The organism is Burkholderia sp. BCC1972 (assembly GCF_905339605.1).
Taxonomy (GTDB): Bacteria; Pseudomonadota; Gammaproteobacteria; order Burkholderiales; family Burkholderiaceae; genus Burkholderia.
On the sequence record NZ_CAJPGH010000031.1, the window covers coordinates 1 to 93668 of the forward strand.

Sequence of the window (93668 nt, forward strand, 5' to 3'; positions counted from 1 at the left end):
TTTGCATTTCGGCGGCAGAAATGCGTGCAGGCTGTCGGCCAGGCGCAATGCGGCTCGAGCTGAAGCGTCGATGACCTCGAATCAGGATCTTCGCGGCCTCGAGCGATCGGTCGTCAGGCACCCAAGAAATCCTCGGCACGTTCTTCTACCGACTGCGCCATTCCATCTTCAGTCAGTGTCCGATCGATGTCGACGAATCCAGCGGCGATGCCTTGATGGATGATGATGACCGACGTTCGTCGACGATAGTCGACAAATGCCGATTTATACCAATAAACTCACCGCGCCATCCACCTGATTTTCGACGCACCAGGTCGACCTGATCGTGCGTGCCTCCGGCGAACGCGCCAGAAATCTCCATAAAAATCTATGCGCATAAAGTCCGTTTGCTCGATATGTGCTGCAGAGCGGCGAGCAGGCCCTTCGGGGTAATATCGGCATTCGTCCCGATTCGCGGCATCTGCCTGCATCTGCCGGCGATCGGTGTCTTCTGCATTCCTTCTCCCGCATCGTTCATGACTGACAGCCCTGCCCAAGGTAGTCGGACGACCGACTTCTTGCCGTATCTCGTCGCCGCAACGTTCTTCATGGAGTACCTCGACACGACCGTGATCGCGACTGCGTTGCCGCAAATGGCGCGCTCGTTCGGTGTCGGTCCGAATGCGCTGAGCCTCGGCATGACGGCCTATATGCTGGCGTTGGCGGTGTTCATCCCGATCAGCGGCTGGATCGCGGATCGCTATGGATCGCGCACGGTATTCGCGAGTGCGATCGTCGTGTTCACCGGGGCATCGGTGCTGTGCGGGCTGTCCGAGGGTGTCGTGACGTTCACGGCTGCGCGGCTGCTGCAGGGCGTCGGTGGGGCGATGATGGTGCCGGTCGGACGGATGATCGTCGTGCGGAGCACCGAGAAGGCCAAGCTGATGCGTGCGATCGCGACGATCACGTGGCCGGGCATCGTCGCGCCTGTCGTCGGGCCGCCGATCGGCGGCTTCATCACGACCTACGCGTCATGGCGCTGGATCTTCCTGCTGAACGTCCCGTTCGGTATTGCCGCGCTCGTCTGTACCTGGCTGATCGTCCGGAACACGCGGGCTGACGAGCAACGGCCGCTCGACTGGGTTGGATTCGTGCTGGCCGGTGGTGCGCTGACTTGCCTGCTGATCGGCACCGAAGCGGCCGGGCAACAGGATGTCGATTTCACGCGCGCGGGCGTCCTGGTGGGGGCGAGCGTGCTGTTCGGTGCGGCCGCGTGGCTGCATGCACGACGCTGCGTACATCCGCTGCTCGATTTCACGACGCTGAAGGTGCCGACGTTCTCGGTGACCGTGATCACCGGTTCGGTCACGCGAATGGCGATCAACGCCGTGCCCTACCTGCTGCCGCTGCTGTTCCAGATCGGCTTCGGGCTGTCGCCGTTCCAGTCGGGCCTGCTGCTGCTCGCGAGCGCGCTCGGCAATCTGGGGATGAAAGCTGGAACGTCGTGGATTCTCGACCGATATGGCTTCCGGCGCGTTGCACTCGTCGACGTGACGATCGTCGGCTTCTTCACGATCGCGTGCGGCTGGCTGACCGCGTCGACGCCGCTGGCGATCACGCTGCTCGTCGTATTCGTCTACGGACTGACGCGGTCGATGCAGTTCACGACGCTCGCGACCCTCGCCTATGCGGATATCCCGGCGCATCAGACGAGCGCGGCCAGCACGCTGTGGAGCGCCGCGCAGCAGATGACGATCGGGATGGGGATCGCGTTCGGTGCGTTGTCGCTGCGGCTCGCGTCGTTGGTGCGCGGCGATGCGGCCGGCATGCATTACGTGCTCGACGATTTCCGCTGGGCATTCGTCGCGGCAGGTGTGCTCGCGCTGCTGACGTTGCCGGGCTATGCACGGCTGGCCTCCGATGCAGGCGATCGGCTGCGGGCGACTATGGCGCGAGGGTAGGCCGAACGGCTAATCGAATCTGCACCACGACAGGTGAGCGAGGCTGTTTTCCGCTGCTCACCTGAAACGTCGATCCGGTGCGGGTGTGATGGCCCGACGGTCAGCGCAATCGCTCATTCGTCGCGGCTGCAGTAGCGTGAGCAGACCGCGCGGTGCGCCTGGCGCGACCCTGAAATCATCCGAGCCACGAATGCCGAGACGACACCAAGCTCATCCCGACTGTTGTCACTGCGCGTCATGAAAGATGATGCCGACCGTGTGGCGATGGCCGCTGCGAATTCGGCTCACGCCGTGGCGCAGGTTGACGCGATAGACGCCGCGCGTTCCCTGCACGGGTCTGCCGTGCACGGCGAAGATCACCGCGTCGCCCTGCATCAACGGCACCACTTCGGTACGTGATTGCATGCGTGGCCGCTGTTCCGTCAACACGAATTCCCCGCCCGTGAAATCGCGGCCCGGCGCCGACAGCAGGATCGCGACCTGCAGCGGAAACACGTGTTCGCCGTAGAGATCCTGATGGAGGCAGTTGTAGTCGTCGGGACCGTATTGCAGGATCAGCGGCGTCGGTCGCGTTTGTCCCGCCGCGTGGCAGCGATCGAGGAAGGTCGCGTGGTCGTTCGGATAACGGACGTCGATTCCGAGTGCCTGGTTCCAGCGATTCGCGATGGGTGCGAGATGCGGATAGATCGTCGCGCGCAGCTCGGCGATGGCCGCAGGCAGCGGGTACGCGAAGTATTTGTATTCGCCACGGCCGAATCCGTGCCGCGCCATCACGACGCGCGAACGATAGAGTGCATCCCGCGGATAGAGCGACGCAAGCGTATCGCATTCGTCCGGCGAAATCAGGCCCGATACATGCGCGCATCCATAACGATCGAGCTCGGCACCGACGGTCCGCCAGTCGATGGTGTCGACGCGTTGCGCGATGTCCGGCGATTCGATGGCAGGTTGCAGATCGGCGATGTTCACGGGCGTTCCTCGGTTCGTCAGCGATGTGGCGCCGCGCGGAATGCTCGGAAGCGTTGCGTGCACGGTTGCAGCCACAAAAAATGATGCCCCCAGTCTAGCGACGTTCGTGCGCAGATGCGCTCCAGATCTTGCGCTTCAATTCGGAAGGGGGAGGAGGGCATGCGGCGCGCACGATACATCGAAGGCTGCGACGTATCAGTGCGGAAAGGTGGAAAGGCGGGCAGGCGGAGAAGCGGAGAAGCGAATCTTCCACGACAGGCAGCCAGCGCACACCGGCCACCCGTCGCAACGCGAATCAAGCCATCGACCGGAACAACCAGTAGAGCGCGCCGGCAAGCACGATCGACGCCGGCAGCGTCAGCACCCACGCGAGCACGAGGCTGCGCACCGTACCCCATTGCAGCCCTGACCCGTTCGCCGCCATCGTGCCCGCGACACCCGACGACAGCACGTGGGTCGTCGACACCGGCAGCCCGTACACGTCGGCGGCGCCGATCGTCAGCATCGCGACGAGTTCGGCCGATGCGCCCTGTCCGTAGGTCAGATGCTGCTTGCCGATTTTCTCGCCGACGGTCACGACGATCCGCTTCCAGCCGACCATCGTGCCGAGGCCCAGCGCGATCGCGACGGCAACCTTCACCCACGTCGGAATGAATTTGGTCGCGTGGTCGAGCTGCTTGCGATAGTTGTCGATCGCAAGCTTGTCGTCGGCGGCGAACGCGGGCTGGCCCGACTTCTCGATCAGGCGGATTGCTTCGGACACCAGATACATCGTGTTGCGCACGTTGTCGACGTCGCGCTGCGGCACGGCGGCCATCGACCCCGACGCGCCGACTGCCGTCGCGAGCGATGTCGACAGCTGCTGCACGGCCGGCAGCACGGCAGGCGTCAGTTCACGGCGCTGCACGTAGTGTTCGACGTCGGCGCGCGGGTTCGTGGACGGCGCGACGCCGTTCGTGTACTTGCCGAACGTCGCGGCCGCCTGGTTCGCGACGGCCACGAAGGTCTGCGATTCGGCCGGCGTGACGGCCTTGTTCAACGCATACGCGGTCGGCACCGTGCCGATCAGGATCAGCATGATGAGGCCCATCCCTTTCTGCCCGTCGTTCGAGCCGTGCGCAAACGACACGCCCGTGCAGGTCAGGATCAGCAGGCAGCGAATCCAGAACGGCGGCGGCTGATCCTTCGGCGGTTCCTTGTACAGCTCGGGAATCCGCACAAGCGTCTTCAGCACGAGCAGCAGCAGTGCCGCGCACAGGAAGCCGACGATCGGCGAGAACAGCAGCGACTTGCCGACGCCGAGCGCCTGGCCCCAGTCGACGCCGCTCGTGCCGGACGGCCCGTGCATCAGCTGGTTCATCAGCCCGACGCCGATGATCGACCCGATCAGCGTATGCGAGCTCGACGACGGCAACCCGAAATACCAGGTCGCGAGGTTCCAGACGATCGCGGCGATCAGCAGCGCGAATACCATCGCGAAGCCCGAGCCGCTGCCGACCTGCAGGATCAGCTCGACCGGCAGCAGTTGCAGGATGCCGAACGCGACGGCGCCGCTCGAGACCATCACGCCGAGGAAGTTCCACATGCCGGACCAGATCACCGCGACGTTCGGCGTCAGCGAGTGCGTATAGATCACGGTGGCGACCGCGTTCGCGGTGTCGTGGAAGCCGTTGACGAATTCGAAGCCGAGCGCGATCAGCAGCGCGGCGCCGAGCAGCAGGTAAGGGAACAGCTTCCCTTCGCGGACCGGCGACAGATCGTCGATCAGGTGCGTGGCGATATAGATCGCGCCGAGCGCGAGCACCAGCAGGAAGACGGCATAGCCGACCTGCCTGGTGCGTTCGACGGAGCCCGAATTGTTCGGTGCGGACGAAGCAGGTTGATTCATGACGGCATCTCGTAAGGGAACCGCGTCCGATCCTATCTGCGGCCAGCAGTCAGTTTGATGACAGTCGGGACCACGAACGGTGTACCTTGCCGATGCGTAAGGAAATTGAAGGCATGCATGTGCAACGCGAGGTACCGGCCCGCATCGTCGTCCACATAGTGAGCGCAATACGGGCTACGCGTTGTCGTCCGTGCTCAACGTCCACCCGTGCGGTGATGCGACGAGCGTCGTGCAGGACAGCGGCGCGATGTCGAGGCGGGTCGCTGTCTTCGAATCCATCCGCAACGCATGCGCGACAGCCGCGCGAACGATCGTCGCATGCGTGACCGCGACGATGTCGCGGTCACGCTGCAGCGCGTTCAACCAGATGCCGACGCGGCGCATGGCGGCGTCGAACGATTCGCCGCCGTGCGGCGACGCTGACGGGTCGCCGATCCACGCATCCAGCTCGTCCGGCAAGTCGCGTGCGAGGTCGTGCAAGCGCCGGCCACGCCAGTTGCCGTAGTCGATGTCGCGCAGCGCGTCGTCAACTTCGGCATGTAGCCCGAGTGCTTCGGCGGTCTGCCGCGCGCAACAGGCAGGGCTGCACAGCACGAGCGAGCCATTAACGCCTGCCCACCGGTCGCGCAGTTCAGCGGCGTCGGCGAGCTCGCGAGCATCGAGCGGATCGTCGTCGGGAAACGTGCCGGTGCGCATCGCCCGGGTCGATGCGTGTGCGATCAGGTGCAGCGAGGCATGCAGGGTCATGGCGGTTTTCGGGGAATCCGGAGCGGGACGCAATCGCCACCGTGCGATCACTTCAATACGCGAACGTTCGCGCGTACAATTCGCCCGATACGAAACGCGGAAGCCGGTGCAATTCCGGCGCGGTCGCGCCACTGTAACCGGGGAATCGATGATCCCGGAAGCCAGACCTGCCTTCGTACCCATTCAACATTTGTCGGGGCGCGAATCCCCTGAGGTGCATCCATGAGTGAAGCAGTGCTGAAGCCGGCGGTCGTGCCGGCACCCATCCCCGTCCGCGAACTGTTGCCGTGGGCCGTGTTCGTCGGCCTGATCCTGTTGCTCGCGCTTTATTTCGTCGGCGCGGAACAGGGCGCGACGTCGCTCGTGCCGGGCATGTACGTCCACGAGTTCGTCCACGACGGCCGCCATCTGCTCGGCTTTCCCTGCCACTGACGCGGAGGCCGTGATGGTCGGAAAGCTGCTCATGCGCGGGATGCTCGCAGGCATCGCCGCAGGCCTCCTCACGTTCGGTTTCGCCAGAATCGTCGGCGAACCGCAAGTCGATCAGGCGATCTCCTTCGAAGAAAAAACCACGGCCGCCAATGGCGAGGCACCGGAGCCCGAACTGGTCAGCCGCCACACGCAGGCGGGCCTCGGGCTGCTGACGGGTGTCGTGACCTACGGCGCGGCATTCGGCGGGCTGTTCTCGCTGGTCTTCGCGTTTGCCTACGGGCGAGGCAGCCGCCTTCCCGCACGGCCGCTGGCCGCGTGGCTCGCGCTGGCGGCGTTCATCGCGCTCGTGATCGTGCCGAACCTCAAGTACCCGGCCAATCCGCCGTCGGTCGGCGATCCCGACACGATCGGCTACCGCACGGGCCTGTTCTTCCTGATGATCGCGATCTCGGTCGCGACGATGGTGTTCTCGGTCAGCGTGCGCCGCCATTTGCTGGCGAAGCTCGGCCAGTGGAACGCGTCGATCGTCGCAGGGCTCGTGTTCGTCGCGATCATCGCGGCCGTGCAGGTCGGGCTGCCGTCGGTCAGCGAGTTGCCGGCCGATTTCCCGGCGGCCGTGCTGTGGAAGTTCCGCGTCGCGGCGATCGGCATGCAGGTGATCATGTGGACGACGATCGGCCTGTTGTTCGGCGCCTGGGTCGAGCGCAGCGAGCGCATCGGCCTGCGCGCTGCCTGACGCGCAGCGCAGCAGAGCGGGGCGCGCCTAGCGCAGCATGCGCGGCGCACTCCCCGTCGATTCGCGCGCCAGCGCGACGAACGCGGCCAGATAGTCGATCGATGCGTCTGCTTCGCGGATGCCGAGGAAGATCTGCTTCGTGATCCCCTTCTTGCCGAGCTTGACCGGCACGACCGCCATCCGGTCTGCATACTCGTCGGCCAGCCATCTCGGCAGCGCGGCCACGCCGCGTTCGCTTGCCACCATCTGCAACATGATGTCGGTCGTCTCGATCGACTTGTGCCGCTTCGGCACGATGCCGGCCGGCGTCAGGAACTGGTTGTAGATGTCGAGCCGGTCGGTCTCGACCGGGTACGTGATCAGGATCTCGTCGGTCAGTTGCTCGGGGGTCACGTAGTCGGCGTTCGCGAACCGGTGCGAGTCGGCGACCACGAGGACCTGCTCGTAGTCGAACACGGGATCGAAGCGCAGCCCCGGCTTGTTCAGCGGATCGGGCGTGACGAGCACGTCGATGTCATAGCCGAACAGCGCGCCGATGCCGCCGAACTGGAAGCGCTGCTTCACGTCCACGTCGACGTCGGGCCAGCGCGACAGGTAGGGCGACACGACCTTCAGCAGCCACTGGTAGCACGGGTGGCACTCCATCCCGATGCGCAGCGTGCCGCGCTCGCCCTTCGCGTACTGCTTCATCCGCTCTTCGGCGAGTTCGAACTGCGGTAGCAGCCGGTTCGCCAGCTTCAGCAGATATTGCCCACCCTGCGTGAGCCGCAGGCCGCGGCCTTCGCGGTCCCAGATCGGCGTGCCGAGCTGCTGCTCGATTTTCCGGACGGTATGGCTGAGCGCCGATTGCGTGAGGTGCAGCGCATGGGCGGCCGCGGTCAGTGAGCCTTGGCGCTCGACTTCACGAATGACGACGAGATGGAATCGTTCCAGCATGGATTTCGCTCGCGCAACGAATGCATGAACAGTTTTAATGGATGAATGAAATAATGCCATTTTATTTCATGGTTTGAAATCCCTATGATGGCTGCCGGATCTTCAATTCTTCTCTGGACGGCAGCTCATGGTGACGACACACAACCTCGGTTTTCCGCGCATCGGCGCGAAGCGCGAACTCAAGTTCGGTCTCGAACGCTACTGGAAGGGCGAGTCGTCGCGTGACGATCTGAAGGCGCTCGGTGCCGAGCTGCGCCAGCGCCACTGGCACGACCAGCGCAACCTCGATCTCACGCCGATCGGCGATTTCGCGTTCTACGACCAGGTGCTCGACATGAGCTTCACGCTCGGCAACCTGCCGAAGCGCGTGCAGGACTTCCATGGCGACGCGCTCGACAACTATTTCCGCGTCGCGCGCGGCCGGTCGGCGCAGTCGGCGGAAGAACACGCGGCATGCTGCGGCGGTGTCGCGGCCGGTGAAATGACGAAGTGGTTCGACACGAACTACCACTACATCGTGCCGGAGTTCCACGCGGACACGAACTTCTCGCTCGACCCGTCGCGCCTGCTGCAGCAACTGGCCGAGGCAAACGCGCAGGGCGTGAACGCGAAGCCCGTGATCCTCGGCCCCGTCACGTACCTGTGGCTCGGCAAGGCGAAGGATGATTCCGATCGCCTCGCGCTGCTGCCGAAGCTGCTGCCCGTGTACGGCGCGCTGCTCGATACGCTGACCGCGCAGGGCGTCGAATGGGTGCAGATCGACGAACCGATCCTCGTCACCGAGCTCGACGCTGAATGGCGCCAGGCCTTCCGCACCGCATACGCGGCGCTGGAAACACGCCGCATCAAGCTGCTGCTCGCCACGTATTTCGGCCAGCTTCAGGACAACCTGACGCTCGCGGCGTCGCTGCCGGTCGACGGCCTGCATGTCGACGCGATCAACGCACGCGACGAAATCGACGCGCTGGTGCGCGAGCTGCCGGTCGAGCGCGTGCTGTCGGTGGGCGCGATCAACGGCCGCAACATCTGGAAGACGGACCTGAGCGCGACGCTCGACTGGCTCGAGCCGCTCGCGAAGCAACTGGGTGATCGCCTGTGGCTCGCGCCGTCATGCTCGCTGCTGCACGTGCCGGTCGATCTCGCGAGCGAGGAGAAGCTCGATGCGGAAATCCGCTCGTGGCTCGCGTTCGCGCTGCAGAAGCTCGATGAGCTGAAGGTGCTCGCAACCGCGCTGAACGAAGGCCGCGACAAGGTGGCCGATGCGCTCGCCGCGAACGCCGCCGCGATCGATTCGCGCCGCCGCTCGCCGCGCGTGAACAACCCGGCGGTGAAGGCCGCGATCGCGCGCATCGACGCGCAGCTCGGCAACCGCGTGAGCCCGTATCCGCAGCGTGCGTCGAGGCAGTCGGCGCGATTGAACCTGCCGGCTTTCCCGACGACGACGATCGGCTCGTTCCCGCAGACCGCCGAAATCCGCCAGGCGCGCAGCCAGTTCAAGGCCGGCGCGCTGGACGAAGCCGGCTACCGCAAGGCGATGCAGGCCGAGATCGAGCGCAGCGTCCGCGAACAGGAATCGCTGGAACTCGACGTGCTCGTGCATGGCGAAGCCGAGCGCAACGACATGGTCGAATACTTCGGCGAGCAGCTCGACGGCTACGCGTTCAGCCAGTTCGGCTGGGTGCAGTCGTACGGTTCGCGCTGCGTGAAGCCGCCGATCTTGTTCGGCGACATCAGCCGCCCGAAGGCGATGACGGTCGAATGGATCACGTACGCGCAGTCGCTGACGAACAAGCCGATGAAGGGCATGCTGACGGGCCCCGTGACGATCCTGAACTGGTCGTTCGTGCGCGACGACCAGCCGCGCTCGGTGTCGTGCTACCAGCTCGCGCTCGCGATCCGTGCGGAAGTGCTCGATCTCGAGAAGGCCGGCGTACGCGTGATCCAGATCGACGAGGCCGCGCTGCGCGAAGGGTTGCCGCTGCGCCGTGCGCAGTGGGGCGAGTACCTGAAGTGGGCGGTCGAGTCGTTCCGCATCACCGCGAACGGCGTGCAGGACGATACGCAGATCCACACGCACATGTGCTATTCGGAGTTCAACGACATCATCGCGTCGATCGCCGACATGGATGCGGACGTGATCACGATCGAGACGTCGCGCTCGGACATGGAGCTGCTCGACGCATTCGACGATTTCAAGTATCCGAACGAAATCGGGCCGGGCGTGTACGACATCCATTCGCCGAACATCCCGACTCAGGATCACATCGTCGGCCTGATGAAGAAGGCGGCCGAACGGATTCCGGCGGAACGCCTGTGGGTGAACCCGGATTGCGGCCTGAAGACGCGCCAGTGGGCGGAAGTGATTCCGGCGCTGACGAACATGGTTGCTGCCGCGAAGACATTGCGCAACCAGGTGCAGTAACGCAGCGAGCGCGGTGCGGCGCCGTCGCGACCGGTGACCGGACGGCAAAGAAAACGACCCGCGGAAGCGGGTCGTTTTGCGTCATGCGGGCACTCGCGTTACGCGGTGCGTGCGGCGCGCGGCAGCACGTCGTCCTGCTTGCGCGGCGCACCGGCATCGTCGATGCTGACGCGGCGCGAGATCAGCCACACGCACAGCGACGACAGCACGGCCGCGCTCGTGTACTGGATCGCGAGCGGCCACCATTGCGGCGCGGTGTTCTGCGCGATGATGGTCGCCACCAGCGGCGTGAGGCCGCCGGCAAGCGCGCCGCACACCTGGTACGCGATCGAGATCGCCGTATAGCGGATCCGCGCGACGAAGATGCCGCTCACGAAGCCCGCCACGACCGAGTAGTAACCCGATTCCGCGAGCGTCGCGAGGCCGACGCCGACCGTGATCGACACCGGCGTGCCCATGTGCACGAGCGGCAGCATCAGGAACGGGACGATCGCGGCCCATGCGCCGGTGATCAGCAGCACGCGCGTGGTGCCGAAGCGCTGCGCGAGGAACGCGGCCGCGAGCTGCACGACGAACTGCAGCACCGCGACGATCGTCATGCAATGCAGCACCATCGACCGGTCGAGCGAAAGGAACTGCGTCGCATAGCTGATCATGAAGATGTTGCTGAAATACACGCCGGCGATGCCGTACACGTTCGCGCCGATCGCGAGCAGCAGCAGCGGCCAGACCTTGAGCGCTTCGCGCAGCGGTTTTTGCGCGATGTTGCCGCTCTTTTTGACTTCCTCGAACTCGGGCGATTCGGACACGCTCGCACGGATCACGAAGCCGACGATCAGCAGTACGGAACTGGCGAGGAACGGCACGCGCCAGCCCCAGCTCATCATGTCGTCCTTCGACAGCGTGCTGATCGCGCCGAACGCGAGCATCGACAGGATCAGGCCGCTCGCGCTGCCGAGCTGCGCGAACGACGCGAAGAACGTGCGCTTGCCTTCGGGCGCATGTTCGCCGGCGAGCAGCACCGCGCCGCCCCATTCGCCGCCGACGGCGATGCCTTGCAGCACGCGCATCAGCACGAGCAGGATCGGTGCGATCACGCCGGCTTGCGCATGGGTCGGCAGCAGGCCGATCGCGACGGTCGATACGGCCATCAGCATCAGCGTCGCGAGCAGCGAACGCTTGCGGCCGAAGCGGTCGCCGAGATAGCCGAACATCACACCGCCGAGCGGCCGCGCGAAGAAGCCGACCGCGAACGAGCCGAACGACGCGAGCAGGCTGATGAAGCGGTTTTCGCCGGGAAAGAACAGCGGCCCGAACACGATGGCGGCGGCGGTCGCGTAGCTATAGAAGTCGTACCACTCGATCGTGGTGCCGACGAACGACGCGAGCGCCGCCCGCTTCGGTTGCTTGACGGAAGTCCCCATCTTGATGTGTGCTCCTCTGGAATCCTTTGATTTGGAATAGTGGCGGTGCCGCGATCAGTCGCGGTACGCGACGCCCGGCAGCACGCACAGCAGCTCGTACGCGAGATTCGCGCCGAGCAGCGCCGTGGTGCCGAACGGGTCGTACGGCGGCGCGACTTCGACGAGATCGCAGCCGACGATGTTCAGCCCCTTCGCGCCGCGGATGATCTCGAGCGCCTGCGGCACCGTGAGGCCCGCGATTTCCGGCGTGCCGGTGCCCGGCGCGTAGGCCGGGTCGATGCCGTCGATGTCGAAGGTGATGTAGACGGGCGTGTCGCCGATGCGTGCGCGTACTTCTTCCATCAGCGGCGCCAGCGACTTGTTCCAGCATTCCTCGGCCTGGACGACGCGGAAGCCCTGCTCGCGGCACCAGTCGAAATCCTCGGCCGCATAGCCGGTGCCGCGCAGGCCGATCTGCGTGACCTTGTCGCCGTGCAGCAGGCCTTCCTCGACCGCGCGGCGGAACGGCGTGCCGTGCGCGATCTTTTCGCCCATCATCGTGTCGTTCACGTCGGCGTGTGCATCGACGTGGATCAATGCAACCTTGCCGTGCTTGCGGTGGATCGCGCGCAGGATCGGCAGCGCGATCGTATGGTCGCCGCCGAGTGTGATCGGCTTGCAGTCGTGCTCGAGGATCGCGTCGTACGCGGCTTCGATGCGAGCGATCGAATCGTGCAGGTTGTACGGGTTGATCGCGACGTCGCCGATGTCGGCGATCTGCAGCGAATCGAACGGTGCGGCGCGCGTGGCCATGTTGTACGGGCGCAGCAGCACGGATTCCGTGCGGATCTGGCGCGGGCCGAAGCGTGCGCCGGTGCGGTTGGACGTGCCGAGATCGAACGGCACGCCGACGAAGCAGGCGTCGAGGCCTTCGGCGCTCGCCACGTGCGGCAGGCGCATCATCGTCGCGATGCCGCCGCAGCGCGGCATTTCATTGCCGCCGAGCGGCTGGAAATGGGTGTGGTCGTTCATGGGGATGCCTCTTCCGATGTGGGGTTGCCGTATCATGCGACGCGGCCTGGCGCACAGTTTTACGCGCTCCGCCGGGAAAGAAGAATGCGAAGATATCGACGTAAACATCGATTTTCATCGATGTATGGAAGGGGATGAACGTGCTGGGGAATCTGTCGACCCTCGATCTGCGGTTGATCCGCGTGTTTCTCGCAGTCACGGACGCGGGCGGCGTATCGGCCGCGCAGGCCGTGCTGAACGTCGGGCAGTCGACGATCAGCGCGCAACTGTCGTCGCTCGAGACGCGGCTCGGCTACCGGCTCTGCGAGCGCGGCCGCAGCGGTTTCCGGCTCACGCCGAAGGGCGAGCGGTTCCACGCGATGAGCCGCAAGCTGCTCGCGGCGCTCGACGAATTCGGGATGGCCGCGCGGCACATGGACCGCCAGCTGGTCGGCACGCTGAACATCGGCCTGATCGGCCATACGCCGGTGAGCCAGAATGCGCGGATCGCCGAGGCGATCGCCGCGTTCCGCACGCGCGACGAAGCCGTGCGCTTCTCGATTTCGGTGCGCGCGCCGGGCGACCTCGAGGAGAAGCTGCTGAGCGACGAGATCCAGATCGCGGTCGGCTACTTCTGGCACCGCGTGCCGTCGCTGCACTACACGCCGCTGTTCATCGAGCGCCAGGTCGCGTACTGCGGCCGCGGCCATCCGCTGTTCGACGGCGCGGGCATGCTGACGCCGGCCGATGTCGCGGGCTTCGAATGGGCATGGCGCTCGTATCCGCTGCCGGAGGCGCAGTTGTCGACGACGCCCGACCGCGTGACCGCGACCGCCGACAACATGGAGGCCGTCGCGCTGCTGATCCTGTCCGGCCACCACCTCGGCTACCTGCCGCAGCACTTCGCGGCGCCGTACGTCGCGCAGGGGCTGCTCGCGCCGCTCAATCCGGACGAACTGCGCTACGACGTGACGTTCCACATGGTCGTCGCGCGCAACGGGCGCGGGAATCCGCTCGTGGAAGCGTTTCTCGAGGATCTCGAACGCGCGCACCAGGCGCCCGACATCGCATGACGCCGGTGCCGCCAACACTGTGAACCAGTGTTACGCCGGCGCGCTTCGCCGCGCCACGCCGCGCCATGCCATGCATCACGGCACCGGCAAGCCTGCGTCGTGCTTCACCTCGCGCAGCGACAGCGCCGATTCGATCGACGTCACGCCCGGCAACATCCGCAGCGAGTCGCGCAGGAACGTGCCGTAGTCGTCGAGGTCGCGCGCAACCACCTGCAGCAGGTAGTCGGCCGTGCCCGCGACGTTGTGGCACGCGAGGATCCGCTCGATGCCGAGCACTTCGCGTTCGAACCGGTCGGCGACCTTGCGGTCGTGCGTCGCGAACCGCACGAGCACGAACGCGACGACGCCGAAGCCGAGCGCCTGTCGCGACAGCTGCGCACGGTAGCGCTCGATGTAGCCGTCGCTTTCGAGCCGCTTGAGGCGCCGTGCGCAAGGCGTCTCGGACAGGCCGACGGATTCGGCGAGGCGCGCGATCGGCAGGCGGCCGTCGCGCTGCACCGCAGCGAGGATCGCGCGGTCGGTTTTGTCGAGCTCGGTCATGTTGGCGGAATCCTTGTTTCGATTCGGTGATTGTGGCGGATTCCGCTACGGATCGCCAATCCGGAGCCAAAGATGGCCAATAATCTCTCCTCCTTCAGCGGCAACATATCGTCATTGAAGGACGGGGGCAGACCATGATTTCCACGCATTTGCTGTTGATTTATCTCGCGGCGCTGGCGGCCATTTATGCGGTGCCGGGGCCCGACATGGCGCTCGTGCTGCAGACCAGCATCGGCCGCGGCGTACGGCCGGGCATGGCGGCGGCGGCCGGGTTGTCGCTCGCGCGCACCGCGCACGTGACGCTGTCGGCGTGCGGCGTCGCGGCACTGATCCGCAGCGCGCCGTGGCTGTACGAGGTGATCCGCTACGGCGGCGCGCTGTATCTCGCCTATGTTGCAATCCAGGTGTTCCGCTCGCCGGTGTTCGCGCTCGGCGACAGCGACGCGGCGGCGACGGCCGGCGAGCTGCGGCAGTCGTTCGTGAAGGGGCTGCTGACGAACCTCCTGAACCCGAAGGCGCTGCTGTTCTGCTCGGTGCTGCTGCCGCAGTTCGTGCGGCCCGAGGCCGGACCGGTCGTCCTGCAGATGTTCGAACTCGGCGCGCTGCTGGTCGCGGCCGGCGTGTGCTTCGACCTCGCGTGCGTGTTCGGCGCGTCGCGCATCGCCGCGTGGATGCGTGCGCATCCGCTCGCGCAGACCGTGCAGCGCTGGACGTTTTCGGCGGCGCTGATCGGATTCGCGCTGCGCCTTTCAATGGACTGAACGCTGTTGCCGCGCCGGTCGACAGGCGGCGCGGCAACGATGCGCCGCGCGCCGCGGCCGCGCGCGATGCCGGCCTTCACGCGCGAGCCTTGCAGCAGAAGGGCGTGCGCGCAAATCGTCTGACTGTTCTAAACTTCCCTTAACTTCGCGCAATCGCGAACCGACTGACCGAACGGAACCGATTTCCGCCGGCTATGTCCGATTTCCCGGCTGTTCCGTGCAACGCGGTACCAAGGAGGGTCTGAACATGGCAAGGCATCTTCACGCCGACCGTGAACCCCGAATCGTCGCCGAGTCCAAGTGCCTCGGCCCGTGCGATCCGGCAGAACGCATCCACGTCACGATCATGTTGCGGCGGCAGGAAGAAGGGCAACTCGATACGTTGGTCCACCAGCTCGCCACCGGCGACGCACAGGCAAAACCGCTGTCGCGTGAAGCGTTCGCGCAGCGTTTCTCCGCCAATCCCGACGACATCCGCAAGACCGAGGACTTCGCGCGTCATCACCAGCTCGCGGTCGATCGCGTCGATCCGGTCGAGAGCGTCGTCGTGCTGTCGGGCACGATCGCGCAGTTCGAAGCCGCATTCAGCGTGAAGCTCGAGCGTTTCGAGCATCGGTCGATCGGCCAGTATCGCGGCCGCTCGGGCCCGATCGCGCTGCCCGACGATCTCGGCGACGCCGTCACGGCCGTGCTCGGCCTCGACAGCCGCCCGCAGGCGCGGCCGCACTTCCGGCTGCGTCCGCCGTTCCGGCCCGCGCGCGGCGGCGCGGCGGGCGTCACGTTCACGCCGGTCCAGCTGGCGTCGCTGTACGGTTTTCCGGCCGGCGATGGCGCCGGCCAGTGCATCGCGATCGTCGAACTCGGCGGCGGCTATCGCGCGGCCGACATCCAGCAGTATTTTCGCGGGCTCGGCATCACGACGCCGCCGGCGCTCGTCGACGTGAACGTCGGCACCGGCCGCAACACGCCGACCGGCGACCCGAACGGCCCGGACGGCGAAGTCGCGCTCGACATCGAGATTGCCGGCGCGATCGCGCCGGCCGCGAAGATCGCCGTCTACTTCGCGCCGAACAGCGACGCGGGCTTCATCCAGGCCGTCAACGCGGCCGTCAGCGACACGACCAACAAGCCGTCGGTGATCTCGATCAGTTGGGGCGGCCCGGAAGCGACCTGGCAGGCGCAGTCGGCGCAGGCGTTCAACCGCGTGCTGCAGGCGGCGGCCGCGCAGGGCGTCACCGTCTGCGCGGCGTCGGGCGACAGCGGCTCGGGCGACGGGCTGCAGGATAGCGCCGATCACGTCGACTTCCCCGCGTCGAGCCCGTACGTGCTCGGCTGCGGCGGTACGCAGCTCGACGCGCTGCCGGGGCAGGGCATCCGCAGCGAGGTCGTGTGGAACGACGAGGCAGCCGGCGGCGGCGCGGGCGGCGGCGGCGTCAGCACGCTGTTCGACGTGCCGGCATGGCAGCAGGGGCTCGCGGTCACGCTCGCCGACGGCAGCCGCACGCCGCTCGCGAAACGCGGCGTGCCCGACGTGGCCGGCGATGCATCGCCGCAGACGGGCTACGAGATATCGGTCGCCGGCACGGCCGCGGTGATGGGCGGCACGAGCGCGGTCGCGCCGCTGTGGGCCGCGCTGATCGCGCGGATCAATGCGGCGGCCGGCGCATCGGCCGGCTGGATCAATCCGGTGCTGTACAAGAATCCGGGCGCGCTGCGCGACATCACGAAGGGATCGAACGGCACCTATGCGGCCGCCTCCGGCTGGGACGCGTGCACGGGCCTCGGCAGCCCGAACGGCGCGCAGCTCGCCGCGATCCTCGCGCGCAAGCCGTCGAGCTGACGCGCGGGCACACGCCTTTCCGTTCGACGCGGGTGTCCTGCCCGCGTCTTTTTTCACCTCCAGGAGCAGCACGATGGGCATCGATTCCGCATCTTCCGGCGGCGTGTATCCGCTGCATCACGGCGACCACAATTCGCATGGCGTGCCGCCGACCGTCAACCCGGTCGCGCTGAGCCGCGGCCGCGACCAGCCGTTCTTCGATCCGGTCGCGTACGGCAACGGCCCCGACGATTCGGTGACCGACACGACCGAGGCGGCCGCGATTACGCATCACACGATCCTGATCGACGGCAAGCGCATCGCGTACACGGCGACGGCCGGCCACCTCGTGACGGTCGACCCGAGCAGTTCGCAACCGGCCGCGAAGCTTTTCTATGTCGCGTTCACGGCCGACGGCGCGAAGGAAGAGACGCGCCCGGTGACGTTCTTCTACAACGGCGGCCCCGGTTCGTCGTCGGTGTTCGTGCTGCTCGGCTCGTTCGCGCCGAAGCGCATCAAGACGTCGATGCCGGGTTTCACGCCGCCCGCGCCGTACCAGATGGAAGACAACCCGGACAGCATGATCGACCACAGCGATCTCGTGTTCATCAACCCGGTCGGCACCGGCTATTCGGCGGCCGTCGCGCCGAACAAGAACCGCAACTTCTGGGGCGTCGACCAGGATGCGGATTCGCTCAAGCAGTTCATCAAGCGCTACCTGACGAAGAACAACCGCTGGAATTCGCCGAAGTACCTGTTCGGCGAGTCGTACGGCACCGCGCGCAGCTGCGTGCTCGCGTACAAGCTGCACGAGGACGGTGTCGACCTGAACGGCGTCACGCTGCAGTCGTCGATCCTCGACTACCGGCAGGCCGGCAACCCGGTCGGCGCGCTGCCGACCGCCGCGGCCGACGCGTGGTACCACAAGAAGCTCGGCATCACGCCGGCGCCGACCGACCTCGGCGCGTTCGTCGAGGAAGTCGCGCAGTTCGCGCGCACCGACTACCTGAAGGCGCTGCGCACGCTTCCGCATGCGGATCCGGCAGCCGTGCAGAAACTGTCGCAATACACGGGCATCGACGCGGCGACGCTGCAATCGTGGAGTCTCGACGTCGCAGGCTACGACACGCGCGGCAATTCGCTGTTCCTGACGACGCTGCTGCATGCGCAGGGGCTCGCGCTCGGCTCGTACGACGGCCGCGTGACCGGGATCTCGTCGGGTATCGCCGGCAAGATCGACCCGAACTCGGGCGGCAACGATCCGACGATGACGGCCGTGACGGGCGTCTATACGGCGATGTGGAACAGCTACCTGAACGAGCAACTGAAGTTCACGTCGAATTCCGCGTTCACCGACCTGAACGACCAGGCGTTCCGGAACTGGGATTTCAGCCACATCGACCCGACCGGCGCGCAGCAGGGCATCGATGCACAGGGGAACGTGATTCTCTATACGGCCGGCGATCTCGCCGCGGTGATGGCGTTGAACGTCGACCTGAAGGTGCTGTCGGCGAACGGCTTGTACGATTTCGTCACGCCGTTCTACCAGACCGTGATCGACCTGCAGCAGATGCCGCTGGAGGACCTGAAGGTGCGGCAGAACCTGTCGGCGCGGTTCTATCCGTCGGGGCACATGGTGTATCTCGACGGCGGCTCGCGCACCGCGCTCAAGCGCGACCTCGCGACGATGTACGACGCGACGGTCAGCGATACGGGTGCGCGGATGCGGATTCGCGCGTTGCAGGCGAAGAAGGCGGGCGGGCACGCGTAGCGTCGCCCGTCGCTGGGGTGCCGCGCGCAGCCTTGACGGCTCGCGCGCGGTATTTCAGCCGCAGCGGCCGGCTTACGCGGCCGGCCAGTCGAACGGCGTGTACGGCAGCGCGCGCTTGTGGCGCGAACCGTCGAAGAAGCGCAGCACCGTTTCGTACACGCGATCTTCAACCGGCTTGCCTTCGAGGAAATCGTCGATCTCGTCGTAGGTCACGCCGTACGCGTGCTCGTCGGGCCGCAGCGGGCGCAGTTCCTCGAGGTCGGCCGTCGGCACCTTCATCACGATCAGTTCCTCGCCGCCGAGCGCACGTGCGACCGCACGTACGCGACGCTTGCTCAGGCCCGCGAGCGGCAGGATGTCCGCGCCGCCGTCGCCGAACTTCGTGAAGAAACCCATCAGCGATTCGGCCGCATGGTCGGTACCGATCACGATGCCGCGCCGCGCGCCGGCCACCGCGTACTGCGCGATCATGCGCTCGCGCGCCTTGATGTTGCCGTGCACGAAATCCTGCTGCGCCGGCGTTTCGAATGCGTGGCCGGAGGCGACCAGCGAGCGCAGCATCGCGTCGGCGGCCGGCTTCACGTCGACCGTCAATACCTCGTCCGCGCGCACGAACGCGAGCGCGCGTTGCGCATCCGCTTCGTCGTTCTGCACGCCGTTCGGCAAGCGCATCGCGATGAAGCGCGCATCGTAGCCGCCGGCGCGCAGGTGCTCGACCGACAGTTGCGCGAGCCGGCCGGCCGTCGACGAATCGACGCCGCCGCTGATGCCGAGCACGTAGGTCCGCAGGCCGGTCGAACGCAGGTACTGCGCGAGGAACTCGACGCGGCGGGCGATTTCGGCCTCGGCGTCGAAGTGCGGGGCGACGTTCAGTTCGGCAATGATCGCGCGTTGGCGGCTGGCGTAATCGGCGGATGTCATGAAGGAAGTTCCGGAACGAAATGCAAGGCGCTCATCATAAGCGCAATCGCGGCGCGCCGCCGCGCCGGGCGTGCGTTGCGGCGGTTTCGCGTTGCATCGGCGAGACGCGCTGCCTCGCGGTGGTGCACGGTGCGTCGGCTGGGTGCAGGACGCCGCGCGACGGGCATCCATGCTCGCCCTTTCGACGGGGATGCCGGCCGGATGGCCGAGATCAGCGCCGTGCGAGCACGACACCCACCAGCGCGAGCGCGAAGCCGGCGAGCTGGATCGCCGCGAGCGTTTCGCCGAACAGCCAGTAGCCCTGCAGCGCGGCCAGCGGCGGCGCGAGGAACAGCAGCGATGTCGCGCGCGCTGCATTGCCGCGGCGCAGCATCCACATCAGCATCGTGACCGCGCCGCCGGACAGGAACACGACGCCCCACACCAGCGATACCCACAGCGCCGGCGCGCCGATCCAGCGTGTTTCATGAAGCAGCGCGGCGAAGACGGCCGCGACGAGCGCCGCGCCGAAGTTCTGCACGGCAACCGCCGTGCGCAGGTCGCTCTGCGCGAGCTTGCCTTTCTGGTACAGCGAGCCGGCCGTGATCGACCCGACCGCCAGGACCGACACGGCGACGACGAGCCATGCAGGCGCCGCGTCCGGCGGCGGCGCGACGCCGCCCGTGACCTTCGGCGCCAGCACGAGCGCGACGCCGGCGAGCCCGAGCGCCATCCCGAGCCAGCCGCGCCTGGGCAGGCGCTCGTTGAACAGCGGGACGGCGAGCACGGCGGTGGCGAGCGGCTGCAGCGCGCCGAGCAGCGCCATGACACCGGCGTTCAACCCTTGCGCGACGGCCCAGTAGCTCGCGCCGAGATAGACGCCCTGCAGCAGCGCGCCCGCGATCAGGTGGCGCGGCCATTCGCGGCGGGCCGGCCACGGTGCGCGCGCGACGAGCGCCACGGCGCCGAACAGCACGGCGGTGCCCGCGAAACGCGCGAGCAGGAACAGGTTGGGATCGGCGTAGGGCTTGATTGCCCGCGCAACGATGAAGCCGGTGGACCACAGCGCGACGAACGCGGCGGCGACGATCGAGGTAAGCATGCGTGACGGGCCGCGACGCGGCCGGACAGAACCAGGAAGTCCGCCAGTATCGGGGGAAGCGGTGCCGGCGTCTTGTCGAATCCTGCACTCGTGCCGCGTGATGCGTGGCGGTGCCCGGTGCTCATGGCGCGCCGGGTTGGCGGCGCGGATAGGGATGGGTGCCGCGCCGCACGATGCGGCGCGGGCTGCCGTGAAGGCGCGGCGATCTGCCGAATCGGCGGAATCAGTCGATCGAGAACGTGTCGAGCGGCTGGTTCGCGCGCGCGTCGGTCGCGAAACGCGCAGCGAGCTGTTCGTAGAGCCGGCGCGCCTCGTCGAGCGTCAGGTCGATCCAGTACGGATCGCCGGCCGCGTCGTTGAGGCGTTCGGGCGGAAACTGGATTTCGATCACACTGCCTTTGCGATACATGGCGCGAGCCCCTTTGCTTGATCCGTCGTTCGGCGAAACGCAAAGTGTAGCAACCGGCATCGCGCCGATTCGCGCGCGTCAGGCAATACAGAATTTCGCTTTCGGGAAACGCGGCCGGCCCCGGCCGACCCCGTTTCGCGCCGCCGTCAAATGCCGGTCAAACGGCCGTAATACAATGGCCGGCTTACCCATAACTGTCGCCTCGGGCGCACACGCGATGCTGGCGGAACAACGTCATCAATACATCCTGTCGGAGCTCGGACGGTCGGGCGCGCTGTCGGTCGCGGAACTCGTCCGTTCGCTCGACGTGTCGCGCGAGACGATCAGGCGCGACCTGAACGCGCTGGCCGCGCGCGGCCTGCTCGTGATGACGCACGGCGGCGCGCTGGCCGCGGATCGCCGCGAGCCGAGCCTGTCCGAGCGCGAAGCCGCGAACGCCGAAGCGAAGCGCACGATCGGGCGGCGCGCGGCCGAATTCGTGCCCGACGATGCATCGGTGCTGATCGATTCGGGCAGCACGCCGCATGCGGTCGCGCTGGCGCTTGCCGACCGGCACCGGCTGTCGATCTACACGAACGACTGGCGTACCGCGTTCGTGCTCGCGCGGCGCAACGGCAACCGCGTGACGCTGCTCGGCGGCGAGCTGTCCGACGACGAGGACGCCACCTTCGGGCTCGACACGATCCACCAGCTCGCGCAATACCACGTCGATTTCGCGTTCGTCGGCGCCGGCGGCATTACGCCCGACGGCGAATGCACCGACTACTCGCGGCTCGCGGCCGAAGTGCGCAGCCGGATGATTGCGGCGGCCGGCACGGCGATCATCGTCGCCGACCATTCGAAATTCGGCCGAGTGACGCCGGTGCGGATCAACGGCACGGCTGCCGCCCGCTATCTCGTGACCGAGCGCGCGCCCGACAAGGCCGTGCGCCGCGCGCTGACCGCGCGCGGGATCGAGCTGCTCGTGTGCGACTGACGCGCGTCCGACATACAAGGTTCATCGAACCGTCATCCCGCGGGAAGAACCGCCGTCAACACTGACCCATTCACCTCGACCGGCCGCCTGGCCAGGGAGCAACGAATGACCGTCAGCGTGCGCAGCTATCTTTCCCCCACCTTGGTCCTGCTGGCCTTCGACTGGCCCGATGCGGCGTCGCGGCCCGATTTCCTCGGCTTCGCGATCCGGCGCACGCCGGGCTTCTGGTCGGCCGACGGCAAGACGCGTGCGCCGGACAGCTGGCTGCCGAACCGCCTGACGTTCGACGGCCCGGCCGCCGACACGCAGGGCGACGCACCGACCGACCAGGCGCCGATCCAGAAATTCATGTGGTGGGATGCGCGCATCGATCCTCAGGACCGCGGTGCGTCGTTCCGCTACGACGTCTACCCGGTCGTCGGCACGCCGGCGAACCTGCAGGTGCTCGACGCGCAGGCCGGCGTGTGCGACGTCGTGCTGCCCGCACACATCGAGGACGGCATCGGTACGTGGTTCAACCGCGCGGTGGTCAGCTCGCAGGCGTTCGCGAAGCAGGTCGCGGCGCTGGGTCTCGCGCCGAACCAGGCGCCGGGCGCGGCGCAGGCGCTGAAGCTGCGCACCTGGCTCGCGAACGACATGGAGCAGGTGTTCGCGGAGATGCTCGACCCCGCGTCGCGCGCGGCGTCGGCCGTCTATCACCTGACCGACACGCTGTGGGCGCTGCCCGCGTTCGAGGCGTTCGGGCGCAAGCACGGCGAAGCGTCGCTCGCGATCGTCTACGACGCGCACACCACGGCGCGCAAGGGCAAGCCGCCGCTGCCGTCGCCGAACCAGCCGGCCGTCGACGCGCTGCAGGGCCTCGCGACGCTCGCGCCGCGCGACAAGACGCACATCATGCACGACAAGTTCATCGTGACCGACGCACCGTCGAATCCGGCGCCCGCGCGCGTGCTGACCGGGTCCGCGAACTTCACGACCGAGGGGCTGACCGAGCAGGCCAACGTGCTGCACGCATTCGACTCGTCCGTGCTGGCCGCGCTGTACAACGACCGCGCGCATGCGCTGGCCGGGAATCCGTCGATTGCGGAGACGGCGAAGCTGACGTCGGGCTGGTCGGCGCCGATGACGATCGGCAGTGCGCAGGTGCGCGTCGCGTTTTCGCCGGAGCCGGCGGGGCAGCGCACGGAGATCGACACGATCGTCGCCGCGATCGCGGCCGCGAAGCATTCGGTGTCGTTCTGCCTGTTCATGCCGACCGATGCGGCGCTGCGCGACGCCTGTTTCGCGGCCGGCGACCGCGGGCTGATGATGTTCGGGCTGGTGAACAGGATCAACGTCGGCAGTGCGACGAAGGCCGATACCGCGCAGCAGGCGGGCCAGGCGCTCGATGCGGCGACGCTCGCGAACCTCGAGCTGTACCACCGCAGCCGCGACAACCACGACGTGATCGATGCCGCGTATTTCTCGCCGGCCACCGTGCCGCAGGGCTTCGCGCCGGAGCTGCGGCTCTTTCCGGGCGAGCCGGCGCCGGCCTTTCCGCCCGTCGTGATCCATCACAAGTTCATCGTGATCGATGCGGAGGGCGCGCATCCGGTCGTCTATACGGGCTCGGCGAACATGAGCCGCAATTCGGAGCAATACAACGACGAGAACCTGCTCGAGATCCGCGACCAGCGGATCGCGGCGATCTATCTCGCGGAATTCCTGCGGCTCTACGAGCACTATCGCGCGCGGGCGCTGGCGATCAACGCGAAGCAGCACGGCACGGATGCCGGGACGGGCGCGCATGCGCGGCTCGCGCTCGCGCCCGATTCGAGCTGGGCGAAGAAGTATTACGTGGCGGGAAGCCCGGAAGAGAAGGCGCGGATCGCGCTGGCGTCGACCGCGCCGACGGACTGACGCGCTGAAGCGCGAGGGGCGCGGAGGGTGCGTGCCCAGGCCGGCGGTTATCGCTGCTTATGCGGCGACGTAGCGCAGCACGGCGTCGGCGATCGTGTCGCGATGCCGCGCGCGCAGGCGCGGCGCCGACGGATCGCGGCCGAACGCGGCGCCGAACGTGTAGCGGTTCGACACGCGATGGAAGCAGAACGAGCTGATCAGCAGGTGCAGGTCGAAGGCGTCGATGTCCTTGCGGAACACGCCGCTGGCCGCACCACGCTCGACCAGTTCCTCGAGCGTCTTGATGATGCTGACGTTGCGGTTCTTGAACGACTTCAGCTGTTCGACATACTTCGCGCCGTGGATGTTCTCGATCGACACGAGGCGGACGAAGTCGCGATGCTTGTCGTGATAGTCGAACGTGAATTCGACGAGGCGGCGCATGCCTTCGCGCGGCTCCATGTCGCCGACGTGCAGTTCCTGCTCGAGCGCGCGGATGTCGCCGTACACCTTCTCCAGCACGGCCTCGTACAGGCCTTCCTTGCTTTCGAAGTAGTAGTAGAGCATGCGCTTCGTCGTGTTCGTGCGCTCGGCGATCGCGTCGACGCGTGCACCGGCGAGGCCCATCGCAGAGAATTCCTGCGTGGCGACATCGAGGATGTTGCGCTTGGTTTGCTCGGGATCGTATTTACGCCGCGCTTCGGACGCAAGCGCGCGGGTATCGGACGTGGCGGCCTTGCTTCCTGCTTTCATGTGACTTTGTTGTGGCTTCGCGGCGGCTTGGAAAAGGCATTCTAGCATGCGGGAAATCGCCGCCCGGCCGACCTTCCGCTCTAATCGGCAAGGCCGCCCGGCGGGCCGTTTCCGCTGCCGCGGCCGCTCAGCGGCGGCACGATGCGAGCGCGTCGCGGGCCTGGTATGCGGTGTACGTGAGCTGCGCGGCGGCGAGGCCGGCCAGCCCGAACGTGCGCGTGAGCCCGAACGCGGCGAAGCCGTCCGGCACCGGCCGGCCTTCGGCCAGCGCGGCGGCGAGCGCTTCGCCGGCCACCGTGGTCGGCGCCATTCCGTGGCCGCCGAACGCGATCGCGTGCCACACGCCGTCCGCGTCGCGCCCGATCTGCGGCATCTTGTGCCGCGCGTAGCTCATCAGCCCGCCCCACGCGTAGTCGACCTTCACGCCTTCCAGTTGCGGATACACGCGCAGCAGGTCGCGCCGCAGCAGGCGCGCGATCGCATCGGGGCCGCGGTCGAGCACCGAGATCCGCCCGCCCCACAGGATCCGCGTGTCCTTCAGCGGGCGGTAGTAGTCGAACGCGAAACGCGTGTCGTAGATCGCGTACGGCGCGTCGATCGCGTCGGGCAGCCGCGTGCCGAGCGGCTCGGTCGCGATCACGTAGGTCGCGATCGGCAGCACCGCGCGCTCGATGCGCGGCGACACGCCGCGCGCGTAACCGCCGCCGGCGAACACGACGTCCTTTGCGCGCACCGCACCCTGCGCCGTGCGCACGACGTACCCGGCGCCTTCGCGCGCGATGCCGAGCGCCGCCGAGCGTTCATACACGCGTGCGCCGCCGCGCGACGCGGCCGCCGCGACGCCGAGCACGTACTTGAGCGGATGGAAGTGGAACGCGTTCGGCTCGAACAGGCCGCCGTAATAGCGTTGCGTCTTCAGCCGCTCGCGCAGCGCGCCGGTCGGGACGGGTTCCCAGTCGACGCCGAGTTCGTTCTTCATCAGCGTGCGCACGCCGTCGAGCCGCGACGGGTCGTCGAACCAGTTCGCCAGCATCACGCCCTGGTCGACGATGTCGCAGTCGATTCCGTAACGTGCAATGCGCGTGCGGATCAGGTCGACCGCATCGACGGTGAGCCGGTACAGCCGGCGCCCTTCGTCGCGGCCGAGCGTGCGCAGCAGGTCGGCGTTGTCGAGGCTGTAGCCGCCGAACACGAAGCCGCCGTTGCGGCCCGACGCGCCGAAGCCGACCCGTTCGCTGTCGAGCACGACGACGTCGTGCACGCCGCGCTCGACGAGGCCGAGCGCCGTGCACAGGCCGGCGAGGCCGCCGCCGACGATGCAGACCTGCGTATCGATCGTGCCGGTCAGTTGCGGGTACGGCTGGCGGGTAACGGTGGCTTCGTAGAAGTTCTGCATGCGATTTCGATGATTCGTGACGGCGGAGAAACGGACGGCGCGCGTCGATCTTGCCTGAACGCGCGCGCCGCGTCGAATGGGGGTTGTCAGGGGCCGGCCGCCGCGGTCGGGCGGCAGCCGGCGCGAAGCGTGACGTCAGGCTTCAGGCGCCCGGCGTCGGGTTGGCCGGGCGCGCGACGTAGCCCGCGTAGCCGGTGTCGGCCTGCGGCGCGGTTTCGGGCGTCGCGTTGCGTTCGATCCACGGCGCGATCTCCATGTCTTCGTAGCGCACGAGGCGGCATTTGCGCACGAGCGCATAGCCGAGCCAGATCGCGAGGAAGAACGGCAGGCCGATGTAGGTCGCGGCGACGCCAACCCAGTCGATCTTGTCGGAGAGGAACGCCTGGTAGTCCTGGCCGAGCGCGACGACCGCGCACAGCGCGAACGCGAACAGCGGGCCGAACGGGAACCACTTCGACCGGTACGGCAGCTGGTCGAGCCGGTAGCCCTGCTTCAGGAAGCCCTTGCGGAACCGGTAGTGGCTGACCGCGATGCCGAGCCACGTGATGAAGCCGGCCATGCCCGACGTGTTCAGCAGCCACATGTACACGGTCTTGTCGCCGTACAACGACGTGAGGAAGCACAGCGCGCCGACGGCGGTGGTCGCATACAGCGCGTTGCGCGGCACGCCGCCCGGCGACAGCTTCGCGAACAGCTTCGGCGCGCGGCCTTCGACCGCGAGGTTGAAGAGCATCCGCGTCGACGCGTACATGCCCGAGTTGCCGGCCGACAGCACGGCCGTCAGGATTACCGCGTTCATCACGCCAGCCGCGAAGGCGAGGCCCGCGTGGCGGAACACCAGCGTGAACGGGCTCACGCCGATGTCGGTCACGTCGCTTTTCAGCAGGCTCGGGTCGGTATAGGGAATCAGCACGCCGATCACGAAGATCGCGAACACGTAGAACAGCAGGATGCGCCAGAAGATCTGGCTCACCGCGCGCGGAATCGTCGTGCGCGGGTTCTCCGATTCGCCGGCCGCGACGCCGATCATCTCGGTGCCCTGGAACGAGAAGCCCGCGATCATCGCGACGCCGAGCATCGTCGCCCAGCCGCCGGCGAACGGTGCGTCGCCGATCGTGAAGTTGCCCCAGCCGGCGCTCGGGCCGCCCTGCATGATCCCGAAGATCATCAGCAGGCCGACGCCGACGAACGCGAGCACCGTCAGCACCTTGATCAGCGCGAACCAGTATTCGGCTTCGCCAAAGCCCCGCACCGAGAGCGCGTTGAGCGCGAAGATCAAGGTGAGGAACAGCGCGCTCCACCAGACGCCCGGCACGTGCGGGAACCAGTAGCCCATCACGAGCTGCCCGGCGACGAGTTCCACCGCCAACGTCACGGCCCAGCTGTACCAGTAGTTCCAGCCGAGCGCGAAGCCGAAGCCTTCGTCGACGAACTTCGCGCCGTAGGTCGCGAACGAGCCCGACACCGGCATGAACGCGGCCATCTCGCCGAGGCTCGTCATCAGGAAATAGACCATCAGGCCGATCACCATGTACGCGAGCATCGCGCCGCCGGGGCCGGCCTGCGAGATCGACGCGCCGGACGCGACGAACAGGCCCGTGCCGATCGAGCCTCCGATCGCGATCATGCGCAGATGGCGGGCCTGGAGCGCACGGTGGAGGGACGGCTTCGCGGGCGGCGAGCCGGAAGGAAGGGGCGAATCGGGGCGGGCATCTGAATGCATGGCGGGCGCTGGGCGCTGTCTCCGGGATTGTTTTTCGGTGACGAAGCGCGACGCGTTGCCGGGCGCGGGCCGGGCAGCGGTGATACGGTGCGAAACGGGCCGGATGAACCGGGCCGCGATGCGTGTCGCGTTCGTCTGGCGTCCGGCTGCCGTAGCGGCGGCCGGCGGCGCGCCGGGTGCGCTGCACCTCGACGCCGCCCCGATTGTGTGTGCCCGATGCGCGGCGGGCAAACGATATTTCCGAACAGGGTGATGCGGGTTTGTCATCAACTTGAGTCGTGCCTCGACCTGTCTGACGGCATGGCTGCGGGCTTCGGATACGTCCCATATCGGGATGGAAACGCACGGGGTGGACTGTCGAGTTGTTGCGTTTTGAGAATGAAGTCGTGAGTTAATATCAATAGCGGCCCGACTTGTGGCCATCGACAATGTGTTTCATGGATCGTGCCTTGCGAGGCGGGTGTGCGCCGTCCGGCCGGGCTTCCGGCGGCGGCGCAGCGCGATGCGCCGTACGGCGCACCGGGCCCGCCGCGCGGCGCATCCGCTTGCACAGGGCGCGCGAACGCGCTCCAATCGAATCACGCGGGCGGCGCTGCCGCCGCACCGATCAATCTGTCCCTGAAGAGGAAGTGATGCAATTCAACGACATTCTTGCCGCGCTCGACATCGATCTCGCCCAGTGGAAAGGCAATGCGCTGACCGCGCGTTCGCCGCTCGACGGCGCGACGCTCGCGACGCTGGCTGTCGACACGCCGGCCGACGCGGAACGCAAGATCGACGCCGCGCACGACGCATTCCTCAAGTGGCGCACGGTGCCGGCGCCGGTGCGCGGCGAACTCGTGCGCGTGTTCGGCAACGTCCTGCGCGAGCACAAGGCCGAGCTTGGCCGCCTCGTCACGCTCGAGGCCGGCAAGATCACGTCGGAAGGCCTCGGCGAAGTGCAGGAAATGATCGACATCTGCGACTTCGCGGTCGGTCTGTCGCGCCAGCTTTACGGCCTGACGATCGCGTCCGAGCGCCCGGGCCACCGGATGATGGAAACGTGGCACCCGATCGGCGTGTGCGGCGTGATCTCGGCGTTCAACTTCCCGGTTGCGGTGTGGGCATGGAACGCGGCACTCGCGTTCGTGTGCGGCGATTCGGTCGTGTGGAAGCCGTCCGAGAAGACGCCGCTCACCGCGATCGCGTGCCACGTGCTGCTCCAGAAGGCGATCCGCGAATTCGAGAAGACGCATCCGGGCGTCGCGCCGGCGGAACTGAGCCAGCTGGTGCTCGGCATGCGCGATGTCGGCGAGGTGCTGACGGCGTCGAAGAAGGTGCCGGTCGTCAGCGCGACGGGCAGCGTGCGGATGGGCCAGGAAGTCGCGAAGGTGCTGAGCCAGCGTCTTGCACGCGGCATCCTCGAACTCGGTGGCAACAACGGGATGATCGTCGCGCCGAGCGCCGATCTGGATCTCGTCGTGCGTGCCGTGACGTTCGCGGCGGTCGGCACGGCCGGCCAGCGCTGCACGACGCTGCGCCGCCTGATCGTGCATCGCAGCCTGGTCGAGCAGCTGCTGCCGCGCATCGAGAAGGCCTACACGTCGGTGAAGGTCGGCAACCCGCTTGAAGAAGGCACGCTGGTCGGCCCGCTGGTCGATCGCGCATCGTTCGACGCGATGCAGAAGGCGCTGGGCGATGCGCGCGAGCAGGGCGGCGAAGTGAAAGGCGGCGAGCGCGTCGATGTTGGTCATGCCGATGCGTACTACGTGCGTCCGGCAATCGTGCGGATGCCGAAGCAATCGGCGGTGGTCGAGCGCGAGACGTTCGCGCCGATCCTGTACGTGATGGTCTACGACAACTTCGACGACGCAATCGAGCTGCACAACGCGGTGCCGCAAGGCCTGTCGTCGGCGATCTTCACGAACGACATGCGTGAAGCCGAGCAGTTCATGTCGGCGGCCGGCAGCGACTGCGGGATCGTCAACGTGAACATCGGCACGAGCGGCGCGGAAATCGGCGGCGCGTTCGGCGGCGAGAAGGAAACCGGCGGCGGCCGCGAGTCGGGTTCGGATGCGTGGAAGGCGTATATGCGCCGCGCGACGAACACGATCAACTACAGCCGGCAACTGCCGCTGGCGCAGGGGGTGAAGTTCGACGTATAAGTGCGGGCGCCTGGCCAGGGCGCTTCGACGGTCGAATGACAAGGGCCGGTTGCCGCGGAAGCGGTAACCGGCCCTTGTCGTTTACTGCGATGCGTGCGGCGCGCCGATCGATCGTGAGCGTACCCGCTCAACGGCCCACTTACGATTCGTGCCCCGTGGAGCCGTCGTTCGCCGGCATGTTCTGCACGACCAGCATCTGCGGGCTCGACAGCGTGATCCCGGCCGCGCGCAACTGCTTCAGGATCTCGAACAGCAGATCGCTCTTCGTCGAACTCGCAATCCGTGGGCTCGACACGTAACCCGTCACGCTCAGCGTGATGCCTTCCGGCGTGAGCTGGCTGAACGTCACCGACGGCGCCGGCTTCTCGAGAATCGCCTGGTGTTCGCGGTACGCGTCGAGCAGCAGGTCGCGCACCTGCTCGGGATCGGTGTTCAGCGGGAACGTCAGCACCAGCGTCGCGACGCCCTGCGTGCTGTTGCCCATCGTCACGTTGCGCACGTTCTGCGAGATCAACTGCGAATTCGGCACGATCACGGTCGAGCGGTCGCTCAGCTGGATCTCGGTCGCGCGCACGTTGATGCGGCGAATGTCGCCTTCGACGCCCGCGATGCTGACCATGTCGCCGACCTTCACCGGACGCTCGGTCAGCAGGATCAGCCCCGACACGAAGTTCTTCACGATTTCCTGCAGGCCGAAGCCGATACCCACCGACAACGCACTGACGATCCACGCGAGGTTGCTCCACCGCACGCCGAGGAGCCCGAGCGTCATCAGCACGAGCAGCACGTAGCCGACATTGGTGAACAGCGTGATCAGCGACACGCGCATCCCCGTGTCCATGCCGAGCGCGGGCATGAACTCGCCGTCGAGCCAGCGCCGCAGCGAGCGCAACAGGTAGAAGCCGATCGCGAACCCGATCACGGCGTTCAGGATCCGGTCGGGCATGATGTTCAGGCTCTGCAGCCGCTGGCTGCCGATCATCGCGACCGCGCTGTCGAGCAGGTCGCCCGGCGTCGTGCCGAAGCCGCCCGTCAGCAGCGCGATGGCGGCAATCAGCATCAGCAGGCTCGTGCCGAATCCGGACAGGACCGTGCGCGCCTGGTCGAGGTGGCGGTCTTCGAGCGCGAACAGGTGCTTGATCTGCTGGCCCGTCGACAGGCTCGACGAGAACAGGCTTTCGCTCGCGTCGCGCGTCAACTGGATCAGGATGTAGGTCGCGCACAGCACGATCTCGAACCACACGAGTTCGTACGTGATGAAGCGCGCGACCGTGATGTAACCGATCAGGAGTGCGATCAGCGATGCGATGATCGCGAGCGTGACGCCGGCATGGATCAGCCCCGCGAGCGTCGAGCGCTGTTCGGGCGCCTCGCCGGCCGCCGCAAGCGCGGTGCGTGCGCGGTTTGCGCGCAACAGCGATGCGCCGACTGTCAGCGCGACGACGAGCGATACGATGCCGCGACCGAACAGCGTGACCGACAGGCTGGTGTCGACGATCCGGTTGATCGATTCGAGCGTGCCCGACACCAGCAGCAGCGCAGCCAGGATGGCGGGGAACGGCTTCATCGCGAGCGCGACGGGATCGGCGAGCGCGGGCAGGCGCCACGACGGATGCTTCGTGCAGAGCAGGGCGCGGCCGAGCCCGGCGATCAACGCGCAGGTCGCGGCGAGCTTTGCGAACTGGTCCCACAGATCGGTCAGCGACGGCGTGAGCTCGTAGTGGCGCGCGACGGCGAGGTAGAGGATCTGAATCGCAATGGCCGTCGCCAGGAAGGTCGACAGGGCTGTCGTCAGCGCCAGCGCGCTGCGGCGCAGGCGGGTGTGCGGCAGGCGGTTCAGCGCGATCCAGGCGAGCCAGCGCTCGGTGAGCCTGCGGCCGCCGAGCCACGCCGCGAACGCGGCAATCAGCAGCAGCGTGGTGATCGCCCGTTGTCCGGGCACCCACGACGAACGCAGCATGTCGAACAGTTCGCCGTTGAAATCATCGAGCCGCTCGCGGTCGTCCGGCGACAGGTGGAACAGCGGCAGCCAGAACTGCGCGCTGAAGATGCTGCCCGAACGGAACGCGAGCTGGTTCTTCAGCAGGCCGCGATGGAGCTTCGCGAACTGCTCGGTCAGGTTCGTGAGGCTGGTCTTCTGGTCTGCCGCCTGCTTCAGCGCCGCATCGATCTGCGTCTTGCGCGCGTCGAGCGTGGCCCGTTGCTTCGCGACGGCCGCCGTTTCCGGCGCGGCGCCCTCGGCAGGCGGCGGGCCGAGCACGTCGAGTTGCGCCTGGATCTGCGCGCGTTGCGGCGTGAGATCGCTTTGCAGTTTCGCGACGTCGCTGCTCAGCTCCTGCGCCGAGTCGCCGAGCGCATCGAGTTCCTTGCTGTTGGTCGACGTCGAAGTCTGCTGCTTGATGCGGTCGAGCTCGACCTGCATCTGCTTGAGTTGCGCGACGGCGTCGTTCAGCGAGATGGCCGGCACGGGCGCGCCGACGCCGCTCGCGCCCGGGGCGGAAGCGGCTGCCGGAAACGCCGACGCGGTGGCGATCGCGGCGAACTGCAGCAACGCGATCAGCGCGATCCGGCGGGCGTACTTGGAGAGTCGTTGTATGGACATGGAATGCTTACGATTTGCCGACAATCTCGGATGCCGAAAGGCAGCCGGAAGCCGGTAGTTGGCCCGGTAGCATGTTACCGGGCCGCGGAAGGCGTGGTTGTACCGATTGCGTACCCCGTTTGTCGCGAAGCCTGCGACGCGCGTTTGCGCGCAACCCGACGGCAGGCCCGTACCGCCGGGCCTGCGCCGCCAGCGGCTGGGGGCGGGCAGCACCGGCGGGCCGGTCCGGTGCGTTATCCGTCCCCGACACACGGTTACGCAAGTTACACATTATCCCGCGCGAAAATGGGGTGTCCGAACCGCTTCGACGCCTGCTGCGCGGCTTGCCGGCGCGTACGCCGAACGGGGTGCCGGTACAATGCAGCGATTCGCCCGACGGCGGCTCGACGGTCGCCGGACAACAATACACAACACGACACGACCAGGAGACGCGCCCAAGATGGCCTCAACGGACAGCCTTCCGCAGGCAACAGCCCCATCCCCCTCCATCGACCCCGGCTCCATCTCGGCCCGCCTCGACCGCCTGCCGCCGACCCGCAGCGTCTGGAAACTCGTCGTCCTGCTGAGCCTCGGCTTCTTCTTCGAACTCTACGACCTGCTCTACAGCGGCTACGTCGCCCCCGGCCTCGTGAAAAGCGGCATCCTGTCGGCGACGACGCACGGCCTGTTCGGCACCACGGGCGTCGCGAGCTTCATCGCCGCGCTGTTCTCCGGGCTCTTCATCGGCACGATCGCGTGCGGCTTCCTTGCCGACCGCTTCGGCCGCCGCGCGATCTTCACGTGGTCGCTGTTGTGGTACACGGCCGCCAACGTCGTGATGGCGTTCCAGGACACCGCGGCTGGGCTGAACTTCTGGCGCTTCGTCGTCGGTCTCGGCCTTGGCGTCGAGATGGTGACGATCGGCACGTACATCTCCGAACTCGTGCCGAAGCAGATCCGCGGCCGCGCGTTCGCGTGCGAACAGGCGGTCGGGTTCGTCGCGGTGCCGGTGGTCGCGTTTCTCGCGTACCTGCTCGTGCCGCACGCGCCGTTCGGCCTCGACGGCTGGCGCTGGGTCGTGCTGATCGGCGCGCACGGCGCGCTGTTCGTGTGGTGGATCCGCCGCGAACTGCCGGAAAGCCCGCGCTGGCTCGCGCAGCAGGGGCGCGTCGACGAAGCCGATCGCATCATGCGCGCACTCGAGGCGAAGGTCGAGGCCGAGTACGGCCGGCCGCTGCCGACGCCCGCGCCGGCCGAACCCGTGCCACCGCGCGGCCGCTTCCGCGACATGTGGGTTGCGCCGTATCGCAGCCGCACGATCATGATGACGATCTTCAACGTGTTCCAGACGGTCGGCTTCTACGGTTTCGCGAACTGGGTGCCGACGCTGCTGATCAAGCAGGGCATCACGATCACGTCGAGCCTGATGTATTCGAGCGTGATCGCACTCGCGGCGCCGATCGGCCCGCTGATCGGCCTCGTGATCGCCGATCGCTTCGAGCGCAAGTCGGTGATCGTCGCGATGGCGGCGGCGATCGTCGTCTGCGGGTTGTTGTTCAGCCAGACGACGGTAGGGGCGTTCCTGATCATGCTCGGCATCGGCCTCACGCTCGCGAGCAACATCATGTCGTACAGCTTCCACGCATACCAGGCCGAGCTGTTCCCGACGTCGATCCGCGCGCGAGCCGTCGGCTTCGTCTATTCGTGGAGCCGCTTCTCGGCGATCTTCTCGTCGTTCGTGATCGCGGCCGTGCTGCGCGGCTTCGGCACGCTCGGCGTGTTCGCGTTCATCGCAGGCGCGATGGTGATCGTGATGGCCGCGATCGGGTTCATGGGCCCGCGCACGAAGGGCATCGCGCTCGAAACCATTTCGAAGTAGTCGGCAGGTGCGCATGCGTGTCGCCTCGTTTGTGCGGCATGCGTGCGATGTGGTTTCAATGCGGACATCGCATCGCCATAATGATTTGACATGCGAATTTATTATGCCGGAGCATGCGTTTCGTATCGAACGCACGGGCGCCGGGGGCCGCGCGCCAAACCGTCCAACTTATAAGCGTGACACGCAACGAAGCCGCAAACGGCAACGAGTTGAAACAAAGCGTGACGAAGCGAAAAACTGCCGTAGAACCGCGACTTTTGCCGCTGCTGAATCCTGCACTGACGCGTAGAATGAAGGGCCTGACGACTCATTAGCCGCCATCGGACCGCACGCGTTGCATCAGCGAACGGCTCCGCCGCAAAGAGGCGTCGGCGCCGGGCGCATACGATGCGCCGGACGTGTCGATGGCTCGCGCGGAAGATGCGCCGCTCGCAACAGCACCCTGCGGCGGCCGGATCGGCCGATGGCTTCGAACGTATGATCCTGTCCAGCCTGAAGCGGCCATTTGCGAAGCCGAACCGCCTTGCCCGCGCGGTAGCCATGTACGTGTGGCTCGCGGCCGCGCTGCCGATTTCCATTCTTGCCGGGCGGCCTGCCTTTGCCGCGTCCGACGTATCGTCGCCGGTTGCTACGTCATCCTCATCAGCTGCGTCGCCCGCGTCGGCGGCTTCTCATGCGCATCCCGCCTCGGCTGCGCATGCGTCGTCGGGCGCATCGTCCGCGCCTGCGGCGCCCGCCGCGTCACATGCGCATCCTGCGGAGCCGCCCAGCACGGCATCGGGCGCATCGGCTGCTTCCGCAGCGTCCGCCGCGGAACCGGCGTCGGCCGCATCGGCGACCGCGGCCAGCGAGGCTGAAGCACCCGCACCGACCCCGCCGCGTCGCCATCCGCCACTCTCGGCCGACGAAGCAAAGAACGCAACGGAGCGTGCGGTCGACATGCGCAAGCGCTTCATGCAGGAAGTCACGCGCCGCCTGAACGTACCCGCGAGCGAGCAGCGCGCCTACGGCGAGCGGCTCCAGAGAGCACTCGTCGACGCGGATCTCGGCGACCTCGCCGGCGAATACGTTGCGATGGTTGACCGCACGCCGAACGTACAGGCGCTCTTCATCTACTTCCGCGCAACACCGGCCAACGCATGGATGATGATCGGCGCATCGCCGGTCGGCACCGGGCTGCCGGGCAAGTACGATCACTTCCTGACGCCGCTGGGCGTGTTCCATCACTCGCCCGACAACATGGATTTCCGCGCGGAAGGGACGACGAACGAGAACGGCATTCGCGGCTACGGGCACCGCGACATGCGTATCTACGACTTCGGCTGGGTCGACGGCGAGCGCGGCTGGGGCAAGGGCGGCGTGTCGCCGATGCGCTTCCAGATGCATGCGACCGACCCCGACCGCCTCGAAGCGCTGCTCGGCATCCGGCACTCGAAGGGCTGCGTGCGGATTCCGGCGTCGCTGAACACGTTCTTCGACCGTCACGGGTTGCTCGACGACGACTACCAGGCGCGCGTCGAGGCCGGCAAGTCGCTGTGGGTGCTGCGCCGCGATCGCGACATCACGCCGATCGCAGGCCGCTACCTGGTCGTGATCGACAGCGCGTGCAAGGCCCGCCCGGCCTGGGCGCCGATGCCGGGGCGCAAGGCATGGTCGAAGGTGCCGAAGGGCGGCGACACGGCGGACTGATCGCCGGTACGCCGGCCCGGTGGAGATACAGGGATGAGAATAAATCCGTTTTATTGAACCATAACAAAAGCAAACTTTTATTATCCGATTCGGGTTCGTATAGTCGAGTCCAGTTTCGCGGAACCCTGCCGCGCCTGGACCACCACCGACCACACGACCCGCATGAAAACTCTCTACAAGCTCGCTCCGCTCGCGATGCTCGGCGCCTTCGCGACCCATGCCTGTGCGCAAAGCAGCATCACGCTGTACGGTCTCATCTCGGCCGGCGTCGGGTTCGCAACCAACCAGGGCGGCAAGAACGCCTGGCAGGCGCTGTCGGGCACGAACCAGAACCCGCGCTGGGGGCTGAAGGGCAAGGAGGATCTCGGGCAGGGGCTGTCCGCGATCTTCCAGCTCGAGAACGGCTTCAACGTGATGACAGGCACGGCCGCGCAGAACGGCCGCGAGTTCGGGCGCATGGCCTACGTGGGCCTTGCCGACCGCACCTACGGCTCGCTGACGTTCGGCCGCCAGTACGATGCGATCCACGACTACATCGGGCCCGTGATCATCGCGAGCAACGGCGTGAACATCGGCGACAACGACAACGGCTACAACGACATCCGCGTGCAGAATTCGGTGAAGTACGTGAGCCCCGTCTACTACGGGCTGAAGTTCACCGCACTGTACGGCTTCAGCAACGCGACCGGTTTTGCGAACAACAGCGCGTACAGCTTCGGGCTTGGCTATGAGCGCGGCCCGCTGCGCTGGAGCGTGGTCTATGCTCAGTACAACCATCCTTACAGCGCGACGAACCAGGACGGCGCGATCGCGAACGACTACGCGTCGCCGCTGCTGATCTTCAGCAAGAGCGCGATGACGCCGGCGGCGTACGCAAGCCGGCAGCGTATCGCGGGCACGGGCGGCTTCTACACGATCGGCCGCGCGCAGTTCGCCGCGATGTTCACCGACGTGCGCTACGATTACCTCGACAATTCGCACCTGCACCTGCAGAACCTCGGAGTGAACGTCGTCTACACGATGACGCCGCAGCTCTTTCTCGGCGCCGCGTATGCGTTCACGAACGGCAAGTACGACGTGATCGACAAGCGTCCGAGATGGCACCAGGTGAACCTGCAGGCCGACTACTTCCTGTCGAAGCGCACCGACGTCGCGCTGACGGTGATCGCGCAGCAGGCGGCCGGCGACGCGGACCATGCGCAGATCTTCGCGTACGCACGCTCGACCGGCACGCGCCAGATGATGGCAACGCTCGGCGTCCGGCACGTTTTCTGAGTTCGACCATGACCCATCCGATCGCATCCCGCCGCACCTTCCTGAAACTGTCCGCCGCGCTGGCCGGCACCGCGCTGCTGCCCGAAGCGGGCGCGTTCGCGGCCGGCGGCGACGCCGCGCGCCGCACGGTGATCATCGATACCGACCCGGGGCAGGACGACGCCATCGCGATCCTGCTCGCGCTGGGCGCGCAGGACCGGCTCGACGTGCGCGCGCTGACGGCCGTTGCGGGCAACGTGCCGCTCGACCTGACCGAACGCAATGCACGAATCATCCGCGACTGGGCCGGTCGCACGAAGACGCTGCCGGTCTACGCGGGCTGCCCGCGTCCGCTCGTGCGCGACCTCGTGACGGCTGCGAACGTGCACGGCAAGACAGGGCTCGAAGGCGTCGAATTGCACGAGCCGCGCGCGCCGCTTGCTGCCGGTCACGCCGTGTCGTACCTCGTCGACATGCTGAGCCGCGCGGCGCCGAACAGCGTGACGCTGTGCGCGCTCGGCCCGCTGACGAACATCGCGACCGCGCTGGTCGAAGCGCCGCAGATTCGCGGCGCGCTGCGCGAGATCGTGCTGATGGGGGGCGCGTTCTTCGAGCGCGGCAACATCACGCCGGCTGCCGAGTTCAACATCTACGTCGATCCGCAGGCGGCCGAAGTCGTGTTCGGCAGCGGCGTGCCGGTCGTCGTGCTGCCGCGCGACGTCGCGGTGAAGGCGCCGATCACGCCGGCGCGCGTTGCGCCGTTCCGTGCACTCGGCAACCGTTGCGGCGCGATCGTCGCGGACATCATGGATGCCGAGCTTGCATACAACAAGAAGCGGCGCGGCGTCGAAGATGCGCCGATGTACGACCCGACGGCCGTCGGCTATCTCGTCGACCCGACACTGTTCGGCGGGCGGAAGGTGAACGTGGTGGTCGAGACGGCCGGGCAGTGGACGCTTGGCGAGACGATCGTCGACTGGAACGGCCGCAGCGGCCGCGCGGCGAACGCGACGTGGATCAACGAGGTCGACGCGGACCGTTTCTACGCGACGCTCGTCGAGCGCATCGCGACGCTGCCCTGAGCGCGGGCCATTGCAACGCAATCGGGATCAGATGTGTTTCGCAATCCACTCGCGGCACGCGCGCACGTGCGGGCCGCGATCGTCGGCGGCGAGCGAGATCAGCGAGATCGCGCGCGTGACGCGCGGTTTGTCGACGCGCAGCGCGACGAGTTCGGGATCGTGCAGATGCATCGTGTAGAGGCTCGGCAGCACGGCGGTCGCGAGGCCGTTGCGCGCCAGCGCGTAGAGCGGCTCGGTGTACTCCATCCGGTACGTGACGTTCAGGCGCAGCTTTTCGGCGCCGCCGGTGCGATGCAGCGATTCGCTGACGCTGCCGCGCACGAATACCGCGAGCTCGCGATCGACGAGCTTCGCCCACGTGACGCTCTTCGCGCGGGCGAGCGGATCGTCATGCCGCACGACGATCACGATCTCGTCCTCGAACAACTGCTGGTAGCGCAGCGTGCCGTCGTCGCTGTCGGGTTCGCGCACGCCGATGCCGAGATCCGCGACGCCGTCGCGCACGGCTTCGACGAGCGCGCTGTTCGGCAAATCGGTGAGCGTGAAGCGCAGCGTCGGGTGCGTGCCGCGCAGTGCGTTGAGCGCGGGCAGCAGGCGGCCCGCGACCGACGGGATGAACGCGATGCGCACGGTCTGGATGCGTTCGCCGATGAGCCGCGTCATGTCGTCGAAAGTGCCGCGCGCCTGGTTGAGCAGGCGTTCGGCGAGCGGCAGCACGGCTTCGCCCGCGGTGGTGAGCGTGAGGCGATGCGCGGTACGCGCGAACAGGCGCCCGCCGAGCAGGAATTCGATCTGGCGAATCGACGCGGTGAGCGCGGGCTGCGTGAGCGACAGCGCCTGCGCGGCCTGCGTGAAGCTGCGTGCGTGGGCAAGGACGACGAAGTGCTGGACCTGCCGCAGCGTGAGCGCGGGCAGCAGCGACGAGCGGTCGGACGACATCGGGCAATGACGGTCGGGATGCGGTACGCGGCAGTATAAGACCTGCGCCGCGGAAACCGGCACAGGACAATATTCGGAATCACAGGAGAACCACCATGTCAGCGACTGACACGATCCCGGCGCGCGCGCCGGCCAGCTGGCTCGAACGCCGCTTCGCGCTCGCCGCGCGCGGCACGAGCGTGCGCACCGAGACGATCGCGGGCGTCACGTCGTTCCTCGCGGCCGCGTATCTGCTCGTCGTGATCCCGTCGCTGCTCGCGACGGGCGGCATGGAGCGCGGCGCGGCAACGACCGCGACCATCATCGTGTTCGTGCTGTTCACGACGCTGATGGGGCTCTACGCGAACCTGCCGTTCCTCGTCGGCCCCGGCATCGGCGGCTCGGTGATCATCGGCGTGACGCTCGCGACGACGGAACACGTCGGCTGGCAGACGGGGCTCGGCATCGCATGCGTGTCGGGCGTGCTGTTCTTCCTGCTGACGATACTTGGCGCACGCGGCGTCGTCGTGCGGCTGATACCGGTGCAGATCAAGCTCGGGCTCGGCGCGTCGATCGGGCTGTTCGTCACGATGCTCGGGCTGCGCAATGCGGGCATGGTCGTCGCGAACGCGAAGACCAACGCGTTCGCACTCGGCGACTTCTCGCGGCCGGGTGCGCTCGTCGCGCTGATCGGCCTCGCGGTGGCGATCGTGCTGCAGGCGCGCAAGGTGCCCGGCGCGATCCTGATCGCGATTCTCGTCGCAGCCGCGGCCGGCGTGCCGCTGGGCGTCACGCACCTGCCCGCGTCGTTCGTGTCGCTGCCGCACAGCATCGCGCCGATCGCGTTCAAGCTCGACATCCGCAGCGCACTGAGCCTCGCGGCCGCACCGTACCTGTTCGCGTTCTTCGCGGCGGAATTCTTCTCGACGCTCGGCACCGCGCTCGCGGTCGGCGCGAAGGCGAACCTGCTCGACGAACACGGCAACCTGCCGAACATCAACCGGCCGTTCCTCGTCGATTCGCTCGCCGCGACGCTCGGGCCCGTGTTCGGCATTCCCGCGCTGACCGCGCTGATCGAATCGGCGGCGGGCGTCGAGGCCGGTGGCCGCAGCGGACTGTCGTCGCTGGCCGCGGCCGTGCTGTTCGCCGCGATGCTGCTGTTCGTGCCGGTCGCGCTCGCGATCCCGAAAGAAGCGACCGCACCGGCGCTGATCCTGATCGGGCTGTCGATGTTCGCGACGATCCGCCATACGCATTTCGACGACTTCACCGACGCGCTGCCCGTGATGTCGATGGTGCTGCTCACGCTGATGTCGAACAGCTTCGGCACCGGCATTGCGGGCGGGCTGCTGTGCTACGTGCTCGTCAAGCTGCTGGCCGGCCGCTGGCGCGACGTGTCGTGGGGGCTCGTCGTGCTTGCGATTCCGCTCGGCTACTACTTCTGGACCGTCGTGAAGCCGCACTGAGAGACGGCTTTCGCGACGCAATGGCACCACCTGAAAGAGACTGACATGAAGGCAACACCAGGCAACGTCCCGGCCGCGCGCACGGGCATCGAGATCACGCCGGCCCATCGGGCGTTCTTCCACGCACTGCCGAAGGTCGAGCTGCATTGCCACCTGCTCGGCGCGGTGCGGCACGACACGTTCATCGCACTCGCGGAGCGCAGCGGCGCGCCGATCGAGCGCGCGGAGATCGACGCGTTCTACGCACGCGGCGAGAAACCGGTCGGCGTGCTGCACGTGCTGCGCGCGCTCGACAAATACCTGCTCACGCAGCCCGACGACCTGCGGCGGATCGCGTACGAGTATCTGGAGGATGCAGCCGCGCACAACGTTCGGCATGCGGAATTCTTCTGGAATCCGACGGGAACGGTGCGCGTATCGGGCATTGCGTATGCCGACGCGCAGGCCGCGATCGTCACCGCGATCCGCGATGCCGCGCGCGACTTCGGGATCGGCGCGCGCCTGATTCCGAGCATCGACCGTGAGCAGGATCCCGACGAAGCCGTTGCGATCGTCGAGTGGATGAAGGCGAATCGCGCGGACGAAGTCGCAGGGCTCGGCATCGACTATCGCGAGAACGACCGGCCGCCGGAACTGTTCTGGAAGGCGTACCGCAATGCGCGCGCGGCCGGCTTCCGCACGACCGCGCATGCGGGCGAGTTCGGGATGCCGTGGCGCAACGTCGAGACGGCCGTCGACCTGCTGCAGGTCGATCGCGTCGATCACGGCTATACGATCGTCGACAACCCCGAGCTGTGCGCACGCTATGCGGAGCGCGGGATCGTCTTCACCGTCGTGCCGACGAATTCGTACTACCTGCGCACGCTGCCGCCGGAGCAATGGGCGGAACTGCATCCGATGCGCAGGATGCCGGGGCTCGGGTTGAAGATCCATCCGAACACCGACGATCCGACGCTGCACAAGGTCAATCCGAGCGAAGCGTGGGAACTGATGTTCAGCCACTTCGGCTTCGCCGTGGCCGAGCTGAAACAGTTCATGCTGAACGGGATCGACGGCGCATGGGCCGACGAGGCGGCGAAGGCGGCGTGGCGTGCGGCATGGTCGCCGGAGTTCGACAGGCTGGCTGATACGCTCGCGGCGGGCTGAGCGCGACTGCGCGTGCATTCCGGCCGGTCGCTCGACCGGTCGGCGCTTCGTTCACACGGCTCCGGGCCGTGCACGGCCGCAACAGGGTGCCGCGCACGCGTCCTGTCGTCTCTCCGCACCGCACCGCGCTGCGCGTGTCAGGCTGGCATACCTCGATCGCATTCGCTATATTGGCGTCCGGCAGCGCCCGAGCGTGTCGCTGCCGCCGCGCGCGCCCGCGCCGGCATTCCGACAATAATTCGAATCTGAGAGGCTTTACGTGCGCATCCCCGTCTTCTGTCTGATGTTGTTCATCTCGCTGTCCGCGCGAGCCGGCAGTGCCTGCGATGGGCTGCTGGGCGACTACGCGCCGGCCGCCGGCAAGCCCGCGACCCTGCGGGTGGAGAAGGCGGGCGACGGCTTCGTGCTGCGCGCGCGTGACGCCGGCCGCTGGAGTGCCGAAACGGCCCCGGCGCGCGTGGCGGAGCTCGATATGGACGGTCCGGAGAAGCCGCCTGCCGACGCGTGCGTGCTCGACGTGCCGGGCGGCGAACTGATCAGGATGCCGATCGGCTCGCCCTATCAGGTCACGTCGATCACGGGCAGCAACTTCACGACGAAGCATTCGACCACCGGTGTCCTGCTGCTGATGACACAAGGCTTCCAGGTCGACGGCATCGAACTGTATCGGGTCGCGCGCAGCGGCGATTCGCCGACGGCGCCGTGAAGGCGGTTACCGCGCGCTGACGGCGCGCGGACCGGCGGGTTGCTGCACACGACGACACGACAACGAGGCGATTCCTTCCGATGGGCAATCGAGCATGGCTCTATCTCCAGCCAGGTGACGGAGACGACGCGCGGACGGTCGAGTTCGCGGAATCCAACAATCACTTTCCGCTGCTGTGGCGCGTGCTGCTCGCCGACGGCGGCGCGGGCGACGCGATTACCGATCAGCGCGTGTTCGGCGACGCGGGCACGCCGAATCTTTCCAGCGACGCGCGCGCCGCACATGCGCGCATCAGCCGGCTCGCGGCGTTCGTCACCGCGTATCCGCTGCCGGGCGACGATCCGGCGCTCGCGCGCCAGTTCGATGCGCTCGTGCGCCATCTCGGCGAGTCGATCGATGCGATCGGCGATGCGCATGGTGCGCCGCGTTTTTCCGCGAATCTCGACGAGTTATCGTGGCTCGACGGCGGCGATCCGGACGACTTCATCGACGCGGAACGCGACAACTGCACGCGCCTGTGGTGGCAGGTCGCGAACTGCATGGACTTTCGCGACGTGCGCGGCGTGCGCGGTGCGCTCGAGATCGATACACCCGCGGACTGGGGCGACTGGGCGTGGGGCTTCGGGTTCGGCGGTGTATCGCATCACTATTTCCAGCGCCAGAATCCGCCGCGCGGCGTGACGTTCGCCGAGATGTTCGACGCCGGCGAACTGCACGGCAACTGGCTCGATCACGACACGTTCAGCTTTCGCGGGCGCAACGGACTGTGGGGCGTGCGGCGCGAAACCGACGATGCGTGGGACGTGATCGTGCCGCCCGAGTGGACGAACCTGTGGGCGAGCGGCGCTCGCGACGACCGGCTGCTGTGGGCCGCGCGCGACGGGAAGGTCGGTTTGCTGCTCGCCGATGGCGACGGCGACGAGACGCGGATCGTGCGCGAACCGGCGTTCGACGCCGTGTGGGATTTCAGCGGTGACGTCGCATGCGTACGCGTGGGCGAGCGGTTCGGGCTCGTGCGCACGGACGGCACGTGGGTGCTCGAACCGACCCTCGACAATTTCGGCGAATTCTCCGGCGACCTGGCGTCCGCGAGCGTGGACGGCCGCTGGGGCTTCGTCGATACGCAGGGCGCGTGGGTGATTCCGCCGCGTTTCGACGATACGCACGAGTTCGTGAACGACACCGCCGTCGCGGCATGCGAAGGCGAGCGCTGGGGGCTGGTCGGCCGCGACGGGCAATGGCTGACGAAACCCGAATGGGCGTCGCTCGAATGGTCGTCCGAGTGCGGCGCGTTTCTCGCGCAGCGAGACGACGATCACGTCGGCCTCGTCGATCTGAACGGTCGCACGGTCGTCGAGCCGCGTTACGCGGAAATCGCGAAGCTCGACGACACGCCGACGGAGCGCGTGGCAGACCTCGGCGCGATCCGCCATATCGTGCGGCGCGACGACGGGCGTTGCGCGGTCGTCGACGGGCACGGCCGCGCGTTGGTGCCGTTCGATTTCGTGAACCTCGGCGCACTGTCGTGGTTGTCCGACGACGAAGCGGTGCCGGGCGCGCTGTCCAAGCGTTACGCGCTCGGCGTCCTGCCGGGCGAGCCGGTGCAACTGGCGATTTGCGATCTCGATACGGGGGCGACGATCGCGCAAGGGCCGTACGACATCGTGTCCGGCCTGTACTGGGGAGCCGATCGCGGCTGGCTGGGATGGGTGCAGGACGAAGACGGCGACGACGTGCACGCGACGATATTGCGTGCGGACGGCACCGTCCTGCATCCGGCCCGTTACGTGCGGATCGGCGACGGCGCGCTGTTCGACGGTACGGCGCAGGCATTCCTGATGCCGTGGTATGTCCGCCGCATTGCGATCGCGCAGAACTGGCGCAACGGCGAGCCGGTCGCGGCTTTGCGCGACGACGGCGTACCCGTCTGGCTGTACGCGGACGGGCACGTGTCGACGGCGCGCCGGTAAGACGGGCCGCCGGCGTGACCGGCCGGCGGTACCGCGATCAGCGAAAGAACCGCAGCCAGTCGAACAGGCCCGAATGCTGCGCGCGCCGCTTTGGCGCCGGCGCGCTGCGCGGCCGGAAGTCGGGCGAGAACTGCACGTGCGAATCGATCGCCCGCGCGCGCAGCGCCGCGTCGTAGAACGAGCCGACGATCGGCAGCGCGCTGTGCGCGCCCGCGCCCCAGTAGTCGCTGCGCAGCGTCACGCTGCCGTCGTCGAAGCCGACCCATGCGCCGGCCACGAGCTGCGGATGCATCAGGACGAACCAGCCGTCCGTGTTGTCCTGCGTCGTGCCGGTCTTGCCGGCAACGTCGATCCGGATTCCGTAGCGCGAGCGAATGTCGGCGCCGGTGCCGTAATCGACGACGCCGCGCATCACGTCGACGAGCGTCTGCGCCGCGGCTGCCGGCAGCGCGCGTTCGGGCGGCGCGCTGCCGAACGCGGCGAGCACCTTGCCGTCGCGGTCCTCGATGCGCGTGATCATCTGCGGCGCGACGTACACGCCGCGGTTCGCGATCGTGCCGTACGCGGACACCATTTCCTTCAGCGTGACGGGGCTCGTGCCGAGCGCGAGCGACGGCACCGCGTCGAGCGGGCTGTCGCGCACGCCCATCGCGCGCGCAAGCTGCGCGACCTTCGCGGCGCCTTCGTGCTGCATGACTTGCGCGGTGATGCGGTTGCGCGACAGCGCGAGCGCGTCGCGCAGCGTCATCGGCTCGCCGGTCGGCGGCTCCGCATCGGTCGGATGCCACACGGCGCGGCCGCCGATCGGAATGGCGACGGGGCGGTCGACGAACGTATCGTCCGGCCGCATGCCGTCCGCGAACGCGGCGCCATAGACGAACGGCTTGAACGTCGAACCCGGCTGGCGGCGCGCCTGCGTGACGTGGTCGAACGGCTCGCTGCCGAAATCGGGACTGCCGACCCATGCGCGGATCGCGCCGTTGCGCGGATCGATCGCGACGAAGCCGGCCTGTACCTGGGTCTTGCGCTCGCACAGCGCGCGCATGAACGCGCGGTTTGCGCCGAGCTGCTTCAGCGCCGGCACATCGGCAACGCCCGCGTCGCGTGCCTGGCGATATTCGGGCGTCTGCCGGATGAAGCCGCGGAACAGATCGTTGCGCAGCCCGCAGCCGGACGGCCCGCGCCACGCGCTGTCGGCGATCGACTGCAGCCGTTCGGTCTGCCGCGTCAGTGCCTGCGTGGCCATGTCCTGCAACTGCGCGTCGAGCGTGGTGCCCACGACGAGCCCATCGGCATAGAGATCGTAGTTGTTGCGGTCGGCCCACGCGATCAGCCACTTGCGCAGCTGGACCGCGAAGTGCGGCGCGAGGCTCGGCTGCGCCGTCTGCGGTTCGAAGTCGACGCGCAGCGGCTGGCGCTGCAGTTTCGCGAGCTGCTGCGGCGTGAGCATGCCCATCTGCGCCATCCGGCCGAGCACGATGTTGCGCCGCTGGACCGCGCGCTCCGGATTCAGCACCGGGTTGTAGTAGCTGTTGCCCTTCAGCATTCCGACGAGCGTGGCGCTTTCCGCGATGTCGAGCTGGTCCGCCGACTTGCCGAAGTAGGTACGCGCGGCCATCTCGACGCCGTACGCGTTGTACAGGAACGGCACCGTGTTCAGGTAGGTCTCGAGGATCTCGTCCTTGCTGTACACCGACTCGATCTTGAACGCGGTGATCAGCTCCTTCACCTTGCGCGTGAGCGTCGGCGCGCGGCCGACTTCGTCCGGATACAGGTTGCGTGCGAGCTGCTGCGTGATCGTCGAGCCGCCCTGACGGTCGCCCGAGAAGGTACGCAGCCCGGCCGCGAGCGTACGGCGCAAGTCGATGCCGTGGTGTGAATAGAAGCGGTGGTCTTCTGTCGCGATCAGCGCGTCGACCATGTGCGGCGAGATCTGCTTGAGCGGTACCCATTCGCGGTTGACGGGCCGGAACTCGGCGATCAGCTGGCCGTCGGCCGACAGCACGCGTGCGGGGCGGTCGATGCGCGCCTTGCGGATGTCGCCGATGCTCGGCGTGAACGGGACGAACGCAAGCAGGACCAGCAGGCCCAGCACCGGTATCGCGGCGAGCGTCAGCGCCACGCCGCGGCGCGTCGGATGGCGCAGGCGATGCAGCACGCCCGCGCACAGTGCGCTCAGACGCGCGCCGCCGGCGGCGGCGAGCGGTGCGACACGGGCGCGGCAACGGAGCCACGCGTCTCGGAGAAACGGCACGAAGCGATTCAAGGCGGCAGGAGCGCGGATGGAAGACGCGCGATCCTAGCAAACGGCGCATGCGCGCCGGCACCCGAAACGGCCGTTTGCTTGCAGGATTTACAGACGATTACGTTTGTTGCCCGCCGACAACCTTTTGTGATGCAGCCCGGCGCGATTCTGCTGACGAATCGTGGCCCGCCCGCCGGCGCTCGAAGCCGTCCGGTCAGCGCGGCACGGCGTCGCCGGCAGCCCTCGCGATACCCGGGAGGCCGGACGCAACGCGGTGGTCGGAGGAGATGTGCAATGGACCCGATAGATCCGGACAGGCCATCACGACGATTCAGGTTTTGAGCCGGGACAAATTGATGCAGGCAACGATGATCAGGATGCCGCCGACGATTGATCCAGTGTCCATCGATTCATGCCAGAAGATCCAGCCCCATGACGCATTGAAAACGATGCCGATGTAGCGTGTTACAGCGACGACGGATGCTTTTTCGTGTGTGAATGCTCTTGTGAGAAACAATTGCCCGAACAGCGAAACGCCTCCGAGTGCCAGCAAGAGGCCGTATTGGCGCGGCGTATCCGGCCAGACAAAATCTTTCCACATCAGCGGAACCGAAACGAGCGCCGCAATGGCAAGAAAGTAGAAAACAATCTCGTACGCGTGATGCCTGGCGCTGAGCTGGCGAATGGCGACGTGTGCGCCCCCCGCAAACACTGCACTCAACAGTCCGAGCCCTGCATAGATCGAGTAGCTCGAGTATTGGTAGGGCTTGATGATCAGGACGGCGCCGGCAAGGATGGCCGGGAGCAGCAACCACACTTGTCTGGGAATGTGCTCCTTCAGAAAGACGGCTGAGAGCAGGATGATGAAAACCGGGGAAAGGTGCGCGAGGATGCTTGCATCGGCGAGCGGAATGTGCGCGATTGCATAGAAGTAACAGACGAGATAGAACGCTCCGAGCAACCCGCGCACGATAAGCATCGACAGGTCGCTGTGGGAAAATGACACGTTGCCGCGTCGCATCAACAAGTACACGAGTGCCGCACCAATTGTGCCGCGAAAGAAACCGATTTCGGCCGGTGGCAGTGTCGCGCTGATTTCCTTTACCAGCGCATTCATGATGCTGAAGGTGAAGGAGGCCAGGACCGCTAGCAGGACTCCGCTTTTCCAAAGGTCGTTGACCATTGACGGTAGATCGTTGCCGCCTGTGCCTGTGTGCTCTCTTGAAGGATGGTCGGGTGACAATTGGCAACTCCTTTTTCGCTGATGAAGCGCTGTATGGCGGTCTCGTAATTGGATAGCAGTTCGCACGCGTGCGGCATCGGCAGGTCGAAGCATTGCCCGAGACAACGGATGAGGGACAACTTGCGATGATCCTCGAGCGGCACGCGCGGAATCTGCCACAGGCCGTCTGCGTCGAGATGGGCGCGGCGGAACGGAACTGCGGAGAAGTCGAAATATCGGCCGCGTTCGTCAGGCTGCGAAAATGGATCCACGAGCAGTGCGCTGTAGCGGACGAACAGGAGATACTCCTGGTGCAACTCGTCGAAGTCGGGAAAATGGGCGATCGCGTCCCGCTCGAGCATGACGTCGTCGACCGGATAGTTGTCGTCGTTGAGGAACTTGAGCAGGTTGACAGGCTGCGCGCCCATTCGCTCGAGCAACGTCGATATCTCTTTCCAGAGCCGGACCATGCTGCGCATGACTTGCGGTGTAATCGGCCCCTCCGGATGGAGCTTGTAGATGTAGCGGTCCGGTCCGTTTGAAAACAGGACATGCTCCAACGCCGGGGGGCAGAGGACGAGCGGACTGTGAACGTATGTCGTGATGCTGCGCGCTTCCGCTTCCAATGGCGAACGCATGATGACGACTTCGATGCCGTGGCGTTCCACGGCGCGCCGCACGGTATGCAAGGTCGCACATTCCCGATTCGCGGCAATGAAAATCCGGCGCTTGAATGCCTTGGTCGTGGCGGCGAGGGGCTGGGTGGCATCGAGAATTTTCGTGTCGCCGAAATAACTGGACAGGCAGATCACGTTGAACTGCCTGTTCGCCGGCAACGCGGCTTCCACCAGCAGCGCTGCCCCGAGGAACGGCGACATCAATACGATCGAGCGTACGCGCGTCAAGCGATCCCAGGGCAGTCCCTTGAGCACGTCCACATAGCAATCCGCCGGTGTGCAGAGAATCAATGTGTCCCACCGATCGTCGAGACAGTTTCCACCTTCATGGAAACTGTCGATCGGCATGCTGACAGGCTCGCTCAAGGCCCGTCCGCGCCCCTCCAGCGAAAGGGGCTGGCCCGCCGCGATTGCGTCGCGTATGAGACGGCTGCGCGCACCGGGACGGCTCATGAATCCCAGCATGCCGTCGGACACGCTGCGAAGATCGAACGCAAACTGGATGGCTACGGCGCCCAGCCCGATGAAGAGAAAATCTTCGGCCGTATTGCAGTGGTCACGCATGGCAGGGCTTCTCGAGGACGATCGTATCGAACATCGAATGTACGATGGCTGGGCCAGCAACCTTCCAGCGGCGGAGGCAGGCCGGATCGATCGAGTAATTGAACAGTTCCTTGATGCCTGTCCCGTATCGCACCAGCACCTTCGCACGATCGTTCATCACTTTCCAGATTTGCTCGAGCACGGAAGCCTTGCCTTCTACGAGCGAGGCGACCATGAAATGCGTGGCATGCCGGGCAAAAGGAAGCGCGTCAACGGTGAGGCTCGTAAATTCCATGAGCCCGCCAAGGCCCTGCCGATTGGCGATTTGCAAACCAAGCAGCGTTGCCTCGTCGTCGATATCGACGCAGCACAGTTGGGCCCTGGTCTCGCGGGCGATCAACATCGCGGATGTGGGGAATGCGCCTGAGCCGATGAACAGGATGCGCGCCTGATCCGTAATGCCTACGCGACCTATTTCGGCACGAACCGACAACGCGAGCGAGTCGAGGTAAGGGCCAAGATCCGTGCCCTCGCGCAGCATCCGTTGGCACAGGTACTTTTCGAGGCTGCACAGAGCCGTGACGGCGGAGTCCCGCACCCTGTGGACCAGACTCGATTGCTCGACGTCGTTCCGTGCCGATACCCAGCCTGGCGGGTCCATTTCGTTTGCGATGAACTCGCTGAGTTCGTCGATCTTGCGTTTCAGAATCTCATAGCAGCCGTCGGCTTCTCTCGCGTACACGGTCAGGAGTCGAAGCTCACTTTCGAGTTGCCGAAGCATTTCCGTTTCGTCGATACATGTGCTCATGGGACCAGTCCTCGGGGAATCAGCATTGCCTGTCGATTCGACAAGCGCTCTCAGTCATGTCGACCGTGTTGGCCGATCTATATCGATAGTGGATACTTGACACGCAGATAATGCGTGATCAGATACTTTGTTCCCAATGCAGTTTTGACTTGCAGGTAGTCGCCATTGATATAGGTGATGTCGATGAATCCACGCCAACTCGAAGCTTTCCGGGCTGTCATGACGACCGGCACGACGACCCGCGCATCGGACCTGATGCACACGTCGCAATCGGCGATCAGCCGGCTCGTCAGCCAATTGGAAGCGACGTTACGCCTCAAGTTGTTTGACAGGGATGGAGCCCGGCTGCGCCCTACGCCGGAGGCCAAGGCGCTCTTGATCGAAGTCGATCGCATGTTCGCCGGGATGGACGTGATTCGGGAGCGGGCAACGAGTCTGCGGGAAGGGCGGAGCGGAATCCTGACGATTGCGAGTCTGCCCGCGCTGGGATACGGGCCGTTGCCCGCCTTGATCACGCAATTGCGATGCGACATGCCGGATCTGCTTATCCGCTACGAAATTTATTCGTCCCAGGAAGTACGCGAGCGTGTTTCGAGCGGGCAATGCGACGTAGGATTTGCCGCCGAACTGATCGACACGCATGGGTTAGTCGCCCGATCAATTGCAAGGCGGCGAGCGGTCCTTGCGGTGCCGACGGATCATGTCCTTGGACAACAATCCAGGGTGTCGCTGTTCGATCTGGTGGACTACCCGTTCATTGCGCTTTCGTCGAGGGATACGTCACGCCGCCAACTCGATGCATTGCTGGCGAATCGGGGCGAGAAACTCAATGTCGTCATCGAGGTCGCCTACGCGCTGACCGTTGCTTCCATGGTGTGTCACGGTGCAGGCATAGGGCTTGTTGATCCGCTTTCCGTCGAGATGTTCGACTGGCACGGCGTGAGATTCATCGAGGTCGACGAACCCATATGGTTCAACACCCTTGCGATTCACAACATGTCGACACCGCTTTCGGCGCCTGCCAGCAAGCTTCTGGCCTTGGCCGATGCGGCCTGGAATGGCGACGGACATGAGCACTGATCAAGCTTCCGCTGACGAAACCACTGCCGCGAGCCGTTGCGCGGCGGCCTCCATCTGCGCGCGGCCGAACCCGCCGAAGCCGAGCACGAGCCCCGGTCGTGCCGTGCCGGGCGCGAACATCGGCGACACCGCACGCACCGCGACGCCGGCCTGCGCGGCACGCGCGACCACGTCGAGATCGTCGATGCCGTCGGCAAGCCACAGCACGACGTGCATTCCCTGGTCGCCCGGCTGCACCCATGCGCGTTCGCGCGGCAGCCGCGCGCCGAGCGTGTCAATCAGCAGCGCGCGCTGTTCCGCGTACACACCGCGCACGCGGCGGATGTGGCGGTCGAGATGGCCTTCCGCGATGAACGCGGCGAGCACGTGCTGGTCCGCGGTCGGTGCGTGGCGATCCATCAGCACGCGTGCGCCGCAGAACGCGGGCACGAGATCGTCGGGTGCGATCACGTAGCCGAGCCGCAGCGACGGAAACAGGATCTTGCTGAACGTGCCGAGGTAGATCACGCGGTCGGGGTCGAGCCCCTGCAGCGACGGGAACGGGTAGCCCTCGTAGCGCAGCTCGCTGTCGTAGTCGTCTTCGACGACCCATGCGCCGTGCGCGCGCGCCCACGCGAGCAGCGCGTTGCGCCGCGCCATGCTCAGCGGCATGCCGAGCGGGTACTGGTGCGAAGGCGTGACGAACGCGGCGCGCGCATCCGGGGCGAGCCGCATGCCGGCGTCGACGTCGAGGCCGTCGGCATCGACCGGCACGCGCACCATCGCATCGCGCCGCCCGGTGCTTTCGAGCAGCGCGGTGATGCCGCGATAGGCGGGATTCTCGACCCATGCGCGGTCGTTGTCGCCGAGCAGCACCTGGCTCGCGAGATGCAGCCCCTGTTGCGTGCCGCTCGTGATCACGACCTGGCCGGCATCGCAGCGCACCGAGCGCGACCGGCGCACATAGTCGGCGATCGCTTCGCGCAGCGGCAACGCGCCCTGCGGATCGGCATAGCCGGACGGCGCGCCGGCGCCGCGGGCGCGCAGGCGGTTGCCGAGCCGGCGCCAGATGTCGTCGGGCGCGGTAAGGCCGACCGGCACCGAGATCGCGAACGGCATGGCCGGCAACGGGATGAATTCGCGGGCGATCCGCGCGAAGGTGGCGGCGGGTTCGGGCAACCCGGCGTGCGACGGGGGCTGGCGTCGCGTCGGCGGCTCGGGCGCGTCACCGGGCGGTGGTTCGGCGAGCGCGTTCGCGACCCGCGTGCCGGCGCCGCCGCGCGATTCGAGAAAACCTTCGGCAATGAGCTGCGCATACGCATCGACGACGGTGCCGCGCGCGACCTGCAGCGCTGCCGCCAGCAGCCGCGTGGACGGCAGCGTATCGCCCGGCCGAACGTCGCCGCGGCGCACGGCGTCGCGCAGCGCCTGCGCGAGCTGGCGGCTCAAGTCGCCGGCCGCGCGGTCGAGCGCGCCGAGCGACGGGATTTCGACGATCCGGGCCGTTCTTGCCATGATTCTGGTCTGCTGAAATTGTTCCAAACCGGCTCTACAGCATAAACCAGTTTGGGATCACAATCGGCGCATGACGGGCCCGCGCCCGCGCCATTTCCAACCCCGTACGACCGTGGAGCCGACATGTACGTCCCCGCCGATTTCAACGAGCCCAATCCCGACGCGCTGCGCGAGCTGATCGTGCAGCATCCGTTCGGCAGCCTGATCACGCACGGGAAAAGCGGGCTCGACGCGAACCACATTCCGTTCGAACTGCTGCCCGCTGACGGCGGGCTCGGCGAACTGCATGCGCACGTCGCCCGCGCGAATCCGGTCTGGCAGGACGTCGCGGACGGCGACGAGGTGCTCGTGATCTTCCGCGCCGGCGACGCGTACATCTCGCCGAACTGGTACCCGAGCAAGCACGTCGCGCACCGGCAGGTGCCGACGTGGAACTACGTGGTCGTGCATGCGCACGGCCGCATCACGGTGCGTGACGACGAGAAGTTCGTGCGCGGCGTGGTCGCGCGGCTCACGCGCACGCACGAGGCGTCGCAGCCGCTGCCGTGGAAGATGGGCGACGCGCCGAAGGACTACATCGACACGATGCTGCAGTCGATCGTCGGGCTGCAGATCGAGATCACGCGGCTCGTCGGCAAGCGCAAGCTCGGGCAGAACAAGGCCGAGGCCGATATCCGGGGCGCCGGCGAAGCGCTGGTCGCGGACGGCAACCTCGCGATCGGCGAGGCGATGCTCGCGGCGGCCGACGCGAAACGCGAGTGAGCGAGGGCACGCCGTGCGTGCCGGCGCGCACAGCGCCCGTACGCTGCAGGGGTCACTGCGTGCGCGTCGCGTCCTTCGCCGGTGTGCCCGCCTGCGCCTGCGCGAGCGCGCCGCGAATCGCGGCCTCGGTCTGGTCGTAGCCGCCTTCGCCATAGCGCGTATAGACGACCTTGCCGTTCGCATCGATCAGGTACAGCGCGGGCCAGTACTGGTTCCCGTACGCGCGCCACGTGTCGTAGCGATTGTCCTGCGCGACCGGGTACCGGATGCCGAAGCGCTTGATCGCGTCGGCGACGTTGCCCGCGTCGCGCTCGAACGGATATTCGGGCGTATGAACGCCGACCACGACGAGCCCCTGGTCGCGATACTTCCGGTCCCACTCCTTCACGAACGGAATCGTATGAATGCAGTTGATGCACGAGTACGTCCAGAAATCGACGAGCACGACCTTGCCGTGCAGCTGGCCGAGCGTCAGCGGCGCGCTGTTGTGCCAGCGGTCGATGCCGGTGAAATCGGGCGCGGGCATGCCGGCCTGCGAGGCCTGCATGCCCGCGTCGTCGCGGGTGCCGGCGAAGGCGGCGAGCCCGGCCGTGGCGGCGAGGGCGATGACGATGGCGGCGGTCTTGAGTCGGGGCAGCATGGCGTTCTCCTGATCGGGGGGCCGCTGCTCGGGGGCGCGGCCGGACGGGTTTCGACAGGCCCCATTAGGCTGCGTCGACGTATCTGCGATGTGTCCGGCCAGCCGCCCGTGTGCAATGTTGTGTGTCGTCGCGGCGGCGCGATACATTGGGATACAAACGCGTGCCTGCCTTGCGGTATAACAGCGGACATCGCCTGCCCGAACCACGACACCGACCACGACTCATGGACAAGATCGACCACGTGCTGATCGTCGACGACGATCGCGCGATTCGCGAACTGATCGCGGACTACCTGGAAAAGAACGGCATGCGCGTGTCGCTGGCCGCGAACGGTCGCGAGATGCGCAACGCGCTGGACGACGGCGCGCCCGACCTGATCGTGCTCGACCTGATGATGCCGGGCGAGGACGGCCTCACGCTGTGCCGCGACCTGCGCGCCGGCAAGTTTCGTACGGTGCCCGTGCTGATGCTGACCGCGCGCGGCGAGGAAACCGACCGCATCATCGGCCTCGAGATGGGCGCCGACGACTACCTGGCCAAGCCGTTCGCGGTGCGCGAGCTGCTCGCGCGGATCCGCTCGGTGCTGCGCCGCGCGCGCATGCTGCCGCCCGGCATGCAGGTGACGGAAACGGCCGGGATGCTCGCGTTCGGCGAATGGCGGCTCGACACGACGGGGCGCCACCTGCTCGATACCGAAGGCACGCTGGTCGCGCTGAGCGGCGCCGAATACCGGCTGCTGCGCGTGTTCCTCGACAATCCCCAGCGCGTGCTGACGCGCGACCAGTTGCTCAACCTCACGCAGGGGCGCCAGTCCGACCCGTTCGACCGCTCGATCGACCTGCTCGTGAGCCGGCTGCGCCAGCGCCTGCGCGACGGCGCGCGCGAACCGCGCTACATCAAGACGCTGCGCAACGAGGGCTACGTGTTCTCGTCGGCCGTGACCGCCGTCGACGGTACGCCATGAGCGCGCGCATGCCGTGGCACTGGCCGCGTTCGCTGTTCGCGCGGCTCGCGCTGATCCTGTGCGTGGGCCTCGCGCTCGCGCAGACGCTGTCGTTCTGGCTCACCGTGACCGAGCGCGACCAGGCGACCACCAACCTGATGATGGGCTACATCGAGCGCGAGGTCGCGAGTTCGGTCGCGCTGCTCGATCATCTGCCGCCGGCCGAGCGCGCCGCGTGGCTGCCGCGTCTCGCGCGGCGCAGCTATACGTTCATCCTCGGGCCCGGCGAGACCGGCACGCCGCCGGAAGCGCGGCTGTCGGCACGCGTCGAGCGCTCGATCTCGGACGGCATCGGCGGCGACTACCCGCTGACCGCGAACGCGATCCCCGGCGACCGCGAGCATCTGCAGGTGCATTTGCGCCTGACCGACGGATCGCCGCTGACGATCGACATCCATCCGATGTCGACAGTGCCGCTGTCGGGCTGGCTGCCGGTCGTGCTCGTGCTGCAGCTCGCGGTGCTGGCCGCATGCTGCTGGCTCGCGGTGCGGCTCGCGACGCGGCCGCTCAAGCAGCTCGCGCAGGCCGCCGATGCGCTCGGCCCCGACCTGAAGGGCGAGCGGCTGAACGAAGGCGGGCCGTCGGAAGTCGCGCGGGCCGCGCGGGCGTTCAACGCGATGCAGGACCGTATCGCGCAGTACATGGCCGAACGCATGCAGATCCTCGCATCGATCTCGCACGACCTGCAGACGCCGATCACGCGGATGCGGCTGCGCGTCGACGTGATGGACGACGACACGCAGGGCGCGAAGCTGCGCCAGGACCTGCTCGAGATGGAGCATCTGGTGAAGGAGGGCGTCGCGTACGCGCGGACGCTGCACGGCACCGAGGAAGCCGCGCGCCGCATCGATCTCGACGCGCTGCTCGACAGCATCGTGTGCGACTACATGGACGCGGGGCAGGACGTCGCGCTGCACAGCCGTGCGCCGCTCGCGCTCGTCACGCGGCCGAAGGCGCTGCGCCGCATCGTCGGCAACCTCGTCGACAACGCGCTGAAGTTCGCGGGTGCGGCCGAGATCGACGTGCGGGCCGCGCCGGACGGCGGCGCGGTGATTGCCGTGCTCGACCGCGGGCCCGGCATTCCGGCCGATCAGCTCGACGCCGTGTTCGAGCCGTTCCGGCGCGTGGAGACGTCGCGCAACCGCGATACGGGCGGCACGGGGCTGGGCCTGGCGATCGCGAAGCAGCTCGCGCTCGCGATGGGCGGCACGCTGACGCTGAACAACCGGCCCGACGGCGGCGGGCTGGAGGCGACGCTCACGCTGAGGAGCGCGGAGTGACGCGACGCGCGGGGGGGGCGGTTGCACGGCTTCAGGTTCATGCCGACGTGCAAGCCCAACCTGAAGCGCGCGATGTCACACGCGCTGCAGATGCGCGTCGACGAGCGGCGCGAGCGCTTGCGCATGCACGGCCGCGAGATCGTGCCGGCCGCCCGGCACGACATGCAACTGCGCATCGGGCAGCCGTTCGAGCAGGCGCCGGCCGGCCGCGACGGGGCTGATCGGATCGTCGTCGCCCCACAGCAGCAGCGTCGGCTGCGCGATGCGGCCGATCTCGTGCGAGAAGTCCGCGCGGAACGTCAGGAACCAGTCGGGCAACTGCGGGTTCGCTTCGGCGAAACCGGCCCGCCAGTCCTGCGCACCGAGCGTTGCCATGTCGAGGCCGCCGGACGTGACCGTCAGCACGAGGTGCGTGACGAGCCCGGGTTTGTCGAGCGCCGCGCGCATCGCGATCACGCCGCCCATCGATTGGGCGATCACGGCGGTCGGCCGGTCGATTTTATCGAGGACCTCACGCACGAGGCTGTCGAAATCGTCGACAGCCGGATCGCGCGGCGTGTCGCCGAAACCCGGATAGGCGACGATCCGCCGCTCGGCCGGATGCGTCAGCAGGTTGGCCAGCGGCTGCCAGAAGGCGGTGCTGCCCGATGCGCCGGGCAGGAAGAGCAGTTGCGACGGAACGGGCATGGCGAGTCGGTTCTCCTTCGAAAGAAGCGAAGCGGGGCGGTCGGGCGGCGCGAGTATCAGCACCGGCCGGTGCGTAGCGCGACGGTCCAGTCGTCGCGCCCGCGCGAAGCCGCGGTGACGGCGGCCGTGTGCCAGTCGTATTCGACCGCATGGAATTCGACGTTCCAGCCGCCCGCCGTGCGCGACACCATCGCGTAGCGCGCATGCGGCGAGCCCGTCTCGATCCGGTGCGGATGCGGGAGGTCGTCCGCGTACGCCTGCAGCCCGACGCTGCCGGGATTGACGATCAAGCGGCCGTCGTCGAGCTTCGCGGTGCGCGGCACGTGCGTGTGGCCGCACAGGATCAGCGATGCCGCCTCGTCGCCCGCGCGCTGCGCGACTTCGGCGGGCGTTGCCGCGCGGCAGCCGTCGGGCGTGACCGTTTCGAGGAAGTAGACGAGATCGCTGTCCGGCGTGCCGTGCACCATCAATACGTCGTCGTCGAGCATCATGCGTTCGGGCAGCGCGGCGATCCACGCGCGGTGGTCGTCGCGCAGCGTGTCGTGCGCCCAGCGATCGGACAGCCGCATCGCTTCACGATCGCAGGTGAGCAACTGGCGTTCGTGATTGCCCTTGACCGTCGGCAAGTCGAGCGCGATCAGGCGGTCGGCCGTTTCGGCCGGATGGAGCGCGCCCGAGACGATGTCGCCGAGATTGACGATCACGTCGGCGCCGCGGCGACGGACGTCGTCGAGCACCGCGTCGAGCGCGGCGAGGTTGCCGTGGATGTCGGAAAGCGCGGCGATTTTCATGGCGGAGCGTCGATGAGGGGAACGGCGATTGTCGCCAATTCGGCACGGGTCGTCCAATCGCTTCACGGCATCGGCGCGCGATGCCGCGTACGGCGCGTCAGTCGGTCGCGAGCCGCGCGTACATCGCGAAATCGCCCGGCGTGCCGCGCACCATCCTGTAGGCGCGCAACAGGCCCTCGTAGCGGTAGCCGCACTTCTGCAGCACACGCGCGGAGCCCGCGTTGCTGGTCAGCACGACGGCCTGCATGCGCATGAAGCCGCCGTTCGCGAACGCCCACGCGGTGACGGCTTCGCACATCGCGCTCGCGATGCCGCGCCCCCAGTGCGACGGCGCGAGGTCGTACGCAATTTCCGCCGAGCGGTTCACGGTGGATACCGTGTGCAGCCCGATCGTGCCAGCGAGCGCGCCCGATGCGGTATCGACGATCGCGAGGCGCCGGATCGAATCCGGGTCGGCCGATTCGATGTTGTCGAACAGCGGCAGCAGATCGTCGGGCGTGCGCAGGTTCCAGCTCGTGTGACGGAAGACGTCGGGGTTCGTCAGGTACGCGTACCACGCGTCGAGGTCGGCGCGTTCGAGTTGCCGGAGCGACAGGCCGGGGAAGCCGGAGCGGGGCGGTGCGGCAATTTTCATCGGAACCTGCTCCTACGCTGCATGACGCCGGTACAGCGCCAGCGAACCGGCGAGCGCGAGCAGCATCGCGCCGCACGTGCGCTCGAGCCACAGCGCACCCGAGCGCTTCAGCAGCCGCACCGCGCGTGCGCCGAGCAGCGCGTAGCCGAACATCACCGCGCCGTCGAGCAGCGCGAACGTGACGGCGAGCGCGACGTACTGCGGCGCGAGCGGCGCGGACGGATCGAGGAACTGCGGCAGGAACGCGGAGAAGAACAGATAGCCCTTCGGGTTCGTTACCGCCGTGAGGAAACTCTTCGCGAAGATCGACGCATTGCGTTCGGTTGCCGTGCCGTTTTGCGCGGCGGCGACATCGAGCGAACCCTTCGACATCAGCAGCCGGATGCCGACATACGCGAGGTAAGCGGCGCCGAGCCACTTCACCACCGAGAACCAGAACGCGGACGCCATCAGCAGCGCGCCGAGGCCGAGCGCGACCGCGACGATCAGCACGAAGTCGGACAGCATCGCGCCCGCGAAACCGTAGGCCGCGCGGCGCACGCCGTAGCGCGAGCCGTTGGTCAGCGCGAGCAGCACGGTCGGGCCGGGTGTCGCGATGCCGACGAACGCGACGGCGGCAAAGATCAGCAAGGTCGTTTCATGCATGACGGCGCTCCCGGCGGAAGGTGTGCGCTCGATTATCGGGTGCGCCGGCCCGCGCTGTACAGGCGCGGCAGCCATCAACTTCCGCCGTGCGCCGACTATCTCGATTTTGGCAAAAAACTGTTGTCGTTATTCCACTGTGGAATAGAACCGGTTCCATTTACCATGGCGGCCGCAGCGGGCATGCCCGCCGCGTCGTCGCGCGCGGACGCCGCCGGCCTCGCACCGCCGGCGAATGTCGGCGCCCGCGCGCGCTACTCGCAACAGCAAGCCAGAACAACGGGTTCACCGCCCGGAGACATAAAACCATGAACAAGCAACTGATCGCAGCGCCGCTGCTGCTCTCGCTCGCCGGTATCGCCGCTGCGCAAAGCTCCGTCACGCTGTACGGCATCGTCGACGCGGGCGTGACCTATCGCAGCAACGAACGGGTCGGCTCGGCGGGCGCGTACACCGGCCATTCGAACGTCGGGCTCACGACCGGCAACCTGTCCGGCAGCCGCTGGGGCATCAAGGGTTCCGAGGATCTCGGCGGCGGGATGCGCGCGCTGTTCGTGCTCGAGAACGGCTTCGACATCACGAACGGCACGTCGGGCCAGGGCGGCCGCCAGTTCGGCCGCCAGGCGTTCGTCGGCGTCGGCAGCGACCGCTACGGCACGGTCACGCTCGGCCGCCAGTACACGTCGCTCGACGACTTCGTGAGCCCGGTCGGGCCGTCGTCGTTCATCGGCGGCTTCGGCGCGCACCCCGGCGACATCGACGATCTCGACCAGACCGCGCGCGTCGACAGCTCGATCAAGTACACGAGCGCGAACTACTCGGGCTTCACGTTCGGCGCGCTGTACGGCTTCGGCAGCCAGCCGGGCAGCATGAAGCAGCGCAACACGTGGAGCGTCGGCGCGGCGTACGCGGCGGGCCCGCTGCGCGTCGGCGTCGGCTACGAGCGCTCGGACAACAGCAAGACGGGCGCGACCGACCCGACGGCCGGCAAGTGGCGGAGCACCGACGACGGTCTCTTCAACTCGTCGATCAACGAAGGCTATGCGAGCGCGCAATCGCAGCAGGTGATCGCGACGGGCGCGACGTACGACTTCGGCCCGGCCGTCGTCGGCGTGAACTACAGCAACGTGCAGTACCGCAGCGGCGGCCAGTCGCTGTTCAGCGGTCATGCGACGTTCAACGTCGCGGGCGTGTTCACGCGCTGGAACGTGCAGCCGCAGACCCAGCTGTTCGCGGGCTACAGCTACACGCGCGGCAGCGATGTCGATGGCGTCGACGACCGCGCGCAGTATCACAACGTCACGCTCGGCGCGGTGTACGACCTGTCGAAGCGCACCAGCGTGTACCTGCTCGGCGCGTACCAGCATGCATCGGGCATGACGCTCGACGCGCTCGGCCGGCCGGTGGCCGCGACTGCGTCGGTGTCCGACAAGGCGAACGGCCACTCGTCCGACTCGCGCTCGCAGGCGATCGTCAGCCTCGGGCTGCGCCAGAAGTTCTGACGCAGCGGTCGTTGTAGCCGCAACGGGGCGCGCGTCCGATGCGGGCCTCGATGCATGCTCCTATACTGCCGTCTCCCTTTCACAGGAGACGACATGACCCGAACGCTTTCCGCGCGCTGCCTGTGTGGCGCCGTGACCGTCACGCTGCATGGCGAACCGGCGGCGCGCGCGAACTGCCATTGCGCGACGTGCCGCGATTTCTACGGCACGCCGATGCTGTCCGCAACCGCATGGCCGCCGGAGCAGGTGAGCATCGACGGCAGCCACGCGACGTTCCCGCATCCGGAGAAGTCGATGTCGCGCACGTGGTGCGCGTCGTGCGGCGAGATCGTGTTCGGGACGAACCGGCTCGACATGCGTGTCGTGCCGAACAGCCTGGCCGCGCGCGCGCACGGCGGGCAACTGCCCGGCGACCTGCAGCCGACGATGCACCTGTTCTACCGGCAGCGCGTGATCGACGTCGTCGACGCGCTGCCGAAATACGTCGACGGCTGGGATGGCCCGACGCTCGACCCGGCGACCTGAACGATCGCTGCCGCCTGCCTCTTTCCCCTGCCGTTTATCCGCTGCGCCGAATCGCGAAAAAGCGATTGCGCCGGATATTAATTTTTCCCTTTCATTTCAATTTCGATTTGTAATCATTGAAGCGATTTCCGGGGAATGAAAATGCAATGCGGGCATGTCAGAAAAAATGACGTATCCGCATTGGATGGCCCGGAAGAAAATGCCGGGAAAGGCGCCGAAATCGCGCGGCCGGCATGCCGTTGCGGCGTGGTTTCGCGGCTTTGACCTTCGTTGACGAAAAAGCACCGGACGGCAAATGGCGCGGAGTGAATAATTCGGGATGCCGGCGAATACGGTTTTACCGGAATCACCAATATTTCATGCGCCGCGATTTACAGTGTCGACCATTGATCGTCTGGGAGCATTATTCATGTCAATGAAACAAATTCGCGCGACGTTGCTGGGAATGTGCATGGCGATGCTGGCGCCGGCGAGTCACGCACAGGTGCAGTACTCGACGGACTGGCTCGCGAACACGTACGGCACGCTGGTCTCGCACGTCGGCAACGGCGCGCGCTCGATGTGGGTCGCGCCCGAGGGCGTGATCTACACGGCGTCGCGCTGGGACGAGAACGCGGGCGGCGTCGCGATCTACCAGAACGGCCAGCCGCTCGGCACGATCGGCATCCACGACGAATTCCAGGGCGGGGCGATCACCGGCAATTCGACGTCGCTGTTCGTCGCGCTCGGCTACAACCGCACGTTCGGCAGCGGCTCGGTGGGCCGCTACAACCGAAGCTCGAACCAGCGCGACCTGCGCATCCCGGTCAGCACGTGGACGGGCATCCAGTACGCGGACGTGATCACGGGCCTCGCGACGGGCGGCAACCTGCTGTACGTGAGCGACTTCTACGGCAACCGCGTGCGCGTCTATACGACCGACGGCGTATGGCAGCGCGACATCGGCGTATCGGGACCGGGCGCGCTGGCGCTCGATGCGGCCGGCAACCTGTGGGTCGCGCGCAAGAGCGCGGGCGTCGTCGCGCAGTTCAGCGCGACCGGCGCCGCGATGAGCACGATCCAGATGGCGGCCGGCGCACGGCCGGCATCGCTGTACTTCGATGCGTCGCTGGGCCGGCTGATGGTGGGCGACGAAGGGCCCGACATGAACATCAAGGTCTACAGCGGGCTGCTCGGCCTGCCGGTCCAGGTCGGCACGTTCGGTGTGCAGGGCGGCTATCTCGACACGACGACGGGCATCAAGGGGCAGGTCGGCGACAAGCGCTTCACGCGCGTCGCCGCGCTCGGCAAGGATTCGGCCGGCAACCTGTACGTGCTGAACAACGCGTGGGGCGGCGGCTGGGATCTCGGCCGCAACGGCAGCACCGACCTCCATTCGTACAGCCCGACGGGCGCGCTGCAGTGGAAGCTGCAGGCGCTGAACTTCGAGGGGATCGCCGCGCCCGATCCGGTCACGGACGGTACGTTGTTCTACAGCGGCAACAACGTGTATACGGGCTCGGCGGGCGGCACGTTCGTCGCGAACACGGTCGACCCGTTCACCTATCCGAAGGACCCGCGCCTCGACATGAACGACTACCAGCGCGGCCAGCATTTCGGCCAGCTCGTGAACGTCGGCGGCAACCGGATCCTCGTCGCGTCGGGCCAGAACCCCGGCAACTTCAACTTCTATTACTTCAACGCCGCGAGCGGCTACATCGCGATCCCGGCCGGGTCTCTGCCGGGCAAGCCGTTCAACACGACGCTGCAGGTCACGGCCGGTTTCGACATCGACGGCAACGGCGACGTGTGGGCCGGGCTGAACGGATCGAACGTGATCACGCGCTACCCGATGACGGGCTTCGACGCGACCGGCAAGCCGTCGTGGGGCAAGCCGACGACGACGCCCGTGCCGACCGGCGTCGCGCCCGTCACGCGCATCATCTACCAGGCCGACAGCGACACGATGATCCTCGCGCAGGGGCTTGCGGGCAATTGGGACTGGACGGCGATGAACGGGCACATCGAGGTCTATCACGGCTGGAAGAACGGCAACACGAGCGCGCCGAACCCGGTGATCAACCTGACGAGCGCGAACCCGAAATCGATCGCGGCGGCCGGTCACTACCTGTTCGTCGGCTACGTGCACACGGTGCCGAACATCGACGTGTTCGACCTGAACACCGGTGCGCTCGTCACGACGCTGACGAACTCGAACACGTCGGCGATGGACGTCGGCAACGACGTCGACTCGATGTACGGCGTGCGGGCCTACCTGCGCTCGACCGGCGAGTACGTGATCACGAAGGACAACTACAACGGATCGAGCATCGTCGTGTACCGCTGGCGTCCGTGACCGGCCCGGCCGATCGTCAGGGCGCGCCGAGCACGCGGCCGTTCACGCTGCGCCCGTACATCGAGTCGGGCGAATCGTGGAACTTCGCGCGTGTGTCCTGCACGGAGTCCGTGAAGCGCGGGTCCTGCGGGCGTTCGTGGCTGTCCATGAACGTCGCGACGTCCCACGCTTCCTGATCGGTCAGCGTGCCGCCGAGCCCGAGCGGCATGTTGGCCTTGATGAAGCCGGCCGCGTTGCGGATGTCGCCCATCCCCGCGCCCCAGTTGAACGAGCGCGTGCCCCACAGTGCCGGGAACACCGGCTTGCCGCCGCTCGACTGGCCCTGGCCGTCCGCGCCGTGACACAGCGCGCAGTGCTGCGTGTAGACGGCCGCGCCGCGTGCGTAGTCGGCCTTCTGCGCGGGCGGCGGCAATTTCGGGAATCCCTGGCCCGGCAGCTTCGTGCCCACCGGCGCGCCCTTCGCAAGCCAGTACGAATACGTCTCGAGCGCGACGAGGATCGGGTCGCCGGCCGGCGGCGCCTTGCCGTTCATGCTGTACCGGAAGCAGCCCTGCAGGCGTTCGGAGAACGTGTTCACGTGGCCGTTCTTGGCGCGGTACGCCGGATACAGCAGGTACGCGGCCCACATCGGGCTCGAATCGGGCCGGCGGCCGGCGTCGAGGTGGCAGCTCGCGCAGGTCAGCTTGTTGCCGACGTACTTGCCCGCGAACTCGGGCGTGTGCAGGAAGATCTGCTCGCCGAGCCTGACGGTCTTGCCGAAGTCGTCGGCCGGGATCGCCGATTCGGGCGGCGGCGTGAACGGCCTGGCTGCCGGCACGGCGACGGCGGCCGGCGTTGCGGTGGCGGAAGCGGCCGTCGGTGCGTCCTGCGGTGTCGCCGCGCACGCGAGCGCGGGCAGCCAGGCTGCGCCGAGCAGCGTCGCGCGGGCGTGGCGGATCAGCGTCGTGCGGTCGATCATCGCTTGTCTCCTTGGGCGGCGCCGCCGCGCGCATAGTAGGCGGCCACTGCGTCGATGTCGGCGTCGGACAGCTTGCCGGCGATCACCGGCATCAATCCCATCGGCCCGGGCGGCCGCGTGCCGTGTTTCCAGCCGTTCAACTGGCCGGCGACATACGCGGCCGGCTGGCCCGCGAGCGGCGGAAACGCGGTGCCCACGCCGAGGCCGCCGGCGCCGTGGCATTGCGCGCACGCGGGCAGGCCCTGCGACCAGCGCCCGCGCGTCGCGAGCCACGCGCCGGTACTCGCCGGATCGATCGATGCATCGTCGGGCGTGAAGACGCCGGCCGGCGCGGGCAGGCTCGCGAAATACGCGGAGACTGCATCGCGCTCGTGCGGCGACAGCAGTTTCGAGAGCGGCTGCATGACCGGGTTCTGGCGGCTGCCGTCCGCGAACGCGGCGAGCTGCGCGGACAGGTACGCGGCATTCGTGCCGGCGAGGCGCGGGAAACCGGCCGCCGCGTTGCCTTCGCCCTGGCCGCCGTGGCAGCCGATGCAGGCGGCGACGCCCGTCGACGTGCCCTGTGTCGCGATCGTCTTGCCGGACGCGGCGTCCTCCGCGTGTGCATTCCCGGCCAGCAGCGCGGCCGCGGCGAGCAGCAGCGGCGCGAACCGGCGTCGCGATGGTTCGCGCCGTGTTTCGACCGTATCGTTCACGTGTCCCCCTCCTTGTTGTATGTAGCGTGCGCGCCGGGCGGCGGCGAGGCCGTCAGCCTGCGGCGGGCCCGTCCTGCCCCGGTGCGAGGCGCGGTGTCGGCTGGTTCGCATCATATCGGCCGAAGCCGTAGCGCGCGAAGATCCGGAACGCTTCCGGCGACCGGATGAACGCGAGCCATGCGCGCGCGGCTTCCGAGTGCGGCGCGTCCTTCGCCATCGCACCTGCGTAGATCGCCGTCGTATTCTGCTCGGCCGGAATGTCGACGTGCATCAACGGATGCCCGGCCTGTTCCTGGAACGCGGCTTCGGATTGCCACAGCACGCCCGCGTCCGCGCGCCCCTGCATCAGGAACAGCGCGGTTTCCCGATGATGGATGTGCGTGAGTTCGGTCGTGCCGGCGTGCACCTTGACGTCGTAGACGGTGCGGGCGAGCGCGTCGCCGCCGGCCTTCACGAGCGACGCGCGGATCTGCCGCGCGACGCCTTCGAATGCGGGGTTCGGCATCGCGAGCTTCACGTCGGCCCGCGCGAGATCGTTCAGCGACGCGATGCGCTTCGGATTGCCGGCGCGCACCATGATCGTCAGCTGGTTCGTCACGTACGGCACGGCCGGGCCCGCGAGCGTGCCGTCCGCGATCAGGCCGTTGATCTTGCCGAGCCCCGCGAAATACGCGTCGGGCTTGACCGTCCACGTCATGTTGCCGACGGTGATCGTGCCGCCTGCCTGAATCTGCTTCACGAGCAGGCCGGGCGGGATCGTTTCCCAGTAGATGCGGCCGCGGTACTCGGGATGGTCTTCCTCGAACTTCGCGACGAGCGGCGCCATCGCGAAGAAGTAGTTGCCGCCGACGTACAGGACGAGCTTCGGCGCGGTGAGGTCGCCATGGAAATCGGCGAGCACGTCGACTTGCGGCACCGTGAATTCGAGGCCGCGATGGATCGCATCGTTGTTGCGGCCGTCCTGCCAGGGCGGAAAGAAGGTTGCGTCGGTGGTGGAAGGCGCGGCGAGCGCGAGCGCCGACATTCCGCACAGCCCGGCGGCCAGCGCGGCCAGTGCGGCCCGCAGCGTATACGTGCGGCGGCGCGAAGGCGATTGCAATGGCGGTTTCGTGCGGATCGTTGTCATCACGGGTCTCATTTCGCGTACGTGAAACCGGCCTGCTGCAGCTCGGGTAGCGTGCCGACTGCACCCGGCGTGACGATTGCCGACGGGATCACGTGGTTGGTCAGGTCGGCCGCCAGTGCGTCGAGCGGCAGCTTGTCGGGGTTTGCGTTCGCGCCGTCGAGCCGTTCCGCGAGTTCCCAGATCGCGTTGTGGCACGACAGGAACACGACGCCACGCTGCTGCAACGCGGCGAGGCTGTTGTCGTGCGACGAGAATGCGCCGTCGGGTGCTTCGTGGTCCTGCGCGCCTTTCGATTGCGCGGGCCTTGCGTCGACCAGCGTGTTGGTCGGGAATGCGGCGCCGGCCAGTTTCGCGAGACCGTATTTGTCCCACGCAACCTCGTCGAACAGCGCGAGATGTGCGCTGCCGTGCGTGGCCGAAACGACGAGAAAATCCGGGTGACCGTACGACCAGATCTGCGCGTTCAGCGAATTGCGCATCAGGTTCAGCCACGGGCCGCCAAGGTCGGTGTTGTCCCACACCTGCTTCGGACCGCCGCGATAGCCGATCACTTCGGCAAGCGCCGCGTGATCCCACTGGTCGGGGCGTTCGAGAATCATCGGCACCGTCTTGAAGTCGCGCCGTCGCGGGGTGGCCGCGAGGCGGCGCGTGAGGTCGGCGAGGTGCGCGGCGCCGCCGGGCAGCAGCGCACCGGTTTCGGGGGCAGCAGCGTGCGCGTGACGCGCAGCGGCGAGCAATGCGGTGCCGGCCGCGAGGCCGAGTGTCTTGAGCGCGCCTCGGCGCGCCTGCCGGTCGGACATGGATATCTCCCGGAATCTTTTTTGTGGAGGCGTGCCGCGTTGCCGTGCGGCGGCGCGGCGTCACTGTCGCGTAGCCAGTCTAGAGGCGCGCAATCGATACCGGAAATCGCGATATCGGATGGGAGATATTCGGGGGGGCGATGATTGGGCAGGAGGCGGGCGCCGCCGCGTTGTGCGGCGGCGTGACGGCGGTGCGGGATGCGCGGCCGACGAGTGCTGCTTGCCGGCTTCGGCCGAGCCGGTGCGTCAGAACGACACCGTCGTCGTCAGCGTGACGAGCCGCGGCTCGCCGACCGCGACGATCAGGTTGTTGTTGCTCGACGGGTAGTAGGTCTTGTCGAGCAGGTTCTTCACATTGAGCTGGAAGCGCGTCGGGAACTTGCCGATCGTCGTTTCGTACGCCGCGAACGCGTCGACGGTCACGTAGCCGGGCAGCGTGAAGCTGTTCGCGGTGTCGCCGGCGCGTGCGCCGACCACGCGCGCGCCGCCGCCGAAGCGCCAGCGGCCGGGCAGGTTCGCGATGGCCGTGTCGTACACGGCGAACAGGCTGCCCGTGTGCCGCGCGACGTTGACGAGCGGCGTGTTGCTGTCGCGATCGGTCGCGTTCGTATACGCATAGCTGCCGATCACGCTCAGGTGGCGCGTGATCTGCCCCGCCACGTCGAGCTCGATCCCGCGCGAGCGCGCGGTGCCGATCGTCGACGTGAGGTCGCCGACCGTGACCGCGACGTTGCGCTTGTCGATCTGGTACACCGCGAGCGTGCCGGTGATCGCGGGCTTCAGGCTGAACTTCAGCCCGGCCTCGAGCACGCGGCCGTATTCCGGCGCGAGCGGTGCGGCGACGTTCGATGCGACGTTCGGCTTGAACGAGCGGCTCACGTTCGCGTAGGCGGTCAGTGCCGGAGTGAGCGCATACGCGAGTCCGAACTGCGGCAGCCAGACGCTGCCGCGCGAGCGGTCGGCAAATACGAACGGCCGCCCCATTCCCGATTCCTGCTGCCAGTTTTCCCAGCGCAGCCCGCCCACTGCGGTGAGGCGATCGGTGATCTTCACCGAGTCCTGCACGATCGTCGAGTAAGCATGCACGACCGAGCGCGAATCGCTTTGCTTCGCGTTCGGCGTACCGCCCGCCGCGAGCAGCCCGTATACGGGATCGTAGAGATCGAAGCCCGTCGTCGCCTTGCCGCGGATGGTGTCGCCGCGGAAGCTGCGCTGCCGCTCGTATTCGCCACCGACGTAGATCGCGTGGTTCATCCCCGCGAGCGTCACGTTGCCGAGCAGGCCGAGCGTCGCGATCTGGTCGGAGTCGTTGCGTCCGAGGTTCGCATCGGACGAGCGCGTCAGCGCGCCGGTCCTGCTGTTGAATGCGGTGGCGCGAGTGATGAACTGGTCGTAGCGGTCGCGGCCCCAACCGTAGGTCGCGCGGACGCGCCAGGCATCGGAGACGCGGTGCTCGATGCGCGTGCGCAGCGTTTCCTGGATGCCGCCGCTTTGCGACCACGCTTCCTCGTAGCGGCGATAGCGCAGCGCATCGTCGAGCTGGCCGTTCACGAGCACGGTGCCGCGGTCGAACGGCGTCGTGTAGTCGACGTACTGGTAGCTGACGTCGATCGACGTGTTCGCGTCGTGCCACGACAGCGCGGGCGCGATCAGCGCATGGCGTTCGCGGCCGAAGCTGCGCCAGTAGCGGCTCGTGTCGTATTCGCCGGTCAGCCGGAACGCGAGCGTGCCGCCCGCGACCTGGCCGCGCTTGCCGAGCGGGCCGGTGAGATCGAACTGCGCGCTGCTGCCGCCGTGGCTCGTGCGCGACGCGGAGACCGAGCCGCCGAACGTGTCTTCCGGCTTGCGCGTGACGAGATTGATCACGCCGCCGGGATCCTGCATCCCGTACAGCAGCGAGGCCGGGCCCTTCAATACTTCGACGCGGTCGATCGTCGCGAGATAGCTGTGCAGCACCGGCGTGCGTACGCCGTCGACGAGCACCGAGCCGTCGTTGTTCGAGCCGAAGCCGCGCTTGATGAACGCGTCGCGCGTGCCGCCGAGCGTATTCGTCTGCGTGACGCCGCTGATGTTGCCGAGCACGTCGTCGAGCGAGCGTGCCTGCTGGTCCTGCAGCACGCTGCTGCTGACCACGGCGACCGATTGCGGAATCTCCTTCAGCGAACGGTTGTCGCCGCCCGCTATGCCGGTGGTGCGCGGCTGATAGCCGACTGTCGGCTCGACGGCCGACGATGCGTTGACGCTGATCGCGGGGAGTTCCTGTCCGGCGGGTGTCGCGGGAGTCGAGGCGGGCGTGGCGGGTTCGGTATCGGCCGCATGCGCGCCGCTCGCGACGCACAGGGTGATCAGGGCAGGCAGGCTCGTGCGCCACGGACACAGGGTCCGGGCGCGGCGGGGCGTTCGACGGGATGGCATGAATCGAGGCAGGAGGAGTACTAAGGATCGTGTCGCGGGCCGCAGCGTTTTGTTGCAGTCAGGTGGCGCATGATATATGTAATGAGAATCATTTGCAATTGTAATGACCTGCCCGGCTGCGCGCGGCCATTGGTTGCCGGGCCGTCGGCCGTCTGCTACCGTAGCGGCCAAAATCAGACGCAGTGAAAACCAATGAGAGAGCCGGGGGCCGCACCATGTCATCTTCCTGTCACGTCGCGTTCCGCGCGGCGCCACGCACCGCGCACGACCATGCGGGCGATGAAGTGATCGCAGCCGTATTCCGCCATTCGAACGATTAGAGCAACGGAAGCGAATTCGGCCTGCACGAGCGCCGGGCTTCAATCACTTCAACCACCACGCTAGACGGGAGACCATCATGAAAAAGATTTCCGCGCCGTTCGCGGCGGCCGCGCTTGCGGCCTGCACGCTGCTGGCAGGGATTCACCAGTCCGCTTGTGCGGCGTCGGACGCCGAACCCGCGATCGACGCGCACTACGGCGCCGTGATCGAGGCCTATACGCAGGACATGGCCGCCGCGAAGACGAAATACGACGGCAAGCGCCTCGTGTTCGTCGGCGCCGTGATCCGGATGGGCGGCGACCCGGGCGGCACGTACTTCGGCGCGCTGACGGCCGACGGCGAGCAGTTCGATACGCATTTCGACGTGGACGACCAGGCAGCGCTGAAGCCGAAATTCCCCGGCGGGGAGATCAAGCCGTTCGTCACGTCGGCGGCGTTCCGGTTCAGCTGCGTGAACGAGGGCTACATCGATGCGCCCGTGTTGCCGGGGTTGAAGCTGGCGCACTGCCGTCTCGCCAACTGATCGACTGCGATTGCGACCGCACGCTGCCGCGTCGCAGCGGCGCAACCCGGCCGCCGCGCGTCACGCGCGCGGGCCTTCGGCTTCCAGCCGCCGCACGGCTTCCGCGACTTCGTTCCTGAAGCGCACGAGCGCCGCCTGTTCCGGCGCCGGCGGCTGCACGGCGGCCCACAGCATGTCGATCAGCTGCGCGGCCGTCGTTTCCGTATCGAGCTTGCGGTGCCCGAGGATCGCATCCCACAGCACGTGCTCGATCGGCCCGAACACCATCGAGCGCAGCAGGCTCAGCGGCAGGTCCGCACGCACCTGCCCGGCTGCCTGGCCGCGTGCGAGCACGTCCATCAGCGGCGCCGTGTAGCGGCGCTGCAGCGCGGTGAGCTCGTCGCTCAGCGCATGCTGCTTCGCGCGGCCTTCGGACAGCACCAGCGCGCACAGCCCCGTGCCGTTCACGAGCATCAGCCGCAGGTGGGTGCGCACGATGAACGCGAACTGCTGCTGCACCGACGCATCCTGCGGCATCCCGTGCTCGAACGCGGCGATGATTTCGTCGTACCAGTCCGCGATCACGCGTGCACACAGCTCGCGCTTGCCGCGGAAGTAGCTGAACACGGTCGCCTCCGACACGCCCACGCGCTGCGCGATCTCGGCGGCCGTCGCATGCTCGTAACCCTTTTCAGCGAACACTTCACGACCGGCGCGCAGGATGTCCTGCACGCGCTGCTGGGACTTGCGCCCGGCGGGGGCGCGCGGCGCGTCGGCGCGGTCGGCTTTGACGGTGTCGGTCATGGTGTCGGCGGTAGCGGCTGTCATGTTCGCATGATATCTGAGTGACACTCAAAAAACTATTGACGCCGAACCCGACGAGGCGCGAAACTGTGCAAAATTTACGCTGTATTTGTCAATGAATCGGTGCATTCATTTGATTTGAGCGAAACTCAGAAATCAGTGAGTGCGACACACTTTCTGGAGACGGAGGAGACATGATCAACCTGCCCGGCGTGCAATTCATGCTCGGTGAAGACATCGAGATGCTGCGCGACGCCGTCGCGACGTTTGCGGCGAAGGAAATCACGCCGCGCGCGGCGGAGGTCGACCGCACCGACCAGTTTCCGATGGATCTGTGGAAGAAGTTCGGCGATCTCGGCGTGCTCGGCATGACGGTCGCCGAGGAATACGGCGGCGCGAACATGGGCTACACCGCGCACATGGTCGCGATGGAGGAGATCTCGCGCGCATCGGCGTCGATCGGCCTGTCGTACGGCGCGCACTCGAACCTGTGCGTGAACCAGATCCACCGCAACGGCACCGAAGCGCAAAAGCAGAAATACCTGCCGAAGCTCGTGTCGGGCGAACACATCGGCGCGCTCGCGATGAGCGAGCCGAACGCCGGGTCCGACGTCGTCAGCATGAAGCTGCGCGCCGACAAGCGCGGCGATCGCTACGTGCTGAACGGCACGAAGATGTGGATCACCAACGGCCCCGATTGCGACACGCTCGTCGTCTACGCGAAGACCGACATCGAAGCCAATTCGCGCGGCATCACCGCGTTCATCGTCGAGAAGGGGATGAAGGGCTTCTCGGTCGCGCAGAAGCTCGACAAGCTCGGCATGCGCGGCTCGCACACGGGCGAGCTGGTGTTCCAGGACGTCGAGGTGCCGGAAGAGAACATCCTCGGCCAGCTGAACGGCGGCGTGAAGGTGCTGATGAGCGGCCTCGACTACGAGCGCGCGGTGCTGTCGGGCGGCCCGACGGGCATCATGGCCGCGTGCCTCGACGCCGTGGTGCCGTATATCCACGACCGCAAGCAGTTCGGCCAGTCGATCGGCGAATTCCAGCTGATCCAGGGCAAGGTCGCCGACATGTACACCACGTTCCAGGCATGCCGTGCCTACCTGTACGCGGTCGGCCGCCATCTCGACTCGGCTGGCAGCGACCACATCCGCCAGGTGCGCAAGGACTGCGCGGGCGTGATCCTCTACACGGCCGAGAAGGCGACGTGGATGGCCGGCGAGGCGATCCAGATCCTCGGCGGCAACGGCTACATCAACGAATACCCGGTCGGCCGGCTGTGGCGCGATGCGAAGCTGTACGAGATCGGCGCCGGCACGAGCGAGATCCGCCGGATGCTGATCGGCCGCGAGCTGTTCGCGGAAACGATGTAACGCCCCACGTCACGCGAACGGAGCCCCGTCGATGCCGATCATCGAATCGAAACTGAACCCGCGTTCGGAAGACTTCCGCACGAATGCCGCGGCGCTCGAGGCGGTCGTCGCCGACCTGCGCGCGAAGATCGAACAGCTTGCCCAGGGCGGCGGCCAGGCCGCGCGCGACAAGCACCTGTCGCGCGGCAAGCTGCTGCCGCGCGACCGCATCGCACAACTGCTCGATCCGGGCGCGCCGTTCCTGGAGTTCTCGCAGCTCGCGGCGAACGGCATGTACAACGACGATGCGCCGGGCGCGGGCGTCATCACCGGGATCGGCCGCATCGCCGGCCGCGAATGCGTGATCGTGTGCAACGACGCGACGGTCAAGGGCGGCACCTACTACCCGGTCACCGTGAAGAAGCACGTGCGCGCGCAGGAAATCGCCGCGGAAAACCGGCTGCCGTGCGTGTACCTCGTCGATTCGGGCGGCGCGAACCTGCCGAACCAGGACGACGTGTTTCCCGATCGCGACCATTTCGGCCGCATCTTCTTCAACCAGGCGACGATGTCCGCGGCGGGGATCGCACAGATCGCCGTCGTGATGGGCTCGTGCACGGCCGGCGGCGCGTACGTGCCGGCGATGAGCGACGAGTCGATCATCGTGAAGGACCAGGGCACGATTTTCCTCGGCGGCCCGCCGCTCGTGAAGGCCGCGACCGGCGAGGAAGTGAGCGCCGAGGATCTCGGCGGCGGCGACGTGCACACGCGCCTGTCGGGCGTGGCCGACCATCTCGCGCAGAACGACGCGCACGCGCTGTCGATCGCCCGCAACATCGTCAGTCACCTCGCGCCGAAGATCGCGTCGCCGGTCGCGCTGCGCGAGCCGAAGCCGCCGCGCTACGACGCGAAAAGCCTGTACGGCGTGATTCCCGTCGACACGCGCAAGCCGTTCGACGTGCGCGAGGTGATCGCGCGCATCGTCGACGATTCGGAGTTCGACGAATTCAAGGCGCGCTTCGGCACGACGCTCGTCACGGGCTTCGCGCACATCTGGGGCCATCCGGTCGGGATCGTCGCGAACAACGGCATCCTGTTCTCGGAATCGGCCGTGAAGGGCGCGCATTTCATCGAGCTGTGCTGCCAGCGCAAGATCCCGCTCGTGTTCCTGCAGAACATCACGGGCTTCATGGTCGGGCGCAAGTACGAAAACGAAGGCATCGCGCGGCACGGCGCGAAGATGGTGACGGCCGTGTCGAACGCGAAGGTGCCGAAGTTCACGGTGATCATCGGCGGCTCGTTCGGCGCCGGCAATTACGGGATGTGCGGCCGCGCGTTCGGCCCGCGGTTCCTGTGGATGTGGCCGAACGCGCGCATCTCGGTGATGGGCGGCGAGCAGGCCGCGTCGGTGCTCGCGACGGTGCGTCGCGACGGCATCGAGGCGAAGGGCGGTTCGTGGTCGACCGAGGAAGAGGAAGCGTTCAAGCAGCCGATCCGCGACCAGTACGAGCGGCAGGGCCATCCGTATTACGCGAGCGCGCGGCTGTGGGACGACGGCGTGATCGATCCCGCGCAGACGCGCGACGTGCTCGGCCTCGGCCTGGCCGCATCGATGAACGCGCCGATCGACGATACGCGCTTCGGCGTGTTCCGCATGTAACGCCCGGGAGGACCGAGATGCGATACGAAACGATCAAGGTAAGCGAAGCCGGCCGCGTGGCGACCGTCACGCTCGCACGCCCCGACGTGCGCAACGCGTTCAACGAGACGACGATCGCCGAGCTGACCACCGCGTTCGAATGGCTCGATGCGCACGAAGGCGTGCGCGCGATCGTGCTCGCGGCGGAAGGCGCCGCGTTCTGCGCGGGTGCGGACCTGAACTGGATGAAGAAGATGGCCGGTTACTCGGACGACGAGAACCGTGCCGATGCGCGCAAGCTCGCGCGGATGCTCGAGGCGATCCATCGCTGCGGCAAGCCGGTGATCGCGCGCGTGCATGGCGACGCGTATGCGGGCGGCGTGGGCCTGGTGGCTGCGGCCGATATCGCGATTGCCGCCGACGGCGTGAAGTTCTGCCTGTCGGAAGCGCGGCTCGGGTTGATTCCCGCGACGATTGCGCCGTACGTCGTGCGCGCGATGGGCGAGCGCGCGGCGCGGCGCTACTTCACGACGGCCGAGGTGTTCGACAGTGCGCGTGCCGCATCGCTCGGCTTCATCCACGATGCGGTGCCGGCCGATGCGCTCGACGAAACGGTCGCGAAGCTGGCGGCGACGCTCGTCGCGAACGGTCCCGACGCGGTGAAGGCGTGCAAGCGGCTCGTCGCCGACGTGGCCGGCCGCGCGCTGGACGCGACGCTGATCGAGCAGACCGCCGACTGGATCGCGAAGACCCGCGCCGGCGCGGAAGCGCGCGAAGGGATCGCGTCCTTCCTCGAAAAGCGCACGCCGTCGTGGCGTGAATGATCGCGAATGATCGCGTGACCCCCACTCTCCGGACGACATCGAAGCCATGTTCGACAAGATTCTGATCGCCAACCGCGGCGAAATCGCGTGCCGCGTCGCCGCGACGTGCAAACGTCTCGGGATCGCGAGCGTCGCCGTCTATTCCGACGCGGACGCGAACGCGAAACACGTGGCCGCCTGCGACGAAGCCGTGCACATCGGCGGCTCGGCCGCGGCAGACAGCTACCTGCGCATCGAGCGCATCATCGAGGCCGCGCGCACGACCGGCGCCCAGGCGATCCATCCCGGCTACGGCTTTCTATCGGAGAACGAAGATTTCGCGCATGCGTGCGAAGCGGCCGGCATCGTGTTCATCGGGCCGCCTGTCGATGCAATTGCGGCGATGGGGTCGAAGGCCGCCGCGAAGGCGCTGATGCACGCGGCCGCGGTGCCGCTCGTGCCCGGCTATCACGGCGACGACCAGGACGCCGGCAACCTGCATCGCGAAGCCGATGAAATCGGCTATCCGGTGCTGCTGAAGGCGAGCGCGGGCGGCGGCGGCAAGGGGATGCGCGTGGTCGAGCGCTCCGGCGATTTCCCGGCGGCGCTCGCATCGTGCCAGCGCGAAGCCGCGAGCAGCTTCGGCAACGACCGCGTGCTGATCGAGAAGTACCTGACGCGCCCGCGCCACGTCGAAGTGCAGGTGTTCGGCGACACGCACGGCAACACCGTGTACCTGTTCGACCGCGACTGCTCGGTGCAGCGCCGTCACCAGAAGGTGCTGGAGGAAGCGCCGGCGCCGGGCCTGCACGACGACGTGCGCCAGGCGATGGGCGAAGCGGCCGTCGCCGCCGCGCGCGCGGTGGGCTACGTCGGCGCGGGCACCGTCGAATTCATCATGACGGGCGACGCGTTCTACTTCATGGAAATGAACACGCGCCTGCAGGTCGAGCACCCGGTCACCGAGATGGTCACGGGGCTCGATCTCGTCGAATGGCAACTGCGCGTCGCGTCCGGCGAACCGCTGCCGCTGAAGCAGGACGAACTGCGCGTGCAGGGCCATGCGCTCGAGGCGCGCCTCTATGCGGAAAACCCGGCGCGCGGCTTCCTGCCGTCGACGGGCATGCTGAAGCACCTGCGGCTGCCGGCCGGCGTCGAGTTCTCGATCGGCGCGCCGGTGCGCGTCGACAGCGGCGTGCGCGAAGGCGATGCGATCACGCCGTTCTACGATCCGATGATCGCGAAGCTGATCGTCCACGGTGCGGATCGCGCGGAAGCGCTGGGCCTGATGCTGCGCGCGCTGCGCGCATGCGAGGTGGTCGGCCTGCATACGAACGCCGCGTTCCTGCAGCGGATCGTCGCGTGCGAACCGTTCGCGACGGCCGATCTCGACACGGGGCTGATCGAGCGCAACCACGATGCGCTGTTCGCGCCGCAACAGCCGCCGCGCGCGACGCTTGCGCTTGCGTGTGCGGCGCTGCTCGCGCGCGAACGCGGCGCCGCTGAGGAGCCATCGCCGTGGGGCGCATTGCCGGACTGGCGGCTGAACGGCGGTTATCGCCGCACGCTCGCATGGCATGCGGCCGATCGCGACGCGGACGTGACGGTCACGTATGAGGACGATGGCGCCGGTGCGCGTATCGCGACCGGCGGCGAAACCGCGCAACCGTTCGCATGGACGCGCGGCGCCACGCCGCTCGATTTCGACGTGACGCTCGGCGGCGTGCGCAGCAGCGGCCGCGTCTATGCGGACGGCGACACGTTCCACGTGTTCACGCAGGGCGCGGCCGAGACGTTCGAATGGCGCAACCTGCTCGCGCATGCGGGCGATGCGGAGCAGGGCGGCGGACGCTTGACCGCGCCGATGCCGGGCAAGGTGATCGCGGTGCTGGTCGAGCCGGGCCAGAAGGTCGAAGCCGGCACGCCGCTGATCGTGATGGAAGCGATGAAGATGGAGCACACGATCGGCGCGCCGAGCGCGGGCGTCGTCGGGGAAGTGCTGTACGGCGTCGGCGACCAGGTCGCGGATGGCGCGCAGTTGCTGATGATGGCGGAAGGCTGAGTGTTGCATACGGGTGAGGGCCGTTGCCGGCTCTCACGCACGGGCCATCGTGCCCCGTATTATCCGAGCGTCCCCAATGCCATCCGGCTGCGAATACCTGGTGTGCCTGCATCAGGACGACATCGCATTCTTGTGTTGTGATCGTCGCTCTCGTCGCGCGTAGACAAAAACAAATAATTTGCGTGTCGCATCTTCAAGATCTTTGAATAATCCCGGGATTCTCGCCGGTGAACGGCCGCTCGACATGCGCTGTCGCGCTGCCTTGCACCGATTTGCTCGTTGCAACAGTTGTTCAAAGATCGAAACCGGACCCGTTCGGACTTCTTGGCCAAAACGAACCGACTGCTTCCTCTTGTGGAGAAAGGCCGCGCGCGATCGCGACTCCTTTCCGGGGTGTCCGGAAAATCAGTCTCGATTGGAGAAGCAGATGCGCGTTCCGGCCCATGCGCGACATGGTTGCGTTAGCGTAACCGCCGGGATGTGCAGCCCGGTGTCCTGCGCAATGCAGCCGAGAGAAAGACTGAGATGGCGAACAAATATAAATACGGAATTCACATTGACCTTACCCCGCCAGAACTTTTCTGCCTGATTGTTATCGATGTGGCCTGTGATGAATTGGGTATCGATGATGCTGTCGGGATCGCAATGATTTTGTTAGGTCAAAGGTTCGTGCCGACCAGAGGGAAATTCGGCGGAGCGGTCAAGGGAACCTCGATCGCATCCACGGTATCGAGAAAGGTGTTGCCCTATGAACTCAAGTATAAAATTCTGCCGACGGTAACGTCATTCAAGAGTCTCCTGCTGCTCAAGATCAAATTTACCCGTGAGCTCGGCGCCTTTGTCGGGCGGGCCGTACCAGTGGTCGGTTGGATCATTACCGCTATCGATATATCAATCATCATGTATCGCTCCACGGTCACGTACAATGGCTTGGTCAAGCAGGAGGATCGCTTTTAATGGACGATCGTCTGATAGAGATGGTGCGGGATGAGGCCGATTCGCCACTATGGGGCGAGCTCGAGATTACCGAGGACACGGATCTCTGCATCGATCTTGAACTTTCCGACAGAGCCATGTTGAGATTGATGCGGAGATTTTCGGAAACGTTTGGTGTTGATGTTTCCGATTTCGACGTTGATTATTATTACCCTTCCCGGAAGCTGGGATTGGGTCGATTCTTGATGACGGTATTCAGGTTGCCATTTAGCGCCGACGCCGGGGACAAAATACTGGAGCGTCCGCTTACCATCAAAATGATGGTGGCGGCGATTGAAACCGGGCGGTGGACGATGTAACTGCTCGAAAACGGGCCAGGCATCGCCCGGTTCGTCGCTGGCCATCCATACAGTGCTCCGGTCCGCCGTCCGCTGAAATGGCGCCCTTTTCCCGGTGTGCGCCGCCCCGCGCGCTACACTGGCTCCTTCGAATCCCCCGTCCCGCCGACGATGACGGCTTCTGTCTTTCTATCGGCGTACCTTTCATTTCCGCACCCGCGCGGGCATCTGCATGCACGTCGGCCCCTGTCCCGCGACACCATCGTGTAACAAGTCGAACTTAGCATCTCGCCGTCGATATGACCGGTGCGCACCCGCGCCTGTGTCACGTCATCACCCCCACGGAGAATCGTTATGCGAAAGTCGGCCCTGCGGCCTTTCGCGGTCGTTGGCCTGATCGCGCTGACAGCACTCCTCGGCGCCTGCAACGACGACCTGACTGCACCCGCCGCGCCCGTCGCGCAGCAGAAGGCCGCGTGCGGCGGCGCCGTCGTCGCCACCGCGCAGATGCACTGCCCGCCGGGTTTCACTGCACCGGCATCCTCGCCCGCTTCCTGATACCGGCCGTTTCCACCAGAAATCCAATCAAGAGCAACCAGCATGGCCACCCATTCGCGACGCGACTTTCTGAAGTTCTCCGCCGGCCTCGCCGGCGCGACCGCCGCCACCGCACTGCTGCCGGAATCGATCCGCAAGGCGCTGGCGATCGAGCCGAATTCCGTGACGGGCACGATCCAGGATGTGCAGCACATCGTCGTGTTCATGCAGGAGAACCGCTCGTTCGACCACTACCTCGGCCACCTGAGCGGCGTGCGCGGCTACAACGACCGGTTCCCGGTCACGCTGCCGAACGGCAAGCCGGTGTGGTTCCAGCCGCGGCAGGAGGACCAGTCGAGCGTGATCGCGCCGTTCCGCTACGACACGACCAACCCGGGCGTCAACGCGCAATGCATCGGCGGCCTGCCGCATACGTGGGCGACGACGCACGGCGCGATCGACAACGGCCGCGCGGACCAGTGGGCCGTGCAGAAGTCGAACATGACGATGGGCTATCACGTTCGCGACGACATCCCGTTCCACTACGCGCTCGCGGATGCGTTTACGGTATGCGACAACTACTTCTGCTCGATTCCGGGCAACACGCATCCGAACCGCATGTACCTGATGACGGGCATGGTCGATCCGCTCGGCACGGGCGGCGGCCCGCTGCTCGACAACACCGACTACATCGACAACCAGTTCGACAAGATCAAGTTGCCGCCCTTCAACTGGACGACCTACCCGGAGCGGCTCGAAAAGGCCGGCATCTCGTGGCAGATCTACCAGCAGGGCACCGGGTTCGACAACTTCACCGGCAACTACGGCACGAACATGCTCGCGTGCTTCAACAACTTCGTGAATGCGCCGGCCGGCTCGTCGCTGCAGACGCGCGGGATGAGCACGCGCCCGATCACGCAGCTGAAGGCCGACGTGCAGGCGAATGCGCTGCCGCAGGTGTCGTGGCTGCTGCCGCCCGCCGCGTATTCGGAGCATCCGAAGTTCACGCCGCTGTACGGCGCGTACTACCTGTCGACGATCCTCGATGCGCTGACGTCGAATCCGGAGGTGTGGAGCAAGACCGTCCTGCTGATCATGTACGACGAGAACGACGGCTTCTTCGACCACGTCGTGCCGCCGTCGGCGCCGACGCTGCCGGGCTCGGGCATGAGCACCGTGGACGTATCGCTCGAGCGGCACAACGTCGTGACCGCGACGCAGGCCGGCACCTATACGGCCGACAACCTGCCGTACGGCCTCGGCCCGCGCGTGCCGATGTTCGTCGTGTCGCCGTGGTCGAAGGGCGGCTTCGTGTGCTCGCAGGTCTTCGATCACACGTCGGTGCTGCAATTCATCGAGAAGCGCTTCGGCGTGATGGAAACCAACATCTCGCCGTGGCGCCGTGCGATCTGCGGCGACCTGACGTCGGCGCTCGACTTCTCGAAATCGGATGTCACGCTGCCGTCGCTGCCGAGCACGCAGGCCTATGTCGCACAGGCCGACCTGCAATGCTCGCGCGCGTCGTCGCAGACCGCACCGGCCAGCACCGCGCAGCAGGTCGTGACGGCACAGGAAGCCGGCACGCGGCCGGCTCGCGCGCTGCCGTACGAACTGCACGTGACGGGCCAGCTCCAGGCGCAAGGCTATGCGGTGACGTTTGCGAATTCGGGCACGCAGGGTGCGCACTTCTGGGTCTATACGGGCGATCCGGCCGCGATGCCGCGCCGTTACACGGTCGAGGCCGGCAAGCAGCTGACCGACACGTGGGCACTCGACGCGAACGGCAACTACCTGGTGAGCGTGTGGGGGCCGAACGGCTATTTCCGGCGCTTCGCGGGTTCGGCCGCCGCGGATGCCGCCGCGAAGCCTGAAATCACGCCGTGCTACGACGTGGCGAACGGCGATGTCTACGTGACGATCGCCAATGCGGGCACCGGCCCGCTCACGGTCACGGCGACCGATGTCGCGTACGGCGGCGCGGCGCGCACGCTGACGATCCCGGCGGGGCAACGCGTCGAAGCGCACTGGGACCTGTCGTGCAGCAGCCAGTGGTATGACCTGCAGTTCGCGGTGGCCGGCAATGCGGGCTGGACGCGCCGCATCGCCGGGCACGTCGAAACCGGCAAGGCCAGCATCACCGATCCGGCGGCCGTGGCGCCGACGATCACGCCGGTCTGACGGCAACCGGTACGACGACGCGCCGGCCGGGTGACGCCGGCCGGCGCGTTTTTATTCGGTATCGATGCCGAAGCGGCGGTGTCAGCGCAGCAGCCCGTCGTCGTGCGCCATCATCAGCGCGCGCATCGCGGACCACATTCCGTAGTAGTGCACGATGTAGCTGTCCGCGCGGCGGAACAGCCAGGGCGTGTTGAAGCTGACGAGATCGGCCACGCCTTCGCCTTGCAGCTGCCCGGCGCGCTCCATCGCGCGAATGAAATGCAGCTGGTCGCCGTCGCTCGCATAGACGCTCGACCGGTCGTGCAGCGCGGCGATCGTCGTCATCAGGTCCTGCAGCATCGCGTCGTTGCGTTCGGTGCGGCGGAACGCCATCACGCCGGAGTTGAACGACCACTGGCCGATATCCTGCGCGAGCAGCCAGTCGCGCCCTTCGAACAGCGGCTCCAGCGGTTGCTGCTGGTCCGCGATCAGCACGTCGGCATCGAGCCACACGACCCATTCGTGATGCTGCAGGTACGCATGGAGCAGCCACGGCTTGAACCAGTTGCCCGTCGCGTTCAGCCCGATCTCGGCGGGAATGTCGCGATGCACGTAGAGCGTGTAGCCGTGCGCATCGGCGTAGCGCCGGAAATTGCGCTCGGCGACGCGTGCGTAGCTGCCGATGTTGGGCGTGTACAGCATCATCAGCGCAATCGGGCGGCCGGGGTTGTACGTGCTGCGTTCGGCGGCTTCGTCCGGTGCGGCGGCGTCGTGATCGAACGTGAACATCGGCCGGCCGGCGGCGCGGCATCGATTGACGTACGCGACGAGCGTGTCGCGAAAACGCGGCGTCGTGCCTTTGCGTTCGGGGTCCCGAGGCGTGTCGTCGATGCTGATCGCGAACGTCGGTGCGCGGCCCCACATCGGATCGAGGTCCGGGCTGCACGGCATGACGGCGTACAGTCCGTCGATCAATGTCATGTAGCGATGCGTGTCGAGCCCGGCGAACAGCGCGGCTTCCGACGTCAGCCTCGGCTCGCTGCCGAGCTTGCAGCGCTGCACGAGCTGCATCACGATCGCGCGCACGTCCGGCGTGTTGCGCCAGATCTGCACGTCGACCTGCGGCAGCGGCGGCGCCAACGCGTCGACCAGCAGCCGGTCGCGCCCGGCCATCAGGCGTTCGAGCGCAACCGGCTCGATGATCGCCGCATCTTCGCCGAGCAGCAGCACGAGTTCGTCGGGCTGCGCGTTGCGCAGCACATGGAGCAGCGATTCGTAGCGATACAGCGGCCGCAACGGCAGCGCCTGCGGCATCGCGGACGCGTCGACGATCTCGTGACGATAGCCGTGCACCTGCGCGTACCAGCGGTGATTCTCGAGGCTGGCGGGTGCAGGCTGGCTGAAGTGGCTGAGGACGATCATCGCGCGCTCCGCGGGCAGGGAAGCGGCGCACGTCGCGCGATTCGCGCGGCGTGCCTGCGTACGGACCTGCCGCCGGGCATGGAGCCCGGTGCGTGCCGCGCCTGTCCGTGGCGGACGGCACGGAAGATTTGCGCGGCGTCGCGTTCCATTCTGTCAGCCCTGTTTCCCGATGGCGTTGCTGTGGGGCGTTGCTCGCCCGTTCGACTGCGCGCCCGATGGCGCGGCCAGTCGCCGGAGTATCGCATAACCGTTTCGCGGATTCGCAGGTGCCGGCCGGCCGCTGACACTGCCTGACAGTGTGCCGCCGGCGCTCCGCTAGAATGCCGGGTTGGTCGCCGCCGCTTGACGCGGCCGGCGCTTCGCGCGCTACACTGCGCCATGCCACTCCCGCTCAACCTTCCATCCTGCCGACGATGACGTCTCCTGTCCTGAACGGCCTGCGCATCGGTATCACGATCGGGTTGCGTGCCCCCGACGAAAGCCTGTGGATCAACGGCATCAAGCAGAACGCGCTGTTTCTCGCGAAGCTGCTGATGGCGTCGCCGCACGGCTACCGCGTGACGCTGGTCAACACCACCGACGTGCCGCTTACCGATGCGCTGCCGTGGGATCGCAACGTGTACGACACGCGTGCGTTCGCCGACATGAAGGATGCGCTCGACGTCGTGATCGAGCTGGGCGGGCAGATCAACGGCGAGCAGACGGCCTACCTGAAAGCGCGCGGCGCGAAGCTCGTCAGCTACTGCTGCGGTGTCGAGTACATCAACGCGATGGAGTCGATGCTGTTCGGCCGCCGGCTGTGGGATTCGCTGTTCATCAATCGCGGCTACGACGAGGTGTGGGCGATTCCGCAGATCGCGCCGTCGTCGCTGCCGTTCCTGCAGTCGCTGCGCCGCTGCCCGGGGCGCGTCGTGCCGTTCGTGTGGGATCCGATGTTCCTGAGCGCACGCGCGCAGACGTTGCCCGAGCACGGCGAATATCGGCCGCGCAGCGAGCCCGGCAAGCGGCTGACGGTGATGGAGCCGAACCACAACGTCGTGAAGTTCTGCGTGTATCCGATGCTGATCATCGACGAAGCGTATCGGCGCGACCCCGACGCGATCTGCTTCGCGCACGTAACGAACGCCGATCGCCTCGCGCACGACAGCCCCGAGTTCGTGATGCTGATGAATTATCTCGACATCGTGCGCGCGGGCAAGGCGAGCTTCGTCGGGCGCTTCGACACGCCGCTGTTCCTGGCCGACCTGACCGACATCGTCGTGTCACACCAATGGTCGAACCCGCTGAACTACTTCTATTTCGACGTGTGCTGGCAAGGCTATCCGCTCGTGCACAACGCGAGCCTCGCCCCCGATCTCGGCTACTACTACCCGGACAACGACGTGCAGCAGGGCGCCGACGCGCTGCTGCGTGCGCTGCATACGCACGACGACGACTGGGAAGCGTACACGCGGCGCCAGCGCGAGATCCTCGGCCGCTATACGTCGGCGAATCCGGCGCTCGTCGCCGAATACGACGGGCTGCTCGCGAACCTGATCGGCGCGCCGGTCGCGTAAGGCCCGATTTTCCGCGGCGCATGATCATTGCGCCGCCGGCCGCCATCGGGATTGTCCCGCCCTCATGTCTGACGAAATAATGCCGTTAAAAAAAGAAACCGCCGAACCCGATCGGTTCGACGGTTTTGAAGGCACGAAATTGACGGCTCCGAGGGAAGTCCGTCGGAAATAATTTTATAGGTTAACAAGTCTTTAAGATTGTTAAAGATGTTTCAATTAATAATCATCATATAAATGAAACTTGATATGATTGATTCATCTCAATCGATTCCGTTTTTAGATTAGTTAATATCGTTTGAAACGCGAAAATTGAATGCTGCGGCGATCGAATGATGTGCGGCGACCGATTTTCAGTGGCTGGCGGCCCGAGTCGTGGGCCTTTGCCGTGAGCCCGCGCACCCAAGGCGGGCGGTGCTTCATGGGCGTGCATTCGTCTGATTAATTAACGATTTTCCCATTTGTAGTGCCGTGTATCGCGAAAGAAATCGATTCGCATAAAGCGGTCTCGGTGGTGAAAATAAACGATCAGGATTCGTGGTTCCGTACTTTGTGTTGTGTGACCTGTCGCACTGTCGGCACGGTCCGCGCATGGTGTATTTGCAGTAACCGAATATCGTTGAAAATATCGAATTTGACGGCGCGCCGAAGCGAACAGTACGCTCCCGGAAAAAATCGACATAACAGGATGGGCCGGGTAGGCGGCGGAGCGCGTCAGGGTCGGTTTGCTCCGCATGTTTGTTGAGGTCGAGCCGCGATCGGCGGCTCGCCATTTGCCGGAGCACCGGATGAATGCGGTCGAAGCTCGCCTGGAGGCGAATCGGGAAGTGAATCGTGACGAGATCGATCTCGTGTTCGGCGCTCCCGACGATCATGCCGATCTCGCATCGGTACGCAGTTTCGTGGAAAGCCGGCTCGGGTTCGCGCATGAACCGGTGTGCCGGGCCGACCTGTCGGGCGGCGTGCTGTACCAGGAGCGCCTGGCGCGGTTGCGGTGGGGCGAGCGCGATGCGCTGCCGCCGCTTGCCTTCCTGCCGCGCCTCGAGGCGCTCGGGCTGATGCGCTGGTTCGACCGGCTCGTGGTCGGCCGGACGATCGACGCGCTGCGCGCCGATCCGGCCGCGATTTACGGGTGCAACGTCGCGGCTGCGAGCGCGGTCGTCGACGACGCGTGGCTGGCGATCTTCAGGCGGCTCGAGCGCGAGCCGTCGGTGGCGGCGCGGCTGGTGGTCGAGATCACCGAGACGGGGCCGCTGAACCCCGTCGCGGGCCGGTCGTTCGTGAACCGCTTCCAGCAGGCCGGTTGCCGGATCGCGATCGACGATTTCGGCGTCGGCTTCAGCGCATTGAACAATCTGGTGGTCGGCAATCCCGACATCGTGAAGCTCGACCGGTCGATCCTGTCGATGATCAAGCGCAACGCGATCGGGCGCTACCAGTTCCGCAGGCTGATCGCGTTCGCGCACGAAGGCGCGCGGCACGTCGTCGTCGAAGGCGTGGAGAGCGAGATGGACCGGCAGATCATCGTGGATGCCGGCGTTGCATGGGCGCAGGGCATCCGCTTTTCATGGCGGTCGCCGGCCGCCGCGTGACGGCGTGAAAACGGGCACGGCGGGACGAATCGCAAAGGGGTGTGGCATGGCGGGGACGAAGGCCGGAGTCGGAACGGGCACGCAGGCAACCGATGCGCGCGACCTCGTCGCGCTCGCCGAGTTGGCCGACATGCTGCGGCAACTGGGCGCCGAGTCGACCGATGTGCCGATCGACGTCGCACCGTATCTCGACGGCCTGAAAGCCGTCGCACGCGGTATCCAGCGGATGAAACCGCTCGATGCCAACGACCGCGAGCTGGCCGCGCGACACTATTACGCGGGCGTCATCGCCGGCGCGTGCGGCGACGATTCGGCGATCGCGCGCGGCGTGTCCGACAGCCTCGCCAGGCAAGCCGGCAGCGTAAGCGGGCAGGCGCTACGTCGTTTTGGCGTGCTCGCCCGCATGGGACGGCGGCATGGCCGCGTGTTCGCCGCGCAAAGCGGCGATCGCGTGCTGGTGTAGCGCAGCCGGCGCGCGTCCGAAGGGGCGGTCAGCCGAGCGCGCGGCCGGCGAACAGCGTCTGGATCTGCTCGGAGTATGCGCGGACGTTGTGCTCGGCGAGCGTGTCGACCTGGTGCAGGCAGCGGCGGGCCGCGGCCGCGTAGTCGTCGAGCCGCGCGTCGTGCGTCTGCGCGGCGGTCGCGATCGCGCGTGCCGCATCGAAGATCTCGAAGTCCGGGTAGTAGTAGCCGACGTCACGCAGGAACGGCGAGTTGTGCACGAGCGGGTAGTTGCCGTACAGCGCGTCGTACAGCAGGTAGTTGAGGCCGTTTTCCCAGTGGTGCGACACGACGATGTCGGTGTGATGCGCGGCCCATGCGACGAACGGCGCGCGCACGTCGGCGGTCGCCTTGCCGTCGCGCACCATCTCGAGCCCGAGCGCGAGATGCTTGAAGGCGACGTTTTCCTTCTTGTCGAACGTGTTGGTCATGTACACGTGCTCGACGAGCTCCGGGTGTTCGACGTAGCACGCGTTCGCGGCGAGCATCGGCACGATCGCGCTTTTCACGACGTTCAGGTTCGGCTCGAAGAACGCGATGCGCTTGGCCGGGCCGTGGTTGCGGTAGCCGAAGCGCGCCTTCAGTTCAGGGTCGGCGTCGAGGCTGCGCTCGATGAAATACGGTGACCAGATGTGCGGCAGTTCGATCACCGGCGCGCGATACACGGCCTGGAAATAGGCCGCGCACGTGTGCATGTGCTGCGGGTTGGTCCAGATCTCGTCGAACTGCACGCGGTGCGGGTTCGGCCGCCAGTCGTTCTTCTCGAAGTTGATCGTCTCGACCGCGATCACGTAGTCGTTGCCGAAGCGATACGACACGCACTTGCCGCCGCGCTGGCGCACGACGTCCGTGTGCGACGGATCGACGAACGCATTCATCTCGATCAGCAGGTCGGTCTGGTGGACGACGGCCGACAGCGGCCGCAGCGCGTCGCCGAACGCGTCCATCATCAGCGCCTGCGGATACTCGGTGATGCCGTTGTCGTGTGCAAGCCAGACCTCGCCGATCAGCGGCGACTGCTTCAGCAGCATGTACAGGTACACGCAGTGCTGGTTCGCGCCGTTGTACCAGATCGACTGCGTCGCGTCGCGCTGCACGTTCATCGTAATCGCGACATTGAGTTTCATCGGATCGGCTCCGTGGGGCGGGCGGCGCGCGGCTTATTGCGCGAAGTTTTGCGACTGGCGCGGCACGTAGCCCGTCAGGTGCCAGCGGCCGTCGTCCTCGAGGCGGAAGCTCAGCTTCTCGAACACCGTGGAGCCGCTCGTCAGCGTCGTCGCGTAATCGACGTTCGCGTAGAGCCCGTCGGGCATCCCCGGCGTACGTTCGTAGCGGATGCGCGTCACTTGCGCCCAGCCGCGATGGCTGACCGCGCCGACCGACTGGCGTGCATGCTGCATGTCGGCCGCGAACTGGTCCTGCTTGATGCGCGCTTTCACGAACGCGGCGGCGTCGGTCCACACCGCGCCGTACTGGCCGGCGTCGAGCTGCTTGAACACGGCATCCGAGTTGCGGAGCAGCGTGTCGGCCGATTCGCCGGCGGCTTGCGCGTGCGCACCGATCGCGATCGAAGCGGCGGCGCAGCCGATCAGCCATTTGGCGCGGGTGAGGAGCGGGCGTGCGGTCATGTCGGAGTCCGTAAAGGGCGGCGCGTCACGCGTCGCGATAGAGGGAAGCGATCGCGTCCGTGTAGGCCGCGACATTCTCGGGGTTGTAGATGCTGACCGAATCGAGCACGTGCTTCGACTGCTCGCGATAGGCGTCGAGATTCGCGTCGTGCTCGTCGAACGCCTGCAGCAGCGCGCGGCCGCCGGCCTGGCAGTCGAAGTCCGGATAGAAATACCCGGCCTTGCCGAGGAACGGCGAGTTGTGGATCAGCGGATAGTCGCCGTACAGCAGCTCGTAGTACAGGTAGTTCTGCGCGTTTTCCCACGTGTGCGATACCACCGCATCGCCGTACGCAGCCATGAACTCGTACACCGCATAGCGGCTTTCGAACGTCGTGACGCCGTGGTTCACGATGTCGAGGCTCTTCGCGAAGTGGACGAACGTCGCATGTTCCTTCAGGTGGATCGTGTTGCACACGCGCACGAACTCGAGGAACCTCGGATTGGCGCGGTACGCCTCTTCCGTGACCAGCATCGGGATGACGCTTGTCTTCACCATGCAGATATTCGGTTCGAACATCGTCACGCGCCAGCGCGGCTTGCCGGGCTGATAGCCGAACGTCAGGCCGGCGCCGAGCGTCGCGCGCGCCTTGTCGAACAGCATCGGATGCCAGATGTGCGGGACGATCGTGACGGGCGCGCGCAGGCCGGTCTGGTAATAGTGCAGGCACGAGCGCTCGAACTCGGGAATCGTCCACACAGCGTCGTACGGCGCGCCCGAGAACAGGAAGCCCGACGGCTTGTCGAACATCGCGCGTTCGATGTCGATCACGTAGTCGTTGCCGACCCGCATCGTGACGACCTTGCCGCCGCGGTCGCGGAACGCGCGCAGGTAGTCCGCGCCGAACTGCGCGCTCATCTCGATCAGCACGTCGCAGCGCTCGAGCGCTTCGTCCATCGACAGCAGCGGCACGTCCCACTCGCCGAGCATCATCTGCGGGTCGGCAACCTGCTCGCCGCCGTTCACCATCACGGCTTCCGCGACGAGCGGCGACTGGCGCAACAGCAGGATCAGCAGCAGGCAGTTCTGGAAGATGCCGTTTTCCCACAGCGACTGGCCGGCGCCGCGCACGAACAGCGACACGCCGACGACGAGACGCTTGCCCTCGCCGGGCGCTTGACGGGCATTGGAGTCCGACATGCGTATGCTCCGGTTCAGGCGACCAGACGCGAGACAAACGCGTCGAGGTTCGCGGGGTTGTCGATCGAGACCGACTGCAGCAGCCGGCCGGCTTTCGTGCGGTAGTCGTCGAGGCGTTCGTCGTGATGCAGCCACGCGTCGAGCAGCGCGCGGCCGCCCGCGGCGGCGTCGAAATCCGGGTAGTAATAGCCGGCGTCGCCGATCAGCGTCGAGTTGTGGATCAGCGGATAGCCGCCGTACAGCACGTCGTAATACAGATAGTTCTGCCCGTTTTCCCAGTGGTGCGACACGACCGCATCCGCGTGGCGCGCCATGAAGCCCGGCAGGTCGAGGCGCGGTTCGAAGGTCGCCTTGTGCTGGCGGACGAGATCGAGGCTGTTCGCGAAGTGCACGAAGGTCGGATGCTCCTTCATGTGCATCGCGTTGACGACGAACATGTGCTGCACCGCGTCCGGCCGCGCGCGGTAGAACTCGTCGCACGCGAGCATCGGGTAGTGGCAGGACTTGGCGACCGAGATGTTCGGTTCGAGCATCGCGAGGCGCCACGGGCGGGCGCCGGGCTGATAGCCGAACGTCGCACCTTCGCCGGCGATCACGGCGACGCGGCGCTCGAGGAAGTACGGCGACCAGATGTGCGGCATCAGATGGACGGGCGCACGCAGGATGGTCTGCAGCATCGGCGCGGCGGTCTTGTCGTATTGCGGCAGCAGCCATACTTCGTCGAACGGCGCGCCGTTGAACACATGTCCCGACGGTTTCCCGAAGATCGGCGTTTCGCACAGGCCCGCATAGACGTGCCCGCAGAAGAACGCGGCGATCTTCTTGCCGAGTGCCTTCATGTGCCGGAGCCATTCGACCGGCAGCTGCGCGCCCATTTCGATCACGACGTCGAGTTCGTGCGTGACGTCGGCGGGTTTCACGAGCGGGATGTCGAGGCCGTCGAGTTCGAGGCCGGCCGGCAGCGCGTTCGCATCGCCGCCGTTCAGGAAATAGACGGGGCCGACGCGATCCGAGCGCTTGAGCATCATCGCGAGGAACGCGATGTTCTGGTGAATGCCGTTTTCCCAGATCGCCTGGCCGTCGCGCGCAAACAGCGAGATGCCGACAGCCGGCCGTTGCTTGCGGGTGCCGCCCGCGGCGGCTTCATTGATGTCCGTCACCGGTTGGTTTCCTCTGCGGCGTCGTGCGTCCGGGCATCGCGTCGAGCGTCTGGCCCGGAAGCGGCGCGCCGTGGGTTGTCATGGTTGGATTCGCGCCGGTGCGTCGCGGCACGCGAATCGGACGACGAGGTTCGCGAGGGCGGCAGCCGGATTCCGGCGTGTCGTCGGGCGCGCTTGGCGCGCGATTCGGGCAGGCTGCCCCGGCGACTGTCTGCGGCGATTGTGGCATGGAAATCGCCGGTTTTGGCAGGACGTGACGAACTTTGACATCCCCGCCGGCCCACGGGAGCGGGGCGCCGGCGTTGCGGCGCCCGCGTTGTCCGGCGCGCCGCTGGCGGCCTGCCGGATCGGCCGCCGCAGGTGCGGCGGCCGGCTGCTCAGTGCTGCAGCCGGATTTCGACGCGGCGGTTGCTCGCGCGGCCTTCGGGCGTCGCGTTCGATGCGACCGGATCGGCCTTGCCGCGGCCCGACACCGTCATCGAGTCGGTCTTCAGGCCGTGTGCCTTCAGATAGGCGGCGACCGATTCGGCGCGGCGCTTCGACAGCGCGAGGTTGTAGTCGTCGCTGCCCACCGAGTCGGTGAAGCCGGTGACCGACACCTGCGAGTACGCGTGGTCCTTGCGCTCGTTCAGCAGCCGGTCGAGCGATTCGCGCGCGGTCGGCGCGAGCGTCGCGTGATCGGTGGCGAACAGCGCGTCGCCCGACAGGCTTACCTGTTCGACGGTGGCGGTTGCCGGTGCGGCGGCCGAGGCCGCTTCGGCAGGCGCCGCGCCGCACTGGAAGACCAGCATGGCCGGATCGGATTTGTCGCGCAGCGCGCGGGCCGAATCGACGGTACGCACGGGCTGGTCGCCGCAGATCTTGCGGGCGGCCTTCATGCAGGTCTGCGGGCCCGACAGCAGGCCGTGGCAGTCCACCTGGAACGTGCGCACGCCGTCGCGCGGCTGCAGTTCGGAGGCGCTGAAGGTCGGGCCGGAGGCGGTCGAGCACGCGGCGAGGGCCGTTGCGGAAAGCGCGAGCGCAAGAGCGAGTTTGTTCACGGTGACGTCCTTAAAGCTTGGGTTGACCGGGCCCGCCGCAGGGTGTGCGGCGGGCCCGTCCTGCTGTCGGGGCCGCGGGCCGTCCGGCGGGCGAGCCGGGCGGCGGGCGGCGCGACGCGTTACTTCCACTGGTACAGCATGCCGGCGCCGATCACCTTCTGACCGCCGCTGAAGCCGCCGTTGATCGACGCCTTCAGGTTCTCCGTGATGCGCGCCTGCATGTTGACCGCCATCGCCTTCTGGCCGAGGAAGGTCGACGTGCCCACGCCCATCCCGAAGTTGGCGTCGCGATCGAGCTGCGGGATCGACGCCATCGCGCCGACGGCCGCGATACCCTGCTTCGCCATCTGGTCGGTCTGCTGCAGTTGCGAACCCAACGAGTTGATCTGCGCCTGCTGGCCCGACAGTGCCGTCGACAGCGTCGTCTGCACCTGCGTCAGCTGGTTCACGTTCACCGCGTCGGTGCCTTGCGTACCCGGCGCGACGTTCGTGATCTGGCGCTGCTGCTGGTCGCTGCCGACCGACACCACGTTCGAGCGACCGCCGTCCGTCGAATTCGCGCCGATCGCCACCGAGTTCGAGCCGGCGGTGACCACCGGAAGGTCGTTGCCCTTGCCGTTCATGTCGGCCGCGACGCCGTTGTTGTTCGCCGTACGCGTCGTGTTGTTGTTGATCGTCGTCGACAGCGAGTTCAGCGTGTTGTTGATGTTCGTCACGCCGGTCGACAGCGACGCCACGTTGCTGTTCGTCGTGCTCAGGCCGGTGGACAGCGAACCGATGCCCGTCGAGGTCGACGTCGACAGCGAGTTGACGTTGCTGTTCGTCGTGCTGAGGCCCGTCGACAGCGAGTTGATCGCGGTCGAGGTCGACGTGGACAGCGACGCCACGTTGCTGTTCGTCGCGCTCAGGCCGGTCGACAGCGAGTTGATGCCGGTCGACAGCGACGAGACGTTCGACGCGGTGGACGTCGACAGCGTGTTGATCGCATTGTTCGTCGCGTTCAGCTGGCTGCCGTTGATCGCGTCCGTGCTCGAAGCCGAGATCCGGCCCGCGGCGACGTTCGTGACCTGGCGTTCCTGGCCCGGTGCGCCGACGCTGACCACGCCTACCGGCGAGCTGCCCGCGAAGGAGTACGTGACGCCGCCGATCGTGGCGCCCGAGGTGCCGACTGCCGCAGCCGTGACCGAGTTGGCGCCGAGTGCGATCGAGTTCGCGACGTTCGCTTGCGCGTTCGTGCCGAAGGCGAGCGCATCGGCGGCCGTGGCCTTGGCAGCCGAGCCGTAGGCCTGTGCGCCGGTGGCGCTGGCCGTGGCCTGGCTGCCCAGCGCGATCGTGTTGTCCGCGGTGGCCTGGTTCGAGCTGCCGAGGGCGAGCGCGCTGGCGCCGGTTGCCGTGTTCGCGTTGCCGAGCGCCACTGCGCCGTTGCCGGTCGCCGTGTCGTTCGCGCCCAACGCCACTGCGCCAGTGCCCGTCGCGATGCTCGGGTCGCCGATCGCGACCGCGCCGTCGCCGGATGCCGTGTTGCCGGAGCCGATCGATACCGCCTTGCCGCCCGTTGCCGATGCGTTCTGGCCGATCGCGACTGCGCCCGCCGACTGCGCGTTCGAGCCGTCGCCGACTGCCACGCTGCTGGCGCCTGCCGCGCTGGCGTTCACGCCGGCGGCGAGGGCGTTGGTGCCGGTGGCGCCCGTGTTGTCGTAGTTGGCTTGCTGCACGCCGTTGTCGTTGACGCTGTAGTAGTGCGTCTTCGCGGCGTTGATCGCGGTCGAGGTCGAGGTGGACAGCGACGACACCGAGCTGTTGGTGCTGCTCAGGCCGGTGGACAGCGAGCCGATGCCGGTCGAAGTCGAGGTCGACAGGGACAGGATCGTGCTGTTGGTCGAGCTCAGACCGGTCGACAACGAGTTGATGCCCGTCGAAGTCGACGTGGACAGCGAGGTGATCGAGCTGTTGGCCGAGGACAGGCCGGTCGACGTGGAAGTCGACAGCGAGCTGATCGAGCTGTTGGCGGACGACAGGCCCGTCGACGTGGAGGTCGACAGAGACGACACCGAGCTGTTCGTGCTGCTCAGGCCGGTCGACAGCGAGTTGATGCCGGTCGAGGCCGAGGTGGACAGCGAGGTGATGGAGCTATTCGCCGACGACAAGCCCGTCGACGTTGAGGTCGACAGCGACGACACCGAGCTGTTCGTGCTGCTCAGGCCGGTAGACAACGAGTTGATGCCAGTCGACGTCGACGTCGACAGCGACGTGATCGAGCTGTTGGCCGACGACAGGCCGGTCGACGTGGAAGTCGACAGGGACGTGATCGAGCTGTTAGCCGACGACAAGCCGGTCGAAGTCGAAGTCGACAGCGAGGTGATCGAGCTGTTCGCCGAGGACAGGCCGGTTGACGTGGAGGTCGACAGCGAGGTGATCGAGCTGTTGGCGGACGAGAGGCCCGTCGACGTCGAGGTCGACAGCGAATCGATCGAGCTGTTCGCCGACGACAGGCCGGTCGACGTGGAGGTCGACAGCGAGGTGATCGAGCTGTTTGCCGACGACAGGCCCGTCGAGGTCGACGTGGACAGCGAGGTGATCGAGCTGTTAGCCGACGACAGGCCGGTCGAAGTCGACGTGGACAGCGACGTGATCGAGCTGTTGGCCGACGACAGACCGGTCGAAGTCGAGGTCGACAGCGACGTGATCGAGCTGTTAGCCGACGACAGGCCCGTCGAGGTCGACGTGGACAGCGACGTGATCGAGCTGTTGGCCGAGGACAGACCCGTCGACGTGGAGGTCGACAGCGACGTGATCGAGCTGTTGGCTGACGACAGACCCGTCGAAGTCGAGGTGGACAGGGACGTGATCGAG

The 93668-nt window shown here is 66.9% G+C and carries 76 protein-coding genes and 1 riboswitch; of the genes, 38 read left to right on the top strand and 38 right to left on the bottom strand.

Going from position 1 to position 93668, the window contains the following annotated elements:
• The first annotated feature begins 515 nt into the window (after window positions 1-515).
• On the top strand, window positions 516-1940 hold the full coding sequence (locus U5798_RS31510) for a DHA2 family efflux MFS transporter permease subunit (RefSeq protein WP_322084267.1): 1425 nt from the start codon (window positions 516-518) through the stop codon (window positions 1938-1940).
• A 225-nt stretch (window positions 1941-2165) separates the two neighbouring features.
• Here the strand turns inward: U5798_RS31510 and U5798_RS31515 are convergent, their stop codons facing one another.
• The 3 genes from U5798_RS31515 to U5798_RS31525 form a co-directional block, all read right to left on the bottom strand.
• Window positions 2166-2909, bottom strand: coding sequence for a 2OG-Fe(II) oxygenase (locus U5798_RS31515; protein WP_322084268.1), 744 nt, complete (start codon window positions 2907-2909; stop codon window positions 2166-2168).
• A gap of 295 nt (window positions 2910-3204) precedes the next feature.
• The gene (locus U5798_RS31520) at window positions 3205-4797 is read right to left on the bottom strand and encodes an inorganic phosphate transporter (protein WP_124456280.1); all 1593 of its coding nucleotides are present in this window, start codon (window positions 4795-4797) and stop codon (window positions 3205-3207) included.
• Between the two features lie 174 nt (window positions 4798-4971).
• On the bottom strand, window positions 4972-5544 hold the full coding sequence (locus U5798_RS31525; RefSeq protein ID WP_322084269.1) for a histidine phosphatase family protein: 573 nt from the start codon (window positions 5542-5544) through the stop codon (window positions 4972-4974).
• A 46-nt stretch (window positions 5545-5590) separates the two neighbouring features.
• Window positions 5591-5734: riboswitch (cobalamin riboswitch) on the top strand.
• A 32-nt stretch (window positions 5735-5766) separates the two neighbouring features.
• Here U5798_RS31525 and U5798_RS31530 point away from each other — a divergent pair.
• Together U5798_RS31530 and U5798_RS31535 are read left to right on the top strand one after the other, a co-directional pair.
• Window positions 5767-5976 carry a CbtB domain-containing protein gene (locus U5798_RS31530; protein ID WP_006488502.1) on the top strand — a complete coding sequence of 70 codons (210 nt, stop codon included), beginning with the start codon at window positions 5767-5769 and terminating at the stop codon, window positions 5974-5976.
• 13 nt (window positions 5977-5989) lie between these two features.
• Complete coding sequence (locus U5798_RS31535; protein WP_124456278.1) at window positions 5990-6712, top strand: CbtA family protein; 723 nt, start codon at window positions 5990-5992, stop codon at window positions 6710-6712.
• Window positions 6713-6739: 27 nt separating this feature from the next.
• On the opposite strand, the gene U5798_RS31540 is transcribed toward U5798_RS31535, so the two are convergent.
• Window positions 6740-7648: a LysR family transcriptional regulator gene (locus U5798_RS31540; RefSeq protein WP_124456277.1), complete on the bottom strand. Its 909-nt coding sequence runs from the start codon at window positions 7646-7648 to the stop codon at window positions 6740-6742.
• 127 nt (window positions 7649-7775) lie between these two features.
• Between U5798_RS31540 and metE the strand changes: the two genes are divergently transcribed.
• Entirely contained in the window at window positions 7776-10070 is a 2295-nt protein-coding gene (metE, locus tag U5798_RS31545) for a 5-methyltetrahydropteroyltriglutamate--homocysteine S-methyltransferase (protein WP_322084270.1), read from the top strand.
• Between the two features lie 98 nt (window positions 10071-10168).
• Here metE and U5798_RS31550 read toward each other — a convergent pair whose 3' ends face one another.
• The gene (locus U5798_RS31550; protein ID WP_322084271.1) at window positions 10169-11494 is read right to left on the bottom strand and encodes an MFS transporter; all 1326 of its coding nucleotides are present in this window, start codon (window positions 11492-11494) and stop codon (window positions 10169-10171) included.
• A gap of 54 nt (window positions 11495-11548) precedes the next feature.
• On the bottom strand, window positions 11549-12505 hold the full coding sequence (speB, locus tag U5798_RS31555; protein ID WP_039339741.1) for an agmatinase: 957 nt from the start codon (window positions 12503-12505) through the stop codon (window positions 11549-11551).
• A gap of 140 nt (window positions 12506-12645) precedes the next feature.
• On the opposite strand from speB, the gene U5798_RS31560 reads away from it, so the two are divergent.
• Window positions 12646-13557, top strand: a complete 912-nt coding sequence (locus tag U5798_RS31560; protein WP_124456285.1) for a LysR family transcriptional regulator — start codon at window positions 12646-12648, stop codon at window positions 13555-13557.
• Window positions 13558-13632: 75 nt separating this feature from the next.
• Here U5798_RS31560 and U5798_RS31565 read toward each other — a convergent pair whose 3' ends face one another.
• The gene (locus U5798_RS31565) at window positions 13633-14097 is read right to left on the bottom strand and encodes an Lrp/AsnC family transcriptional regulator (protein ID WP_059238912.1); all 465 of its coding nucleotides are present in this window, start codon (window positions 14095-14097) and stop codon (window positions 13633-13635) included.
• A 134-nt stretch (window positions 14098-14231) separates the two neighbouring features.
• On the opposite strand from U5798_RS31565, the gene U5798_RS31570 reads away from it, so the two are divergent.
• The 3 genes from U5798_RS31570 (at window position 14232) to U5798_RS31580 (ending at window position 18448) form a co-directional block, all read left to right on the top strand.
• Window positions 14232-14858, top strand: coding sequence for a LysE family translocator (locus U5798_RS31570; RefSeq protein ID WP_124456274.1), 627 nt, complete (start codon window positions 14232-14234; stop codon window positions 14856-14858).
• A gap of 247 nt (window positions 14859-15105) precedes the next feature.
• On the top strand, window positions 15106-16698 hold the full coding sequence (locus U5798_RS31575; RefSeq protein ID WP_322084272.1) for a S53 family peptidase: 1593 nt from the start codon (window positions 15106-15108) through the stop codon (window positions 16696-16698).
• A gap of 73 nt (window positions 16699-16771) precedes the next feature.
• On the top strand, window positions 16772-18448 hold the full coding sequence (locus tag U5798_RS31580) for a S10 family peptidase (RefSeq protein WP_124456272.1): 1677 nt from the start codon (window positions 16772-16774) through the stop codon (window positions 18446-18448).
• 72 nt (window positions 18449-18520) lie between these two features.
• On the opposite strand, the gene nadE is transcribed toward U5798_RS31580, so the two are convergent.
• From nadE to U5798_RS31595, 3 genes are all read right to left on the bottom strand, one after another.
• Window positions 18521-19369 (bottom strand): ammonia-dependent NAD(+) synthetase, encoded by an 849-nt coding sequence (nadE, locus tag U5798_RS31585; RefSeq protein WP_322084273.1) that lies wholly within the window; start codon window positions 19367-19369, stop codon window positions 18521-18523.
• Window positions 19370-19580: 211 nt separating this feature from the next.
• Window positions 19581-20450 carry a DMT family transporter gene (locus tag U5798_RS31590; RefSeq protein ID WP_124456270.1) on the bottom strand — a complete coding sequence of 290 codons (870 nt, stop codon included), beginning with the start codon at window positions 20448-20450 and terminating at the stop codon, window positions 19581-19583.
• Between the two features lie 223 nt (window positions 20451-20673).
• A complete protein-coding gene (locus U5798_RS31595) occupies window positions 20674-20859 on the bottom strand; it encodes a hypothetical protein (RefSeq protein WP_006480515.1) in 186 nt (61 codons plus the stop codon).
• Between the two features lie 217 nt (window positions 20860-21076).
• Between U5798_RS31595 and U5798_RS31600 the strand changes: the two genes are divergently transcribed.
• Together U5798_RS31600 and U5798_RS31605 are read left to right on the top strand one after the other, a co-directional pair.
• Complete coding sequence (locus U5798_RS31600) at window positions 21077-21835, top strand: DeoR/GlpR family DNA-binding transcription regulator (protein ID WP_124456269.1); 759 nt, start codon at window positions 21077-21079, stop codon at window positions 21833-21835.
• A 105-nt stretch (window positions 21836-21940) separates the two neighbouring features.
• Window positions 21941-23734 (top strand): phospholipase D-like domain-containing protein, encoded by a 1794-nt coding sequence (locus tag U5798_RS31605; RefSeq protein WP_322084274.1) that lies wholly within the window; start codon window positions 21941-21943, stop codon window positions 23732-23734.
• A gap of 57 nt (window positions 23735-23791) precedes the next feature.
• Here U5798_RS31605 and U5798_RS31610 read toward each other — a convergent pair whose 3' ends face one another.
• The 3 genes from U5798_RS31610 to U5798_RS31620 all read right to left on the bottom strand — a co-directional run bounded on the left by U5798_RS31610 (window position 23792) and on the right by U5798_RS31620 (window position 27585).
• Window positions 23792-24466: a TetR family transcriptional regulator gene (locus U5798_RS31610; protein WP_124456267.1), complete on the bottom strand. Its 675-nt coding sequence runs from the start codon at window positions 24464-24466 to the stop codon at window positions 23792-23794.
• 127 nt (window positions 24467-24593) lie between these two features.
• Entirely contained in the window at window positions 24594-25862 is a 1269-nt protein-coding gene (locus U5798_RS31615) for an FAD-binding oxidoreductase (protein ID WP_322084275.1), read from the bottom strand.
• A gap of 142 nt (window positions 25863-26004) precedes the next feature.
• A complete protein-coding gene (locus U5798_RS31620; RefSeq protein ID WP_322084276.1) occupies window positions 26005-27585 on the bottom strand; it encodes an amino acid permease in 1581 nt (526 codons plus the stop codon).
• A 632-nt stretch (window positions 27586-28217) separates the two neighbouring features.
• Here U5798_RS31620 and U5798_RS31625 point away from each other — a divergent pair.
• Entirely contained in the window at window positions 28218-29729 is a 1512-nt protein-coding gene (locus tag U5798_RS31625) for an aldehyde dehydrogenase family protein (RefSeq protein WP_124456264.1), read from the top strand.
• Between the two features lie 139 nt (window positions 29730-29868).
• Here the strand turns inward: U5798_RS31625 and U5798_RS31630 are convergent, their stop codons facing one another.
• Entirely contained in the window at window positions 29869-32331 is a 2463-nt protein-coding gene (locus U5798_RS31630) for a DUF3772 domain-containing protein (protein WP_322084277.1), read from the bottom strand.
• Between the two features lie 439 nt (window positions 32332-32770).
• Here U5798_RS31630 and U5798_RS31635 point away from each other — a divergent pair, with 439 nt between their 5' ends.
• The 4 genes from U5798_RS31635 to U5798_RS31650 all read left to right on the top strand — a co-directional run bounded on the left by U5798_RS31635 (window position 32771) and on the right by U5798_RS31650 (window position 38214).
• Window positions 32771-34189, top strand: coding sequence for an MFS transporter (locus U5798_RS31635; RefSeq protein ID WP_322084278.1), 1419 nt, complete (start codon window positions 32771-32773; stop codon window positions 34187-34189).
• 387 nt (window positions 34190-34576) lie between these two features.
• Window positions 34577-35878 (top strand): hypothetical protein, encoded by a 1302-nt coding sequence (locus U5798_RS31640; RefSeq protein ID WP_322084279.1) that lies wholly within the window; start codon window positions 34577-34579, stop codon window positions 35876-35878.
• Between the two features lie 162 nt (window positions 35879-36040).
• Window positions 36041-37153 (top strand): porin, encoded by a 1113-nt coding sequence (locus U5798_RS31645; protein WP_322084280.1) that lies wholly within the window; start codon window positions 36041-36043, stop codon window positions 37151-37153.
• An 8-nt stretch (window positions 37154-37161) separates the two neighbouring features.
• Window positions 37162-38214: a nucleoside hydrolase gene (locus tag U5798_RS31650; RefSeq protein ID WP_322084281.1), complete on the top strand. Its 1053-nt coding sequence runs from the start codon at window positions 37162-37164 to the stop codon at window positions 38212-38214.
• 27 nt (window positions 38215-38241) lie between these two features.
• On the opposite strand, the gene U5798_RS31655 is transcribed toward U5798_RS31650, so the two are convergent.
• Complete coding sequence (locus U5798_RS31655; RefSeq protein ID WP_124456257.1) at window positions 38242-39153, bottom strand: LysR family transcriptional regulator; 912 nt, start codon at window positions 39151-39153, stop codon at window positions 38242-38244.
• A gap of 95 nt (window positions 39154-39248) precedes the next feature.
• Here U5798_RS31655 and U5798_RS31660 point away from each other — a divergent pair, with 95 nt between their 5' ends.
• From U5798_RS31660 to U5798_RS31675, 4 genes are all read left to right on the top strand, one after another.
• Complete coding sequence (locus U5798_RS31660; protein WP_124456256.1) at window positions 39249-40598, top strand: NCS2 family permease; 1350 nt, start codon at window positions 39249-39251, stop codon at window positions 40596-40598.
• 45 nt (window positions 40599-40643) lie between these two features.
• Entirely contained in the window at window positions 40644-41744 is a 1101-nt protein-coding gene (gene add / locus U5798_RS31665; protein ID WP_322084282.1) for an adenosine deaminase, read from the top strand.
• Between the two features lie 259 nt (window positions 41745-42003).
• Window positions 42004-42450 carry a hypothetical protein gene (locus U5798_RS31670; protein ID WP_322084283.1) on the top strand — a complete coding sequence of 149 codons (447 nt, stop codon included), beginning with the start codon at window positions 42004-42006 and terminating at the stop codon, window positions 42448-42450.
• Window positions 42451-42530: 80 nt separating this feature from the next.
• The gene (locus U5798_RS31675; RefSeq protein WP_322084284.1) at window positions 42531-44420 is read left to right on the top strand and encodes a WG repeat-containing protein; all 1890 of its coding nucleotides are present in this window, start codon (window positions 42531-42533) and stop codon (window positions 44418-44420) included.
• A gap of 37 nt (window positions 44421-44457) precedes the next feature.
• Here U5798_RS31675 and U5798_RS31680 read toward each other — a convergent pair whose 3' ends face one another.
• The 4 genes from U5798_RS31680 to U5798_RS31695 form a co-directional block, all read right to left on the bottom strand.
• On the bottom strand, window positions 44458-46686 hold the full coding sequence (locus tag U5798_RS31680; RefSeq protein WP_322084285.1) for a penicillin-binding protein 1A: 2229 nt from the start codon (window positions 46684-46686) through the stop codon (window positions 44458-44460).
• A 310-nt stretch (window positions 46687-46996) separates the two neighbouring features.
• Window positions 46997-47848: a DMT family transporter gene (locus tag U5798_RS31685; RefSeq protein ID WP_322084286.1), complete on the bottom strand. Its 852-nt coding sequence runs from the start codon at window positions 47846-47848 to the stop codon at window positions 46997-46999.
• Entirely contained in the window at window positions 47812-49128 is a 1317-nt protein-coding gene (locus U5798_RS31690) for an opine metallophore biosynthesis dehydrogenase (protein ID WP_322084287.1), read from the bottom strand. The genes U5798_RS31685 and U5798_RS31690 overlap by 37 nt, the downstream gene beginning before the upstream one ends.
• Window positions 49121-49915 carry a nicotianamine synthase family protein gene (locus U5798_RS31695; protein WP_322084288.1) on the bottom strand — a complete coding sequence of 265 codons (795 nt, stop codon included), beginning with the start codon at window positions 49913-49915 and terminating at the stop codon, window positions 49121-49123. The genes U5798_RS31690 and U5798_RS31695 overlap by 8 nt, the downstream gene beginning before the upstream one ends.
• A gap of 183 nt (window positions 49916-50098) precedes the next feature.
• Between U5798_RS31695 and U5798_RS31700 the strand changes: the two genes are divergently transcribed.
• Window positions 50099-50995, top strand: coding sequence for a LysR family transcriptional regulator (locus tag U5798_RS31700; RefSeq protein WP_322084289.1), 897 nt, complete (start codon window positions 50099-50101; stop codon window positions 50993-50995).
• Here the strand turns inward: U5798_RS31700 and U5798_RS31705 are convergent, their stop codons facing one another.
• Entirely contained in the window at window positions 50996-52489 is a 1494-nt protein-coding gene (locus U5798_RS31705; protein ID WP_322084290.1) for a PLP-dependent aminotransferase family protein, read from the bottom strand.
• A 123-nt stretch (window positions 52490-52612) separates the two neighbouring features.
• Here U5798_RS31705 and U5798_RS31710 point away from each other — a divergent pair, with 123 nt between their 5' ends.
• Window positions 52613-53251, top strand: coding sequence for an FMN-binding negative transcriptional regulator (locus U5798_RS31710; protein ID WP_124456251.1), 639 nt, complete (start codon window positions 52613-52615; stop codon window positions 53249-53251).
• 52 nt (window positions 53252-53303) lie between these two features.
• Here U5798_RS31710 and U5798_RS31715 read toward each other — a convergent pair whose 3' ends face one another.
• Window positions 53304-53891 carry a thioredoxin family protein gene (locus U5798_RS31715; protein ID WP_322084291.1) on the bottom strand — a complete coding sequence of 196 codons (588 nt, stop codon included), beginning with the start codon at window positions 53889-53891 and terminating at the stop codon, window positions 53304-53306.
• Between the two features lie 224 nt (window positions 53892-54115).
• Between U5798_RS31715 and U5798_RS31720 the strand changes: the two genes are divergently transcribed.
• Together U5798_RS31720 and U5798_RS31725 are read left to right on the top strand one after the other, a co-directional pair.
• Window positions 54116-54856 carry a response regulator gene (locus U5798_RS31720; RefSeq protein ID WP_124456249.1) on the top strand — a complete coding sequence of 247 codons (741 nt, stop codon included), beginning with the start codon at window positions 54116-54118 and terminating at the stop codon, window positions 54854-54856.
• Window positions 54853-56175 carry an ATP-binding protein gene (locus U5798_RS31725; RefSeq protein ID WP_322084292.1) on the top strand — a complete coding sequence of 441 codons (1323 nt, stop codon included), beginning with the start codon at window positions 54853-54855 and terminating at the stop codon, window positions 56173-56175. The genes U5798_RS31720 and U5798_RS31725 overlap by 4 nt, the downstream gene beginning before the upstream one ends.
• Window positions 56176-56250: 75 nt before the next feature.
• Here U5798_RS31725 and U5798_RS31730 read toward each other — a convergent pair whose 3' ends face one another.
• The 4 genes from U5798_RS31730 to U5798_RS31745 form a co-directional block, all read right to left on the bottom strand.
• Window positions 56251-56862 carry an alpha/beta fold hydrolase gene (locus U5798_RS31730; protein WP_124456247.1) on the bottom strand — a complete coding sequence of 204 codons (612 nt, stop codon included), beginning with the start codon at window positions 56860-56862 and terminating at the stop codon, window positions 56251-56253.
• Window positions 56863-56918: 56 nt separating this feature from the next.
• Window positions 56919-57653 carry a metallophosphoesterase family protein gene (locus U5798_RS31735; protein WP_322084293.1) on the bottom strand — a complete coding sequence of 245 codons (735 nt, stop codon included), beginning with the start codon at window positions 57651-57653 and terminating at the stop codon, window positions 56919-56921.
• A 97-nt stretch (window positions 57654-57750) separates the two neighbouring features.
• The gene (locus U5798_RS31740) at window positions 57751-58287 is read right to left on the bottom strand and encodes a GNAT family protein (protein WP_322084294.1); all 537 of its coding nucleotides are present in this window, start codon (window positions 58285-58287) and stop codon (window positions 57751-57753) included.
• Between the two features lie 12 nt (window positions 58288-58299).
• Window positions 58300-58932 (bottom strand): LysE family translocator, encoded by a 633-nt coding sequence (locus U5798_RS31745; RefSeq protein WP_124456244.1) that lies wholly within the window; start codon window positions 58930-58932, stop codon window positions 58300-58302.
• 305 nt (window positions 58933-59237) lie between these two features.
• On the opposite strand from U5798_RS31745, the gene U5798_RS31750 reads away from it, so the two are divergent.
• The 3 genes from U5798_RS31750 to U5798_RS31760 all read left to right on the top strand — a co-directional run bounded on the left by U5798_RS31750 (window position 59238) and on the right by U5798_RS31760 (window position 63291).
• Complete coding sequence (locus U5798_RS31750; RefSeq protein ID WP_322084295.1) at window positions 59238-60431, top strand: porin; 1194 nt, start codon at window positions 59238-59240, stop codon at window positions 60429-60431.
• A 93-nt stretch (window positions 60432-60524) separates the two neighbouring features.
• Entirely contained in the window at window positions 60525-60956 is a 432-nt protein-coding gene (locus tag U5798_RS31755) for a GFA family protein (protein WP_124456242.1), read from the top strand.
• A gap of 409 nt (window positions 60957-61365) precedes the next feature.
• Window positions 61366-63291, top strand: coding sequence for an SMP-30/gluconolaconase/LRE-like region family protein (locus tag U5798_RS31760; protein ID WP_322084296.1), 1926 nt, complete (start codon window positions 61366-61368; stop codon window positions 63289-63291).
• Between the two features lie 16 nt (window positions 63292-63307).
• On the opposite strand, the gene U5798_RS31765 is transcribed toward U5798_RS31760, so the two are convergent.
• The 5 genes from U5798_RS31765 to U5798_RS31785 form a co-directional block, all read right to left on the bottom strand.
• Window positions 63308-64249, bottom strand: a complete 942-nt coding sequence (locus U5798_RS31765; protein WP_322084297.1) for a c-type cytochrome — start codon at window positions 64247-64249, stop codon at window positions 63308-63310.
• Window positions 64246-64944, bottom strand: a complete 699-nt coding sequence (locus U5798_RS31770; RefSeq protein WP_322084298.1) for a c-type cytochrome — start codon at window positions 64942-64944, stop codon at window positions 64246-64248. Before U5798_RS31770 ends, U5798_RS31765 begins: the two co-directional genes overlap by 4 nt.
• 52 nt (window positions 64945-64996) lie before the next feature.
• The gene (locus U5798_RS31775) at window positions 64997-66070 is read right to left on the bottom strand and encodes a substrate-binding domain-containing protein (protein WP_322084299.1); all 1074 of its coding nucleotides are present in this window, start codon (window positions 66068-66070) and stop codon (window positions 64997-64999) included.
• Window positions 66071-66078: 8 nt separating this feature from the next.
• Complete coding sequence (locus tag U5798_RS31780; RefSeq protein ID WP_322084300.1) at window positions 66079-66870, bottom strand: transcriptional initiation protein Tat; 792 nt, start codon at window positions 66868-66870, stop codon at window positions 66079-66081.
• A gap of 246 nt (window positions 66871-67116) precedes the next feature.
• Window positions 67117-69285 (bottom strand): TonB-dependent siderophore receptor, encoded by a 2169-nt coding sequence (locus U5798_RS31785; RefSeq protein WP_322084301.1) that lies wholly within the window; start codon window positions 69283-69285, stop codon window positions 67117-67119.
• A gap of 397 nt (window positions 69286-69682) precedes the next feature.
• Here U5798_RS31785 and U5798_RS31790 point away from each other — a divergent pair, with 397 nt between their 5' ends.
• The gene (locus U5798_RS31790; RefSeq protein WP_124456235.1) at window positions 69683-70129 is read left to right on the top strand and encodes a hypothetical protein; all 447 of its coding nucleotides are present in this window, start codon (window positions 69683-69685) and stop codon (window positions 70127-70129) included.
• 60 nt (window positions 70130-70189) lie between these two features.
• Here the strand turns inward: U5798_RS31790 and U5798_RS31795 are convergent, their stop codons facing one another.
• A complete protein-coding gene (locus tag U5798_RS31795; RefSeq protein WP_322084302.1) occupies window positions 70190-70936 on the bottom strand; it encodes a TetR/AcrR family transcriptional regulator in 747 nt (248 codons plus the stop codon).
• A 170-nt stretch (window positions 70937-71106) separates the two neighbouring features.
• Here U5798_RS31795 and U5798_RS31800 point away from each other — a divergent pair, with 170 nt between their 5' ends.
• From U5798_RS31800 to U5798_RS31835, 8 genes are all read left to right on the top strand, one after another.
• Window positions 71107-72288 (top strand): isovaleryl-CoA dehydrogenase, encoded by a 1182-nt coding sequence (locus U5798_RS31800; protein WP_069749126.1) that lies wholly within the window; start codon window positions 71107-71109, stop codon window positions 72286-72288.
• 31 nt (window positions 72289-72319) lie between these two features.
• Window positions 72320-73927, top strand: coding sequence for a carboxyl transferase domain-containing protein (locus U5798_RS31805; protein ID WP_322084303.1), 1608 nt, complete (start codon window positions 72320-72322; stop codon window positions 73925-73927).
• A 17-nt stretch (window positions 73928-73944) separates the two neighbouring features.
• Window positions 73945-74730 (top strand): enoyl-CoA hydratase/isomerase family protein, encoded by a 786-nt coding sequence (locus U5798_RS31810; protein WP_321864985.1) that lies wholly within the window; start codon window positions 73945-73947, stop codon window positions 74728-74730.
• 46 nt (window positions 74731-74776) lie between these two features.
• The gene (locus tag U5798_RS31815; protein WP_322084304.1) at window positions 74777-76771 is read left to right on the top strand and encodes an acetyl/propionyl/methylcrotonyl-CoA carboxylase subunit alpha; all 1995 of its coding nucleotides are present in this window, start codon (window positions 74777-74779) and stop codon (window positions 76769-76771) included.
• Window positions 76772-77296: 525 nt separating this feature from the next.
• Window positions 77297-77728, top strand: a complete 432-nt coding sequence (locus U5798_RS31820; protein ID WP_322084305.1) for an STM2901 family protein — start codon at window positions 77297-77299, stop codon at window positions 77726-77728.
• A complete protein-coding gene (locus U5798_RS31825) occupies window positions 77728-78066 on the top strand; it encodes a DUF1493 family protein (protein ID WP_322084306.1) in 339 nt (112 codons plus the stop codon). The genes U5798_RS31820 and U5798_RS31825 overlap by 1 nt, the downstream gene beginning before the upstream one ends.
• Window positions 78067-78399: 333 nt before the next feature.
• The gene (locus tag U5798_RS31830; RefSeq protein WP_034190574.1) at window positions 78400-78603 is read left to right on the top strand and encodes a hypothetical protein; all 204 of its coding nucleotides are present in this window, start codon (window positions 78400-78402) and stop codon (window positions 78601-78603) included.
• 42 nt (window positions 78604-78645) lie between these two features.
• On the top strand, window positions 78646-80760 hold the full coding sequence (locus tag U5798_RS31835) for a phosphocholine-specific phospholipase C (protein ID WP_322084307.1): 2115 nt from the start codon (window positions 78646-78648) through the stop codon (window positions 80758-80760).
• An 81-nt stretch (window positions 80761-80841) separates the two neighbouring features.
• Here U5798_RS31835 and U5798_RS31840 read toward each other — a convergent pair whose 3' ends face one another.
• On the bottom strand, window positions 80842-82161 hold the full coding sequence (locus tag U5798_RS31840) for a galactosyl transferase GMA12/MNN10 domain protein (RefSeq protein ID WP_322084308.1): 1320 nt from the start codon (window positions 82159-82161) through the stop codon (window positions 80842-80844).
• Window positions 82162-82574: 413 nt separating this feature from the next.
• Here U5798_RS31840 and U5798_RS31845 point away from each other — a divergent pair, with 413 nt between their 5' ends.
• The 3 genes from U5798_RS31845 (at window position 82575) to U5798_RS31855 (ending at window position 85769) form a co-directional block, all read left to right on the top strand.
• Window positions 82575-83717, top strand: a complete 1143-nt coding sequence (locus U5798_RS31845; protein ID WP_322084309.1) for a DUF2827 domain-containing protein — start codon at window positions 82575-82577, stop codon at window positions 83715-83717.
• 785 nt (window positions 83718-84502) lie between these two features.
• Window positions 84503-85306 (top strand): EAL domain-containing protein, encoded by an 804-nt coding sequence (locus tag U5798_RS31850; RefSeq protein WP_322084310.1) that lies wholly within the window; start codon window positions 84503-84505, stop codon window positions 85304-85306.
• Between the two features lie 46 nt (window positions 85307-85352).
• Entirely contained in the window at window positions 85353-85769 is a 417-nt protein-coding gene (locus tag U5798_RS31855) for a hypothetical protein (protein WP_124456226.1), read from the top strand.
• A gap of 28 nt (window positions 85770-85797) precedes the next feature.
• Here U5798_RS31855 and U5798_RS31860 read toward each other — a convergent pair whose 3' ends face one another.
• From U5798_RS31860 to U5798_RS31885, 6 genes are all read right to left on the bottom strand, one after another.
• On the bottom strand, window positions 85798-86934 hold the full coding sequence (locus U5798_RS31860; RefSeq protein ID WP_124456225.1) for a DUF2827 family protein: 1137 nt from the start codon (window positions 86932-86934) through the stop codon (window positions 85798-85800).
• 33 nt (window positions 86935-86967) lie between these two features.
• A complete protein-coding gene (locus U5798_RS31865) occupies window positions 86968-87435 on the bottom strand; it encodes a DUF4019 domain-containing protein (protein ID WP_322084311.1) in 468 nt (155 codons plus the stop codon).
• Between the two features lie 25 nt (window positions 87436-87460).
• A complete protein-coding gene (locus U5798_RS31870) occupies window positions 87461-88615 on the bottom strand; it encodes a DUF2827 domain-containing protein (protein WP_124456223.1) in 1155 nt (384 codons plus the stop codon).
• 14 nt (window positions 88616-88629) lie between these two features.
• Complete coding sequence (locus U5798_RS31875) at window positions 88630-89775, bottom strand: DUF2827 domain-containing protein (protein WP_124456222.1); 1146 nt, start codon at window positions 89773-89775, stop codon at window positions 88630-88632.
• Between the two features lie 377 nt (window positions 89776-90152).
• Window positions 90153-90815: an OmpA family protein gene (locus tag U5798_RS31880; protein WP_322084312.1), complete on the bottom strand. Its 663-nt coding sequence runs from the start codon at window positions 90813-90815 to the stop codon at window positions 90153-90155.
• A gap of 119 nt (window positions 90816-90934) precedes the next feature.
• Window positions 90935-93668 (bottom strand): YadA family autotransporter adhesin (locus U5798_RS31885; RefSeq protein WP_322084313.1); only part of this gene is annotated, 2734 nt, incomplete at its 5' end.

Coding starts and splice junctions, on each gene's coding strand:
- U5798_RS31760 (WP_322084296.1), top strand. CDS start 61,366: ATGTCAATGAAACAAATTCGCGCGACGTTGCTGGGAATGTGCATGGCG.
- U5798_RS31860 (WP_124456225.1), bottom strand. CDS start 86,934: ATGAAACTCAATGTCGCGATTACGATGAACGTGCAGCGCGACGCGACG.
- U5798_RS31870 (WP_124456223.1), bottom strand. CDS start 88,615: ATGTCGGACTCCAATGCCCGTCAAGCGCCCGGCGAGGGCAAGCGTCTC.
- U5798_RS31580 (WP_124456272.1), top strand. CDS start 16,772: ATGGGCATCGATTCCGCATCTTCCGGCGGCGTGTATCCGCTGCATCAC.
- U5798_RS31675 (WP_322084284.1), top strand. CDS start 42,531: ATGGGCAATCGAGCATGGCTCTATCTCCAGCCAGGTGACGGAGACGAC.
- U5798_RS31820 (WP_322084305.1), top strand. CDS start 77,297: ATGGCGAACAAATATAAATACGGAATTCACATTGACCTTACCCCGCCA.
- U5798_RS31815 (WP_322084304.1), top strand. CDS start 74,777: ATGTTCGACAAGATTCTGATCGCCAACCGCGGCGAAATCGCGTGCCGC.
- speB (WP_039339741.1), bottom strand. CDS start 12,505: ATGAACGACCACACCCATTTCCAGCCGCTCGGCGGCAATGAAATGCCG.
- U5798_RS31740 (WP_322084294.1), bottom strand. CDS start 58,287: ATGAAAATTGCCGCACCGCCCCGCTCCGGCTTCCCCGGCCTGTCGCTC.
- U5798_RS31810 (WP_321864985.1), top strand. CDS start 73,945: ATGCGATACGAAACGATCAAGGTAAGCGAAGCCGGCCGCGTGGCGACC.
- U5798_RS31610 (WP_124456267.1), bottom strand. CDS start 24,466: ATGAAAGCAGGAAGCAAGGCCGCCACGTCCGATACCCGCGCGCTTGCG.
- U5798_RS31785 (WP_322084301.1), bottom strand. CDS start 69,285: ATGCCATCCCGTCGAACGCCCCGCCGCGCCCGGACCCTGTGTCCGTGG.
- U5798_RS31795 (WP_322084302.1), bottom strand. CDS start 70,936: ATGACAGCCGCTACCGCCGACACCATGACCGACACCGTCAAAGCCGAC.
- U5798_RS31630 (WP_322084277.1), bottom strand. CDS start 32,331: ATGTCCATACAACGACTCTCCAAGTACGCCCGCCGGATCGCGCTGATC.
- U5798_RS31865 (WP_322084311.1), bottom strand. CDS start 87,435: ATGACCGCACGCCCGCTCCTCACCCGCGCCAAATGGCTGATCGGCTGC.
- U5798_RS31595 (WP_006480515.1), bottom strand. CDS start 20,859: ATGTATCGCAAAGGCAGTGTGATCGAAATCCAGTTTCCGCCCGAACGC.
- U5798_RS31720 (WP_124456249.1), top strand. CDS start 54,116: ATGGACAAGATCGACCACGTGCTGATCGTCGACGACGATCGCGCGATT.
- U5798_RS31605 (WP_322084274.1), top strand. CDS start 21,941: ATGACCGTCAGCGTGCGCAGCTATCTTTCCCCCACCTTGGTCCTGCTG.
- U5798_RS31660 (WP_124456256.1), top strand. CDS start 39,249: ATGTCAGCGACTGACACGATCCCGGCGCGCGCGCCGGCCAGCTGGCTC.
- U5798_RS31695 (WP_322084288.1), bottom strand. CDS start 49,915: ATGAGCACATGTATCGACGAAACGGAAATGCTTCGGCAACTCGAAAGT.
- U5798_RS31570 (WP_124456274.1), top strand. CDS start 14,232: ATGATTTCCACGCATTTGCTGTTGATTTATCTCGCGGCGCTGGCGGCC.
- U5798_RS31650 (WP_322084281.1), top strand. CDS start 37,162: ATGACCCATCCGATCGCATCCCGCCGCACCTTCCTGAAACTGTCCGCC.
- U5798_RS31705 (WP_322084290.1), bottom strand. CDS start 52,489: ATGGCAAGAACGGCCCGGATCGTCGAAATCCCGTCGCTCGGCGCGCTC.
- U5798_RS31725 (WP_322084292.1), top strand. CDS start 54,853: ATGAGCGCGCGCATGCCGTGGCACTGGCCGCGTTCGCTGTTCGCGCGG.
- U5798_RS31575 (WP_322084272.1), top strand. CDS start 15,106: ATGGCAAGGCATCTTCACGCCGACCGTGAACCCCGAATCGTCGCCGAG.
- U5798_RS31730 (WP_124456247.1), bottom strand. CDS start 56,862: ATGCCCGTTCCGTCGCAACTGCTCTTCCTGCCCGGCGCATCGGGCAGC.
- U5798_RS31840 (WP_322084308.1), bottom strand. CDS start 82,161: ATGATCGTCCTCAGCCACTTCAGCCAGCCTGCACCCGCCAGCCTCGAG.
- nadE (WP_322084273.1), bottom strand. CDS start 19,369: ATGACATCCGCCGATTACGCCAGCCGCCAACGCGCGATCATTGCCGAA.
- U5798_RS31845 (WP_322084309.1), top strand. CDS start 82,575: ATGACGTCTCCTGTCCTGAACGGCCTGCGCATCGGTATCACGATCGGG.
- U5798_RS31540 (WP_124456277.1), bottom strand. CDS start 7,648: ATGCTGGAACGATTCCATCTCGTCGTCATTCGTGAAGTCGAGCGCCAA.
- U5798_RS31850 (WP_322084310.1), top strand. CDS start 84,503: ATGAATGCGGTCGAAGCTCGCCTGGAGGCGAATCGGGAAGTGAATCGT.
- U5798_RS31645 (WP_322084280.1), top strand. CDS start 36,041: ATGAAAACTCTCTACAAGCTCGCTCCGCTCGCGATGCTCGGCGCCTTC.
- U5798_RS31615 (WP_322084275.1), bottom strand. CDS start 25,862: ATGCAGAACTTCTACGAAGCCACCGTTACCCGCCAGCCGTACCCGCAA.
- U5798_RS31625 (WP_124456264.1), top strand. CDS start 28,218: ATGCAATTCAACGACATTCTTGCCGCGCTCGACATCGATCTCGCCCAG.
- U5798_RS31550 (WP_322084271.1), bottom strand. CDS start 11,494: ATGGGGACTTCCGTCAAGCAACCGAAGCGGGCGGCGCTCGCGTCGTTC.
- U5798_RS31750 (WP_322084295.1), top strand. CDS start 59,238: ATGAACAAGCAACTGATCGCAGCGCCGCTGCTGCTCTCGCTCGCCGGT.
- U5798_RS31525 (WP_322084269.1), bottom strand. CDS start 5,544: ATGACCCTGCATGCCTCGCTGCACCTGATCGCACACGCATCGACCCGG.
- U5798_RS31755 (WP_124456242.1), top strand. CDS start 60,525: ATGACCCGAACGCTTTCCGCGCGCTGCCTGTGTGGCGCCGTGACCGTC.
- U5798_RS31735 (WP_322084293.1), bottom strand. CDS start 57,653: ATGAAAATCGCCGCGCTTTCCGACATCCACGGCAACCTCGCCGCGCTC.
- add (WP_322084282.1), top strand. CDS start 40,644: ATGAAGGCAACACCAGGCAACGTCCCGGCCGCGCGCACGGGCATCGAG.
- U5798_RS31780 (WP_322084300.1), bottom strand. CDS start 66,870: ATGTCCGACCGGCAGGCGCGCCGAGGCGCGCTCAAGACACTCGGCCTC.
- U5798_RS31640 (WP_322084279.1), top strand. CDS start 34,577: ATGCGCCGGACGTGTCGATGGCTCGCGCGGAAGATGCGCCGCTCGCAA.
- U5798_RS31830 (WP_034190574.1), top strand. CDS start 78,400: ATGCGAAAGTCGGCCCTGCGGCCTTTCGCGGTCGTTGGCCTGATCGCG.
- U5798_RS31835 (WP_322084307.1), top strand. CDS start 78,646: ATGGCCACCCATTCGCGACGCGACTTTCTGAAGTTCTCCGCCGGCCTC.
- U5798_RS31635 (WP_322084278.1), top strand. CDS start 32,771: ATGGCCTCAACGGACAGCCTTCCGCAGGCAACAGCCCCATCCCCCTCC.
- U5798_RS31690 (WP_322084287.1), bottom strand. CDS start 49,128: ATGCGTGACCACTGCAATACGGCCGAAGATTTTCTCTTCATCGGGCTG.
- U5798_RS31620 (WP_322084276.1), bottom strand. CDS start 27,585: ATGCATTCAGATGCCCGCCCCGATTCGCCCCTTCCTTCCGGCTCGCCG.
- U5798_RS31530 (WP_006488502.1), top strand. CDS start 5,767: ATGAGTGAAGCAGTGCTGAAGCCGGCGGTCGTGCCGGCACCCATCCCC.
- U5798_RS31520 (WP_124456280.1), bottom strand. CDS start 4,797: ATGAATCAACCTGCTTCGTCCGCACCGAACAATTCGGGCTCCGTCGAA.
- U5798_RS31685 (WP_322084286.1), bottom strand. CDS start 47,848: ATGGTCAACGACCTTTGGAAAAGCGGAGTCCTGCTAGCGGTCCTGGCC.
- metE (WP_322084270.1), top strand. CDS start 7,776: ATGGTGACGACACACAACCTCGGTTTTCCGCGCATCGGCGCGAAGCGC.
- U5798_RS31655 (WP_124456257.1), bottom strand. CDS start 39,153: ATGTCGTCCGACCGCTCGTCGCTGCTGCCCGCGCTCACGCTGCGGCAG.
- U5798_RS31590 (WP_124456270.1), bottom strand. CDS start 20,450: ATGCTTACCTCGATCGTCGCCGCCGCGTTCGTCGCGCTGTGGTCCACC.
- U5798_RS31790 (WP_124456235.1), top strand. CDS start 69,683: ATGAAAAAGATTTCCGCGCCGTTCGCGGCGGCCGCGCTTGCGGCCTGC.
- U5798_RS31700 (WP_322084289.1), top strand. CDS start 50,099: ATGAATCCACGCCAACTCGAAGCTTTCCGGGCTGTCATGACGACCGGC.
- U5798_RS31715 (WP_322084291.1), bottom strand. CDS start 53,891: ATGCTGCCCCGACTCAAGACCGCCGCCATCGTCATCGCCCTCGCCGCC.
- U5798_RS31710 (WP_124456251.1), top strand. CDS start 52,613: ATGTACGTCCCCGCCGATTTCAACGAGCCCAATCCCGACGCGCTGCGC.
- U5798_RS31535 (WP_124456278.1), top strand. CDS start 5,990: ATGGTCGGAAAGCTGCTCATGCGCGGGATGCTCGCAGGCATCGCCGCA.
- U5798_RS31825 (WP_322084306.1), top strand. CDS start 77,728: ATGGACGATCGTCTGATAGAGATGGTGCGGGATGAGGCCGATTCGCCA.
- U5798_RS31745 (WP_124456244.1), bottom strand. CDS start 58,932: ATGCATGAAACGACCTTGCTGATCTTTGCCGCCGTCGCGTTCGTCGGC.
- U5798_RS31855 (WP_124456226.1), top strand. CDS start 85,353: ATGGCGGGGACGAAGGCCGGAGTCGGAACGGGCACGCAGGCAACCGAT.
- U5798_RS31510 (WP_322084267.1), top strand. CDS start 516: ATGACTGACAGCCCTGCCCAAGGTAGTCGGACGACCGACTTCTTGCCG.
- U5798_RS31765 (WP_322084297.1), bottom strand. CDS start 64,249: ATGATCGACCGCACGACGCTGATCCGCCACGCCCGCGCGACGCTGCTC.
- U5798_RS31565 (WP_059238912.1), bottom strand. CDS start 14,097: ATGACCGAGCTCGACAAAACCGACCGCGCGATCCTCGCTGCGGTGCAG.
- U5798_RS31600 (WP_124456269.1), top strand. CDS start 21,077: ATGCTGGCGGAACAACGTCATCAATACATCCTGTCGGAGCTCGGACGG.
- U5798_RS31800 (WP_069749126.1), top strand. CDS start 71,107: ATGATCAACCTGCCCGGCGTGCAATTCATGCTCGGTGAAGACATCGAG.
- U5798_RS31775 (WP_322084299.1), bottom strand. CDS start 66,070: ATGACAACGATCCGCACGAAACCGCCATTGCAATCGCCTTCGCGCCGC.
- U5798_RS31805 (WP_322084303.1), top strand. CDS start 72,320: ATGCCGATCATCGAATCGAAACTGAACCCGCGTTCGGAAGACTTCCGC.